The following is an 85,172-nucleotide window of genomic DNA, read 5'->3' on the forward strand; positions in this document are numbered from 1 at the left end:
CCTGTGGAAACAACCTTTGGATTTCACATGATTCAATTATTGGAAAGAAGGGGAAACACTTTTAACACCAGGCATATCCTGATCAGACCACAACCTTCAGAATCCGATATCCTAAAAGCTGAGAATTATCTTGACAGTTTACGCGCTACGATTTTAGATGAAAAGCTCGAATTTGCAAAAGCCGCAAAGGAATATTCCGATGACAGAAATACTTCGGACAATGGCGGTTACTTCGCTGATCCAGGATCTGGATCCAACCGATTGACCTTGAGAACCCTCGAGGACCCTGTACTTTATTTCACCTTGGATAGTATGAAAATAGGGACCATCACCAAACCCATGCGTTTCGAAGACGAAAGGGAAGGAACGAAAGTAAGGATCCTCTATTACAAAGAGAGATTTCCTGCACACAGGGCAAACCTAAATGACGATTACGAAAAGCTTAAAATGGCCACCAAAAGGAAAAAAGAAGAAGAGCTGTTGAACAGCTGGTTTTTGATCGCCAAAGAGGATGTTTTTATTGACATCGATGCTGCATACGACAGGTGCAATGTCCTTCAGAAATAACAAAAATAAAATCGCCCCATAAAAAAGACCGTTGATCAGCGAGGATAAAACCAAAACTGACCAACGGTCTTTTTTTTTCACTTTACCAAGCGCACTTTAAAGCATCGGCTTGAATTGCTTTAAAAATCTGACATCATTTTCAGTAAATAACCTCAAGTCCTTGATCTGATATTTCAGCATCGCAATCCGCTCGATCCCCATTCCAAAGGCAAAGCCTGTGTATTTTTTGGAGTCAATACCGCAATTATCCAACACATTGGGATCAACCATTCCAGAGCCACCGATTTCCACCCAACCACTTCCTTTGCAGATATTACAGCCCTTGCCACCGCAAAGCTGGCAGCTGATGTCTATCTCTGCACTGGGTTCTGTAAATGGGAAAAAGGAAGGTCTGAACCTCACTTTTGTTTCTTTGCCAAACATCTCCTTAGCAAAATGGTACAAGGTGTTTTTCAAATCCGCAAAACCCACGTTTTCATCCACATAAAGCCCTTCCACTTGGTGGAAGATACAATGCGCACGAGCAGAAATCGCCTCATTTCTGTACACGCGACCTGGAGAAAGGGTTCTGATGGGTGGCTTTTGGTTTTCCATCACGCGCACCTGCACCGATGAAGTATGCGTCCTGAGGGCAATGTCAGGATCTTTTTCTATAAAAAAAGTGTCCTGCATCTCCCTAGCGGGGTGGTTGATGGGGAAATTCAAAGCCGTGAAATTGTGCCAATCGTCCTCGATTTCAGGTCCTTCGGAAAGATTGAATCCGATGCGCTCAAAAATCTCAATAATCCGCTGACGTGTAGCCGTCAAAGGATGTATTCCCCCGGCCCCAACATTGCTCGGAGGCAGCGTGAGATCAATGTCAAATGCATTGGATTGCTTTTTGTCCGTATTGACCCTTTCTATCAACTCCTGGAATTTTTCCTCTGCAAGTTGCTTCAATTCATTGATCACCTGCCCGAAGACTTTCTTTTCCTCGTTGGGAATATTCTTCATCTCGGCAAAAAGCTCCCCAACAACACTTTTCTTGCTGATATATTCCATTCTATAAGCCTCCAACTCTTCGGGGGAGCTGGCCGTGGCTTGGGCGATGGCATTCTTGATTTCGGCAACCTTATCCTGATGCATGCGGTTTTTGATTTTATTCTTGAGTACAAATCTAAAAGAATCTGCTGGAAAAACTGAGTTGAATCAAAAATTAGGTGTTTACTTAAATCTAATACATGCAATCCCGTCTTTATTCAAGTAGGGACTCACCTATTCAATTGCCAACGGGTCAAACCAGATTCTTCCGAAATAACTTCCATTGCGCTTTTGGCAACATCCGGGAAGTATTTCCCCTCCTATCCACAAACTTTTGATACTTCTCAAGATCCACTTGAATTCAAGAGCGCCTTCCTCGCAATCAATTGTATGGTTGAGATCAGGGGCAATCCCAATGCTGTTTTTGATTGGGGGATATATTTGATTATAAATCGTTGACAATGTGACTCGTTTGGATGAAGTCATGTTTTTTTTATGTCCATAAGATCCAATCCTCTCCTCACTTCCGTAATTCTCCCCAAATAAACAAAAAAACTAAAAATCATGAAAACTATCAAATTATTTCAAGCAGCATTCTTGGCCATGTTTTTTCTAAGTGCTCAAGTAGCTTTTGCTCAAATGGAGAAGACGGTAGAAGTGGGCGGCGCCCCAATGTATCCCTCCAAAAATATTGTGGAAAATGCAGTGAAATCTGCTGACCACACGACATTGGTTGCTGCGGTGACCGCTGCTGGCTTGGTGGAAACGCTTCAAACCGCAGGTCCTTTCACGGTATTTGCCCCTACCAATGCAGCTTTCGCAAAATTACCAGCTGGAACTGTAGAGTCTTTGGTAAAACCAGAAAACAAAGCAACCTTGACCAACATTTTGACCTACCATGTAGTGGCCGGAAAAATGGGTTCCAAAGAAATCGCTGCCGCCATCAAGAAGGGTAACGGTAAAGCCAAATTGACAACTGTCAGTGGTGGAACATTGACGGCTTGGATGGAAGGAAAAGACCTTTACATCTCTGACGAAAATGGTGGAAAATCCAAAGTGACGATTGCAGATGTGTTTCAGTCAAACGGTGTGATTCACGTAGTGGACACAGTCGTACTTCCAAAAAGCTAAAATCAAGCAACACCACAAAAAAAGGAGTCTTCAGATATGGAGACTCCTTTTTTTGTGTCAAAATGACTCAAATCAAGCCCTATCAAGATATAGAAAGGTTGTTTTGGTAAATTTGGGTTTACCTAGGAAAAGAAGGAAGGCAATGATTTTAAACGAACTGCTGTTATTTTCCTTTTAAGCCCAAAATGTGCATTAGGTTTCGCAATAGAGGTTGAAACTACAAAAAATCAGACTGTTTGGACAATAAGGTATCGTCCAATATGGCGAAGTCAAAAACAGTAAACAACCGACTGATTATTAAGCAATTTCAGGCCGGAATAGAATTGACAATGCATACTTTTGTGCTTTAAAATGGCTACATTAAAGCTCTAAAAATGCCCTTATGAAATCTTTCACCCTTCTTTTTTTCCTGTTTATCCTACTCATAGGCTGCCAGCGCAAGGACGAGAGATCCGATAATTCTGATCTTGACAAAACCTCCAAAGACACCCTGAACTCCTCAGAAAAGCTTAATATTTTGCCAGATTCGGCTTTAAAGCCAGCCAATGAAAAACCCATATTGGCTTTGACGTCCAATGCTCTGCAATTGGTCACTCCCTTGACAGGATCGACTAGGGAAATTTCCTTCGGAATGCCATTGGACCAGATGGTGGCATTGATGGATCAGGTTTTGGAACTGGAAGTATCCAATGTGGGGCTGAATGGAGAATGCGGTGCCGGTCCTTTGACAATGGCTACCTGGAGCAATGGTTTGACCTTGGTATTCCAAGAGGACAAGACAAAAAATGAATGGGTTTTTGAAGGATGGTATTTGGGAGAGGTTGCGAATTCAAAGGCAACCTTGACGACAATGGCAGGTATTGGCATAGGATCCACAAGGGCAGAAATGGAAGATGTGACTGTCATCGAAGTCTTTGAATCCAGTCTGGGCCAGGAGTTTTCCACCGAATCGGGATTGTATGGGGTTTTTTCCGGCACGGGAAAAGATGCCAAAATCACTGATCTCTGGAGTGGGATCAGTTGTATTTTTAGGTAAATCCGCCTTTCATCAAAGTATCCAAAAACAAAACAGGCCGGAATCAATCCCAGCCTCTTTTGTCAAATACTCATTTTTTACCAAGATCTTCCTCCTCCTCGCTGCCAAGGCTGCTCGGAAGAGGGTTCAGGCTGCTTGAAGTTGCCAAGAATATAAGTGAAGGTCAACATGCTGTATCGGGTCAAAACGTTGGTGAAGACATCCGTCACTGCCACATCGGAAATGGTTCTGGTGATGCTGTTGTTTTGATTGAGCAAATCAAAGATAACCAGCTTCAACTCGGCCTTGTTGTTTTTGGCGAAGCGAAAACCGCCCTCAATGTTCCACAGCCAAACCGACTGGTCAAATCCTTCCGATAGCCCTCGGTATAAAATATTGTTCACAGTGTTGCCCATGAACAATTTCCCGTTGTTTGGGGAAAAATAGAGGCGGAGGTTGGATTCCTGGATGAAATAATTGTTGTCCAGGTTCTGCTGAAGACTGCTGTTTACAATCGTGTAAGTCCCGGTGGTACTCAGGGTAAAGTCAACATTCTTGCTGATGTTGCTCGTAAAGGTTACCCCTTGGCTCAGATCAATGTTGTCATTCAGATTTTTCTCCCCGTTGATGATTCCCGGCGTACGGTTGAATCCAAGACGCGTATTGGAATTGAACTGGGTTTTGATTCCCTTGATGGGTGCACCATAGGTCAGGAAGAATCGAGTTCTGAAATTCCCGTCCAGATTGACCGGCTGCGAAATCTGTCCACCTGGACGAAGGAGGATTTCCCCATTGATCAAGGTGTCCTGGGCAGTGATGAAAGTACTGTTCCCGATAAAATTACTCGTGGATGAATAATTGACAAACATGAAGAGTGTCCGTGATTTTTCCAGATTGACCTTGCTGACATTTGCAAAGATGTTGTGGTTAAAGCTTTGTCCCAAGGAAGGATTTCCAACTCGGAGATTCAAAGGGTTTTGGTTGTTGACCACATTCTGCAACTCCGCAACGCTCGGCTCATCTGTCCCTGTTCGGTAGCGAAGTCGGTAACTCAAGCCTGATTCACGGTTTCTGTAACTGATATTGGCACTTGGCAGGATATTGTTGAAGTCCCTCTTGAAAACTCCCACAGTAGGGAAAATACTGTTGTTGTCCAATCGGGCATTTTGGTAGTCAAGGTTCAAGTTGACATTCCAGCCTGCATTGTTGTAGGCATATCCTGACCGCAATCTTTGGGTGATAAATTTGTTGTCAAACTCATTGCTGAGGGCGGTATCCAACACGTAAATGCCTTGCTCTTCCGCGACGACGAATGTTTTTTGGTCGGCAGAGGTCTTGTTGTTTCCGACTTGGTAACCGAAGGTACCAATGGATTTTTCTCCCAAAGGTTCGGTGAAGGTGAGGTTTACCCGATAATTGAATCCATCGGAAAGTGCGGTGGTTTCCTGTAAAGTGGTATCCAAACTGGTTCTGATATAGTCCCTGCTTGCTGCCAAGAGATCCGAAAATTGGTCCCGCTTGTTTATCGCCGTGAATACATCCGTGGAAAATGTCCTTCCCACCTTATCGAATTTGTAACGGTAGGTAATGTTGTTGGAGATATTGTAGGACTTGGTTTCCGCATTGGTGACGGAACGAAGCGCACTCAGGGAATCGTTGGCATTTCCCAAGGTCAATGCATCCCTGTCACCAAATGTTTTGTTCGTTTGAAAGGAAATGCTCGGTGTGACGATGATAGCATTCTTTTCATTGATGTCTGCCTCCATTCTCCCGCTTACCCGATGGTTGTAATTTTCCACGGTATTGATCAGATTTTCCTGATAATACTGTCTCAGATTCTGATTGACGACGGTTTCTCGGTTGGTGATTTGACGCAAATTGTTGGAGGTATTGTTGAAGAAATAACTCCCTGAGAAATTTACTTTTTTACCCCATTTGTCGCTGTAATTCAATCCCAATGCGCCAGTGGAAAGAATCCCGATGTCATTGCCGACAAAGAAATTGTTGTTTCCTCCACCTGGTCGGCCGCCACCTCCAGGTCGGCCACCCCCCCCTCCTCCGGTAGCATTGGCACTGACTCCGGCTAGATCCTGACTGGAAAAGTTTTGCTGGTTGATGTTGTTGAGCAGACCAAGTACCGAAACCCTTCGGTCCCCTTTGAAAAAGTTTAGACTTCCTCCCGCAGAGTAGCGGTCGTCAGTGCCATAACCGCCATAAACCCGTCCAAACTGACCATTTTTCCGGTCTTCCCGAAGAATGATGTTGATGGTTTTGGAATAATTTCCATCATCAAATCCCGTCAACCTGCTTTGGTCCGATCGCTGATCCAAGATTTCGATCCTGTCGATGGCATCTGCTGGTAAATTTCTGAGCGCGATGCTCGGATCACTTCCAAAAAACTCCCGGCCATCGACCAAGATCTTCTGAACTTGCTCGCCTTGGGCCTGGATTTGACCTCCCTGAAAAGTGATTCCAGGTAATTTTCTTACCAAATCCTCCGCTTGTGCATTTTCTTGGGTTTTGAATGCATTGGCATTGAAGGACGTCGTATCTCCTTTCATTTCACCGACTGGAACCTGGCCTTCGATGACGACCTCTCCCAGAAGCTTGCTGTCTTCGACCAATACCAAGATGCCCAAATCGAGCGCATCTCCTCTGCTGAGGGTTCTCGTGATTTTCTTGTATCCCAAAAATGAAATTTCCACCACTACTGTCGGGATCCTGGGACGGTCTATTTCAAATGTACCATCTACTCCGGTCACTGTGGAAGTAAGCAAGGAATCCGTCACGGTTTTGATCAGGACATTTGCCCCGATCATCGTGTCTTTACTCAGGCCTTCGATGACTTGTCCTTTTATTTTTTGGACCTGTCCGCGGTTTTCGGGTCGCTGTGAATAGCCTTCCAGGGACATGCCAATCAAAAAAAGCGTGAAAAATAATTTTAAAGTAGAAATTTTCATCATGTGTAAAGTTATATCAGTTTCTTAGACACATGCCTCCCCAAAAAGTTTAAGTGAGTGGCGTCGAAAATTTTGAATGGATTTAAACCCTTTTAAAAGGTTTTAAATACCTATAAACTCAATAAGCATGAATTATTTGGCCTTCAACCCGAAATATGCAATAGGTTTCCAAATGGGATTGAAACTGAAAGAAAATCAGACTATTGGGAGAATAATTCCTGACTCCAATAGGGTTTAGTCAAAAACAGTAAACACCTAATTGATTATCAGTAAATTAAAATATTAAATGGAGTTCGTAATACATAAAACGGGTACAAAAACTGCATAAAAAAATAAGTCAAGTGAAATGCCCTATCGCAGAAAAAAGAAATTCCATCAAAAGGAAGAAAACCCTTCCTTTTGATGGAAAATTAAAACCAGTCAATGTACATGAACCTTGTTTCTGAATCAGAGCAGCACCATTGATTCCAAAGGACACACGAGTGTTTTTTGCATGCCTCTAATCCATGCCCGGCGCGCTCATTTTACAAGCGACCGATAATGTCGGCATAATTGATCCCCATGTGGCTGTTGTCATATACGGCCACACCTTCCTTGATCAGAATGACCTGTGGAGATTCATGGTAAACATCAAAAGCTTTGGCTACCTCATTGGAAACCTCCCTAAAGCTGATCAAATCCAGATAATAAGGAGTGGCTTTTTCGGAATCTTCCGGCTTCCAGTTTCTTTTCATTCTGTCCCAAGCCATGCTGCTGATGGAACAGCGCGTGGAATGCTTGAAGATCAGGACAGGCTTGTCCTTGCTTTGTGCTTTGATCTCTTGTAGTTGGGTTATATCCTCTAATTTATTCCAATCCATTTCTTAATTTTTCTTAATGCAATACCTGTCTTAACTTTGTTTGCCGTAAAAATAGTTCCTTTGCCCGATTGCCTTCTTACAAAATCCCGAAAAAATGCTTTTGGCACGATTTGGGTGCAAATTGATTTGAAATTACTTTAAGAAAAAATAAATGAGATTCTCCTACCTTTTGGGCTTGTTCCTGTTACTCTTTGTTTCTTGTAAAAGCATCAATCCCGAAAAACCAAAATACAAGGGCGCCCCCATCCTCTTGCCCATTGCCACCTCAAGCGTCAATATCCCCATCGAAATCCCCCTTTCTTACATCGAGGCCAACCTGAACAAAGACTGGAGCAACAAACTCTTTTCCGGAAAGGCAATGCCTTTGGGCAGTGGGATCTTCACGGACATCGATGTCACCAGAACCGGAAAAATCACCCTCTTGGGCATCGCCAACAACAGCCTGAAAGTAAAAATCCCCATGAAACTCAAAGGGGATTTGAAAATTGAAAAAAAGGTCTTCGGCCAAATGCTGTCCACTTCCATTCCCTTTGACGAATTGCTGCAGCCCGAGATCAGTTTCAAACCGGAAATCGGCCGCAACTGGGAACTTGCCATCAAGAATGTGCAAATTGAGAATTGGGGGAAATCACTAAAATACAACCTGATGGGCTTCGAGATCGACTTGGACCCGATCATCCGGGAGCAATTGCAGGCTGTATTGAGCCAACAACTCACTGCTTCAAATCTGGCAGGACTGAATTTCAGGAGCGTGGCGCAAGCCGCTTGGGATACCTATGGCAAGCCCTACCCGGTGGAGCAGGAAGGCGTGCTGACTTATTTTTTCACCAATCCTTCCAAATTGAAAATCAGTGAAGAAGTCACCTCGGACCAAAAACTCAAACTCTATCTGGGAATGGAGGGAGAGGTTTTTTCTCAAGTGGGATCGGAGCCAAAATTCACGCCATCGGCCCTACCCAACATCTATTTCAACGACAAAACGGAAAACAAAATCGACATCATCCTTCCCTTGACCATCCGGTACAAGGATCTCGACCAATACCTGAATGAATCCCTTTCCGGACAATCCCTGAAAATGGACAACAGTACCCAGCTGATTCCCTCCAACCTGAGTACCCAGAGTTTTGGCGATCGGATCCTGCTGAAGATGGATTTCAGGGCGCTGCGCAAGGGAAAGAAAGAAATCAAGGGAGAGCTATACTTTGTAGCAAAGCCTGTGTTCAACCCCGCCACCGAATCGATCCAATTGGAGCAGGTGGACTTTGATGTCAACACCAAAAACCTGCTGGCAAGAAGTGGGTCTTGGATGAAACAGGGCCAAGTCATAGCCCAGATCACCAAAATGGCCGTTTACCCCATTGGTGCTTACCTCAGGGATGCACGCAGGGAAATGCAAAAGCAAGGTTATTTCGAAACCGACTTTGCCACCTTCCGCGTCAAAAACCCAGACCTGGAAGTCGAGGGCATCTACAACACCGCGGACGACATCCGACTCTATCTCCGGTCTACTGGGCAGATGGACGTGAGGTTGAAGGAGGTGAAGTGAGGAGAATGAGGGGATTAAACCTTCGAATAAGATGTCTAGAGGTATTGAGCTTTCATATTATCAAAATATGTCCTAAATTAAAAGATTAGTAAAAACTATTGTACGAAACCTTTTTTATAAAAAATGAGAAATGAAATTTTTTCGAATATCAGCAAGATGATAGAGCGAGATAGCAAGGTTTCAACATATAAATTTGCACTATTAAGGGGTACAATCGATATTATTCAAGATAATTCACCTTTTATTAATTTAGGCCAAAAAAATGCGGATATCCCACTGGGTTTATTAATTGAAAAATGGCTATTGTATTACTACCCTATACTAGAATCAGAGATTTTTATTCCCCAAATTAATGGGAGAACAATTCTTGCATTTGAAAAACAATTCAGAATATTTATTATTAAATATTCTGAATTGGGAGGGTTTTCGGCTTTTTATAATGATTTGAGACTAAAAGGAATCCCAAAGGAATTGGAATTGGAATTTCTTTCTTTAGTAAACAAAATTGGAGACACTATCAGAAAGAACCCAATGAAATACATTGGAAGGTCTTTTAATGATGGTTTTTACGCCGTATTTCAGGACAATAACAATAGAAAAAAAACAGAATCGGCAAGAATTGATTTAGAGTTTTTAGTGAAAAAATTTGGGACTTTTTCTATCTCATTGGAATATTATAGTGCATTCCAAATTCTTGGCAGCTTCATTTCTGGCCAAGATTCTTTGTTGTTTAAGTGGGCTGAATTTTCCGTAAAGGCAGCAAGCAATGGATTGAAATTTGAAACTGTCTTAAATGATGTCTTAAGAAGCCCTGTTACAGAAAGGGAGGCAACCAAATCAAAAATCCTCTACAAATCAATTTTAGAACAAGAGGGGCATGTACAATGTGTCTGGACAATGCAAAATATTAATGCTTATCACATAGATCATGTTATTCCTTTTTCGATATGGAAAAACAATGATTTATGGAATTTACTACCCTCAAGTGCCTCAACCAATAATAATAAGAGGGATAAAATTCCATCATTAAGTTTAATCGAAAAAAGAAAAGAGCGGATAATTCAATATTGGGAATTAATTTTTGAAAATCAGCCAGAAAGATTCGAAAAGGAAGTCAAAGTGTCCCTTTTAGGATCTATCCCTTTTGACAATTGGCAATATCCAGCATTAGAAAGACTTAAAGAAAGTTGTAATTATTTAATCACCATTAGAGGTTTTGAAGAATGGAATCCAAAAATGTAAATAATTACTCCCACCTCACCGCCAAAGAAAGAGATTCCATTTCTTTCCCAGCTCGGTTGATAATGAATAAAAACTTACTAAAAGGAGATATCCTCGATTTTGGATGCGGCTTTGGAAAAGATGTGGAAGTCTTACAATCCAAAGGATTCAGTATTGTGGGCTATGATAAATTTCATTTTCCGGAATATCCAAAAAAGAAATTCGATACCATCCTTTGTTTTTATGTTTTGAATGTACTAATGCCAGAAGAACAGGCTTTGGTCTTGATGGAGGTTTCCCATTTATTGAAACCAGGCGGATCAGCCTATTTTGCTGTTAGAAGAGATCTAACTTACGAAGGTTTCAGAACCCATAAAATTCATCAAAAGCCTACTTTTCAATGCACTGTTAGACTTCCCTATGCTTCCGTTTATATAAACGAAAGTTGTGAGGTTTATCGGTATTCACATTTCACCCAAAATAAAAGTCAAGAAGCACTTGACTGCCCATTTTGCTTTCCAAATTCAGAAACAGAATTGATTGCTGAATCTGCTACAGCATTTGCTATTTTAGATAAATACCCGGTAAGCAACGGGCACACATTGATAATACCAAAAAGGCATTGTGTTGATTATTTTTCACTAACATTTCGGGAACAGTCAGCATGCATTTTCATGCTAAATTTTGTTAAACCACTAATTCAAACAAGGTTCGGATCCAGTAGTTTTAATGTAGGTCTAAACATTGGAGAAGTTGCAGGTCAGACCATTCCACATGTTCATATCCACTTAATCCCAAGATTCGAAAATGATGTGGAAGATCCTTTTGGTGGTATTAGAAGTGTAATTCCAGAAAAAAGAAGGTATAAAGGAATTTGACACTTCTCATTTTTTTATTTAACCCGAGTGAGATGTTACCAAATCCATTCCAGCCTGAAATTGATTTTTAATCCGTCAATTATTTATTCTTCGTGACTTCACCACATCGGAACTACGCCTTATTGTCCAAGTAGTCTGATTTTTCTGTAGTTTCAACAAAAAAACCTAATGCATGTTTCGGGCTTAATCAATTCTTTCATCTAAAAATCAATAAATTCTCTCATTTGTTTGAGTCCAATGTTATTCCTTTTAGATTCTCCCTAATTGTTTTGAAGCATACCCGACTTATTCACCCCCCACTACCTCAAGCCCACCCGCAACACATACCCATCCGCAGTCATAAATAGCGTTTTTTTATCTGCCGAAAAGGCACAGTTGGAGGTGGCTTCACCGGTAAAGATTCTGGCGATGGGTATGCCGGAGGGATTGAAAACCCAGATTCCACCGGGACCGCTGGCGAACAAGATTCCCGAAGGGTGCATTTTCATGCCGTCGGGAAGCCCTTTCTGCCCTTCCTTTCCCACCAGGTCTGTGCAGTCAAAAAACAGCCTTTTATTGGTCAATTCTCCTGGGGAAACCACATCATATTGGTACCAAACCGCATGCTTGGGATCGGAATTGGCAACCAATAAACGGGTCTCATCAGGACTGAAAGCGATACCATTTGGGCGACTGTTCAAAGAATCGATCAGAACAAGTTCTCCGTTGGTTTTCAAACAATAGACTCCCTGAAAATCCAATTCTCTTGCTGGGTCGTCTACATTCCCCTCTAAGCCATAAGGCGGATCGGTGAAATACAGATTTCCAGCCCTATCAAAAACACCATCATTGGGGCTGTTCAGCCTTTTCCCCTGATAGCTATCTGCCAGCGTGGTGAATTCCGGCACTGGCTGGTTAATGGATCCCCTCATTTTCGCAACCCTTCTGTCTCCATGTTGGAAGAGGACCAAGGCTCCTTCGGGATCCATGATCAAACCATTGGAACCCACTTCGCCTCCACGCGGAGTGGTACCGGTATAGCCCGATGGTTTCAGGAAAACTTTTGGTTCCCCATCTTCTCCGATCTGGTAGAGGGTATTGGGCGGAATATCCGAAAACAATAAGATCTGCTGCTCCTCAAGCCAAAGCGGACCCTCTGTCCAGTCAAATCCCGAACCGATTACTTCGATCTCCGCCTCCGGATCGATCAGCGCCAAGGCTTCATCGTCCAGGATTTCAATAAAGGCATTGTCTTTTGTTTTGTTCTCGGAAGGCGCTGTTTGGCAAGAGGTGACGCCGAAAATCAAAAAGAGGAGGAGGGGAAAGGATTTTGGGTTTTTCATAAAACGGGATCTGCTCGACGCAAAATAAGCAAAAAACCAATAGGGTCTTTTTTTGCAAAAAAAACGGCTGATATAAACAACCAATTAAGGTTCAAGCGCTTGAGAGATTAACCTCTTTTTTTCAAGATACTAGAAAGCCATCAAGCCGTTTTCCTGTCAGCGCATCAAAGCTCCATAATCCTGGATTCCCTTCTGCTCGGCTATTTTCAGCAATTTCAATAGTAACTGGGCGGTCAAAAAAGCATCCCCGGCTGCGGTATGTCTGTCATCCAAAGAAATGTGGTACCGGCCACAAAGTTCGTCCAGGGAAAACTCTCCCGGTTTTCCATATCGTGTGTCATAATTCGGCCCCATTTCCAGGCGCACGGCCAAATCCTTGGTGTCGATCAGAGGATTGAGCAGCTTCTTGAGCCCAAATGGCTTCAATGCCTTTTCCAACATGGCAATATCAAAGCCAATATGATGGCCCACCAGAATGTCCGTTCCAATAAAGCCCAACATATCCTTGGCAAAATCCTGAAGCGAAAAGGCTTCATGTGAATGCATGATCTCGTGCACCTTCATGGATTCCCGATTTTGAAGAGGGGCGTTTAAGTAAATTTCCAAGGCAGATTGTACACTGATTGTATAGCCTCGGACTTTCACTGCCCCAAAGGAGAGGATATAATCGGTTTTAGGTTGGAGGCCCGTAGTTTCCGTATCCAACACAATGAAATTCAACTGTGAAATGGGCCGCATCCTCGGGATCCCTTTGACAAAAAGCGCTTCGTAGTCCTTGACAAATCCCGCTTTGGCACTTTCTTTTTTCCCGAAAAAATCCAGCCAGCCCATATCAGTTCGTAAAATAGTCCAGTTGAAACCTCACCCGAATGATTTTTTGCAGCTCATCGATGGGTGCAAAAGCATTTTTCAGCAATTGACGCTGAATCTTGCCCATGCCTTCCGGACTGATAAACCTCCCCGAATTGTTGGACTGAAGTCCCTCAATCGCCCGCATCCGCATCAGGATTTCATAGGCTTTGCCCGCTTCCAAAAACAACTCCCTGTAATTCGGTTCCAACTCCGAAAGTTTTTCAAAACGCTTGAAGGTATTGTTGATGCCGACCACACGATGGCTGAGGACAAGCAGCCTGGCGATGTCGGCCAAAGGCATCATGGCCCGAAGTTTTATGTCAAATTTATCCCGATGTTCCCCGGATTTTTCCACGATGAAATTCCTGAAAAAACCCAAGGGGGCAGGATTCAACAAGGCGTTCTTGGCCAGAAAATTCAGGAAAATGGTTTTGTCGGCGATTTCATTGTAGATGTGCTGGGTCATCTCCTCCGCCAATGGCTTGTGCCCATAAATCGGCCTGAAATCAAAAAAAATGGTGGAATGCATGATCGCCAATTGATTGGGCTGCAAGATCCATTCACTGAAATATTTTTTCCATTCAGAAAGTGGCTGACACCATTTGGGATTGTTGGCCATCATGTCTCCGGGACAGGATTGGAAACCGCATATCAGCAAAATCTCGATCACCTCCTGGGAAATCAGCAACATGTACTCCTTCACTTCCTTCAATTGTGCCTCCGGAACATCCGCAAAAACCATGGCATTGTCCAGGTCGGTGCGAAGCAATTGCTCCTCTCGCCCTTCACTTCCCAAGGATAGGAAACAGAACTTCACCTTCGATGCTTCTGGATAATCGGCATCGTGCTTTTTCTTGGCCATCTGAACAGCCCTTTTGATAATGATGTCATTGATCTCCGAAATGATACTGGCCACAAAATCCATGGACAACTCGTTTTCCAGATAATACCGCAGCAGGCGCTCGGCGCTGTCCCTGACCTTGGCCATCTCCTTTACATCCCAAGTGTTCATCAAGGCATTGATCAAAACCGCCGGACTGTTTCCTTGGGAAAGCAGGATATCATGGTCGGATAGGATCCCGATGACCTTGCTTTGTGCAGTTCCATCTTCGGTGAAAATCAAGTGATGGAGCCTGTTTTTGATCATGGTCAGGTACAAGGCAGAAAAACCTGCATCCCTGGTCATGGTCATCACAGGAGAAGTCATGATCTCCTCCACGGGAGTTTCGTAAGGCATATTCTGGGCAATCAACCTGTTTCTAAGGTCTTTGTCCGTGATGATCCCCATAGGGTGTTCTTGCGCATCTGTCACCACAATCGATCCGACACCCATTGTCGACATCTTTTTGACAGCCTCAATGATGGTAATTCCTTGCTGACAGGTGACGACATCCTTGGAGAAATTCAAGTCTGACTGTCCTGTAAAAATCAGGAGGCCTGTGTCCTTGGAGGCTTCCATAAAAATCCCCCTTGCCTTCTGGGATTGGGAAAGATCTGTCCGGACCACCACTTGTCCCGAAGCAAATCCGGCGGCGAAATAAAGACTGACCCGACTGTTTTCCTCCAGGATTATTTCAAAAATGGAAACCGGAATCGCATACACCAAACTTTCTTCCTCAGCTACGGCATTCAGAATATAAGGCCTTTTGCCCAGCAGGGCCAATACCCCAAACACATCCCCCTCGTCACAAACTTCCCTTACCTTGGTCTGTCCGTCTTGTGTCTCGGTGAGGTGGACTGAACCTTCCTTGAGCACAAAAAAGCAGTTTTGAGCTGGATCTCCCTGTTTAAAAAGAAATTCGCCTTTGGCAAAATAATGCACCTCAACACCCTTCGCTACAAGTTGTAGGGAAGCCTCACTGAGAAATGTGAAGGGTGGAAATCGTTTCAGAAATTCCTTTACCCGATTGACGATGACGTTGGACATAATTTTGGGTTAATGAGATAAGAGGCTGGCGGAAGGCGGCAGTTTAGCTTATGCTGCTAAACTCCGACATCCAATAGTGGTGTCTGTTTCCAAGTTAATAAATTACCCCATTTGTAAGCCAAATTCATTTCTTGCCGTAGACCAAATGCCGGAAGACCGAAGATTTATTTCTTCTGTCTTCCGGCTTCTCTTTATTTTCTACCTTCCATGATTTCTGTCACCACTTCTGGATCCATCAAGGTAGACGTATCTCCCAAACTTCCCAGATCTCCTTCGGCAACTTTTCGGAGAATCCTTCTCATGATCTTTCCGGAGCGGGTCTTGGGCAATCCGCTCACAATCTGAATCTTGTCCGGTCTGGCAATCGCCCCAATGATTTTGGTGACCATTTCCTTGATTTCGTTGACCAGGTTTTCCTCTGTCCTGTTTTTCATGTCACAAATGACATAGGCATAAATCCCCTGTCCCTTGATATCGTGGGGATAACCCACCACTGCGGATTCTAGCACCAATGGATGTTCGTTGATCGCATTTTCCACTTCGGCAGTTCCCAACCGATGTCCGGAAACATTCATGACATCGTCCACACGACCCAAAATCCTGTAGTAACCGTCATGGTCACGCTTGACCCCGTCACCTGTAAAGTACATTCCCTTGTAGGTTGAAAAATAGGTCTGCTTACACCTTTCATGGTCCCCGTAGATGGTCCTGACCATGCCTGGCCAAGGGAATTTGATACACAGATTGCCTTCCACAGAATTGCCTGTCAATTCCTTTCCTTCGGGATCCACAATACTCAGCTGGATACCGGGCAGAGGCAATGTGGCATAGGCGGGTTTGGTAGGAGTGATCCCGGCCAAAGGCGAAACCATAATCCCCCCTGTTTCAGTCTGCCACCAAGTATCCACTATTGGGCATTTGGTCTTTCCGATATGGGTATGGTACCAATGCCATGCTTCTTCGTTGATGGGTTCTCCCACAGAGCCGATGACTTTCAATGAACTCAAATCGTAAGGCTGAATCGGATCAGTTCCGTAGGCCATCAAAGCCCTGATGGCAGTGGGAGCAGTATAAAATTGGTTGACTTTGTACTTTTCCACTACCTCCCAAAATCTTCCCGGATGGGGATAGGTAGGCACTCCCTCAAACATGATGGAAGTGGCGCCGGCCAATAAAGGGCCATACACGATATAGGAATGGCCGGTGATCCACCCAATGTCTGCCGTACACCAGAAGACATCTCCGGGTGAGTATTGAAACACATTTTCAAACGAATATTTGGTATAGACCATATAGCCACCTGTGGTGTGCACCACCCCTTTGGGTTTTCCGGTCGAGCCAGAAGTGTAAAGGATGAAGAGCATGTCTTCACTGTCCATTTCCTCTGCCTTATTCGTGTCTTCCTGTCCTTCGATCACTTCATGCCACCAATGATCGCGGCCTTCTTTCATGGTGACCTCTTGGGCTGTTCTTTGGTAAACAATGACCGTTTCCACACTGGCTTTTTCCAAGGCTTCATCCACGATTGCCTTTACAGGTATCGTTTTGTTTCCCCTGAAATTCCCATCGGAAGTAAGTACCGCCTTTGCTTTGCAGTCAATGATCCGATCTGAAAGGGCGTTGGAACTAAAACCTGCAAATACCACCGAATGCACTGCCCCGATCCTGGCACAAGCCAACATCGCAATGGCAGCTTCCGGCACCATCGGCATGTAAATGATCACTTTGTCCCCTTTGCCAATTCCCTTGGCTTTCAGGGCATTTGAAAAACGGCAAACTTCATGGTAAAGCTCCTTGTAGGTGATTGTTCTTCCCGCTTCGGTTGGATCATTGGGTTCCCAAATGATCGCGGCTCTGTCCCCAATCGTAAAAAGATGCCTTTCGAGTATGTTTTCGGTAATATTGAGCTTTCCGTTGACAAACCATTTTACATCCGGGCCTTCAAAATCCCATTCGAGCACCTTGTCCCAGTTCTTTTTCCAGTGGAAAGAATCCCCAATCCTCGCCCAGAATTTTTCGGGCTCTGCGATTGATTTTTGATATTCATGAAAGTAACCACTCAGGGTATGTATCCTATCACTCATAATGTTTATATTTTAGGTTATCGTAATTGATTTAATTCAGTAATGTTTTGACTTTTGCGACCAGTTCCTTGGTTGAGAAAGGCTTCACCAGGTACAAATCGGCTCCCAAGTCCAGGCCTTTTTGAATGTCCTGCTGTTTGCTTTTGGCAGTCAGGAAGATTATTTTTATTCCTTTGTGTTTCTCTCGAAGATGCTTTGCCACTTCGTATCCATCCACATTGGGCATCATGATGTCCAAAATAATCAGTTCAGGAAGATTTTCTGCAATGATGTCCAGGGCTTCCTCTCCGTCCCGGGCAATATAGACATGGTAACCCTCTTTCTTGAAAAGAAACTCCAAGGAAAGGAGAATATTGGGCTCATCGTCGACAATGAGGATTTTAATCATGATTGTTTTTTTCCTGGTTCAACTTTATTTTCTCACTTTGGAAAGGCAGGGTAAATTCAAAGCAAGTCATTCCCTCCAATCTTTTCACCGATAGCTCCCCTCCATGGTATTCTATGATTTTTTTGGAAATGGCCAAGCCCAACCCACTTCCGATCGGTTTTTTGCTCGTTTGGTTATTGGCCTGGTAAAACTTTTCGAATATATACGGCAGTTCTTCCTCCTTTATCCCTTTTCCATCATCGCAAACTTGAACCATCAAGCCCATCGGGCTCTCAAATCCCACGAGCCTTATTTTGCTTGCTGCAAATTTGGCTGCATTGGACAGCAGGTTCAGCACCACTTGTTTGATCCTGTCCTCATCGATCATCAACTCCTGCGTTTCAAAATTGAGATGGATACTGAAGTCGATATTTTTTTCCCTAAAAACCTGCATCATGCTATCGGCGGACTGCAAAATACAGATTTTGGGGTCTGTCTTTTCAAAATTCATTTTCTGTCTTCCCGAATCAAAGCGCTCCAGGTCCAGTACCTGATCGATCAATCTGGTCATTCTTTGCGTTTCCTGGATAATAATTTCCAAAAATCGCTTTCTGTCGGCATCCTCAATGTCTTCATCCAACAAGATCTCGGAAAATGCCCTGATCGAGGTCAGCGGAGTTTTCATCTCATGGGTTACGGTGGAGATAAACTCATCTTTCAGCATGTCATTCATCCTCAAGGCTTCATTCATTTTCTGGAGTTTATCTGATGCTTTTTTCAATTCCCTTGTCTTCAGGTTGAGCTTTTCGTTCAGCGATTTCAGTTCCTGGGTTTCCCTGAGGATTCCGATTACCTCTTCCATGCTGATCTCCTCCTCCTTGACCACGGAGGCCACCATGATCCTGGCCGAAGCCGACCCGATGATCCCTGAAAGCAGCCTTTCGGAGTAACTCACCAGCTCCGGATCCGCGTAGATGCCTGAGGTCAAGGTTTTTCCACTGATTTGCCTGTATTCATCGAGTGCCATTTCTGTTTTTTCATTCCCGAGAAAATTGTCCAACAAGGACTTCAGGTCTGGCAAAAATGCCTGCCCTTTCCAGACTATCGAGCTGTCCAAAGCGCTGCTGTATTTGAAAATATCGACAAAAATCACAGCCTGATTGTGTTCTTTGGAACTTTGCTGGGAAAATAAGGATACGACAAGGTACAAGATCAAGTTTACCGAAAGGCTGTAAAACAACCCATGGGTGACATAACTCATCTCGTCCAAACCCAAAAGGGAATAGGGTTTCAGAAATCCCAAACCGAAGAGTCCATCGGTCATGATGCTCGGCGACAGGTAACCTGCAGTAATCATCGTTGGTACCACCAAGGTATAAAACCACAGCACAAATCCGGCAAGGATCCCTGATAGCGCACCCAATCGGGCACCCTTCTTCCAGAAAATCCCACCAATGATGGCCGGGGTAAATTGGGCTATCGCCACAAAGGATATCAAGCCAATGGAAACCAAAGAAAACTGTCCTGCGATCTGCTTGTAATAAATGTAGGCCAACAGAATGATCCCAAAAATGGTGACTCTTCTGGTCCAAATCAGAATGCTTCCCAATCGGTGCTGGTACCTTTTTTGGAATCCATCGTTGACCAGCAGCAAGGGCATAACCAGGTTGTTGCTTACCATCGTACTCAAGGCAATCGTGGAAACGATGATCATTCCCGTAGCTGCCGAAAATCCTCCCAGATAAACCAATAAGGCCATCCATTCCTGATCAAACGCAATGGGAAGTGCCAGTACAAAGGTGTCTGCATCGACAGTCCCAGTCGGAAAATAAACCAATCCCCCCAAGGCGATGGGCAACACAAAAATATTGATCAACAAAAGGTAAAGGGGAAAAAGCCACATGGCCGTGTCCAAATGCTTTTCATTGTTGTTTTCGATGACGCCCATCTGAAATTGCCGGGGAAGGAAAAGCACGGCCATCATCGAAAGAACACTCATCCAGAACCATTCCGAAGCATTGTTTTCCCCCTGAAGGACAAAGAGATCCTCGAGTCCTTTTGTGGAGGCCTGTGCAAAAATATCCCCAAAACCATCGAAGACAAAAAAGCTTACAAACACGCCTACCACCAAAAATGCCAGCAGCTTGAAAATGGATTCGAAGGCGATTGCCATCACCATCCCCTCGTGTCTGGCCGTGGCTTCGATATGCCTGGTGCCAAACAAAACCGTAAACAAAGCCAAGCCGAGGGCCAAATAAAAAGCGGAATCCTTATAAAAGGGTGCCGACAAAAGTTCATAACCCACCTCCGAAACACTCATAATATCAAAGGAAGAAGCCACCGCCTTGATCTGAAGTGCGGTATAGGGCAAGATTCCCAATAAAGAGAAAATCGTCACAATACCCCCAAGGGTCACATTTTTGCCATATCTGCTGGAGATGAAGTCGGCGATGGAGGAAAGCTGTTGGACCTTACAGATCCTGATGATTTTCCGCATCACGATCCACCAAAGTGGAGCGATCAAACTGGGGCCAATATAGATCGTCAAAAACTCCAAGCCATTGGTAGCAGCTCTTCCCACAGAGCCATAATACGTCCATGCGGTACAGTAAACTGCCAAAGAAAGGGAATATACATAGGGATTGGTGGACAGCCGACGCCCGCTTTTTTCGGATTTTTCGGAAAACCAGGCGATGGCAAAAAGCAGGACCAAATACCCAAAGGTAAACGATATAATCACCCCATTGCTAAGCATCTTTCTTCTTGTCAGATTTGTGCAAGACCAGGAAAGTAACCAAAATCAGGAATGCCCAAATAAGAAAAACAAGCAGGTAAAGCACCGGTATTCCGTACCATACCTCGGGGATGTTGTAAATGGAAAGTACGGGATAATTCAAAAGGAATATCCCCAGAAAAAAAATCACCCATAAATACTGACCCTTCAGTGCTGCTTTCATTTTTTTATTGGTTTTCAAATAAGTTAACCCATTTCAACCTCGAAAAAAAGGGAAGCTCCGACAATTCCCTTGCCGGAGTTCCCTATTTGGAATTACTATTTCCTTAGGATGCTCAATGCTCTTGTGCTTTTCCAGCTCCTCTTGGGATCCTGATTTCCTGAATCATGTCCTGCACATACTGTGGTGGTGCTGGGGTGAGTTTGGAAACGATAAAACAAGCCACAAAATTGATCAGCATCCCGATGGATCCAATCCCCTCTGGAGAGATACCAAACCACCAATTGCTGGAGGTAACCGATTCGGGAGATAGGCCGAATAGATTGACTCCAAATTTAAAGTAGGTGATATAACCAAGGGTGAATACCAATCCCGAAATCATCCCGGCAATGGCCCCTTCTTTGTTCATCCTGCTGGAGAAAATCCCCATGATGATCACAGGGAAAAAGGACGCCGCAGCCAACCCAAATGCAAAGGCGACGACTTCCGCCACAAATCCCGGAGGGTTGATCCCGAACCAACCTGCGATGATCACTGCAACTGCCGCAGCTCCCCTGGCGATTCTAAGCTCCGTCTTTTCGGTCATGGAAGGTCTGAAAGTCCTGAACAAATCCCTTGAAACAGATGTGGAAATCACCAAAAGCAAGCCTGCCGCTGTGGAAAGTGCTGCAGCCATTCCTCCGGCAGCAACAAGTCCAACAACCCAATTGGGCAATTTCGCGATTTCCGGCGCGGCCAAAACCATGATATCCTTGTCGATAATCATCTCGTTGGTCGCTGGGTTAGGCGTGTATTGAACAATTCCGTCCCCGTTGATGTCGTTGATGGTGATCAAATTGGTTTTCTTCCAATTGTCCACCCAGACCGGCAAATCGTTTACAGGCTTGTCTGCCACCGTATTGATCGCATTATAAATTCCAAAAGCTGCCACTGCAGGTGCTGTGGTATAAAGGATCGCAATAAAAACCAAGGCATATCCTGCAGAAAGACGCGCATCCTTCACCCGTGGGACAGTGAAAAATCTCACGATCACGTGTGGAAGTCCAGCCGTACCCACCATCAAGGCCAGTGTAATGGCGAAAATATCGATCATGTCCTTTCGTCCTGAGGTATATTCAGCAAAGCCAAGATCCCCCAATACACCATCCAATTTGTCAAGAAGGAATTCACCCCCTTCAACCGTTCCTCCCAATCCCAATTGTGGAATAGGATTGCCGGTGAGCTGCATGGAAACGAAAATCGCGGGCACCATAAAGGCAAAAATCAAAACACAATATTGGGCAACTTGGGTATAGGTGATGCCTTTCATTCCTCCCAAAACCGCGTAGAAGAAGACAATGCCCATCCCGATATATACGCCCGTATTGATATCTACTTCCAAATATCTGGAGAAAACGATGCCCACGCCTCTCATTTGTCCCGCCACATAGGTGAAAGAGATAAAGAGCGCACAGATGACAGCCACTACCCTTGCTTTGTTGGAGTAATACCGATCCCCCACAAAATCAGGGACCGTGAATTTCCCGAACTTCCTGAGATAGGGAGCCAAAAGCAAAGCAAGAAGGACATAACCACCCGTCCATCCCATCAGGTAAACGGATCCGTCATATCCCGAGAAAGCGATAATCCCCGCCATGGAGATGAAGGAGGCCGCCGACATCCAATCTGCGGCAGTCGCCATGCCATTGGCCAAAGGGGAAACCCCACCGCCGGCAGTATAAAATTCTTTGGTAGAGCCTGCCCTGGTGGCAATGGCAATCCCGATATAAAGTGCAAAGGAAGCCCCGACCAGTATGTAGGTCCAAGTTAAAATATCCATAGTGATTTTAGTTTTAGAGGTTGGGTTATTCTTCGTTTACATCAAATTCTCTGTCCAATCGATTCATGCGGACAACGTACACAAAAATCAGAATGACAAAAGAATAAATAGAGCCCTGCTGGGCAAACCAGAAACCCAGTTTGAAGCCCCCCATTCTGATGGAGTTGAGCGGTTCTACCAGGAGGATTCCAAATCCGAAGGAAACCAGAAACCAAATGGAGAGCAGGATAAAAAGAGTTTTGAGGTTCTTTTTCCAGTACTCCTGCATGCGTAGTTTGTTGTTTGACATATGTATTTTGGGGTTTAAAGAAATATTTGTGTTTGCAAGATGAATTCCCCGGCAGAACCGGATTGTATAAAGTTTTCAAAGAGAGGCCGTTGGCTGTATTGAAAGGTGATTTTGGCATGATGACTGTTGATGTAGTAATTCAAACCAAGATCATATTGCCAAGAGCCCTCATCAAAGTATTGGAAATTTTTGTGCGTAAGCGCCCCGAAGGGTTGCAAGCGGCCCTTTTCACCAAGGATTTTCTTTGGAAGGAGAAAACCCGATTGGGTATAAAAGATATTTCCGGTGCCGATCGTCGGCTGTGCATTTCCCGGTCCATTCTGCGAAGTTCCTGCACCAAAACCTACATTCATGATCCCTACATTCCGAATATAATTGGGGCCAAAATCATAATTGTAAAACACGGCATAAGTAGTGAGGGCCGTCCCAGAGTTTTTGTTCAAGGGTATATCAAGAAAAGCATCCAAACCTATCAGCGAAATGTCATGGTTTTGGACCACTCCTGACGCATTTTTAGAGGAAGTTGCTCCCGGATGATGGTGCCAACCTCCACCTAAATTAAAGACTTTTTTCGTTCCCAAATAACTCCCGACAAAAAATGGCAGCTTGTTGTTCTCTTTTTCCAAAAACTGGTAAGCGATATATCCCTGTGTGGCCCAACTGTCATTGACGATATTGGCAGAAATGGGTCTTTGGCGTGCCTCATCGTATCTTCCGCCATTGCCCACGGCAAAGGGTTTGTTTAAGGCAAGCCGATAATCCCATTTCCCAAGTTGACCTTTTGCGTAAAAACCGAATTGTCGGGCAAACTGGTCCGTCAATTCAATCAATGGCCAGTTGAAAATCGGGGCATCCACGGCCATAAAATTCAAGGTGCTATGGCTGCTCATTCTTGAGATTCCGTTCCAGTAATGAAGTCCCATACCGATATAAAGTTCATTGAACACTTTGTATTCGGTCCAGATGTCATGAAAAAACAATTGGGGTTTTTTGGCGGAAAGTGCATTTGCGGTTCCAAAACCTGTTTCTGGATCGGTGGCTACCGGAAGCAATCCCGGATTCCCAGTGGCCCCTCCGCCTGGAACGCCACCATTGATAAATGTTTGGTTATTGATTCCGAAGTGGGTAAGGATAAGAAATCGGGGAGAAACTTGGGCATATGCCAAAACCCGCGCTCTTCTCATCCCCATATCGGCAGAATTGCGTTGTGGAGATCCATTTACCCCAAGCGTACCGGGGTTGTTTTCAGTAACCCGTGCCCAGATCTGATTCCAAATCAGAAACCTGACATATTTGGAACCATCTTCGCTGAGATTGAGGGTAAGGGGTTTGTAGGAATGGTCGGTCAAATCCACCTGCCTTTCGTTGGAGGAAAGGGCCAGAGAATCTTTGGCTTGGCTCGGATTCGCCAGGTAGACCATCATCAACGTGCTTCCTAGCAGATTAATTAGATATTTCATTGTCATTTGGGTTTATTGGAGTCGTTCACATAATTAAAGCGCCGACCACAAGAGATCCCCAAGTTGAAAAGTTGTCTTGAAAAAATAACAATTGAAGTATATATCCGGTAAGTAAATATAGCCAACCGAATAAAATTTCCTCTTATCGGTTTTTGAAGCGGACCCATTTGATGATCATGTACTTGTCTCCCAGTTCGGTGATCATCATGCCCGTATTGGTCAAATTCTCCTTCAATGCCATAAATTTGACCAATTCAGCATGATTCAGAACTTTGTAGGTGGGTCGGTAATCGTAATTTTCGGGGGCTTTGATCTTGTATTGCTTGACCCAATTCATGACGGACACATGGCTCACACCCAATATTCTTTCGATTTCCCGGTAAGAAATCCCTTCGATGTAAAGCTGTAAGGCTTTGACCACATAGTATTTATCAATCGATTTCCCGAGCTTTTCGACCGTGAAATGATATCCACATTTTTTGCATTTGAACCGTTGTCTTCCACCGACAACGCCACTTTTCACCACTTTAGGGTGTTCACATTTGGGACAGGAGGGTTTTTCCATGGGGCATATCTTTGGCTCTATATATCAATTTACCAAATATATAACATATTAGCAACATATAGAGACCGAAAGCAATCCTTACACCCTGAAAGAAATTTAATTTGGTTTACACGGAAAAAATACCCTGATTCTATTTAGAAAATCATCTCAAACGAAATCGCCAAAGCGAAAGCAAATACACTGATCAGAACTTTATTGAGATGAAATCGATGGTCGGGACTGCTCTCGAAGAATATGGTGGTGGATATGTGGAGGAATCCTCCGGCCACCATCCCATAAATCACCCGCAATGCGCCGCTTCCGATAAAACTCTGCTCATACAAAAGAGAGCTCAGCAACATACCCAATGGGGAAGCCAGTGCAAAGACCACCAACAAAACAAACACCCACCTCTTTTTCAAGCTACCCACCAAAACCGCCACCAAAGCAAATGCCTCGGGTCCCTTGTGGAGTAAGATCCCAAAAAGCAGGTTGTTGCTCCCATGACTGTGGGAATGTCCTTCGTGACCGTGCAGGTGATCACTCAAAATCCCATCCTGCGACAATAAAGTCCCCTCCAAAAATGCATGAAGAAAAAGCCCAATCATCAAGGTAAACACACCGGATTGGAGCCCGTGGTGGTGATGGCCTCCGTGATGGATATGCCCATGCTCCACACCGGAAGAAAATAATTCCAAAACCTGCTGCAACAAAAAACCCAACAGGATATAAAGCCCCATATTGGTCGCATCGTCTGTCCCGACAAAGAGTTCGGGTAGAATATGCAAGACCGTGATGGCAAAAAGATAGGAACCCGCAAAAACCAGGACCAATTTGAAATACCGCTGCTGCCAGTTGGGGATGAAATAGGCCAAACTGCCGGCGGCTATTGCGGTAAAAAACAAAATCAGAAAGTTACCAAGCATCGGATCAGTCATGTGGGAAAGACAAGAATGGAATCAAGCCCTCGCTGGCAAAGGTCTTGAGCTGCCCCTGTTCATCGTTGTAAATCAGGAAGAGCTCAAAATCCCCTTCTTTTTGCTGGAGCGCAATGGATTTTTCCACGCCCATGACCATCATACCCGTCGCCAATGCATCCGCCTTCATGCAGTTGGCTGCCAATACAGTCGCACTGAGCAAACCGTGTTTGACCGGCCTTCCGGTGGCAGGATTGATCGTATGGGAGATTTTGATGCCATCCGCTTCGTAATAGTTTCTGTAATTACCGGAGGTGGCCATGGCTTGGTTGTCCAAGGCGATGATGCTGAAAATATCATCGGCATTTCCCAATTCCTCAGGTCTGTTGATCCCCACTTTCCACAATTCACCTCTTTCGTTGACGCCTTTGGCACTCAATTCCCCTCCGATCTCCACCAGCATGTTTTCTATGCCTTTCGAAGCCAGGTATTCGGACACTACATCCACGCCATAGCCTTTTGCCACTGCACTGAAATCAAGATACATTCCCGGTTTTCGTTTGATAACCCTGTTGGAATCAAAAACAATGGAATTATAATCCACCAAGGAGAGCATATTTTGGATGTTTACGCTATCCTTTAGCTGCGGACCTCCGGGACCAAAGCCCCATAGATTGACCAAGGGGCCCACCGTCGGATCAAATGCACCCTCTGTTTTTTGATAGATCTCCTTACTGGCCTGCAAGACGGGATAAAAGTAGGGAAGGTCAAATACCAAAGTATCCGCATTGTTGAATCTGCTGATTTCGGATTCAGGAATATAGGTGGACAGCGATTGGTTGAAAACCAACAAAAGTGAATCCACTTCTTTTTTGAAATCCCGCTCCTGGGCATCCATGTACACGACCCTATAGGTCGTTCCCATCGTGCTTCCGGAAATACTCACTCTCCCGATCGTCTGTTCGAGGATTTCTTCCGCCGGTTTTTGCTGATTTTGGCGGTAGAGGTAGACTACAGCTACCAATAATAAAAGAATGAGGGAATAGATGATATTCTTGTTTGCGTTGCTTCGCATGGACAATGGTGATTTTTCCGAAAGTTAAATTTATTTTTCCAAATAATTCCCCAAAACCGATAGAGAATGCAATAAGATTGCAGATTGTATTGGAGAACAATTTTTTTTACCCTGATGCCTTGATTGAATTTTCTATCTTTGTAGACGCGGACAAACATGCTATGAGAGAAGATTATCTGAGTGGAGAGAACAACAACCTGAGCGCCTCGGACAAGGAGATAGAAAAAGCGCTGCGTCCCTTGAGTTTTGATGATTTTACGGGACAATACAAAATCGTCGAAAACCTGAAAATTTTCGTTCTGGCGGCAAAGAAAAGAAATGAACCCCTGGACCATGTCTTGCTCCATGGACCTCCGGGCTTGGGAAAAACAACCTTGAGCTATATCATTGCCAACGAATTGGAGGCGGGGATCAAGATCACATCCGGTCCGGTTTTGGACAAACCCTCCGACCTTGCCGGCCTTTTGACAAATCTGGAAGAGGGCGATGTCTTGTTTATTGATGAGATCCACAGGTTGAATCCCATCGTGGAGGAATATCTCTATTCGGCCATGGAGGATTTCAGGATAGACATCATGCTGGATTCGGGTCCAAATGCCCGATCGGTACAGATTTCCCTCAGTCCTTTTACGCTCATCGGCGCCACTACCCGATCTGGACTTTTGACATCGCCTCTCAGAGCGCGGTTTGGTATCAATTCCCGATTGGAATATTACGACGCCAAATTGCTCACCGACATCGTGACCCGATCTGCGGGAATCCTGAAGACCCCGATCGATGATGTTGCCGCCTATGAAATCGCCAGAAGGAGCCGGGGAACACCCCGTATTTCCAACATGCTCCTCCGAAGAACGCGCGATTTCGCCGAAATAAAGGGAAATGGGACTATCAATATGGACATCGCCAAGATTGCCCTGAACGCTTTGGATGTGGATGAAAATGGATTGGACGAGATGGACAATAGGATCCTGATGACCATCATCGAAAAATTCAACGGCGGGCCTGTGGGTTTGAGTACCATCGCGACGGCTTGTTCTGAAGAAGCAGAAACCATCGAAGAGGTATACGAGCCCTTTTTGATCCAAGAAGGCTATCTCAAAAGAACTGCAAGAGGCAGAATGGCCACTGAACTTGCCTATAAACACCTAAAAATAAAACCAAATACCAAGGGAGGGACCGCTGGTTTATTTGACCAATAAATGAATGTTCAAAAAGACAAATATGCCCAAATTATAAAAACCCAAGCCAAAAATCTGGGATTTGATTTTTGTGGTGTGGCCAAGGCGGAATTTTTGAAAGAGGAAGCGCCGAAGCTGGAGGATTGGTTGAATAAAAACCACCATGGTGAGATGGCCTACATGGCCAATCATTTTGACAAACGCTTGGACCCAACACTTTTGGTGGAAGGAGCCAAAACGGTGATCAGCCTGATCTACAATTATTATCCCGAAAAAAGGCTCCCCGATTCCCCTGAGAATTTGAAGATTGCCAAATACGCTTATGGTGAAGATTACCACTTCGTCATCAAAGAGAAACTGAAAACGCTGCTCACCAACCTGAGGACCGAAATTGGGGAATTTGGGGGCAGGGCATTTGTGGATTCTGCGCCCGTAATGGAGCGACAGTGGGCACAAAAATCAGGATTGGGCTGGCAAGGAAAAAACAGCCTGCTCTTGAACCGCCAAATGGGCAGTTTCTTTTTTCTGGCCGAACTGATCATCGACCTGGAAGTCACGCCTGATCCGCCCATGATCAAGGACTACTGCGGTACCTGTACCAAATGTGTGGATGCCTGCCCCACAGATGCTATCGTACAAGCGGGAGTGGTGGATGGATCCAAGTGCATTTCTTATTTCACGATTGAGCTCAAGGATCAAATCCCCAATGAGATGAAGGGGAAATTCGAAAACTGGGTCTTCGGATGCGATATTTGTCAGGATGTCTGTCCCTGGAACAGTTTCTCCAAACCCCACCAGGAAGCCAAATTTGCTCCTCATCCCGACCTAAAAACCATGGGAAATAAGGATTGGCAGGAACTCACAGAGGAAACTTTCAATAAGGTTTTTCAAAAATCAGCGATAAAAAGAACAAAATTCCAAGGCTTGTTGAGAAATATTAATTTTAACCTATCTTAGATTAAGTTTTTTAATCCACTGTTTTAGCTAAACCAAAAATCCGATGCGGTTATTGGAAATAAAATCAAAAATCGATGAAAAGGAATTTATCAAGACCCATGTCCTGATAAACAGGTTTTTCCCCAACTGGATCAGACCCTTGGACCAGGATGTTCTGGCTGTATTTGATCCTCAGAAAAACAAACTGCTCCAACATGGAGAGGTGATAAGATGGATTGTGAAGGACTATGAAGGCAATTGCCTGGGAAGAATCGCCGCTTTTGTGAATAAAAGATACAAAAACAAAGGGGACGAGCTTCCCATCGGAGGGATTGGATTTTTTGATTGTATCGATAAGCAAGAGGTTGCTGATGTATTGTTTGACACTGCCAAGAAATGGTTGGGTGAAAGGGGCATGCAGGCAATGGATGGCCCAATCAACCTGGGCGACAGGGACAAATGGTGGGGATTGTTGGTGGAGGGATTCCATCCACCGATCTACAGCATGAATTTCAACCCACCTTATTACCAGAAATTATTTGAGAATTACGGTTTCCAAAACTTCTACAACCAGATATGCTGGAGCCTTTCCGTGGCAGAGGAATCAAACCAACTGGAGGCCAAATTTTATGAAAGCCACCAAAAATTTGCTGGCAATCCGGATTTCCAAGCCCGGCATGTCAATAAAAATCAGCTGGATAAATTTGCGGAAGATTTCTGTACCGTCTACAACAAGGCGTGGGCAAACCATAGTGGAAATAAGGAGATGGCGATTGCCCAAGCGAGGAAATTGATCCAATCACTCAAGCCCGTCTTGGACGAAAAGCTGGTGTGGTTTGTCTACCATAAAAATGAGCCGGTGGTGATGTGGATCAATCTCCCGGACATCAACCAAATCGTCAAGCACCTCAAGGGTCAATTTGGGATCTGGGCAAAATTCAAGTTTTTTTTGATCAAGACTTTCGGTACCAATACCAACTTCGTGGGAATCGTATATGGAGTCGTACCTGAATTTCAAGGATCGGGCTTGGATTATTTTATGATCGTAGAAGCGGAAAAAGTTATCAAATCAAGGACGGGATACAAAAAACTGGAGCTGTATTGGCAGGGGGACTTCAACCCGAAGATGCTGAATATTTCCAAAAACCTCGGTGGAAAACCTTTCAGAAAATTGGTAACATACCGCTATCTTTTTGATCGGGACAAACCTTTCAAAAGGCATCCGGTGATTGATTGACAAAAAAAAAGCCCCATTGATGGGGCTGTACATTTTATCCAGAAAAATCGACAAAATATCTGTTTAACACTGGTTCATATATTTTGGAAAAATTCCGATAACACCAATCCCTGAATTCTTTGATTTCGGCCGGCATCAAAAGATTCAGTCCCTTTCGCAACTCTTTCTCGAAGAGTCTCTTGTCAAAACTTACTTTCATCAAAACAATTTTAACGTATTCCAACATAGCTTAAAATTAATTTGTTTGTACAAGTTCAATTTAATAATGGATACGATACTAGATATCGTTTGTTGCGTTTAAAATATAAAGTTAATTTGCGCTCCTCAAGAATAAATACCAATATGAAATTAACGATTGCCAAGTGTCTTTTTGTATTGCTTTTCGGCTTTATTTCTTTCAACACCTGGGCCCAGGAAATAACCATTGAACTGGGGCCTGACGAAATCGGTCTAAATGAGACCTTTAACATAAAGGTCACGATTTCCAATGACAAAATAAAGTCCTACGATCAATTCCCCGAGATCCCCGGATTCCAAAAGCAAGGACTTTCGCAATCCTCCTCCATGAACCTGATCAATGGGCAAATGAGCAGTACCAACAGCATCATCCAATATTACAAACCAACCAAAAAAGGCAGATTCCAAACCGGAAGTTTTTCGGTAAAAATAAACGGGAATGATTATGCTTCCCCCGGAAAATCAATCAACGTGGTAGACGCCCGTGCCGCCCAAAGGACCCCGGGACTCTTTGGGCCAACTGACGATCTGTTTGGAGGAACGCAGGCTGAACCTGAATTCATTGAAATCGAGGACGATGCATTTTTCGCCTCCACAGTCAACAAGGAGGAAGTATTTGTCGGTGAAGGCATCAACGTCAGCCTAGCATTCTACATGTCAGAGACCAACCAAGCCCCCTTCCAGTTCTATGAACCTGGAAGGCAATTGGATGAAATGCTGAAAAAAATCAAACCTTCCAATGCCTGGGAGGAAAACTTCAACATCACGAGCATTCAACCAGAAAAGGTTACTTTCAATGGGAAAAACTGGATCAAATACAAGGTCTATGAGGCCGTATTTTTCCCATTTTCTGAAGGGGAAATCAATATTCCCCCAGTGGCTTGGGAAATGATCAAATACAAGTTGGCCAAAAACCCGACCTTTTTTGGCAGCAACCGTCTGGAAGACTTCAAGACCTTTTATTCATCAGGCAAGAAAATCAAGGTCAAACCACTCCCTCCACATCCCCTGAAAAATGAAGTGAGCGTGGGATTGTACCAGCTGCGTGAAAATTTCACCGATCTTCAGGTGCAAACGGGCGAGGGATTCACCTATAATTTCGGTGTCAGTGGCGAGGGAAACATCAATTCGATTTCTCCTCCAAAGGCAAACCAAATCCAAAAACTCAATACCTACGATCCAAATGTCCGCCAGCAGATCAATCGCGGCAATGGGCGGATCTCGGGAATCAAGGAATTCACCTATTTTCTTACCCTGAATGAAGCCGGAGAAGTAAAACTCGCCGACCACTTCAACTGGATTTATTTCAATCCCAATACTGAAAAATACGATACCCTTAAGCCAAAATCAGTGATTCGGGTGGTGGGCGAATCCAAAGTCAATCAAGCCATTTCCAACCAAAGGCTGGGAGGGATTTATGATTTGATAGAACTAGAGGACAATAAACTTTTAAACCAACGATATAAGTATTATTTTTCGCTCTTTATCAATCTGCTACTGGCAGCTTCAGTAATATTATTGGCTGTCCTGATCATGAAAAAGAGATAATGGGGAATACGTTTGGGAAATTATTCAAGATTAGTACATTCGGAGAATCGCACGGAAAAGCGCTTGGAGTGGTCATCGATGGCTGTCCAGCCGGTTTGGAAATAGATGAGCAATTCATCAAGGCCGAAATGCAAAGGAGAAAACCGGGCCAATCCAAAATCACCACCCAAAGAAAGGAAGAAGATGAATTTCAGATTCTTTCAGGAGTGTTTGAAGGAAAAAGCACTGGCACCCCGATTGGGATAGTGATCGCAAACGAGGATCAAAAGAGCAAGGATTATGGGCACATCGCAGATAAATTCCGGCCTTCTCATGCAGATTACACCTATTTTGAAAAATACGGCATTCGCGACCATAGAGGTGGCGGAAGAAGCAGTGCCAGGGAAACGGCAGCCCGTGTTGCCGCAGGGGCAATCGCCAAACTTCTTTTGAAACATTATGGAATCAGCATCCAAGCCTATGTCAGTCAAACAGGCGATCTCAAACTGGAAAAGCAATACACTGAACTTGACCTCAGCCTTACAGAGACCAATATCATCCGCTGCCCTGACCCAGAGATGGCGGAAAAAATGATCACCTTTATCGACGAGGTCAGAAAAAACCGCGATACCGTAGGCGGAATGGTGACATGTGTCGCCAAAAATGTCCCCGCTGGACTTGGCGAACCCGTTTTTGACCGGCTTCATGCTGAACTTGGAAAAGCCATGCTGAGCATCAATGCCGTAAAAGGCTTTGAGTATGGCAGTGGCTTCGAAGGCATCAAAATGAAAGGTTCCGAACACAATGACGCCTTCTTCAAAGATGGAGACCGCATCCGGACCAAAACAAACCACTCAGGAGGAATCCAGGGAGGAATCTCGAATGGGGAGGACATTTACTTTAACGTGGCCTTCAAACCCGTGGCCACGATTATGCAGGATCAGGAATCGCTAAATGAAGCTGGTGAGACCGTTACGATTTCTGGAAAAGGGAGACATGACCCCTGTGTCGTACCAAGGGCTGTACCCATCGTAGAAGCAATGACCGCCTTGGTATTGGCAGATTATCTGCTGATTAGCAGATCAAATAAACTTTAAGCAATTAATTCGGAGAATATGTTAAAAAAAATACCCCTGCATACCCAAATCATCGCTGGCTTAGTCTTAGGATTGATTTTTGGGCTGGTCATCGTACAGGCTGGATTTTCTCCGGATTTTACCATCAATTATATCAAACCCATCGGGACGATCTTCATCAACGCCTTGAAAATGATCGCGGTTCCCTTGGTGTTGGCATCGCTCATTGTAGGGGTTTCAAATCTGGGAGACATCTCCAAGTTGAGCCGAATCGGAGGAAAAACCATTGTAACCTATCTGATTACCACCATTTTGGCGGTTAGCCTTGGATTGCTCTTGGTCAATGTATTCCAACCCGGAAAAAGTCTTCCTCAGGAAACGCGTGAAAACTTAATGGCCCTTTATGATGATGCCGTTGACACAAGGACATCTCAAGCGGAAAAATTCAAGGAACAAAGCCCTCTTCAACCATTGGTGGACATCGTTCCGGAAAACATCTTTAAGGCTGCCGCAGACAATGCAAGCATGCTTCAGGTGGTCTTCTTCGCCATCATTGTAGGCATCGCTTTGCTTCAGATCCCTAAGACAAAAGCCACCCCAGTCATTGCTTTTTTTGATGGACTCAATGACGTCATTATTCAAATCGTGGGGTATATCATGATGATCGCACCTTATGGCGTATTCGCCCTGATGGCATCACTGATCGTCGAGATTGCTGGGGACAATCCCGAATCTGCCGTTCAACTGTTGTTGGCCTTACTGAAATACAGCCTGGTCGTAGTCGGCGGTTTGCTGATCATGATGATGGTGGTCTATCCCCTTATCTTGAAATCCTTCACCAAAATCAAGTATCTGGACTTTTTCAGGGCCATTCGTCCGGCACAACTCTTGGCTTTTTCCACCAGCTCAAGCTCAGCCACCTTACCCGTGACAATGAAGCAGGTAGAGGAGGAACTCGGGGTTTCCGAAGAGGTAAGTAGCTTTGTGCTTCCCTTGGGAGCTACGATCAACATGGACGGAACAAGTCTTTATCAAGGCGTTGCGGCGGTTTTTATCGCCCAAGCATTGGGAATGGACCTGACGATTACCCAACAGCTCATGATCGTCTTGACGGCTACACTTGCCTCCATTGGCTCTGCAGGAGTCCCGGGAGCAGGCTTGATCATGCTGATTATCGTTTTGGAATCCATCAATGTTCCTGCAGCGGGAATTGCCCTGATCATTGCTCCGGATAGGATTTTGGACATGTTCCGTACAGTGGTCAATGTCACGGGAGATGCTACGGTCTGTACTTTGGTCGCCAGCACGGAAGGTGAATTGCCAGATGGCTTGATCAGGAAAGCAAATCCCTTCACGCCAAACGAATAGAAGAAAAAGTAAGAATATAAATCAAAAGCCCTACAAATTCATTTTTTGTGGGGCTTTTGAATTTCCCCCTTCCCTTGTCCCTGAGATTCATTTGCCCTATTCTAGGAATCAACCTCATTTTCCCAAAAAAAATTGAACCCGATAGGGTGAAGTCAAAAATTGTAAATAACAACTGATTATTGAGTGCTTTCAGGCTGGAATAAAATTGGTATTGTCTATGGGAGTCGATAGCTCTAGACAGGAAAAGGAAAAAAGCAGCCCCCTCGAACACCATTCATCAACCGTCCAGCCAATTCTTAAACTCCCCCACTTTTTCCCTGCTCACCAAGATGTCTTGGTCCTCGGTATTTGTCAGTTTTATTTTGAGACGGCTGTTTGAATACGTGTGGATTTCGGAAATAGAGGAAAAGGAGGCAATGTATTTTCGGTTCAGGCGGAAAAACTTCCGGGGGTCCAACATCCCCTCCAATTGGTCCAGGGTATAATCCAAAATGTATCTTCTCCCTTCCTTGGTCTGTAGGTACGTCACTTTTTCTTCACTGAAAAAAATGGAGATATCAGCAGTCTGCACACTTTGAATTTTCTCTCCGTATTTGACCAAAAACCTGGATTTATGGTGGTCGGCTTGGGGTACCAGTAGCGCTTTGAGCTGTTGGATATCCAAACTGGCTTGCTTTTGTTGACTCTGGAATTTTTGAAGGGCTTGATCCAATTCCTGGGGATCGATTGGTTTCAATAAATAATCAATTGAATTTAGCTTAAAGGCCTTGATCGCATATTGGTCAAAGGCGGTCGTGAAAATAATGGGAGATCCGACTTTTATCCTTTCAAAAATTTCAAAACTCTGACCATCTGCCAACTGAATGTCACAGAAAATCAAATCCGGGGCAGGATGTCCCTGAAGCCAATCGACACTGGAAATGATCGTGTCCAAGTGTCCATGAAGAACAGCCTCCGGAAAAAATCCCTGCAGCAGTTGCCGCAACCGATTTGCGGCAGGTTTTTCATCTTCAATGATCAAGATTTGGAGCTTGGAGGAATAAGACATTTTGCTTTAAATAATTGGGGATTTTTTAAAATGAATACAAATGCTGGCAATAGTATACCAAAAGGGAGACAAACGCCTTATTCATCCAGCCTTAACAAAGGCAATTCCACGATGAATTCGGCTTTGGATTTTGTGATTTTTGGTATTTGATCGCTCAGGAGTGCGTAGCGTTTGAAGATGTTTTCCAGGCCGATCCCCCTTTCTTCAACTTCCGGGGTCAGCTTCTCTTGAAGGTTGTTTCGGACGATCAATTTGTCATCAATCCGCTCGATAGTGATTTTCAATGGATTTTCCATGCTGGCCACATTGTGTTTGACGGCATTCTCCAACAACAGCTGGAGCGAAAGTGGTGGGATGAAATACTCTTCCAACCGATCCACAACAAGTCGAAATTCCAAACTTTCATCAAATCGGATTTTCTGCAAACTCAAGAAATTTTGGGCAAAAGCCAGTTCCCTTTCCACTGCGACCAATTCCTCCTGCTGCACATCCAATACGTAACGGTAGATCCTGGACAGTTGCTGGATAAACGCAGCGGATTTGTCCGGACTTTCGTAAACCAGATGGGAAAGCGCATTGAGGGAATTGAAGAGAAAATGTGGGTTCAATTGGTTTTTCAGGGATTGATATTGACTGGCCAAATTTTCGGATTTCAATTTTTCGGTTTCCAAAGCCGAATTTCTCCATTGGTAAAGCCAGGACCTCGTCGTGAAGATGGAGATAATCACGAGGGCGATCGCCACCGGCATTTTTGTATAGCCGATGATGTCCCACCATGAAATTTTCCCTAAAGTAATCCCATCCACACTGACCAAAACATACAGGATCACCAAAACATAACTGACGATAAAAGAATAGATCAAATAGGAACCTGCCGTCAGCAACAGCCTTTTCACAGGTTTTTTGATCCAGGGAATCCTCTTGTCAAAGAATTCCTGCACCTGAAACCCTCCCATACTGAGCGCGGAGGACATCAAAAAAGAGAAACCAAAGTCTGGAAGAATGGAAACCAATCCCTCGGAAGACAAAAAACATTTTGCGCATTGAAAAAGCGTCAAGACCAAGGCAATCACAAAATTCAAGAGGATGAATTTCCCAAAAGACCTAAAGACGGGTGCACTGGTAGTGGTATATTTCTTATTTTTCAAATTCATGGTCCTGTCTATTATTTGACCAAAAGGAGTGTCGATCACAATTTCCCAGTTTTACGTTCTTATCGTGTCACAAAGCGATTATCCGATGCACCATGGAAGATATGGTTTTTGCACTTTCTTACAAACAGGATCTTTTGGCAATTGTGGGAAAGGAGTATTCAGACATGAAAAAATTTCGAAAACAGCCCCTCCATCTGGTAAGATGATGGATGGGCTGTTGGAAACATAGCCAAATTCATGGACACTCCGCCTTCATTTGGGCTGCCATATTTTTGCCCCACATGGGCTCCAATGCTCCTTCTTTTGCTTCAGAGGCTTCTTTTTCAAAAAGTTTCAAACTGGCATCAACCAATCCGCAGGCCTTTTCCGGTCCCTGACCAAAGAATTGGGCCATCCCATTTTCCATTTGGGCCATCATGAAGATGGCTCTCGGGTTTTGTCTGTTCAGTTCGATGGCTTTGGCAAAGGTCTGCATGGCAATCGGCGATAGGCTTTGCCCTCGTGAATTTGGATCCGCGCTCAATTCTCCCATGATGATGAATCCTTGCATCGCCACGATTTCAGAATTGTTTGGTGAAATGCTTGCTGCCTTTTTCGCATGCATCTTGGCTTGCCCAAAGAACCCATCCTTTTCCTGAATTCCCCCATCCGTCCTAAAGCCCATATTCGCATAAGCCCAAGCTGCATAATAATCCGGTAACCATTCTTCCTTATTCATTTCCGCAATCCGAGAAAAAACATTGGCCGATTGTTGCAGATCTTGGACACTTCCCGCTCGATACAATTTTTGGATTTCAGTGCGCATGGCTTTTTCATACGCTTCATTAGAAGCTTTGATGCTGATTGAAATCAGGAACATCATTCCGATGGCAAATAGGTACTTTTTCATAGTTTTTTTGTTTTATAAGTTGTTCAATTGATTGGCATTTTTGTCTTTGGAAAGCGTCAGGAATAGGCCGAGAAACAGAAACCGTGGCGCCTGAAGCTTGATCGGCAAGGCCTCAAACCTTCCGGATGCATTGGCCTGTTCACTGAATCGGTATCCGAAAATATTGTCCCTACCCAACACATTGGAGCAGGCAAGGTGAAGGATCAAGTTGGGACGAGGCAGGTAACTCCAGCTCAAACTCAAATCCTGAAATCCCCTGGTCTTGTCATTCATTTGCCCCGGAAAATTGGGGTTGGTGTAAGTATAGCCGTCATTGATCCCAAAAGAGGCCCCAATCTGGGATTTCAATCCAGACACGAAGTGCTTGATGACGAGGGACCCATTGTGTCTCGGCGCAAAACCCGGCTGCACCCTTTCCGTGTATTGGGCAAATTTCCTTTTGCTGTCCACAAAGCTGTAGGTGATCCAAAAATCAGTGTTTTTCACTGTCTCCCTGTCCCTATAAAAGAGGTCAAAACCCTGGGCATATCCCTCTCCGTTTTGCTGGATATCGGTGTATTGGAAAGGATTCCCTTTAAATGTGGTCAGTTTTTGATATTGTTTGTAGAAAGCCTCTGCCCGAAAAGTTCTGCCGTTTTTGTTCAGAAAATAATTCAAAATCAAATGGTTGGCCTTGGTATTCTGCAATTCCTGATTGAGGATCCGGAGCTGCTCGACTGGCATTTGACTGAATTGGCCTGCGGCAAAGGAAAGTTGGCCTTCGCTGGGAAATTTGTAGGCCAGAGACAATCTCGGGTCCAACCAAGTTTCCTTGGCCAAGGAGCTGTGTCCACCTCTCAGCCCGCCACGCAGGATAAATTTGCTGTTCACGTAAAAATCTGCCTCTGAAAAAATGTTGGTGTGGTGGTCATTGAGTTCCCTTTTGCTGTTTTGGGATCGAAAATTCTCTTCATAGCGGTAGGTGTAGGATTCGACTCCGGTTTTGATCGAGAATCTATCCGAAAAACCTTTCAGAGCCACGAACTTGCCATGCAGCACTTGGTTTTGATTGCGAAGATCCACCTGATCCAATACCAGCGCATCGACATTGTTGGAATAAGAAATCCCTCCATAGTAGCTCCAGTCGTTTTTTCCGATTTGCTTGAAGGATCCTTGGGCAAAAGTATAGCGGTTTTGGACATCGACCAATTCCCCTCTTTCCTCCGAACCGGGAATGGCTTGCCAGATTTTCATCCCACCGGATTCCGTATGGACATAGGCTTTGACCATCCCATTATTTCCCCATTTTTGTCTGGCCGAAACTTCGGCATCCCAACCAAACGGCGCTCTTTCCCAATCGAAATTTTGCCGGATCAAGGATTGGTAGGGAGCGAGGTCAAAATAATTGGCAGAGGCCGTAATGCTGCTTTTTTCAGCGGCCAGCGTTTGGGTAAATCCCCCACCGATCGACATGAGACTGACGTCCCCCTGGCTTCTTAGCGGAAAACCCACTGTGTTCAGTGCCAAAGCGGAGGAAAGTGCCTGACCAAATTCGGCGGAATAGCCTCCCGTGCTGAAAAAAGAACCTTTGAACAAATTGGGATTGAATCGGGTCCGCGTGGGGACGTTGGAGGCGGTGGTGCCGAAAGCATTTCCAACCTTCATCCCATCGATGAAGATGGCCGTCTCGCTGGCATCTCCGCCACGAACAAACAATCTTCCATCATTGCCAATGGTACTCGTTCCGGGCAAAGTCTGAAATGCACCCACTATATCTCCCATCGCTGAAGGGACCGTGACAATATCAATTGATTTCAAGACCACCGCTCTTTTTTCATCCGAAGCTTCCATCGCACCTGCAGTGATGGTCACCGCGGTCATGTCGTTGATGGCCTCCCTCATCACGGGATGGAATTCTTGGACACTCCCATTCAAGACCACTTCAAGTTCCTGACTTTTGAATCCCATCGCTTGGAACATCAGGGTTTGAGTCCCTCCCAATTCCGTTTCCATTTGGAAATTTCCCTCCAGATCGGACGAGGTACCATCGTAGGTGTTTTTGATAAAGATATTTACGCCTGGGATAGTTTGCCCTTTTTGGTCCTTCACTGATCCTTTGATTAGGGTTTGACCGATGGTTTGCACTGCCAAAAAGAAGAGGAGTATGGAAAGAATTGTTTTCATCGCTTTTGCATTTGACCCAAAACTCAAGAAAACGTGTCTGCCAAAAAATAAAAGCTGACTGAAGTGAGGAATTGGATGGATGAACTGTCAAAAGCAGAAACCAGAAAAAAAATGGGTGTATTCTTTAAATCAAAATGGGTTTGGGAAAACCGGAAGCGCTCGGGCTGGACATTAATGCGTTTTAACACCAAGGGTCTCCAGCCATCACTTATCCGTGGTTTTCAAAGAGAATTTTTTGTTAATTATTTCTTTTCCAATAAACCTAAAAGTCAAACCATGAAACACCTATTCATTCTTCTTAGCCTATTTTTACTTGAACCCGCTTTTTCCCAACAGGATAAGATCGGTATTTTCCCAAGCAGCAAGGATATTGGCAATCCCAAGTTGGCTGGCAGCGCATCCTATGACCAGGATGGACAACATTATAACCTTAAAGGGAGTGGCTATAATGTCTGGTTTGAAAGAGATGAGTTCCATTATTTGTTTGACAAAATAGAGGGGGATTTTATCCTCACGGCCAACTTTGAATTTATCGGCGAAGGAACCGACCCCCACCGAAAAGTCGGCTTGATGATCCGGGATTCAGAAGAAGACAATTCCCCCCACATCAGTGCGGCCCTTCATGGAGACGGCTTGACAGTCTTGCAATGGCGGGAACTGAAGGGCGCTTTTATGCGGGATCCCGAGGATGAGATTTTTTCTCCCAAAAGCCATTATGGAATTTTGCAGTTGGAGCGGACTGGAAAAGAATTCACCATGAGGGCTGCGCATGCAGGCGAACCGCTTCAGCTTATCGGTTCGCACGTGATGAAAACGATGGGGAATTCGATTTTGGCAGGGATCTTTATCAATTCCCACAATGAAAATGTGGTGGAGCAAGCAAAAGTCTGGAATGTCCGAATCGACCGACCTGTTGCAGACAATTACAATCCCGGGAGAGAAGGGTATTTGGGTTGCAGGCTGGAGACCATGAATGTTTTCACCGGAATCAGAAAGGTGATTTATGAGAAAGAAGACCGCTTTGAAGCACCCAATTGGATGCCCGATGGCAAAAAGCTTCTTTTTAATATGGATGGCGCATTGTTCACCATACCTGTAGCAGGTGGGGAAATTGAAAAATTGAACACCGGTTTTGCCGACAGAAACAACAATGACCATGGCATCTCCTTCGATGGAAAATTATTGGCCATCAGCCACCACAGGCAAGGGTTTCCCGGCGGTGGGTCGACGGTTTATGTATTGCCTTTGGCCGGTGGCGAACCCAAACTTATCACGGAAGAAACCCCCTCCTACTGGCATGGCTGGTCCCCGGACAACAAGAAAGTACTTTATGTAGGCATGAGAGGTGAGAAAAAGACCTACGACATTTATCAAAAAAACATCAATGGCGGAGCAGAAATCGCTTTGACCAACACCCAGCCTGGAGAACATGTGGATGGCTGTGAATATTCTCCTGACGGAAAATTCATTTATTACAACGGCAGCCAATCCGGCACAATGCAACTCTGGAGAATGAAGCCCGACGGCTCGGGAAACGAACAATTGACCTTTGATGAAAAAAACGATTGGTTTCCGCACATCTCACCGGATGGAAAATGGATTGCCTTTATTTCCTTTCCTGCTGAGATCCCTGTAAATGACCACCCTTCTTACAAAAGAGTGGAGTTGAAATTGATGCCCACTTCCGGTGGCGCACCCAGAACAATCGCTTACCTCTATGGGGGTCAAGGCACCATCAATGTCCCTTCCTGGTCACCCGACAGTCAATCGATCTCTTTTGTGAGCAATTCGGGAAAATAACCAAGGATTATTGTCAGATTTCTTATGAACCATAGCGATCAGGCTCAGGTACTGGGAGATATTTTCACCTATCCATTGGAGTTGGCTAATTTCATAGCGATGATCTGAAATTTCACTTACGCTTTATTGTAATGCTTATTACAGTAATGTGCTTTACAATAAATTGATTGAAAACTGAATCCAATCCTAAAGGATAAAATCATTCTCCAAATTTGGAAGGGGCATCCATACAGTCCTAAAAAAAATTCTTGATAAAAAAATTGAGCTCAAAAATAGGCGTTGCCTACTCTTGAGCTCAATTAGTATTTGAAAACCGGATCTAGGATCCCGTTATGGTTTACTGCCCAACCAAGAAAATTGCATTGGCCATTAAAAGCTTTCCGGATTCCCAGAAAGAACGGAACATCGGATTGTCCACCATGTACACAATCTGTCCGCGACCTTGGTTTTCTACACCATAGACCATGGATTGGGCCATTCTTGGTTTGATTTTGCTGCCAATGTAGCCAAATCTGTAGGCATCATTGTTTTGGATGATCCCGGCATTTACGCCATTGTTCAGATAAGCATACCTTGACCCGTTGTTCTTCAGGGTATAGAATTTTCCGCCCATGCCGAAAGCCAGTGGATGGGTTTCATCCAACTTCAGTTCATACACTGCACCTGCAGCCGTGGTGGAAATTCCCATTCTTTCCCTTTCTTGGTAAGGCTCCAATCTTTCGACATTCTGGATTTCTTTTTCTGCCTTCTCTGCAGCTTTTTTCTCTTCCTCTGTGTCGAATTTACTCAAGTCAAAACCTTCCTTATCGGCAAAAGCCATCAAGGCATTTTCGATGGCAATGAGCTTGCCACCTGCTTTTACCCAGTCCATCACCTTTTTGAAATTTGTTTCAGAAAGATAACTTCCATAACTGGAAGGCATGATCACGACATCATAGCCATACAGATCCATTCTTCCCAACATGTCGGCTTCAATGATGCTCACTGGATAATCCAGCTCCTGCTCAAAGAAATACCAAAGCTCCCCAAAATTCAAGGAAGAGGTTCCTGAACCTCCGAGCAAGGCCACTTTGGGCGCTTTGATCGTCCGTACATCCGAAGAACCAAAATCTTTGCCTTTGTCCACATATCCAGTGGTGCTGGTCTTCAAGGAAATTTCCATTTCATTGGCCAAATCCACCACTATTTTGTCAAAATCTTTTTTGTACTGATTGCCATTTCGGTGGATCAGCAGGGAACCTGCAGGATAGGATTGTCCACCGGTTTCAAAGGCGTAATTGGTCACCCGAACCCTGATGCCTTCTCTCAACAAAGCGGCAAGAAATTTGGCATCTTGCGTCGCGTTCCAAGGAGAAATATAGGCCAGTGGCTTTCCGTCAAGCGCATTGGCGATGAAGGGTTCTTTTTCAAATCCCTTTGGTGCATCCAATCTGGATTCCAAAGCATAGGCCTGTACACCATAAGCCAAGGGCAATGCCCAACTGGTAATGTCATACGTAATGGAGTCTTGCAAAGTCGCCTGTGGCTCAAACAACACTTGGGTAAGCACCGATTTTGGCTGATAGGAATTGACGATGATGTCCTTTTCGGTCGTGGAAAAAGTCACGGATTTACCCGTCATGTAGTCCAACCCCTTGATTCCTGATCGGTTGCCGGCAAATCCATATTGTATTTTATTTTTGTCCAAAAGGGCCAAAAGCGCTTTTACCCGCCCTGCATTTTGGTCTCCTTTGATGACGAAGCTTTTGTACTTCGCTCTTGGATTGGCACTGTTGCTTTTAAAATATTTGGCAAATTCATCTGTGAGCCTGCTTGCATTTTTGGCGGTCACTTCAATTGCTGAAATCCCGGCTGTGTGCTGGTGGATGATTCTGTCTTTTAAAGTAACGGTATCACCCAAGGCATTCAACATCCCCAAACCTGCTCTTCCGGACCCACCTTGTTCAATCGTCATGCCGATGGCTCCGTTGTACATGGGATAAGTATCTCCGTAAGCGGGATACAACAAGTCAAAGCGCTCTTTGGTGAAATAATCCCAACTGTTTTCATCAAAATATCGGGCGGTATTCCTACCGAAAATCTCCTGGAATTCATGTTGGAAAGGGGAAAGTTGCTCATGCAAAGGCGGCGCTGCCGGAGCAAAATAGAAGGGCTCATTGATGCCTTGCTCATGGAAATCGACAAAAAGATGCGGCATCCATTCATGGTAGAGCTTCAGTCTTTCTTCCGTTTCTTTCTGTGTCTGCCATGCCCAGTCTCTGTTGAGATCCATCAGGTAATGGTTGGGTCTTCCTCCCGGCCAAGGCTCAAAATGCTCCACAGACTGAGGATCTGGCTGGAGGCGGTTGTTTTGCTTTTGTCCATACCAAGACGTATATCTTTCCCTTCCGTCAGGATTGGCGCAAGGGTCGAGTATCAACACCTGGCTCTGGGTCCACTCCTTGGATTGGGCATTTTTGGGATCTGCGATTTGCCAGAAAGTCATCATGGCGGCTTCTGTGGCCACGGCCTCATTGCCATGGACATTGTATTGCATCCAGTTGAGTGCTACTTGGGAAGAAGGAGAACCTTCGACCATACCTGTTCTCTTCAGATTGTCCAAGCGGATATTTTCAATATTGGTCATGTTTGCTGGTGAAGAAACCAAGGCCACAAATAACGGTCTGTTCTCGTAGGTTTCCCCGTAGTAAACCAATTCCACATTGGGAAGGCTGGCAGCAAGATGTTCGAAGTAGGCAACTACCCGATGATGGGGTGTAAAACGTTCACCAAGTGGATAGCCGAGGAATTCTTCCGGGCTTTTCTGGGCCTTGACACTTAAAGCCACTAAAAAAGTGAGCAACAAGAGTTGTATTTTTTTCATATAGGGTCTGATTTTATGCTGAATTGTAAAGAGACACGTAATTTAAGTGCTTTGTTGAGAAACCTCAAACCACTGAAAAAATATTCAGCTTATTCCACAGAATTTTTAAGGTTGAGGGGAAAGTTTTGTCTGTATTGCAGGAAAATCATGTTTAAAAATTTTGATATTCTTGGGAACGATACCTCATGGAATCCAATTTCAGTTTGGTTATTTACTGGAGATCAAAATGGATGAAAACCACGGGTTGACCTCGGGAAAAAGATATAGGGAAACGAAAGCGTTGAGCGTAAAGAATCTTTTCGGCCAATTTGGTCCAAGGGGAAAAGATGAAATGAATCAGAGATGTGATTTTGAGCAATTCCGGGGATTTTCAATAGAATCTCCCACAGGCCTGTGAAAAAAATCCAACAATTTATTTCCCGACTCAAGATACCGTTACCGATCTGAATCATTCATTAAGTGGAAATAGGAATGTTATTATTTTGAGTGTTGCGTGATAAAATAGGCGCCACTGTCTGCACTACCCCGCCAAAATTTCAATTGAATTCTCTCAAAATTAGCGCCTTAAATTTTAAAAATGTGGGACCTAAGGGATTCGAACCCATGACCTCTGCTCTGTCAAAGCAGCGCTCTAAACCAACTGAGCTAAGATCCCATTTTTTGAGACCGCTAAATTGTGAAATGCCCTGCTCATTTCCAAAACTTTCCCTCTTCAAGAGAAAAATAAGCTGAAAAGAGCATTGCTATTTTGAATGGTTTCAAACCCATCGCCTTTATCCCACTTTCTCCCAGACAAAAACACCCATCGCCCGCTGCCCATGGACCAAGGCACTTTTGGGGGCTTCCAAATGCCGGAGTCCATATTTTTGGATAAGTAGGGCCAACAAAGGCTCCGTCAAGAGAAACCTTTCGCTGCCATCCGGCAATGCAAAAACACCGTTTCCCAGAGCCCTTGCGCTTTCTTCCATCCCGCCATGCCCCGTGGTCATCCTCAGGAAAAATATACCCCCGGGTTTCAACACCCGCATCATCTCCTCCATCATCCGCATGAACTGACCTTGGTCCCTGGCAAAGTGCAGCACGGCGGAGCTGACTATCGCATCAAAAGCACCTTTGTGAAAAGGCATGTCCTCCACCAAAGCAGTCTGAAACCGATAAACATCATAGTCTTTTTGAATGGTCTGGGCGTAAATCCTCGCCATCTGTATGGCAATCGGGTTGCTGTCCACACCGAAGATCGAATATCCCTCATTCAGGAAATAAATGCAATTTCGGCCTTCCCCGCAACCCGCGTCCAGGATTTTCATTTCCTTGGTAAATCTTCCCTTGAGGATTTGGTCCAAAAGGTAAATATCAATGTTTCCCAGAAGGGAGTTAAGCTTGCTGATTTCCATTTTCAAATTTTTCGATTGCGGTCAATGCCTTGCTTCTGCCGATTTTGATCAATTCCGAAGCCCTGTAAAATTCAAGTGTGCCGGCCTGCATCCTTGAAATTTCAATCAGCATATCCATTTTGTGTTTTTTGATGACAAAGGCAGAAAGCTTGTCCTGAAGCAAGTCAAAAGAATGGTTCAGCAATTCAATGGACCCCATTTGCTTGGGTTGTTCTACCTTCTTTTCATCTGAGCTGATGTATTTGCTGAATTTATCCCTGTAATCTGCCGCCCAGATCGGCAGTTTAAGTAAATGGCCCCCCTCATCCGTTTTCACGGGTTTTTCTGGATTGACAAAGGCCTCCCTTGGACCATTGAGGTCAATGGCCACGACCAATTCCCCTTTGGTTTTTTTGGAAAGCAAGCTAAAGGGTATGGGATTCAAAATCCCGCCGTCAATATAGAATTTCCCCTTGACCTGGGCTGGCGTAAGGACGGTTGGAATGGAAACGGAGGCCCGGATGGCACTATAGAGGCTTCCTTTGGTAAATATTTTTTCTTTCCCAAAGGGAATTTCAACAGCTGTACACCGAAATGGAATCTTCAAATCCTCAATTTGACAGTCAGGCACAATGTTTTGGATGGCATTGAAGACACGGTCTCCTTTGATGAAACCATTTCTGGAAAGGGTAAAATCCATCAGGGAAAAAACGTCAATTTTATCCAAATTGCATATCCATTCCTTGAATTCGGGAAGCTTCCCAGTCGCATAGACGCCACCGATCAAAGCCCCAATAGAGCTGCCGGCGATGGAAACGATCGTGTAACCGGATTCCTCCAATGCTTCGATTGCCCCGATCTGCGCCATGCCCCTGGCCCCACCACTGGAAAGCACCAATGAAACTGTTTTATTGCCCATAATTTGAAAACTACATAGAAATCTGAAACCACTCCAGTATTTTTTAACTCTGTTCGCATTTTTTCAGGCTTGTCCCCCTTCTTTCTGCTATGGTTTTTGTTTTGTTTTATCTCTCCTGAAACCGATTTCTCCGGATAAAAATAGTTCAAAATGTTGGCTTTTATGGGTTGACGTCCAAAAACGATGGAACGTTGATGCATATTTTGAACCGCTGGGGAAAACAGATGCAAGATTTGGTGATCATGAAGACAAAGCTGATGGAAAAGATCGCCTCCATCCGCTTTTCGAGTCCGTTTTATCGAAGAATGAATTTCGGCAGGATTGGTCGAAAAACCCAAAAATACAATTTCAAGAAGTGATAAATCCTAAATAGTCAAAGGGAGAAAACCCTTCGTCCTGCCAAAAAAAACTGATCCGTGAATTGGAGAAAAGAAGGGATAATACCTATCGATAATCCACATTCTTGAACATCAGAAAGCTGTATCCATTCAGAAACGTCATGCAGATACGAGCATCAAATTTTAGCATTCTTGAATAAAAAATAATGGCATTTGGAAGTAATACCTATGAAAACATCATTAGAAATGCGATGGTCAAATAATGATTTTCGAGTCCATCAATATCAAAAAAATAGCTGATTACCTCTAGGCCCTCCATCCCCTAGTAGACCACTTTCGCAAACCTTCCAAAAATGCGCTCAAATTCCAGAACCTTAGTTCCAACTTGAAGCCTGATTTCATATTAATTTTTTAATGTTTTTTGACTTTGATAAAAAATAAATAAAAGTATTTTTTCTTTATATTTTTTTTATTGCGCAATATCATACTTTAGCATAAGATAAATTCTTATGTATCAATAGAATTCAAATTAAAATTTGATTATATTTAGTATTTCCTTTATAAATCATTTCGTAGAAAAGTTTTATTTCAAATAAGTTAACTTTTAACCCAAAAGCTTATGTCAAGAAGGAATATTTTTTTCCCATAATTCATTCATTATAAAATCTGTCAAAGTATCACCCATCCATTCAGGTCATATGGATTGAGGAGATAAGATTTGGTTGTCATCGGTATAATATGCGTTGGTTCAAAATTTTCAAGCAAGAAACCAATGTCCTTATTGTGTTCAAAAACTGCTGTTAAAATAAAAAAACAACTCAAAATTAACTAATCTGTTTTATGGAATCATTTTACAAAAAACTAAGCGTGTTTTTACTGCTCTTAGTGCTGTCCAGCGCAACGTTGCTGGCGCAAATTAAAGTCACGGGAACTGTTCTGGATGAATCCGGAGTGGAACTCCCGGGCGTGACGGTGCTTGTCAAAGGAACAACGACAGGGGTTGTGACAGACATGGATGGAAACTATACAATAAATGTTCCTTCGGCCCAATCGGTGTTGGTGTTCTCATTTATTGGATTTGAGACCCAAGAAGAAGTTGTGGGGAACCGATCCCAAATAAGCATAAGGCTACAGCCCTCCATCAGGGCGCTGCAAGAAGTGGTTGTGACGGGTTATGGCGCACAATCAAAAAGGGACATTACAGGCGCCGTGACCACCGTGGAAACAAAGGATTTATTGTCCATTCCGGCCACAACCTTTGCGCAGCAACTACAAGGAAGGGCTGCGGGCGTTAATATTGTCAATGATGCTACACCAGGTGGAGAAGCTACTGTAAGAATCAGAGGATTTGGTACCATAGGAAACAACAACCCACTGTATGTCATTGATGGTGTTCCCACAGAAAGGCAGGGGAACCTTAATCCGGAGGACATAGAGTCCATTCAGGTTTTGAAAGATGCTTCGGCGGCTTCTATTTATGGATCCAGGGCTGCCAATGGTGTGGTGATCATCACAACCAAAAGGGGAAAGGTAGGAAAGCCCACCATCACCTTCAATACTTATCAAGGCACCCAAAGATCAGGGAATTCTCCAGATGTTCTGAATGCGGAAGAGCTTGGAAGGTATCTGTATTTAGCAGACATCTATGCAGGCAAGACCCCTGGTCATGGACAATATACCTTTGGCCCAAATGGGGAGGTCAGTATTCCGGATTATGTATTTCCAAGTGGAGCCATGGAGGGAGATCCAAGCACAAACCCCAGTCTTTATGCATTAAGACCCGGAAACATTTATGCCATCACCAGATCTGCAGATACCAATTGGTGGGATGAGGTGACGAGGTCTGCCCCCATCCAAAATTACCAGATATCTGCCTCAGGAGGCACCGAAAGTGGCCGGTACGCCCTTTCGGCCGGATATTTTAACCAAGAAGGGATCGTGAAATTCATTGGATATGAAAGGTATTCCCTAAGGGCGAACACAGAATTTAAAGCCCTCAACAATAAGTTGACGATCGGAGAAAATCTATCCGTTACTTTTGATAATCGAAAAGGGGGATTTGGAAACCAAGATGAACAAAATGCAGTATCAGGCGCATATAAGCACCATCCACTGCTTCCTGTATATGATATAGAAGGGAACTTTGCTGGAAGTAGAGGGGCCAATTTGGGCAACAACTTCAATCCGTTTGCGGTTTTGTCCAGACAGCAGGACAATAGAAACATGAGAATGAGGGTTTTTGGAAATGCTTATGCCGCCTTTGACTTCAACGAAAACTTTCAATTGAAAACCAGCCTCGGAATAGATGGCAATACCAGTCGAGGCCGATTCTTGGGCAGACCCCAACCCGAATATGTTGAAGGTAATTTTATCAACAGTACCACTGCGAGGCATGATTACCAATACCAATGGGTTTGGTCAAATGTGCTGAGTTATAGCAAGGTTTTCAAAGAGGTCCATTTTGTAGATGCATACGTCGGAACTGAAGCTATTCAGGAATTTGGGGAATTCTTTGAGGCAGGCAGACAAAGATTTGCCTTCATTACACCGGAAATATTGAGCTATCTGGATTTGGGGGATGCCACTACGGCGACGAACTCGGGTAATGTTTTCAGAGATTACAGTTTGTTTTCTCAATTCGGCAAATTCAATTATGCTTACGCAGATAAGTACCTGGTTCAGGTCATTATCAGGAATGATGCCTCATCCAGATTTTTATCGGCTTCAAGAAATGCGATTTTCCCTGCCTTTAGCTTAGGTTGGAGATTGTCTGAGGAAGCCGCTGTAAAATCAGCTCTTCCTTTTGTGTCGGATATGAAACTTCGCTATGGATGGGGAAAGACAGGAAATCAGGCAATTGGTGATTACAATGCTTTCACAACCTATCGGTCTAATATTTTCAATGCCGGATATCCTATTGATGGCTCTCTCAATTCCCCAACATTGGGATTTGATGCACAGCGGTTTGGTAATCCCAATGCCAAATGGGAGACAACCACTTCCAATAATTTAGGTCTGGATGTTTTGTTATTCAACGATAAATTAAACTTTGAATTTGACCTCTGGCAAAGAGTCACTTCAGACATGTTGTTCACGATACCGATTACATTTACTGCAGGTGATGCGTCCGCACCTTCCTCTAATGTCGGGCAGATAACCAATAAAGGGATTGATATCAATTTGGGTTATCGAAACACCACCATGGGAGGGGATTTTAGATACAGCATCTCCGGTAATTTCTCCACCTATAGAAACAAGGTTGATCGGTTGGACGAAAATGAAGATACGCGATTCTTTGGATTTGGATCAAGGGTTCCTGCTGTTACGGTTACGCAGGCAGGCCTACCCCTTTCATCCTATTATGGATTCAATGTATTGGGGATTTTCCAGTCCCAGGAAGAGGCAAATTCACACCCTACATACGGGAGTTATAATGCCCCTGGAAAGTTCAAGATTGAGGACGTAAACAATGATGGAGTAATCACCGACGATGATAGAACCGTTATTGGAAATCCCCACCCGGATTTTACTTACGGCATCAATTTGAACCTGGGCTATAAAAGCTTTGATCTTACCATTTTCGGAAATGGGTCTGTGGGAAATGATATTTTTAATTATGTACGTTATTTCGCAGATTTCAATACATTTCAGGGAAACAGATCCAAATCCGCTCTCTATGATGCTTGGCAGCCCACCAATCCCCAAGCACCTCGAGCCCAGTGGGTAGCTGCCAATCCAAATGCCAAAACTCCTATAATGGATGCCAATGATCAGGTCAGTAGCCGTCCTTCAAGTTATTTCATTGAGGATGGTTCTTACTTTAGAATCAGGAATATTCAGCTCACCTACAGCCTACCTGCAAGTGCCTTGTCAAAACTTGGATTTGGTAGGGCATCGGTTTATCTGCAGGGGCAAAACCTGTTTACTTTCACCAAATATTCAGGCCTAAATCCGGAAATTCAAACGAATACCGATAACACCTTGGGATTTGACGGAGGATATATGCCGGTATCGAAAAATCTTTTGATTGGCCTTAACCTTAATTTCTAAATAAATTCCTGTTATGAAAACAATTTATAAAGTTATAACCTTTGCGGCGGTATTATTTATTACTATCAGCTGCGGTGACGAGTTTTTGACCAAGGAACCCCAGGGTCAATTCAGTTCAAGTGGCTTGGCCACAGAGTCTGGAGTAGAAGGTCTCTTGCTAGGATCATACAAAATGTTATCAGGTACCGGTCTTGACGGTCAGGCTCCCTGGGAAAATGATGTCCAAAACTGGGTATTTGGTGGTATTGCTTCCGATGATGCATATAAAGGAACAGATGCGGGGGATCAGCCCGAACAGTCTTTTATCGAAGCATATGATTTTCAGGCCTTCAACGGGCACATCCGGAACAAATGGAGAGGTCTCTACAAAGGAGTTGCCCGAGCCAATGATGCTCTGAATACCCTGAAGAAGGTAGAAACCATCAGTGACCAGAATAGGGCGCGGATAATTGGTGAGGCTAGGTTTTTAAGGGGTTTTTTCCATATGGAGGCCAGAAAAATGTGGAGAAATCCACCCTATATCAGCGACGAGATATTTGATATTACGGATGTAGAAAGCACCAAAGTGCCCAATAACCTAGAAATTTGGCCATTGATAGAAGCGGACTTTGAAGAGGCCATGAAAAGCCTTCCCGAAACCCAGGCCCAAGTGGGAAGACCTACAAAATTGGCAGCCATGGCATTCCTGGCAAAAGCCAAAATGTATCAGGGTTGGGATGCCAACGGGAGTGCCAATTCAGTCAAACTTCTAGAAGCAAAAGCCCTTCTGGATCAAATCGTCAGCAGTGGTAGATTTACCTTGGTTGATAAATTTGCAGATAATTTTCTAGTGGCAACCCGCAACAATGCCGAGTCAATATTTGAAATTCAATACGCCATCAACAGTGCCAATGATCAGGCATCCAATCAAGGAGTCGGTTTGGCCCATCCTTATATCGATCCATGGGGATGCTGTGGGTTTTACCAGGCTTCCCAAAACCTGGTAAATGCATTCAAGACGACCCCTTCTGGACTTCCCCTGTTGGATACTTTCAATGATACGGATGTGACATGGCAAACTCCTTATAATGGCCCTCTCGACCCCCGAATTGACCATTCCCTGGGGAGACCCGGTATTCTGTTTAAGGATTTTAAAATTCACGGAACAGACTTTATCAGAGATGTATCCTATGCAGGTCCTTATTCCTCCATGAAACATGTTGCCGAACAAGCGGCTTTTGGTGTAGGCGGATGGGGTAATCTAACGGCCAACAATTATCGGATTATGCGTTATGGAATGATTTTACTTTGGTTGGCAGAGGCTGAGGTTGAGGTAGGAAGCCTTGAAAGAGCTCGGGAGCTTGTGAATATTGTCAGAACAAGAGCAGCCAACCCGGGAAATTTTGTTCCAAAAGCCATTCAGGGCAGTTCCAGAAATGATTTTACCATTGTAGCGGGACAACCGGCGGCAAATTATATCATCAAAACCTATGATACTCCATGGGCGGATAAAGATCTTGCCAGAAAAGCAGTAAGATTTGAAACAAGACTTGAATTCAGTATGGAAGGACACCGCTTTTTTGATCTTCAAAGATGGGGCATTGCTGCTGAAACACTGAATAAATATCTTGAAGTGGAAAGGACCAAACGTGTTTATTTGGCTGGGAGGAGTTTTGTTAAAAACAAAAATGAATTTTTCCCCATTCCTTTGGAAGCGATAGATAGATCTTTGAAAGATGGCCAGCCCACTTTGACACAAGATCCCGCCTATTAATTCAACCTAAATACCAAAAAGAGGCTGCTTTCCAAGCAGCCTCTTTTTGGTATTGCGCCAACCATTGCTGTTTGCTACAGGGGGTGGTCTCGACGGAGGGAAACCTTGATCAGGGCTGTCCGCTTTTGGTTGTCTCAATAGTCCATAGTGATAGGAATTTATGGATTTCCATATCTTCTGGAATTTCGAAAAAGGGCAAAACCGAAGGTGGTTTTTGCCCTTTTTTTCACAAATGATGGGCAGTATGTCTCAGAGGCCTTTGGATAAAGTACCCAGCGGAATTGGAAATTGAAGTCTGGGTTTTACAGATAGTCTTTGGCAGTGACTATCTGGGGTATTCAAGTTTTTCTGAAAACCTGGCAAAGACCATTGAACCGATATTGTGCATCACCTATTCCATTTTAAACTAGAATCGATCCATAATCAATCTTTGTTCCCTTGCTTTTGACTTCAACCAGTCGGTGATATCAAAAACAGTCATCATCCAATTGATCGTCTTTCAATTACAATATTGAGTTGAGTCCATAATGCATAAAACGGGTTAAACATAAATAATCGAATCAATCCAAATCAAAAAAACCCATGACTTCTGTGTTATCCGACCCCTTGCTGATCCCTTAAAATGCATTCCAAAAACGTCATGGAAAATCTAAGCCTTATTGCTAACTTGGCACTCAAGTAGTGCCAAAATCAAATTACCCCTTAAATCCCAACATACTAAAAAAACATGAGTGAATTTAAGCCTTTTCATTTAGCATTCCCGATCAGGGACATTGAAGAAACCAGAAAGTTTTACGGGGACCTTTTGGGCTGTGCCATTGGAAGAAGTACGGATAAATGGATCGATTTCAATTTTTTCGGCCATCAATTGTCAGCACATATCAAACCCGAAGAACTTCATCAAATGAGTGCCAATCAAGTTGATGGCAAAAACGTACCTGTCAGGCATTTTGGCGTGATTCTCCCTTGGGAAGAATGGCACCAATTGGCGGATACACTTCAGGAATACGGCATTGATTTCATCATCGAACCCTATATCCGTTTCAAGGGTGAGGTGGGGGAACAGGCCACCATGTTCTTTTTGGATCCTTGCGGCAATGCTCTGGAGTTCAAATCATTCTGGGACGAAAGCCAGATCTTTGCAAAATAACAGCCGCATGGAACCAAATTTTCCTACGGTCCGGTAAATGGTGATGCAATCATTCACCATTTACCTTATGCCCATCCTTGCTTCCAAAGATCCTCTTCTCCCTATTGTCCGAAAAAAGACCTTTTATCAAGCGTAAATCTTTTTCGTTCCCAAACTGAAATAAGCGTCTATGCATCCATTTTTACTGACCTCAAAAATCAACAGAACCATCCTGCATGAGGGTCGTGATTACCTTTTCTTCAGTGGGACGGCTTATTTGGGAATGGGGAGTTCGGAGGCATTTGAGGAATTGGTGATCTCTGGTATTAAAAAATATGGACTCAACCATGGCCTCAGCAGGATCAACAATGTCCGATTGGCCGTTTATGGGCAGTTTGAAACCTATTTTGCAGAAAAAGCAGGTGCAGACAGAGCGCTTGTCTGGAGCAGTGGTTATTTGGCCGGAAATGCGGCTGTCAATCATTTGAGAAAAGGGATGGATAAGGTCTTCGTAGCCCCAGACACCCATCCTGCTGTTTTGCCCGAGGATTGGGCCCTTGATCCCAAGCCAACTTTCGCCGAATGGGTATCTATGGTTGGTGCGTTTTGCGAAAAAAATCCTGCCCAAAAGATACTGATCCTTGGAAATGCCTTGGACCCGCTCGAACCTAGTCTCCATGATTACAACTGGATCCAAACGCTCCCCTTAAAACATGAGTACACGCTCCTGGTTGATGACAGCCATGCGTTTGGTGTGGCCGGCGAGGGTATTTTCGGGACATACAGACAGCTAAAGCACCTCTCCGTCAATCTGGTCGTTTCCGGTTCCCTTGGAAAAGGGATTGGTCTGCCTGCAGGAATCATTTTGGGAAATCTAGAGACAATAGGGTTGATCGAAAATCACCAGACTTTCCGCTCTTCTTCTCCTCCACCCCCGGCATATTTGGATGCTTTTTTACAAGGACAGCATTTGTATGTGGAGAGAAAGGAAAAACTATTCAACAATTTGGAATATTTTTCCGCCCTCACAAAAAACACAAAGGGCTTGACCTTTATACCTCGCTATCCAGTGTATTCATTCACGGATCCCAATTGGGTAAACCATTTGCAGGAGCATGGGATCATAGTATCTTCTTTTCCCTATCCGTCTGCCCATTCCCGCAAGGTAAACAGGATCGTGATCTCGGCACACCATGAAGAATCGGACCTTTATACACTTTCAAAAGTTCTTGGTGCAATTGCCGAACATTCTTGAACCCGAAATATGCATTAGGTTTCCTATTAGGTGTTGTAACTGTAAGAAAATCAGACCAATTGAAGAATAAGGTGAAGTACCAATATGGTGAAGTAAAAAACTGAATGATTATTAAGCTATTAAAGGGTGGAATTGAATTGGCAATGCATAAAACGGGTGGAATGGTAATGGAGAGTCGGTTTCTTTATTCAATATCTGGTTGTTCACCTTTATGGTACAGTTCCCCAATTATTTGTTCTCAAAAATTAAAATCCGGCATAAAAAAAGCTCCCTTTTAGGAAGCTTTTAAATCAGTTGGTTTCGGCTATAAATTTATCGAGGTCTTCTAGCTTGATGATGTTTTCATAATAAGCCCTGCCAAAAACCGCAGCTTTCAGGCCCATGTCTCTTAATCGCTTGAAGTCATCGATACTTCTGACCCCGCCACTGGCCGCCAGAAAAATTTCCGGAAATTTCTCCCGGATCTGCGCATACAGCTCAAAGTTAGGGCCGTCGGATACACCATCACGTGTTATGTCTGAGCATTTGAGATACTTCAGGCCTTTTTCGTAGAAATTTTCAATATGTTCAAAAAGGTCGATTTCGGTTTTTTTCAACCAACCCCCGATAATGACTTTGTGATTCTGTGGGTCGGTATCGGCGGCAAGATTGATTCTTTCACGTCCATAAGAAACAAGCCATTGGGCAAATTTATCCGGATCTTTGGCGGCAATGGACGCTGCGGTAATGGTTTTGGCACCGTGCTCAAATGCCTTGATCACATCTCCATCCGTGGAAATCCCTCCGGTAAAGTCCACCAAAAGATTGGTGTAGCCGGTAATGGCCTCCAAAATATGGTAATTTTTGGGTTCTCCTCTCTTGGCACCATCAAGGTCAACCAAGTGGATTCTTTTGATGCCGTGGTCTTCAAATGCCTGGGCTATTTCAAGGGGATTGTTGGAGATAACTTGCTCAGTGGCAAAGTCTCCTCTTTTCAGACGAACACATTTCCCGTTTATCAGCCAAATGGAAGGTATTATTTCAAACATATTTTTTTATTTCAAATCGTTTAAATCAGGAGTATTTCCCCGGTCAGAAATCGGATGATTGTTAACTTCATGGCGGGTTGGAAATAATAAATATAATAAAACAAGCCAGCAATCAGCAATCCCGACAAAAAATCTTTGTCATTTTTGGGCTTGGGAAAAATAAAAATCGAAATATCGCGGTCTTACTTTTCCTTATAGGGATTTTCCACTCAGCCAACCCGGTTTCATGGCAAGTACCAAATCTTTGAAAAGAAGTTCTTTTCAAAGATTAAAAACCTTTTTCATTCGGATAATTACTTGGGAAACCAATTTTTGAAAAATCTATTGCTCAACAATCAAAACAATCAGAATTTGAGTTTTGCAATTTTCCCATTTGCCCCTGACGCCCAAACACCGCTTTGGGATTTGTCCAAATAAACGGAATGGAAAGCTTCATCCGAAAATCTCTCCCAACCGTAACCCCCATCTTTTGAAAAATCACCTCCATTTGGTCCGACGGTGATTACCCAATGGTGTCGTGGAAAATAGGCAACTCCTGACCGGTATCCGCTCGGAGGATTCCCCGAAGCTGCGGTCCAGGTTTTGCCCAGATCATTTGATAGAATCACATTTTTTTCCGAAAAGTCAGGCTGAAGATAATCCCCTCCCACAGCGATCATGTTGTCATTGTCAACACGTGTGATGGAATATATTCCTTGGGACATTTCGCCTTGAAGAATTGGAGTATCTTGAACAGTCCATTTCGATCCCCCATCATTGGAGTTATAAACCCTACTTATGGACCCGCCACTGGCAAACCAGATATTGTCTGTCCCCATAATGATTCCTGATCCGCTGGCCGCAAAAGCCGCTTCCCCTTCCTTTGCTTTCGGAGAGGATTCCAACAGCGCCCAAGTTTCACCTTGGTCATTGGTCCTTAGCACCATCCATTTCCCACCTACGGGGTCTCCAATCACGTACCCATTTTTGTCTTTATTGAAATCAAATCCGTCAAAAAAAGCTCCCTCAGGACCTTTGAATTTTTCAACCCAATTTTTTCCCCCATCGATGGTCTTGAAAATTACTGCAGGCTGACCACTTGATAGTGCCAAGGCAGTAGATGCGCTGAAGCCTTCGATATCCCTAAAATCAACGGTATCCAATCCACCAATCACACCAGTCTCCCAGGTATCTCCTCCATCCACTGTCAATAACCAAACACCGCTAGAGCCACTGGCCCAAACGATTTCGTTGGTGACGGGTGAAAGCCCGCGAAGGGAGGCCTGGGTGGGGGTTTCAATAATCTCCCACCCAGTTGGTCTCTCTAATATGACACTATTTTCCTTTTGTTGACAACTATTGAAGGCGAGCACGCCCATGCTTAAAAATAAAAAAGAAAATAGCCTCATATACTGTTTTTATTTGAATTGATCTGCTTTTCTATAGGCAGCGATCAGCGCCTGTTCACCTTCTTTTCCGGGAATTGCATTTCCGTGTTCCATTCCACAAATGCCCTTGAAACCCTTACCATGAATGTATTTGAACACATTTTGATAATTTATTTCACCAGTTCCGGGTTCTTTTCGACCCGGATTATCACCGATTTGTATATAAGCGATTTCGTCCCAACAAGATTCCATATTGGGAATAAGATTTCCTTCATTGCGCTGCATGTGGTAAGCATCGTACAGGATTTTGCAGGAAGGGCTGTTCACCGCCTTGCAAATCGCATGGGTTTGATCAGAATATCGGAGGAAAAGCTCCGGGGTATCGCTCAAAGGCTCCAAAACCATGGCAATCCCATGTGGTTCAAGTATTTCCGCTCCCTTTCTCAATGCTTCGATCACATTGGAGGTCTGGATTCCCATTGGTAATTTTCTCTCGAAGAATCCCGGTACCACAGTTGCCCATTTTGCATTGACCCTCTTGGCCGTTTCCACGGATTTTTTGCAGGTATTGACAAAATTCTGGACGAATTCTTCTTTTCCGGTGGTGAGAGATATTTTCCAATTGTCTCCACCATCGATCACAAAAACACCCATCCGCATTCCAAGTTGCTCCAGAGTTTTGCCGATTTTGTTTTGGTCTTCCACGGATCTTCCCAGCAAACCATTGTCTTCCAAAGAACGGAAACCTTGGTCGGCCATGAATTTTAGCTGATCTACCAAATCATCTCCAGAATGCCCTTTGAACATCCCAAAGTGGGGAGCATAGTCCAAATTGAAGGTGTCTGCACTTGGGATTTTGGCCCCAAAGGCTGGAATGAAACTGGATCCGGCAAGGGCGGAAACTGCTCCGCCCCAACTGATATTTCTTATGAATTTTCTCCTTTCCATCTTAAATCACTTTAGTTTTTCCAGGAATCGCATGTGGATAAAATCCATCCGCATTGGGAAGTAATTTTGGCATGGCATCCCAAGCCAAACGTTCCGGCATCAAATCAATGTTGGAATTCAGTGCCTCATCCCAAGTAATGACCTTTCCGGAATAGGTTGCGTATCGACCCAAAATTGAAGTCATGGTACTCTTCGCACCATTTTCGGCATCCGCAAATTTGTATTCCCCTTTCGAAATTGCGGCAAAAAGTTCATCATGCTCTACCTGATAGGGATTGGGGTTGTTTTCCCGGTTGTGGGTGTAAATTTCATTTCCCGAACGATCGGTGATGACCCCATGGTTGCCGGCACTGAGGTAAACTTTTCCCTTGGTTCCCTGGAAAGTTTCATCCACTCTATTGTGAGCTCCCGGGAAATGTCTGCACTCACTGAAAATCGTAGATCCATCGGCATAAGTGAAAGTGATGCTGTGGTGGTCAAAGATCTCTCCATGGTCCTTTCCGGTCCGAATGGTCCGACCACCGGTCCCTTCTGCCTTGACGGGATAGCCACCTTTTACCCAGTTGGCCACATCGATGTTGTGTACATGTTGTTCGGTGATGTGATCCCCACAGAGCCAATTGAAATAATACCAGTTTCTCATCTGATATTCCATCTCTGTTTGTTCGGGTTTTCTTGGATTGACCCAAACGCCTCCGTCATTCCAATAGACTTGTCCAGCGACAATATCGCCGATGGCTCCGTCTTGGATTCTTTTGATGGTCTCTCTATAGTTGGACTGATAGTGTCGCTGCAAACCCACGACTACATTGAGTTTCTTTCTTTTGGCTTCCTCGGCTGCCGCCAAAACGCGTCGAATTCCGATGGCATCCGTGGCAACTGGTTTTTCCATAAAAATCTGCTTGCCCTGCCTTACCGCTTCTTCGAAGTGGGCGGGTCTGAACCCTGGAGGTGAAGCCAAGATCACCACATCGGCATCCTTCATGGCTTCCTTGTAGCCATCAAATCCCACGAATTTCCTGTCCTCCGGCACGTTGACTTTGTCCTTGCCGTATTTGTTGAAAATGGGCTCATAGCTTTTGTCAATCCTGTCCCTAAAGGCATCGGCCATCGCGACAAGTTGAATATTGTGGCCAGTCTCGAAAGCTTGAAAAACTGCTCCGGTTCCACGACCGCCGCAGCCGATCACGGCCAACTTGATCACATCTGATCCAGCGGCAAATGCCCCAGGCATACTGAATGGCATCATCAATCCTCCCGTCACCAGCGCGCTGGTTTTCAGGAAGTCTCTTCTTGGGTTATTTTTTTGGTTATTCATGGGTCTTGGTTTATGGTTTAATAGTCTGTTATCGGTGGATTGTCGTAATAGGCATTGATTTCTTCGGGACTCGGCAGGTCCAATGGCCTCACCAATCTGAGTCCCAAAAACGGAGCTTCGGGAAACCACCATTGGCTTTTTGGGATCTGTGGATCGATTCTTTTCCATTCCGGCGTGGAAGCAAACCGCTTGGAGGAGCGCAAATCCGAGGGCTCACTTTTATAACTTCCTCCCCTGATGGCGCCGGGATATAGGATTTTGACTGGGATTTTTGGGTCCACGGTTTTTTTGTCAGCCCTGCTGGAGTATACATCTGCACCATATTGGTCCGAAGTCCATTCCATCACATTTCCGAGGATATCGTAAAGTCCCCAAGGATTTGGTTTTTTCTGTCCGATTTCCTGCGTCAAACCGGCACTATTTTCCCCAAACCAGGCAAAATCGGCCAATTTGCTTTCATCCGACCCAAAAAAATAGGGATCAGAAGATCCTGCGCGGCAGGCATATTCCCATTCGGCTTCGGTTGGAAGTCTGTAAAAGACTCCTGTTTTGAGATACAGCCATTTACAAAACTGGATGGCTCCATATTGGGTCATCCCTATGGCAGGCTTATTTTCTTTTCCCATCCCAAAAGTCATGTCCAAATAGGGAATACTTGGTCTGCTCAAGCCATCGACATAGGCCGGAAGCGGTTTTTCGGCAATGGCCTCTTCATAATTTTTGTCCAAAAACATTTCGAAAATATCCCAAGTGACTTCATGTGTCCCCATCCAAAATGCCGAAATTTCCACTTGGTGCAGGGGAACTTCATCGTTGCCACCTGCTGTACCTCCCATGGTAAAAACACCTGCTGGAATCGGCGTCATCCCAAAGGTGACGGGTGCATCAGGAATGCTTTGGACATAAGGTTTGAAGTCTTCCGCCTGGTAATTGTAGCCCACAAAAGCGGCACAGAACAAGCCGCAGAGTACGGCTGTGTATTTCAAAATCGACATTTTATAACAATTTAATTGTCATACAAGTACCCCATTTATTTTCAGAAGCGAGAATACTTTTTTACCAAATAAGCTTAATTTTTTGACAACGGGGAAAACAACTTATCGATGGTCCAGCTGCCGATTTCCCTTCCCTGTTTTTGCCCTTCTGTGATCGCATCCATAAAATGAATACCTCCATAAAGACGGGAGATTGCGGCCTCTTCCGCTGCCTGATGGAATCCCTCAAAATCGCGTGTGGGCAAGCCAAATTTGACCTCCACCGTATCCGTATAGGCGAAATTTTCTCCGAAATAATGAGTCAGTACCACAGCCGATGCAGTGGAAACAACGGAGTGTCCACTGAGGTATTCCGGAAATGGTGGCGTCTGGAGCAGGGGTTTATAGTTGGGGTCAATCAGTTTGCGGATGATTGTTTCGGGGCGGATCCGATTGCTCCGGTATTTTTCATCCCAGCAACCCATAAATGCATCATGCAATGACATGGCCAATACACCGTTGATTTCCATGGCTTTGCCAAAACCGACTTGATTTACCTTACAGGCAATGTTGCCAATTCCCATCCAATGCGCCCCCGGCGAGATTTTTTTCATCCCGATCATCAAGTGCCCATTTTCTTCCAGTGCAAAAGGATTGCAATCCCAAAAAGCGGCAACAAGCCTTTTCTCCTCCGTCAATTCAACCTGATACACTTCTTCCATCATTTTGTAAAAAGGAGAATTTTTATCAGTTGAAAAACGCGCTGGCGAAATGGGTTTAAATTGCGAAGCAGAGTCAAGAAAAAATGGGCGCAAAGTATTGAAATACGGCTCCACCGGGGCAAAAAATCCGGGAGGGGTCGGATACCAACTCCCTTCTGCTGCCATAGGGGTATATTTTGGAAAACCACTTGTTTTGTTATAATTGTCCATGGCAGCGTATTTTAGAATCTCTCCGCTGACTTCAATACCAAACGCCTTCGATTGGTCGATAATTTTCTGGTCAAAACCCAATGCCAAACATCTTTTGGCAAATTCATCTTCGTATGCCTCCAAGAGACTCCCCGAAGGCTGCATTTTTTTCGCGGTATGCAGCATGGCAAACACGGCACTTATCCGATGCTCATATTTTTCTGATTGCTTGATTTTATTGACCGTCGCACTGTATCCGTTTATTTTTTGAGAAAGCAGTGAAAGAGAATCTTCCTGGTAGGAAAGCGCCTCCATGCCCGCCAGACTCGCATAGGCAAAAAACTTTGCCGCCAATGGAGGGTTGGTCACATCATGAATCATGATATCGGTCATTTGCGAAATCACATTGGCAATTTCATCGTTTTCGATGGCTTGGGGTGCTTTTGGTTCGGTGCAGGAGATGGAAACCAAAACCAACAAAATTCCTGCGACGATCCCTTTCCAAGCCGATTTCCTGCGATTTTCCATTGAATTATTTTTGCATTTCATAAACGGATATCCCCTCTTTATTGATGTAAAACAAGGATTTCCCCTCTCCCAAAGTCAGGATATTCCTGACATCTCCCCTCAAGCCCAATCCTGAAATAGGTTGTGGAAGGTATTCCATTTCCCCCTTCTCGTTCACTTTCAAAACCACACCATAATTGGCATCGCTTTTCCCCAATCTTAGCCGTGCGGTTTCCGCATTTCCCGCGAAAATCAGGTGTCCTTCCTTTCCATTTTGGGCAGGAATCCACTCTATGGCATATACAGGAGCAAACTGAACCTGGACAGGCAGCTCCTGCAACTTAAATTTAGCATTTGATTCCAAAGTAAAAAAAGCCGTTTTCAGAAAATTTGCCTCCAAAACCTGCGCGCCGTCCAATTCTTCAGGAGAAAAAATGTCTTCCATTTGGGCCTCTGAGAAACTTTCATAAGTCAGAAATTTATTCCTTTTGGAGGCAAATTGATCGAAGAGCTCATCCCTTGTCAAGTAGGGATATTTCTTGTCCTGAATGTAAAAATTGAAAATGGGATCCATGGATCCGTTTTGGTCAAAATCCTTTGCATAAAGCTCCGCCGGCTGTTCGAAACTTGCCTTGACTTGGCTATTGGTCCCGTGATTTCCTACCAGCAGATCCGGCCTGCCATCACCATTGAGATCTTCAACCGTCAGGGTATTCCACCATCCGGAATAATTCCTGTCAAAAAAATCAAAGGTTCTTTCCTCAAGCTTTTCTCCCGTATTGATGAACACGGTGATGGGCATCCATTCTCCCACGACCACGAGATCGAGCAGATTGTCTCCATTGAGATCAATCCAAGCAGCATCCGTCACCATTCCGATATGCTTCAGTTCCTTGGAAAATTTATCGGTTTGGTCGGTGAAATTCCCCATCCCGTCATTGATCAAAATATAGCTGGTAGGGATTTCAGGATATCTGCCCGGCACCACTCGACTTCCTACAAAAAGATCCAAAAACCCATCCCCATTGATATCCGCAGCTGCCACAACTGAAGTGCTGGTGGGCATCTTGGGCAAGTTTTCGGTGCCGTCAAGCCATCCGCCTTTACCATCATTGAGATAAAGCCGGTCCTGAAGCAAAGGATCTTCGGGAAGAAAATTTCCATATCCTCCACTGGCCACATAAAGGTCTGGAAATCCATCTCCGTTGGCATCAAAAAATAGGGCATCAGTATCTTCCGATCCTCGGTATTTTTCCGTCCATTCCAATTTGGGCAAAGCCATAAAATCCTTGTTCGGCTTCTGAACAAACAACTGCCCGGCGATGCCGGCAAGCCCCCCGATATACACTGCGTTGGATCCTACTTCCTTGAGTTCGCCTTTTGCCATGGCACTTCTGGTACCGGAAATGGGGCTGATCATCAAGGGTTGTCTTTTGAAATCATTGATGCCCGAATATGGATTGGGTAGTGAAAAGGGCGCCAATGTGCTTTTTTTGAATAGGGGAGCATTCGCTTTCTTTGTTGAAAGCCCCCCCTTTTTTGCTTCGCTTTCCTTCAAAACAAGGAGTTGGTTTGCAGTGGTACTGAAGAGGGTTTGTTCATCACCGCCAAGCCATCTGACTTTTAAGGAATCCACTTTTTGGGATGCCCCCAAGCCAAAATGCAATATTGGGGAAACACTCGATTGGTAACCTCTTGTGGGCATCTGCTCGATCATTTGGGTAATTCCATCATGATACAGCATCACTTTGGCCCCTAGGCCGGAGGTATTTTGTTTCGCCCCCTCCAATTTTATTTTTAGGAAATGGTTGTTTTCCTTGGTGTTGGAAAGGTTTTCGTAGACAAATCCTTTTTCATTGACATTGTTGATGATCAAGTCCAGGTCACCATCATTGTCCAGGTCGGCATAGGCTGCCCCATTGCTGTTGGCGATGGGCTTGAGTCCCCATTTGTCGGTGACATTTTCGAATTGCAGGCCGTCTTTGTTCTTGAAGACATAATTGCCGATATCCGAGGCAGGAATTTTGGAGACCAACCCAAGAATGTCCTCCCGCTTGAGATTGCTTTGATGCTGGACAAAATCCCCCATGTACTTCAGGAAATCCATATTGGTGTAATCGCGGTTGTAGCCATTGGTGACCAAAAGGTCTTTCAATCCATCGTTGTCATAATCGGCAAAAAGTGCGGCCCAACTCCAATCGGTATTGGAAACTCCAGCCAACTGACCGATTTCGCTGAAGGAACCATCTCCATTGTTCAGGTGGAGCATATTGCGCATGTATTGGTGATGGAAACCAACATTGACCATGAAGTCAAACTTCTCATAGTTGTCGGGTGCCATCAAAAGTTTTTGCCTCTTGTTGCTTTCGGGAAGCATGTCGAGGGTGTAGATGTCGACCAATCCGTCATTGTTGATATCGGCCAAGTCATTTCCCATCGAAAACTGGGAAATATGGCCCAAGGCGGATTTACTAACATCCGTGAATGTCCCATTCTTGTTGTTGATATAAAGGAAATCCGGAGCGGTATAATCGTTGCTGATGTAGATATCAGGCCAGTCATCCCCATTCAGATCGGCTACCCCAACGCCCAAACCATAGGAAAGTGCAGAGTTTTGGATGCCTGCTTTTTCGGTGACTTCCACAAATTTCCCATTGTCATTCCTGAACAATTGAGAGCCGGAAGGGTCTTTGTATTTCAATACTTCAGCAGTGCTCGATTCGTCCAGAATCGGCAGTGATTTTGGATTGTGGTTGAGCAAAAACATATCCAAATCCCCATCTTTGTCATAATCAAAAAACAAGGCTTGCGTGGAATAGGAATCTATCGCAAGACCATAAGCGGCGGCCTCTTCGGAAAAAGTTGGAGTTCCATTCTCATTGGGACCATTGTTGATGAAAAGTTGGTTTTTCCGCTTTTCGGAAGGCATATTTCCGGAATAACAGACATAAATATCCAAACGTCCGTCTCCATTCACATCGGCCATGGTCACACCCGTTGTCCAAGGTCCATTTCTGCCTGCCACACCTGCCAAGTCGGTAATGTCTTCAAATTTTAAATTTCCTTTGTTCAAATAGAGTTGGTTGGGAACCATGTTCCCAGTAAAATAGAGGTCATCCAGACCGTCTCCATTGAGATCGCCAACTGCCACACCTCCTCCATTGTAAAAATACTCATATACCAAAACGTTGGTATTCAGGGTTTCAGTCAATAGATTATTGAAATGGACTCCTGAGTTTTCTGGAGAAACAAGATTAAAAAGCGGTTGGTCTACGGGCAAAGTAACAACCTTCTCCTCTGAAGTGGGTGGATCACAGGAGATCACCAGAACCATAATCAAAACCGTCAGACAAACACGAGAAGTAAAATCACACATGGGGCAATATTTATATGCGGGTAAAACACAAAGAAGCAACTTGGCAGGAAATTAATGATTTCCAAGCCAAGTTGCTTCATCAAAAGGTCAATTCAATGAATTAAAATCCTGGATTTTGTATGAGTAGAGCGTTACGGTTCATCTCATCAAAACTTAGAGGCATAAAATACATTTTGTCTAACCAAAGTCTGTTTTCCTTTCCAGGATCGATTTCTATTATTTCATAGGAATAATCATAGAGTTCGGGGTCGTATCTGTACACAGAAAGCGATTTTCCAGGCTTCAATTTACCGGAAACCTTGATCCCATTGGCTTGTCTTCCCAAGGTTTCTGGGGCGATCATCCATCTTCTTACATCATAGTAGCGGTGTTCTTCAAAGACCAACTCCACCCTTCTTTCATTGATGTATTTTTCTTTTAAGGCCTGTCCTGATGCAGTAATGGCTGGCATACCGGCTCTGAAGCGGATTTTATTCAACCAAGTTCTGGCTTCTTCTTCCTCACCAAGTTCAATACATGCCTCTACGTAATTGAGGACAATCTCTGATACTCGGATGGCAGGCCAAGGAATTTCTTGCCAGGTATTTTGATCAACGAAGGCTGGATTTGGCTCCACGAATTTTCTGATGTAGTAGCCTGTATAACTTCCGTTCCAATCTTCAATTGGACTGCTACGGGTATCCAAACCTGGTACAATCACTTTGGCTCCAGACGCATTGACCACCTCATAGGAACCTGTTTGGATCTGGCCCAAAGGATCCCTGGATTGGTTGGCAGAGGATCTTGGTTTCCACTGGGCTCCATCATACAAGAAGGTGGAATAGAATCTTGGATCTCTGTTGTCATAAGGGGCTTTTGCGTTTGCAGGATTGCTCCAGTCAAATTCACTGCCATCCATCATTTCATAATCATCGATCAACAATTGTACGGGAGTGTTTCCAGCCCAGTTGTTGTAGCCATTCGGTCCGTTGAACAAGCCTTGTCTTCCTCCACCTTCTGGCTTTGAACTCAAGAAATACCTACCGAAGATCATTTCGTTCTGTCCACCATTTCTGGAAAGGGAATTGTTCATGTAAACGGTTTTGGCTGTTTCTGGATCCAAAGGAGCGGTGTGATCCAGCTCATTGCCACCCACCAGATCCAAGACGGATTTAGCAGCGCTTTTCGCACTTTGCCATCTGGCCATTCTGTCACCACCTGTAAAACCAATCAGTTCTTTGTTGGCAAAACTGGAAATCACAGAAGATTTGGAAGATGCGGTAGGCACGTCGTGCAGGTCACTGGCGGCATACAACAACACCCTTGATTTCAAGGCCAGTGCTGCTACTTTGCTTGCCCTTCCACGCACCATGTTTTTTCCATTGAGCAATTCTGCTGCTTTGTCCAAATCAGTGTTGATGAAATTCACACATTCCTCAAAAGTGTTTCTGGCTTTCTCGAAGGTATCGTCTCCAAGACCAACAGTCCTGTCAGGAATTGGGAATGCACCGAAGTTTCTCAGCAACTGATGGGAGAAATAAGCCCTCATAAAGGTTGCCTCACCCAAAAGACGATCAACGATACCGTTGGTATTGGGGAATTTTGGATTTGTGAGGTTTTCAATCGCGATATTGGCGGATCTGACCCTATTGTACATGTTGTTCCAAGAACGAGGACCACCAATCCAACCTGTATCTTGTGGGTTGGAACGTGCTTCAGTCACGGTGGTAATGCCCCTTCCTGGATGCGTAAAGATGGCCTCATCGGTAAGGGAAGCAAGCATTTGCTCATCAAAACCACCGAATCCCAATCCGCCGTAAATATCTGTCACAAAGGCTTCTGCCAAACCGGCATCTGTCCACACTGCAGATTCGGAGACTTGCCCTAAAGGTTGGGTATCCAGAAAACTGTCGTTGCAGCTTCCCAAAGTGAACCCAATAAAGGCTACGATAATATATTTTATGCTATATCTCTTCATAACTTGATTAAATTTTTAAAATGAAACAGCAAAACCACCATTGATCACCCTAGACTGTGGATAATATTGTCCGGTTGAATTGTCAGATTCAGGATCGTACACCTTAAGCTTATCCCAAGTCAACAGATTGAGCCCGTTTACATAAAAACGTACACTTCCCAAACCAATTCTGGAACCAATATGTGCTGGCAAGGTATAGCCAAGCTCAAGGTTTTTCAGCCTGACATAATCAGAACTTCTATACCAATAGGTATTGTTGGAGGAGAAATATTGATCACTCCTATTGGCAATCCTAGGATCTACACTGCTTGGATTGTCCACCGTCCATCTTTTTTCATAAAATTCCAAAAGATAGTTTCCAATGTTACCGGATTCCCCAGCACTCACCATTGCCATTGCACCTGCCGCTCCTTGGAACAAAACAGACAAATCAAAAGCTCTGAAATTTGCTGACAAAGTCATACCACCTTGGAATCTTGGGATGTTGTTTCTGTCCAATCTCACTCGGTCCAAAGGAGTAATCTTTCCATCTCCATCCACATCCTTGAACTTCATGTCACCCGGACGGATTTCATTGGTAATGGCGGAATAATCAAGAGTGGTCCTATCGATATCAGCTCTATCTCTAAATACACCATCATAGATGTAGATCGGTCCCGGAGAACCCATGGGTCTGCCGGTTGACTGCTGCCATTCTGGGGCACCTGGAGGCTCATCCCAGAACAAGATTTTGTTCTTGGCATATCCACCATTAACACTCACGCTGTAATTGAGCTCCCCTTTTTGACCTCTGTATCCCAATTGAATATCGAATCCTTTGTTTTCAACCTCACCGATATTTTCGGCAGGAAGCAAGGAGGACAAACCGGTACTTTGCGGAATAGAAGCATTTTTTCTCCAAAGGATATTGGTTCTTTTGTTGTAAAAGACATCCGCTTCGAAGAATATTTTTCCTTGGAGCAATTGACCTTCGATACCAATATTGCTGTTGTTGGCCACTTCCCATGTGATGGCATTGTTGGGAACCCTTGTTTCATACAGTGTTTTGACTTCTGCACCTTCCAAAATATGGCTTCTGAATCCGTAGGTAGAAAGGAATTGATATTCCTGAAGTGTATTGTCATAAAAGATCTGGTCATTTCCCATTTGTCCATAAGACCCACGAATTTTGAAGAAATCAAATGCCGGCATGGAATTTTTCCAGAAACTTTCTTCCGAAACCACCCATCCCATCATGATTCCCGGGAAGAATCCATATCGGGTATCTTTCGGGAAAATATAAGAAGCATCATATCTCCAAAGGAATTCGGCGAGGTATTTTTCTTTGTAATTGTAAGCAACCCTACCAAAATAATTCAGACGGGCCCTTTCAAAAGCACCACCACCGTTGTTCTTCTCAGCATCACCACCGGCAAACATCTGATCGATTGCTGGAGAGATGAAAAACCTTCTGTAAGCAAAGAAATCATCCCCTTCTACAGTTTCCTTGTTTGTTCCAGCCAGGGCCGAAAATCCATGATCACCAAACTGACGGTCATAGGTGAAGACACCCCCCAATAATATGTTCAACTGGTTGTTGTTGCCTTGCGTCAATCTTGGTTCCGCTGGTCCTCTCAAAGTAGGAACAAGGGTGGGAGTCACTCCATCAGCCTCAAATCCACTTCCTTTTTGGTAAAGTGTCCAGGGAGTTTCCCATCTTTTGGTAAATCTGCTCAGTTTATCCACAGAGGCAGTACCTTGAAATTTCAATCCTTCTATTCCAGGGATTTTGATGTTCAACTGCGCGTTGGTCTGGAAATAATCGCGGGTATCCCTGTCGTAACCTGTTGCATTGGTTGTGATGACAACTGGGTTTTCACCATTTTCGATATCAGGTCCAGGTCTTCCGTCAGGCCAGTAAGCAGGCTCGTTTGGTTTGCCTCTCATTTGCATCCTGAAGATCGCGCCTGCACCACGTGTTGGGAAAAATCTGGATTCCTGTCTTCCCAAAACACCGATTTGTACGTCAACGTAATCGTTAATTTTTGCATCTATGTTTAGACGCATGTCATACTGCTTGAACCCAGTGGCTGAATTCTTATAAAAAGCATCCTGATTTTGGTAGCCAATGGAAGCTAAGTATCTGATATTTTCACTTCCACCATTCATTTGGACATTGTGTCTTACCTGCGGTGACCATGTTTTCAAAGTGGCATCGTACCAATCCGTGTTTGGATAGTTCCAAGGATCTGTTCCTGCCCTGTACATTTCGAGTGCCTCTGGTGAGAATGGCGCATTTCTGGTTTGACCATTTGGTCTTGTATATACACCTGTATTTCTGAAAGCATCGGTAGCACCCTGCCATTCGCTGACAGGAAGTTCATAAACCGACAGGTCATTCAACATTTCACCATACTGGGAAGCATTCGCCAATTTCGGGATAACCGTTGGCTGTGCAAATCCTTGGTTGAATTGATAACTCAATTCCGGCTTACCGGATTTTCCTCTTTTGGTCGTCACCAAAATAACACCGTTTGCAGCCCTAGCGCCATAAATGGCAGCAGATGCATCTTTCAAAACAGAAATGGATTCGATATCATTTGGATTGAGCCTGTCGATACCCCCTGTTCTTGCAGGGATACCATCGATTACGATCAAGGCATCGTTGTTTCCCAAAGTATTGGACCCACGGATCCTGATACCAGCACCATCATAGCCTGGCTCACCGCTTCTGTTTACCGCGACCACACCGGCCATTCTACCGGCAATGGAGTTGGTCAAGTTCATGGCAGGCGATTTGGCAAGTTCGGCACCTTTAACTGTGGCAACCGATCCTGTGATCGTTTCTTTCTTTTGCTCACCATAGCCAACGACGATCACCTCGCTGAGGGATCTCATGTCCGGCGCCATGGTGACATTGTACGAGTTTTGGTTGGTCAGAGCCAATTCCTGGGTAGCAAACCCAATGAAGGAAAGCACCAGGGTTTGTTCACCTGGATTAACCGAAATCCTGAAATTTCCATCGATATCGGATACCGTTCCCCTGGTCGTTCCCTTTACGAGAACAGATACACCTGGAAGAGGAAGGTTGTCCTCACTGGAAATTACCACCCCGCTGATTTCACGGGTCTGAGCGAACGATGAACTGGGTAACCACCAGAGCATCATCACAAGTAAGCTTAAGAGCTTAAGGTTAGTAAAGTTTTTTAACATGTGGTTTATAGTTAATTGTGAAAAAAACACTTACATCAAAATAAAGAAACTTCGTATCCAAAAGCAAACAAAAAATATTATGTGGTTTTTTGATTGTATCAACAATTATTACCTACCCAATCACGAAAATGAAAGCACTATATTTTCCTATACGATATTGACTTTTATTTGTCAAAAATTAACCAAATTTAAGATTTTGATGCCAAAAGTGTCAAAATTACAGCTTGATATTTTTTCTGTTTTTTTTATAATAATTTGAATTCGCTACAAAACATTACTCGCAGAAAGAGTTTATTTAACACCAGGAACCTTGGCAGTATTTGAGAAAGAAAAAATAGGTGGTAAAACTTAAGTTTCTTTAGGTTAATTTAAATAAATAGGATCTGTGCAGAAAACATTATTTTTCTGTTTTCCTCAAACCCTGACTGAAAACCCTCATTTACAATTGTCTTGACCAACCACTGATGGAGCTGGTCAAGACAAAGTAGCCATTTGTTAAGTTCTATGAGGAGACTGATCTGAAAAACAGCTGCCTGAAATCAAGCTACATAACGTGGGTCTTGAAGCGATCGCCTCAATTGCTTTTTTTTAAACCTTAGTGTTTTTGAACCTGTTCATTGGTCTTGATTGAAAACATCTTTAGAACCAATCTTTGGGAGCTTTTCATCCCTAAGCGCATAAAAGTCCCACGGCTGCAAAAACGGAATCAAACTTGCTCTATATAAAAAAATCTTCCCCATCTAAAGGGAGGATGTGCAGGAAAATCCTTATATAGTAAGGCATAATAAGGAACCAACAACGTTCCGGATTTTGTATTCAATCGAAATATTAATAAGGATGGAATTAGATTCCTTATTAGGGATTTTTCTCAATGAATCATTATTAAAACTTTACCTATGGAAATCTTGGAAGATGAAATTGTCAAGCGTCAAATTGAAGATGTTTTCTCCAAACAGCGCGTTCAGGCCTTGAAAATGAGGTCGAGCAAACCTTCCCAAAGAATCGAAATGCTCAAGAAGATGTTGGATTGGATCCAAATCCATCAAGAGGATATCAGAAAGGCGGTTCATGCAGATTTTAAGAAACCCTATCCTGAAATCGACATCAGCGAAATATTTGTGGTCACCGCGGAAATCAACCATGCAATCAAAAATCTTGAGGCTTGGATGAAACCCAAAAAAGTATCCACGCCAAAGACCTTGCTGGGGACCAAATCCCATATCCAGTACGAACCCAAGGGCACTTGTCTGATCATCGCACCTTGGAATTACCCCTTCAATTTGGCCATTGCCCCTTTGGTTTCCGCATTGGCCGCAGGCTGTACCGCCATCATTAAACCTTCCGAAATGACACCCCACACCTCCGCCCTGATCAGAAGATTGGTGGAAGAGGTTTTCGACCAACACAACGTTGCTGTTTTTGAAGGAGAGATTCCCGTTTCCCAAATGCTGTTGGCCAAACCTTTTGACCATATATTCTTTACCGGAAGTCCTGCAGTGGGGAAAATGATCATGAAAGCTGCAGCGGAACATCTCACTTCGCTGACTTTGGAGTTGGGAGGAAAATCTCCCGCCATCATCGACCGACAGGCAGATTTGCAAGATGCGGCGGCGAAAATCATCTGGGGAAAATTCGTGAATTGTGGACAAACCTGCATCGCCCCTGATTACATATTGGTCGATGAACTGGTAAAAGAAGATTTCCTTACTGAACTGAAAATCCAGCTTCTGAAAATGTACGATGCGGATGCAAAAGGAATTGACAAATCGAAGGATTATGCCCGTATTGTCAGCCAAAAGCATCTGCAAAGACTCAAGCGAATGCTCTCCGATGCCAACCTGAAAGGCGCCAAAACCATTTTTGGTGGTGGTATCTCCGAAACTGATAATTATTTCGAACCCACATTGTTGACAGAAGTCACGGACGAGATGGACGTGATGCAAGAAGAGATTTTTGGCCCGATTCTTCCGGTTCTTTCCTATACCGATCTTACCGTAGCCATCGATTACATCAACAAAAGACCGAAACCTTTGGCCCTGTATGCCTTTTCCAAGGACAAATTCACGACGGACCAAATCCTGCAACAAACCTCATCGGGCGGAGCTGTCATAAATGATTGTGTCCTTCATTTTCTGCAAAATGAACTTCCATTTGGAGGGGTTAACAACAGTGGGATGGGAAAAGCACATGGGCATCATGGATTTTTGGCCTTCACCAATGAAAAGGCAGTACTCAACCAACGCATTGGATTGACGACATCAAAACCTCTTTATCCCCCTTATGGCATCACAGGCAAAAAGATCATCCAAGCATTGATCAAATGGTTTTAACAAAGGAAATGGTAGACAAATATTGGATATCCCTGGTTATCCTCAGCTGTTTTGCAATGGGAAACGAATTGAAAGCACAGACAAGGGCCCGGGATTTGGGCATTGAAATTGGTATTTTACCCACGGGAAAACTCAATTCGATTACCGACGTGGAAGGGGTTTTGGTGGGCCATCTTACCAAAATTCAGGGGAAAGACATCAGGACGGGGGTCACGGCCATCCTGCCCCACCGCGGAAATCTCTTTCAAGAAAAAACACCTGCAGCTGTTTTTGTTGGAAATGGCTTTGGGAAATTGGCGGGAAGCACCCAGATCGAGGAACTGGGCAATCTGGAAAGTCCCATCGTGCTGACCAATACGCTGGGAATTGCCGCAGGGATGGAAGGCATCATTGAATACACCCTCGAATTGCCAGGAAATGAAGCTGTCCAATCCGTGAATGCAGTGGTGGGCGAAACCAATGATGGCTACCTCAACGATATCCGCGGCCAACATGTCCGAAAGGAAGATGTTTTGTCAGCCATACGCTCGGCAAAAGAGGGGCGGGTGGAAGAAGGAAATGTCGGTGCAGGAACTGGAACAGTTTGCTTTGGATTCAAGGGAGGCATCGGTACTTCTTCCCGAAAATTACCGGAAAGCCTTGGTGGCTATACCGTTGGGGTTTTGGTCCAAACCAATTTTGGCGGAGTATTGCAGATCAACGGCGTGCCTGTTGGGGAGGAATTGGGGCAATACAGTTTTAAAAACCACTTGGAATCTGCTGACGGTTCTTGCATGATCATCGTGGCCACTGATGCTCCGGTCAATGAAAGAAACCTGAAAAGGATCGCTCAGAGAGCCATGATGGGGCTGGCGAGGACTGGAGGAATTGCCTCAAATGGATCGGGGGATTATGTCATTGCCTTCTCCAACCATTCCCAAAACCGCATCGCACACCAAGCCACTACACTGGATTTGCTACAAAACGAGATGTTGAGAAACGACGACATGAGTCCTCTTTTCTTGGCGACCATAGAAGCAACGGAAGAAGCCATCATCAATTCCCTTTTTGCAGCAAATGATATGGAAGGGAAAGAGGGAAGGATCGTGAAATCCCTGCCTTTACCAAGGGTGATGGAAATCATCAAAAGCTTTGGCAATAAGGATTGAACTATAAATTGGAAATGGCCCGTTCCTTACGGGAATGGGCCATTTGGCTTAAAGATTTTCGATGTTTTTAAGGTAATAATCAGCTTGGGCGAGAATCTCGTCCTTCTCCTTCATTTTGCCCAGCGTGGGATAAACCATCCCAATGCGGGGGTTTTTGGAAAGCTTTTCTCTGTTTCTTTCGTAAAAATGCCAATAAAGGCTATTGAAAGGGCAGGCTTTTTCACCATGTTTCACGCTCTTTTTGTAGAAACATGACCCGCAGTAGTCGCTCATCTTGTCGATATAATTCGCAGAAGAAACATAGGGTTTGGTACCCACGATTCCGCCATCGGCAAATTGGCTCATTCCCCTTGTGTTGGTAATCTCCACCCACTCAATCGCGTCTATATAAATACCCAAATACCATTGGTCCACTTCATCCGGATCAATCCCCGCCAGGAGTGCAAAATTGCCCGTCACCATCAGGCGTTGGATATGGTGGGCATAGGCATGATCCAACGATTGCGTGATGGCTTGCCGCATACAGTTCATCTTGGTTTTTCCTGTCCAGAAATAATCAGGGAGTTTCCTATCCTGTCCCAAGAAATTCAGCTGCGCAAACTCCGGCATCTTCGCCCAATAGACTCCTCGCATGTATTCCCGCCAACCGATGATTTGCCTGATAAAACCTTCGGTTTGGGCAATGGAGATTGAATCCTGATGACCCAACCAATATTTTTCCACTTTTTCCACGACTTCGAGTGGGGAAATCATTTTGGTATTCATCGAAAAACTGATCCTGCTATGGAACAGGAATACATCACCCGAATACATTGCGTCTTGGTATTCCCCGAATCGGGGCAGTAGGTTTTCACAGAAGTAATCCAAAACTTCCAGACTTTCTTGCCTAGACGTTGGCCAATTGAAATTCTCGGAGTCTACATTCCCGATGGTTTTCACCTCCATTTTCTCCAAGAGCTCAGTGAATTCGCTAACGTTTTTTGGATTGACTTTTGCCTTTTTCAACAAAAGCGGATCCTTGAGCTTGTTTCTGTTGTCATGGTCGTAATTCCATTTGCCGGTCATGGGTTCATTTCCATCCATCAGGATGTTGTATTTTTTCCTCATTTCCCTGTAAAAAGACTCCATGAGATAGGTTTTCTTTCCTTTGAAAAAGTCTGCCAAAAAGCCCCGTTCCGTCAAAAAATGTTCGCTTTCGACCGCTTGACTTGGGATGTCCAATTTGTCAGAAATCTCCCTTAATTGGACATCCAAGCGATATTCATCCGGCAGTTGGTACTCAAAAGAAGAAGCGCTGATCGAGACGATGACTTGATCAATATTGGCACCGAGCTTTTGGGTATTTTGGCGATCATCAAGTTTGAAATAGATTACTTGATGGCCTTTGCTTTCCAAAAGGCCTGCAAAATTCCGCATGGACATAAAAAACCCGATGACTTTCTGGACATGATGCCGGACATAATCGGTTTCCTGTCTCATTTCCATCATGAGATAGACTACCTCTGGATCGATATTCTTATACCAAGAATGATTGCTGTTCAATTGATCTCCTAAAACGAGCCGCAGTGTTTTTGCCATTTTTATTGATTGTCAAACTTCAAAAGCAATGAACTTGTGACTTTGTTTTAAAAACCAGATAGCAATGTCATGATTTGGAGCGTTTCTTTAATCCTTGAAATCAATTTGTGGCCGCTAAGCCAATACGAATGAATCCATTGCATTTGTGGAAATACTTGAATTGCCTCAAAATTTTAGACAATCACCGGGGGAAATTTGAAGACCAAAAACCAAATGAAAAATTGAATGCTAATAAAAGAAGCAAGGGTTGACTCTTGATCTTTGGTTTCGGCTGCGCTCGTCTCCCCAAAGAAAGGTATACCGGATGGAAATCTCATGTGCACCACCGCTGTTTCTAAGCCCCAACTTGGAAGTCGTGAAATCAAAGCTGTACCCGATATCCATCCCAGACTCCAAGGCTACGCCAAGAAGCGCGATTAACGATTCGTTGTTTGGCATATTGTATTTGGAGGGCAATCCCCTGTACCATATTCCCAATACCAATGGTTCCAGATAAAGCTGGGTACCGATGTCCAACTGGTTGAAGGGCGCTTGTTGTTTGTAATTAAAAGCGAAGGAAATGGATCTTTCCTGATACACATTGGTGAAGGTATTGTTGATGCCGCCATACCCCAAATCGAAGCGAATACCTCCCTGTGCAGAAAATTTCAAGGGAAGCCTACTGGTGGCATCTTCAACAAAGGAAACATTGGGTTCGGTCACGTGATGGGCTGAAGCACCCAGCCAAATTTTATTGGTGGTGAAAAGTGTCCCAAAACTATAATCCAAGAATCTATGACGGGAATCTATGGGGACATTTTGGAGTTCATCCGTCAAAGAATTTGTTCCCCCGGTGGAAATGTCAATCATGGAACCAAAAACAAGATTTCCAAAATAAGCGTCTCTGGCAATATAACTCACTTGTCCCCCCACCCTCAAAAATTTATCCGTCCCCACCCTCAGCCTGTAGCTGTAAAGCAAGCCGACTTCATTGGTACTGAGTTGGGCCAAACTTTCTTTGTTTCCATTGAAAATCAGACCGATGCCACTGTTATAATCATAAACATAGTGGTCGATGTAAGCAGAATAAGAATTAAAGGAATGGTCTAAACCTGGCCATTGGTTACGGTAATTCACCCCAACCCTGGTCAGCTCAGAAGCCCCTGTCATCGCTGGATTCAGGTACAAAGGGGCTGCATAAAATTGAGAAAATTGAACGTCTTGGGCAACTGAGACCAAGGCACAAAAAAACCCAATTGTAAACAATAAAAATTTTTGAAGGTAACTTTTAGCCATAACAGCCTTTGCCAAATTCCAGTAATTAAAGTTAATCAATTAAAGCCATACATGGGTTAACTGACTGATGTTTGAATGATTGAAAATTACTAGGGCAAGGTGGGGCTTAAACATGGGCAATCTCTCTTCACGGTCTATTCTCTCAACACAACAATTGCGAAGATAAACTGTTTTTATAAATTGACCGTCATTTAAGTTTAATTTTATTGATAAAAACTTGCCTTTTCCCAAACCGGTATTTGGCAATTTTTATTCCAAAAAAAATATTTAATGATTTAAACAGTCATTAATCCCATTTAATTTTCTTTTCGCAAATAATGAACACTTCACTTTGCGGAATTTTTCTTTTCGGGAGAAACAAAAACCCATAACAAGACAGGCTTATCTATGCTGTTATGGGTTTTTAGGAGGACTTAAAGCCCGATATCCACTTGATGTTTAAGGATATCCTCAAATGTTTCGCGTTCCCTGATCAAATGGGCTTTTCCGTCCAAAATCAAAACTTCCGGTGGTCTCAATCTTGAATTATAATTGGAGGACATGCTGTATCCGTATGCTCCCGCATTTTTGATCACCAAAAGATCTCCTTCTCTAACCTCTTTCAACTTCCGGTCGGAGGCGATGGTGTCTGACTCACAAATATAACCCACAACAGTATAAACATGATCTGGACCTTCGTGTTGGGATACATTTTCCACTGCATGATAAGCATCGTACATCATTGGCCTGATCAGGTGATTGAGGCCTGAATCGACCCCGACAAAAGTACAGGCTGGTGTACACTTGATGACATTGGCACTGACCAATAGAAAACCGGATTCACTGACGAGGAATTTTCCAGGTTCAAACCACAATTCCAATTCCCGACCATATTCTGCACAAAATTCCTGAAAGGCTTTGGAAACCTTTTCGCCTACATCAGCAATATCCGTAGCAATGTCACCGGGTTTGTAGGCAACTTTAAATCCTCCCCCAAAATCCAAAAACTTCAGGTCGGGGAATTGTCGTGCCGCATCGAAAAGGATTTCTGCCCCTTTTAAAAATACGTCGGCATCCAAAATATCCGATCCTGTATGGATATGGAGTCCTATCACGTCAAGATGATGGGTTTCCACCACCTTGAGAATGTTTTTGATCTGAAGGATGGAAATACCAAATTTACTATCGATGTGACCGACAGAAATCTTTGCATTTCCTCCTGCTAGGATGTGGGGGTTGAGTCTGATGCAGATGGGAACATTCTTCCCATAATGGTTCCCAAAATGTTCCAGCATGGGTATATTGTCAATATTGATCATGACGCCCAAAGCGACTGCTTCTTGGATTTCCGCGAAGGAAACACAATTGGGCGTGTACATGATTTCACTCGGCAAAAAACCTGCATGCAGGCAGAGCTGAACCTCTTCGATGGAAACAGCATCCGCTCCTGTCCCTGCATTTTTCAACAGTTTCAGGACATTGAGGTTAGAAAGGGCTTTTGTTGCATATTTTATCTTCAAATTCACTGAAGAGAAGGCATTTTTTAGCGTCTTTACTTGCTCCACGATCTTCTGACCATCATAAATATAGGCGGGTGTACCGTAGGTTTCAGCGAGTGTGGTGAAGGATATTCCTTGGATTTGATTCGTGCTTTCCATCTGAATAATTGTGAAGCGCAAAGATAGGGATAGAAACACAAAAAAAAAGGAAGGCCTAAACCTTCCTTTTTTGGTATATTGATTGCATTATCTATTGAATTAAGAAACTACTAACCTAACGCCGAAGAGCAGAGAAAGGTTTTTTGTTTTTTCTGTTTATGGGAATTTCTCCCCCGTTAAATATTGTTAAGCAAATAACCCGTCCTGATTTTATCCCTTAAATTTGTAAAGTGTCGAAAACCAAAATGAAAATGATCATCCTGTTGATGTCCCTGGCGAGCTTAGGGCTGATAGGATTTCAATATTATTGGGTAAGCAATGCCTTGAGGATCAATGAGGAGCGTTTTGAACAAAACATTTATCAGTCCCTGGCCACCACCATTTCCCAGCTGGAAACAGGGGAGACCAGCGATATTTTTCTTAGCTATCTGGCGGAGGACACCTTGTTGCAGCGGTCACTCTTTCAGAAAATAGAACCCATAGTGGTCCAAGTACGACAGCGGCCCATCCTTAGAAGAAGGCGATCTGTGATCGATTCCATGATGCAGCAACCGCTTCCCCAAATGAGCCAAAGGTTCAAGAGGATCATAGAATCCCGTGGGGTCGACTTGTCCCTCTTTCTCGATTTGGACAATTTCTTTACCTACCTCACCCCTGAAATTGCCTCGTCCTTGTTTACCCCGGATGAAATGGAAATCCTCCTTCAGGAAAGAGAGAAGCAATTTCAATACCTCAACCAAGCCGAAGCTTCTTTTCGGAGCAAATTTGGTGTCCAAATGGAGCCCGAATTTGTGGAAGAATTCAATATCCCCAGGGATGCTTTGGATAAAATAAGGAATACCAATCTTAAAATCGAAGCCATGAATAGGGCTTGGGACGAACTTTTGGGAAGCCAAAAGGAGGTTTTGAACCGAATAGATACTGCCCAGGCCAAAAGACTTTTAATTGCCAATCTCAAAGAAAGAGGGATTGATCAACCCTTTGACTTGGCGATCTTGGACAATAAAGGTAGCCTTATCCCGATCACAAAAACCAATACAATCGTCTTGGTAAACCAGGGGATTCAGGCAAAATTGTTTCCCAGTGACATCATCGGGAATGAAAATTACCTTTTGATCAATTTTCCCAACAAAGGAAAATACATCTTACAGCAGATCTGGCTTCCTGTTTTAAGTTCACTGCTCTTTATTGGGGTCATTATTTTCTGCTTCTTCTATGCCATTCAGGTCATTATCCGACAGAAAAAACTTTCGGAAATCAAAAATGATTTCATCAACAACATGACCCATGAATTCAAGACCCCAATCGCAACGGTCAGTTTGGCGGTAGAAGCATTGCAAGACCCTGATTTATTGAGTCAGGAGAATTTCAGAAACCGGTACCTGAGCATTATCAAAGAAGAAAACAAAAGACTGGGAGCCCAAGTGGAAAAAGTCCTTCAGGCAGCCACCTTGGACAAAAAGGATTTCAAGTTGAAAGTCGAAACGATCAATGTGTGTGATGTCCTGGAAAATGCCAAACACAACTTCGAGCTCCAAGTTCAAAAGAAGGAGGGAAAAATCATCTTGGAATTAGACCTAAAAGACCCCTACCTTGAGGCGGATCCTTTTCACCTTTCGCATATCATCAACAACCTTTTGGACAATGCGGTCAAGTACTCCAAAGAATCCCTCCAGATCAGCATCAAAGCTTGGGATCAAGCCGATAAGACCATGATCTCCGTAAAAGACAACGGAATAGGGATGAGCAAAGAGTCTGTCAAGAAAATATTCGATAAATTTTATAGAGTTCCTACCGGAAATATCCACGATGTGAAAGGCTTCGGGCTGGGCTTGGCCTACGTCAGTACCATGGTCGAGGCGCACCATGGTGAAATCTCTGTCCAAAGCGAACCCGGAAAAGGAAGTACATTTACCCTTAAACTCCCCAAAAAACAATGAGCAAAGCAAAATTATTGGTAGTCGAAGATGACCCGAATTTGGGGGATATATTACAGGAATATTTGACAATGAAAGGGTATGACTGCACGCTTTGCAGAGATGGTGAGGAAGGTTGGTCCAAATTCAAGAAGGACAAATACAATCTGTGCATCCTCGATATCATGATGCCAAAAAAGGATGGTTTTACCTTGGGCAAGGAAATCAAAAAAGTCCAGGAGGATCTCCCCATCATTTATCTTACGGCAAAAAACCTGAAAGAAGACATCATCGAAGGCCTCAAGATCGGCGCAGATGATTACATCACCAAACCATTTAGTATGGAAGAATTGCTCCTGAGGATTGGTGCCATTTTGCGAAGAACCCAAAAATCAGATGCCGTAAATGCCTTGAAAGTGTACAGTTTTGGGGATTTTGTCCTTCACTATGATGAACAAATGTTGGAAGGACCCCAGGGAAAACAGAAATTGACATCCAAAGAAAACGAGTTGATTCGAATTCTGGCCTCCGAAATCAATAAATTGGTGAACCGAAGCCATGCACTCAAGCAAATTTGGGGCGATGACAGTTATTTCAACGCCAGAAGCATGGATGTTTACCTCAGCAAAATTCGAAAACTCCTCAAAGATGATCCAAAAGTACAGATTATTACAATTCATGGGGAAGGGTTCAAAATGGTCGTAACCGAATAAAAAAAATGAATCAGCAATCCCAAGGCCTGAGCATTGCATTTCTTTTTATCTGGCTCTTCATTTCTTGTTCCGAGAAGATTCATGAAGCCAAGGACCAGTCTCCGGAAACTTCCGTGACGATGGGTTCCCCTGAGTCCAATTTTGGGGAACCCTATTTGTTTACCTCGACAAAAGGGTTGACTTATTTGTCATGGATCGAAAAGACAGGGGGGAAAAGTGAATTGAAATATGCCACTTGGGTAGACGATTCTTGGTCAGACCCCATAACAATTGCCACCGGCGAAAACTGGTTTGTCAACTGGGCAGATTACCCCCAAATCAGCACCTTTGAAAATGGCAATCTGATCGCCTTTTTCTTGGAGAAAAGCGGAGAAGGGCCTTTTGCCTATGACATCAAAGTCACTCTTTCAGAAAACGGAACAGACTGGAGCGATCCTTTCACCCTCCACGATGACGGCACCGAAACGGAGCATGGATTTGTATCCTTCGCAGCATGGGGCGACCAGATGTTCGTGGCATGGTTGGATGGAAGAGGTACGGGAGGTGGATCCCATGAAAACACCCACCATGACCATCATGGACACCAAGGCGCAATGACTTTGCGTGGAGCGCTCATTTCGGAGAAAGGAATCAAAACTGAAGAATGGGAATTGGACAATAGGGTTTGTGATTGCTGCCAAACCACTGCTGTGGTCACAGAAAATGGTCCTGTAGTAGTTTACCGTGACAGAAGCGAAGCCGAAATCCGAGACATGGGCATCGTCCGGTTTGAAAATGGAAATTGGACAACTCCATTGCCCCTTTATTCCGATTTTTGGAAGGTGGCAGGTTGCCCGGTGAATGGACCAAGGGCCGCCTCCTTGGGCAATTCCATGGCCGTAACATGGTATTCGGCCGCAAATGAAAAGCCTGAGGTGAAGGTTGTTTTTTCAAATGATGGTGGCAAATCCTTTGGAAAACCCATTAAAATTGATCTTGGGAAAACCATCGGACGGCTGGATTTAGAAATGCTGGATGACAATACAGCCCTGATCACTTGGATGGAAGAGGAAGAGATTTTAGCAAGAAAGGTCCATGCTTCGGGAAAAACAGAAGCAGTGATCTCCATTGCAAAATCTTCTTCAAAAAGAGCCAGCGGTTTTCCACAAATGACTAAAAATGGAAACGCCATCCTATTTGCCTGGACGGATGCCCAAGGGGATCAGTCGGTGATCAAAACAAAAAAATTGATTATGGATTGATCAAAAAAGACAATTCATTTGAATCTGCCCTTACCCCAATCAATTCAGCCATCATTTTGGTCAACTTTGAAATTCTTTCAGAAGGATATAAAAAGGAAGCTTTGATGAGCTGTGCATAAGCTGCTCCATAATTTTTTTGATTGAATCTCAGAATGGCATCGTTGTAATATTGCAATCCGGCAAGTTCCTTTAAGCCGATGGATTCGTAGGTTTGATTTTCTGCAGAAAGGGACTCATTGTTTCCTAGGCCAATATTGAAATCATACTTTCTTTCCCCTCCTTTCGTCTTGAATTTTTTTTCAAATTCCAGAACCAAATCTTTCCCCACAATCAATCCATGTTCGGAAAAGGTACTTTCCATTATAAAGTCTTGCCCGGCAAATTCCCCTTTCAAGAAAACATGGTAATCCGTCTCAATCACCTCGTAAGCAATCCCATATCGATCAAGAAGAAGTCCAAGCGTAGCGGAGCCCGTCACACAATCGTAGGTGCCTGATGAAAGCAAGTTGGAAAAAGAGGCATGCTGCTCATACCTTTTCAAAAGGTGTTGATGGGTTTTGAAAAAAATATCCGAAAGGAGTTGAGTGTTATTTCTGCTCCTCCCCTCTTTTTTATCCAAAACTTTCAGAAGTTTATCCCAACGGGACAAATCTAAGCCTGGATTTGAATGCAGTGTTTGCAACAAATAAAATGGTTCGTGTAAATGCTGGGTAAAAAATTGTTTTTCCAAAGGACTCTCAAAAACAGGGATCTTTTGAATCTCCCCGCTATTCTCCTGCGACTTTCCAGGAAAGCCAATCAGGAGCAAAAAAAAGAGAAGTGTCAATTGCTTTTTCATAAAAAATCTTTCGCATAGGTTGATTTCTGTCTTTTCTAAAGTTAACCAAAAATTAACATTTAACAAATAAAGCGCATATCTGTTAACATTCCCTTAACATTGGACTGAAAGTCTAAAGACAAATCATTCAAAAAAATTTCACTCAAAAAAATAATCGGGGTTTATTCCCTGAAAACCAATTCATTGGCTCTTGACCTCATTGGCTCTTGACCTCATTGGTCGGAATCAAATTTGACCCGTGGCTTATTTTTTAGGGTGTTGTAAACATCCGGGGACAATGGGATTTCATTTATTGATGGTGATAGGGTTCATTCTTTAAAATCGTGAAGCTCCTGTAGAGCTGTTCAATAAAAAAGACGCGCACCATCTGATGCGAAAAAGTCATTTTGGAAAGGGATATTTTGCCGTTGGCCCTTTGGTAAACAGCATTGGAAAAACCATAGGGCCCTCCAATCACAAATGTCAATTGCTTCAATCCAGAGTTCATCTTTTTCTGGATGAATTCTGAAAACTCCACAGATGCATATTGTTTCCCCAGCTCATCCAATAGAATCAAATCATCTGAAGCTTGAGTCTTTTTGAGAATCAACTCCCCTTCCTTTTCTTTTTGGATTTCTTCAGAAAGACTCTTTGTGTTTTTTAGATCCGGAATGATCTCCAATTCAAACCGAATATAAAAGCCCAATCTTTTCCCGTACTCTTCCACTAGACTTAGAATGGCTTGATGGTCGGTTTTCCCTACTGCCAGAAGTTTGATTTGCATGTTCAAATTTAAGGATCTCTAAGGAGAAAAACAGTATCTGTTCATTTTTGACTTTCCCCTTTTCACCTTAAACCCGAAATATCCTTTGGGTTTCCCAATGGGTTTTGAAACTTCCAGAAAATAGGGCTATTGGGAGAATGAGGCGTAGTATCTATGTGGTGAAATCAAAAGGAGGAAATAGCTGAAGATTATTGAGCAATACCAGCCTGGAATGGAATTGGCAGTGCGTAAAACGGGTAAAAAAGGTAGAAACAATCAGAAACCTCTGGTATTAAAGGACAGATGATCCTGCCAAAATGGACAGAGAATCGGTTCAGAATTTGAAGATGGAATTTTTGGAAATCAAAAACGCTTATCCGCAAACAAAAAGAATTTTTAGAATTTTTTAAATTTTTTTTTGAACAATGGGGTACGATTTTGGCTTAACTACTTATAAACCATAACTATTTTAATTATGAAAAAATTAATGACTTTTGCGATAATGGTTACTTTCTTGGCAACCTCCGCATTTACGCTCAACAAAAATACGACTGTAGCTGTTGACGCCGACATCGTAGATTTGGCTGTACAAACTGAATTCCTTTCCACCTTGGTGGCGGCAGTGAAAGCCGGAGATTTGGTGGACGTATTGAAAGGTGATGGTCCTTTCACTGTTTTCGCTCCAACAAATGCAGCTTTCGCAAAATTGCCTGCTGGAACTGTTGAGAACTTATTGAAGCCAGAAAACAAAGCGCAATTGGTAGCAGTATTGACTTACCATGTTGTCCCTGGAAAAGTGTATTCAAAAGATTTGAAAAACGGAATGAAAGCAAAAACTGCGCAAGGTTCTGAGGTTACGATTACTTTGAAAGATGGAAAAGCAATGGTAAACAATGCCACTGTCACTACCGCTGACATCGAAGCTTCCAACGGTGTGGTTCATGTTATCGATACGGTGATATTGCCATCTATGTAATCCTAGAATTCAAAATTTTAAAACTAGAAAAGCCTCCTGAAATCAGGAGGCTTTTCTAGTTTTAATTCTGTTTCGACAGCTTGTACAAGGCTAAATTCA

62 protein-coding genes and 1 tRNA gene are annotated in these 85,172 nt (G+C 44.0%); 24 read left to right on the plus strand and 39 right to left on the minus strand.

The window, feature by feature from the left end:
• Positions 1-567 (plus strand): peptidylprolyl isomerase (locus Q7J63_RS17765; protein WP_304888098.1); only part of this gene is annotated, 567 nt, incomplete at its 5' end.
• Positions 568-663: 96 nt separating this feature from the next.
• Here Q7J63_RS17765 and pheS read toward each other — a convergent pair.
• Positions 664-1,692: a phenylalanine--tRNA ligase subunit alpha gene (gene pheS, locus Q7J63_RS17770; protein WP_019596593.1), complete on the minus strand. Its 1,029-nt coding sequence runs from the start codon at positions 1,690-1,692 to the stop codon at positions 664-666.
• Positions 1,693-2,151: 459 nt separating this feature from the next.
• On the opposite strand from pheS, the gene Q7J63_RS17775 reads away from it, so the two are divergent.
• Positions 2,152-2,718: a fasciclin domain-containing protein gene (locus Q7J63_RS17775; RefSeq protein WP_019596591.1), complete on the plus strand. Its 567-nt coding sequence runs from the start codon at positions 2,152-2,154 to the stop codon at positions 2,716-2,718.
• Positions 2,719-3,100: 382 nt separating this feature from the next.
• The gene (locus tag Q7J63_RS17780) at positions 3,101-3,754 is read left to right on the plus strand and encodes a hypothetical protein (RefSeq protein WP_304888101.1); all 654 of its coding nucleotides are present in this window, start codon (positions 3,101-3,103) and stop codon (positions 3,752-3,754) included.
• 77 nt (positions 3,755-3,831) lie between these two features.
• Here the strand turns inward: Q7J63_RS17780 and Q7J63_RS17785 are convergent, their stop codons facing one another.
• Both Q7J63_RS17785 and ytxJ read right to left on the minus strand, forming a co-directional pair.
• Positions 3,832-6,693: an outer membrane beta-barrel protein gene (locus Q7J63_RS17785; protein ID WP_304888188.1), complete on the minus strand. Its 2,862-nt coding sequence runs from the start codon at positions 6,691-6,693 to the stop codon at positions 3,832-3,834.
• Positions 6,694-7,217: 524 nt separating this feature from the next.
• On the minus strand, positions 7,218-7,553 hold the full coding sequence (gene ytxJ / locus Q7J63_RS17790) for a bacillithiol system redox-active protein YtxJ (RefSeq protein WP_019596587.1): 336 nt from the start codon (positions 7,551-7,553) through the stop codon (positions 7,218-7,220).
• Between the two features lie 151 nt (positions 7,554-7,704).
• Here ytxJ and Q7J63_RS17795 point away from each other — a divergent pair, with 151 nt between their 5' ends.
• The 3 genes from Q7J63_RS17795 to Q7J63_RS17805 all read left to right on the plus strand — a co-directional run bounded on the left by Q7J63_RS17795 (position 7,705) and on the right by Q7J63_RS17805 (position 11,198).
• The gene (locus Q7J63_RS17795; protein WP_304888103.1) at positions 7,705-9,099 is read left to right on the plus strand and encodes a DUF4403 family protein; all 1,395 of its coding nucleotides are present in this window, start codon (positions 7,705-7,707) and stop codon (positions 9,097-9,099) included.
• Between the two features lie 156 nt (positions 9,100-9,255).
• A complete protein-coding gene (locus tag Q7J63_RS17800) occupies positions 9,256-10,341 on the plus strand; it encodes an HNH endonuclease domain-containing protein (RefSeq protein WP_304888105.1) in 1,086 nt (361 codons plus the stop codon).
• 62 nt (positions 10,342-10,403) lie between these two features.
• Positions 10,404-11,198: an HIT domain-containing protein gene (locus Q7J63_RS17805; protein WP_304888107.1), complete on the plus strand. Its 795-nt coding sequence runs from the start codon at positions 10,404-10,406 to the stop codon at positions 11,196-11,198.
• 299 nt (positions 11,199-11,497) lie between these two features.
• Here Q7J63_RS17805 and Q7J63_RS17810 read toward each other — a convergent pair whose 3' ends face one another.
• From Q7J63_RS17810 to Q7J63_RS17870, 13 genes are all read right to left on the minus strand, one after another.
• Positions 11,498-12,520: an SMP-30/gluconolactonase/LRE family protein gene (locus Q7J63_RS17810; RefSeq protein WP_304888109.1), complete on the minus strand. Its 1,023-nt coding sequence runs from the start codon at positions 12,518-12,520 to the stop codon at positions 11,498-11,500.
• Between the two features lie 156 nt (positions 12,521-12,676).
• Positions 12,677-13,351 (minus strand): 3'-5' exonuclease, encoded by a 675-nt coding sequence (locus Q7J63_RS17815; protein WP_019596583.1) that lies wholly within the window; start codon positions 13,349-13,351, stop codon positions 12,677-12,679.
• A 1-nt stretch (position 13,352) separates the two neighbouring features.
• Entirely contained in the window at positions 13,353-15,299 is a 1,947-nt protein-coding gene (locus Q7J63_RS17820; protein ID WP_304888110.1) for a DUF294 nucleotidyltransferase-like domain-containing protein, read from the minus strand.
• A 191-nt stretch (positions 15,300-15,490) separates the two neighbouring features.
• Positions 15,491-17,383, minus strand: coding sequence for an acetate--CoA ligase (acs, locus tag Q7J63_RS17825; RefSeq protein WP_304888111.1), 1,893 nt, complete (start codon positions 17,381-17,383; stop codon positions 15,491-15,493).
• 31 nt (positions 17,384-17,414) lie between these two features.
• Entirely contained in the window at positions 17,415-17,771 is a 357-nt protein-coding gene (locus Q7J63_RS17830) for a response regulator transcription factor (protein ID WP_304888112.1), read from the minus strand.
• On the minus strand, positions 17,764-20,505 hold the full coding sequence (locus tag Q7J63_RS17835) for a sensor histidine kinase (protein WP_304888114.1): 2,742 nt from the start codon (positions 20,503-20,505) through the stop codon (positions 17,764-17,766). Before Q7J63_RS17835 ends, Q7J63_RS17830 begins: the two co-directional genes overlap by 8 nt.
• On the minus strand, positions 20,498-20,707 hold the full coding sequence (locus tag Q7J63_RS17840) for a hypothetical protein (protein WP_019596578.1): 210 nt from the start codon (positions 20,705-20,707) through the stop codon (positions 20,498-20,500). Before Q7J63_RS17840 ends, Q7J63_RS17835 begins: the two co-directional genes overlap by 8 nt.
• 112 nt (positions 20,708-20,819) lie before the next feature.
• On the minus strand, positions 20,820-22,523 hold the full coding sequence (locus tag Q7J63_RS17845; RefSeq protein ID WP_019596577.1) for a sodium:solute symporter family protein: 1,704 nt from the start codon (positions 22,521-22,523) through the stop codon (positions 20,820-20,822).
• A gap of 25 nt (positions 22,524-22,548) precedes the next feature.
• Complete coding sequence (locus Q7J63_RS17850; protein ID WP_304888117.1) at positions 22,549-22,812, minus strand: DUF4212 domain-containing protein; 264 nt, start codon at positions 22,810-22,812, stop codon at positions 22,549-22,551.
• A gap of 14 nt (positions 22,813-22,826) precedes the next feature.
• Positions 22,827-24,272, minus strand: coding sequence for a porin (locus Q7J63_RS17855; RefSeq protein WP_304888119.1), 1,446 nt, complete (start codon positions 24,270-24,272; stop codon positions 22,827-22,829).
• Between the two features lie 142 nt (positions 24,273-24,414).
• Complete coding sequence (locus Q7J63_RS17860) at positions 24,415-24,837, minus strand: helix-turn-helix domain-containing protein (RefSeq protein ID WP_304888121.1); 423 nt, start codon at positions 24,835-24,837, stop codon at positions 24,415-24,417.
• A gap of 134 nt (positions 24,838-24,971) precedes the next feature.
• Positions 24,972-25,742, minus strand: coding sequence for a zinc permease (locus Q7J63_RS17865; protein ID WP_304888123.1), 771 nt, complete (start codon positions 25,740-25,742; stop codon positions 24,972-24,974).
• 4 nt (positions 25,743-25,746) lie between these two features.
• Entirely contained in the window at positions 25,747-26,808 is a 1,062-nt protein-coding gene (locus tag Q7J63_RS17870; protein ID WP_304888125.1) for an FAD:protein FMN transferase, read from the minus strand.
• Positions 26,809-26,969: 161 nt separating this feature from the next.
• Between Q7J63_RS17870 and ruvB the strand changes: the two genes are divergently transcribed.
• The 3 genes from ruvB to Q7J63_RS17885 are packed head-to-tail and all read left to right on the plus strand — an operon-like array spanning position 26,970 to position 30,159.
• Complete coding sequence (gene ruvB, locus Q7J63_RS17875; RefSeq protein WP_026333481.1) at positions 26,970-28,007, plus strand: Holliday junction branch migration DNA helicase RuvB; 1,038 nt, start codon at positions 26,970-26,972, stop codon at positions 28,005-28,007.
• Complete coding sequence (gene queG / locus Q7J63_RS17880; RefSeq protein ID WP_019596570.1) at positions 28,008-28,943, plus strand: tRNA epoxyqueuosine(34) reductase QueG; 936 nt, start codon at positions 28,008-28,010, stop codon at positions 28,941-28,943.
• A 43-nt stretch (positions 28,944-28,986) separates the two neighbouring features.
• Positions 28,987-30,159, plus strand: a complete 1,173-nt coding sequence (locus Q7J63_RS17885; RefSeq protein WP_304888129.1) for a hypothetical protein — start codon at positions 28,987-28,989, stop codon at positions 30,157-30,159.
• Between the two features lie 34 nt (positions 30,160-30,193).
• Here Q7J63_RS17885 and Q7J63_RS17890 read toward each other — a convergent pair whose 3' ends face one another.
• Positions 30,194-30,385 (minus strand): hypothetical protein, encoded by a 192-nt coding sequence (locus Q7J63_RS17890; protein ID WP_019596568.1) that lies wholly within the window; start codon positions 30,383-30,385, stop codon positions 30,194-30,196.
• A 116-nt stretch (positions 30,386-30,501) separates the two neighbouring features.
• Between Q7J63_RS17890 and Q7J63_RS17895 the strand changes: the two genes are divergently transcribed.
• Genes Q7J63_RS17895 through Q7J63_RS17905 form a run of 3 tightly spaced genes read left to right on the plus strand, consistent with a single transcriptional unit; the run spans position 30,502 to position 34,367 of the window.
• Positions 30,502-31,944, plus strand: coding sequence for a BatD family protein (locus tag Q7J63_RS17895; RefSeq protein ID WP_304888131.1), 1,443 nt, complete (start codon positions 30,502-30,504; stop codon positions 31,942-31,944).
• On the plus strand, positions 31,944-33,020 hold the full coding sequence (gene aroC / locus Q7J63_RS17900) for a chorismate synthase (RefSeq protein WP_304888134.1): 1,077 nt from the start codon (positions 31,944-31,946) through the stop codon (positions 33,018-33,020). Before Q7J63_RS17895 ends, aroC begins: the two co-directional genes overlap by 1 nt.
• An 18-nt stretch (positions 33,021-33,038) precedes the next feature.
• Positions 33,039-34,367, plus strand: a complete 1,329-nt coding sequence (locus Q7J63_RS17905; RefSeq protein WP_304888136.1) for a dicarboxylate/amino acid:cation symporter — start codon at positions 33,039-33,041, stop codon at positions 34,365-34,367.
• A 277-nt stretch (positions 34,368-34,644) separates the two neighbouring features.
• Here the strand turns inward: Q7J63_RS17905 and Q7J63_RS17910 are convergent, their stop codons facing one another.
• The 4 genes from Q7J63_RS17910 to Q7J63_RS17925 all read right to left on the minus strand — a co-directional run bounded on the left by Q7J63_RS17910 (position 34,645) and on the right by Q7J63_RS17925 (position 39,621).
• Positions 34,645-35,415: a LytTR family DNA-binding domain-containing protein gene (locus Q7J63_RS17910; RefSeq protein ID WP_304888138.1), complete on the minus strand. Its 771-nt coding sequence runs from the start codon at positions 35,413-35,415 to the stop codon at positions 34,645-34,647.
• Between the two features lie 77 nt (positions 35,416-35,492).
• Positions 35,493-36,569 carry a sensor histidine kinase gene (locus Q7J63_RS17915; RefSeq protein ID WP_304888140.1) on the minus strand — a complete coding sequence of 359 codons (1,077 nt, stop codon included), beginning with the start codon at positions 36,567-36,569 and terminating at the stop codon, positions 35,493-35,495.
• 235 nt (positions 36,570-36,804) lie between these two features.
• On the minus strand, positions 36,805-37,458 hold the full coding sequence (locus tag Q7J63_RS17920; RefSeq protein ID WP_304888142.1) for a hypothetical protein: 654 nt from the start codon (positions 37,456-37,458) through the stop codon (positions 36,805-36,807).
• Positions 37,459-37,470: 12 nt separating this feature from the next.
• A complete protein-coding gene (locus Q7J63_RS17925) occupies positions 37,471-39,621 on the minus strand; it encodes a TonB-dependent receptor (protein ID WP_304888144.1) in 2,151 nt (716 codons plus the stop codon).
• A 276-nt stretch (positions 39,622-39,897) separates the two neighbouring features.
• Here Q7J63_RS17925 and Q7J63_RS17930 point away from each other — a divergent pair, with 276 nt between their 5' ends.
• The gene (locus tag Q7J63_RS17930; RefSeq protein ID WP_304888145.1) at positions 39,898-41,421 is read left to right on the plus strand and encodes a hypothetical protein; all 1,524 of its coding nucleotides are present in this window, start codon (positions 39,898-39,900) and stop codon (positions 41,419-41,421) included.
• A gap of 337 nt (positions 41,422-41,758) precedes the next feature.
• On the opposite strand, the gene Q7J63_RS17935 is transcribed toward Q7J63_RS17930, so the two are convergent.
• From Q7J63_RS17935 to Q7J63_RS17950, 4 genes are all read right to left on the minus strand, one after another.
• On the minus strand, positions 41,759-44,284 hold the full coding sequence (locus tag Q7J63_RS17935; protein WP_304888146.1) for a M14 family metallopeptidase: 2,526 nt from the start codon (positions 44,282-44,284) through the stop codon (positions 41,759-41,761).
• A gap of 580 nt (positions 44,285-44,864) precedes the next feature.
• Positions 44,865-44,939 (minus strand) — tRNA-Val (locus tag Q7J63_RS17940).
• Between the two features lie 118 nt (positions 44,940-45,057).
• Positions 45,058-45,678 carry a bifunctional 2-polyprenyl-6-hydroxyphenol methylase/3-demethylubiquinol 3-O-methyltransferase UbiG gene (locus Q7J63_RS17945; protein WP_304888148.1) on the minus strand — a complete coding sequence of 207 codons (621 nt, stop codon included), beginning with the start codon at positions 45,676-45,678 and terminating at the stop codon, positions 45,058-45,060.
• Positions 45,659-46,576 (minus strand): patatin-like phospholipase family protein, encoded by a 918-nt coding sequence (locus Q7J63_RS17950; RefSeq protein ID WP_019596552.1) that lies wholly within the window; start codon positions 46,574-46,576, stop codon positions 45,659-45,661. The genes Q7J63_RS17945 and Q7J63_RS17950 overlap by 20 nt, the downstream gene beginning before the upstream one ends.
• A 194-nt stretch (positions 46,577-46,770) precedes the next feature.
• On the opposite strand from Q7J63_RS17950, the gene Q7J63_RS17955 reads away from it, so the two are divergent.
• The 5 genes from Q7J63_RS17955 (at position 46,771) to Q7J63_RS17975 (ending at position 55,101) form a co-directional block, all read left to right on the plus strand.
• Complete coding sequence (locus tag Q7J63_RS17955) at positions 46,771-46,935, plus strand: hypothetical protein (RefSeq protein ID WP_019596551.1); 165 nt, start codon at positions 46,771-46,773, stop codon at positions 46,933-46,935.
• Between the two features lie 819 nt (positions 46,936-47,754).
• On the plus strand, positions 47,755-50,964 hold the full coding sequence (locus Q7J63_RS17960; RefSeq protein WP_019596549.1) for a TonB-dependent receptor: 3,210 nt from the start codon (positions 47,755-47,757) through the stop codon (positions 50,962-50,964).
• Between the two features lie 13 nt (positions 50,965-50,977).
• Positions 50,978-52,717, plus strand: coding sequence for a RagB/SusD family nutrient uptake outer membrane protein (locus Q7J63_RS17965; RefSeq protein WP_304888152.1), 1,740 nt, complete (start codon positions 50,978-50,980; stop codon positions 52,715-52,717).
• A 727-nt stretch (positions 52,718-53,444) separates the two neighbouring features.
• A complete protein-coding gene (locus Q7J63_RS17970) occupies positions 53,445-53,867 on the plus strand; it encodes a VOC family protein (RefSeq protein WP_019596545.1) in 423 nt (140 codons plus the stop codon).
• A 169-nt stretch (positions 53,868-54,036) separates the two neighbouring features.
• Entirely contained in the window at positions 54,037-55,101 is a 1,065-nt protein-coding gene (locus Q7J63_RS17975; protein ID WP_304888155.1) for an aminotransferase class I/II-fold pyridoxal phosphate-dependent enzyme, read from the plus strand.
• A gap of 290 nt (positions 55,102-55,391) precedes the next feature.
• Here the strand turns inward: Q7J63_RS17975 and Q7J63_RS17980 are convergent, their stop codons facing one another.
• The 9 genes from Q7J63_RS17980 to Q7J63_RS18020 all read right to left on the minus strand — a co-directional run bounded on the left by Q7J63_RS17980 (position 55,392) and on the right by Q7J63_RS18020 (position 70,631).
• Entirely contained in the window at positions 55,392-56,129 is a 738-nt protein-coding gene (locus Q7J63_RS17980) for a HisA/HisF-related TIM barrel protein (RefSeq protein WP_019596542.1), read from the minus strand.
• A gap of 344 nt (positions 56,130-56,473) precedes the next feature.
• Positions 56,474-57,517 carry a YCF48-related protein gene (locus Q7J63_RS17985; RefSeq protein WP_304888157.1) on the minus strand — a complete coding sequence of 348 codons (1,044 nt, stop codon included), beginning with the start codon at positions 57,515-57,517 and terminating at the stop codon, positions 56,474-56,476.
• Between the two features lie 9 nt (positions 57,518-57,526).
• Positions 57,527-58,444: a hydroxypyruvate isomerase family protein gene (locus Q7J63_RS17990; RefSeq protein ID WP_304888159.1), complete on the minus strand. Its 918-nt coding sequence runs from the start codon at positions 58,442-58,444 to the stop codon at positions 57,527-57,529.
• Position 58,445: 1 nt separating this feature from the next.
• A complete protein-coding gene (locus tag Q7J63_RS17995) occupies positions 58,446-59,762 on the minus strand; it encodes a Gfo/Idh/MocA family protein (protein ID WP_304888161.1) in 1,317 nt (438 codons plus the stop codon).
• A gap of 17 nt (positions 59,763-59,779) precedes the next feature.
• The gene (locus Q7J63_RS18000) at positions 59,780-60,757 is read right to left on the minus strand and encodes an SUMF1/EgtB/PvdO family nonheme iron enzyme (protein ID WP_304888163.1); all 978 of its coding nucleotides are present in this window, start codon (positions 60,755-60,757) and stop codon (positions 59,780-59,782) included.
• 74 nt (positions 60,758-60,831) lie between these two features.
• On the minus strand, positions 60,832-62,175 hold the full coding sequence (locus Q7J63_RS18005; RefSeq protein WP_304888165.1) for a vanadium-dependent haloperoxidase: 1,344 nt from the start codon (positions 62,173-62,175) through the stop codon (positions 60,832-60,834).
• A gap of 4 nt (positions 62,176-62,179) precedes the next feature.
• Complete coding sequence (locus tag Q7J63_RS18010; protein WP_304888167.1) at positions 62,180-65,530, minus strand: VCBS repeat-containing protein; 3,351 nt, start codon at positions 65,528-65,530, stop codon at positions 62,180-62,182.
• A gap of 100 nt (positions 65,531-65,630) precedes the next feature.
• Entirely contained in the window at positions 65,631-67,487 is a 1,857-nt protein-coding gene (locus Q7J63_RS18015) for a RagB/SusD family nutrient uptake outer membrane protein (RefSeq protein WP_019596533.1), read from the minus strand.
• 15 nt (positions 67,488-67,502) lie between these two features.
• Positions 67,503-70,631, minus strand: coding sequence for a TonB-dependent receptor (locus Q7J63_RS18020; protein WP_019596532.1), 3,129 nt, complete (start codon positions 70,629-70,631; stop codon positions 67,503-67,505).
• A gap of 944 nt (positions 70,632-71,575) precedes the next feature.
• Here Q7J63_RS18020 and Q7J63_RS18025 point away from each other — a divergent pair.
• Together Q7J63_RS18025 and Q7J63_RS18030 are read left to right on the plus strand one after the other, a co-directional pair.
• The gene (locus Q7J63_RS18025) at positions 71,576-73,009 is read left to right on the plus strand and encodes an aldehyde dehydrogenase family protein (protein ID WP_019596530.1); all 1,434 of its coding nucleotides are present in this window, start codon (positions 71,576-71,578) and stop codon (positions 73,007-73,009) included.
• Positions 73,000-74,157 (plus strand): P1 family peptidase, encoded by a 1,158-nt coding sequence (locus tag Q7J63_RS18030; RefSeq protein ID WP_304888171.1) that lies wholly within the window; start codon positions 73,000-73,002, stop codon positions 74,155-74,157. The genes Q7J63_RS18025 and Q7J63_RS18030 overlap by 10 nt, the downstream gene beginning before the upstream one ends.
• 48 nt (positions 74,158-74,205) lie before the next feature.
• Here Q7J63_RS18030 and Q7J63_RS18035 read toward each other — a convergent pair whose 3' ends face one another.
• The 3 genes from Q7J63_RS18035 to lysA form a co-directional block, all read right to left on the minus strand.
• The gene (locus tag Q7J63_RS18035; protein WP_304888173.1) at positions 74,206-75,735 is read right to left on the minus strand and encodes a cryptochrome/photolyase family protein; all 1,530 of its coding nucleotides are present in this window, start codon (positions 75,733-75,735) and stop codon (positions 74,206-74,208) included.
• A gap of 228 nt (positions 75,736-75,963) precedes the next feature.
• Positions 75,964-77,010, minus strand: coding sequence for a type IX secretion system membrane protein PorP/SprF (locus Q7J63_RS18040; RefSeq protein ID WP_304888175.1), 1,047 nt, complete (start codon positions 77,008-77,010; stop codon positions 75,964-75,966).
• A 413-nt stretch (positions 77,011-77,423) separates the two neighbouring features.
• Complete coding sequence (gene lysA, locus Q7J63_RS18045; protein ID WP_304888177.1) at positions 77,424-78,647, minus strand: diaminopimelate decarboxylase; 1,224 nt, start codon at positions 78,645-78,647, stop codon at positions 77,424-77,426.
• A gap of 245 nt (positions 78,648-78,892) precedes the next feature.
• Between lysA and Q7J63_RS18050 the strand changes: the two genes are divergently transcribed.
• Genes Q7J63_RS18050 through Q7J63_RS18060 form a run of 3 tightly spaced genes read left to right on the plus strand, consistent with a single transcriptional unit; the run spans position 78,893 to position 82,517 of the window.
• Entirely contained in the window at positions 78,893-80,587 is a 1,695-nt protein-coding gene (locus Q7J63_RS18050; RefSeq protein ID WP_304888179.1) for a sensor histidine kinase KdpD, read from the plus strand.
• Entirely contained in the window at positions 80,584-81,276 is a 693-nt protein-coding gene (locus Q7J63_RS18055) for a response regulator transcription factor (protein ID WP_304888181.1), read from the plus strand. Before Q7J63_RS18050 ends, Q7J63_RS18055 begins: the two co-directional genes overlap by 4 nt.
• 5 nt (positions 81,277-81,281) lie before the next feature.
• Positions 81,282-82,517 (plus strand): exo-alpha-sialidase, encoded by a 1,236-nt coding sequence (locus Q7J63_RS18060; RefSeq protein WP_304888183.1) that lies wholly within the window; start codon positions 81,282-81,284, stop codon positions 82,515-82,517.
• Here Q7J63_RS18060 and Q7J63_RS18065 read toward each other — a convergent pair.
• Both Q7J63_RS18065 and rlmH read right to left on the minus strand, forming a co-directional pair.
• Positions 82,507-83,355 (minus strand): hypothetical protein, encoded by an 849-nt coding sequence (locus tag Q7J63_RS18065; protein ID WP_304888184.1) that lies wholly within the window; start codon positions 83,353-83,355, stop codon positions 82,507-82,509. The two genes, Q7J63_RS18060 and Q7J63_RS18065, sit on opposite strands and share 11 nt — an antisense overlap.
• A gap of 289 nt (positions 83,356-83,644) precedes the next feature.
• The gene (rlmH, locus tag Q7J63_RS18070) at positions 83,645-84,118 is read right to left on the minus strand and encodes a 23S rRNA (pseudouridine(1915)-N(3))-methyltransferase RlmH (protein ID WP_304888186.1); all 474 of its coding nucleotides are present in this window, start codon (positions 84,116-84,118) and stop codon (positions 83,645-83,647) included.
• Positions 84,119-84,572: 454 nt separating this feature from the next.
• On the opposite strand from rlmH, the gene Q7J63_RS18075 reads away from it, so the two are divergent.
• The gene (locus Q7J63_RS18075; RefSeq protein WP_019596518.1) at positions 84,573-85,073 is read left to right on the plus strand and encodes a fasciclin domain-containing protein; all 501 of its coding nucleotides are present in this window, start codon (positions 84,573-84,575) and stop codon (positions 85,071-85,073) included.
• Positions 85,074-85,172: the final 99 nt, after the last annotated feature.

Origin of the sequence: Rhodonellum sp., assembly GCF_030656585.1 — a bacterium.
GTDB lineage: Bacteria > Bacteroidota > Bacteroidia > Cytophagales > Cyclobacteriaceae > Rhodonellum > Rhodonellum psychrophilum.

Bases quoted from the DNA above. Each gene is read 5' to 3' on its own strand.
- pheS (WP_019596593.1), bottom strand. From the start codon at position 1,692: ATGCATCAGGATAAGGTTGCCGAAATCAAGAATGCCATCGCCCAAGCC.
- Q7J63_RS17775 (WP_019596591.1), top strand. From the start codon at position 2,152: ATGAAAACTATCAAATTATTTCAAGCAGCATTCTTGGCCATGTTTTTT.
- Q7J63_RS17780 (WP_304888101.1), top strand. From the start codon at position 3,101: ATGAAATCTTTCACCCTTCTTTTTTTCCTGTTTATCCTACTCATAGGC.
- Q7J63_RS17785 (WP_304888188.1), bottom strand. From the start codon at position 6,693: ATGAAAATTTCTACTTTAAAATTATTTTTCACGCTTTTTTTGATTGGC.
- ytxJ (WP_019596587.1), bottom strand. From the start codon at position 7,553: ATGGATTGGAATAAATTAGAGGATATAACCCAACTACAAGAGATCAAA.
- Q7J63_RS17795 (WP_304888103.1), top strand. From the start codon at position 7,705: ATGAGATTCTCCTACCTTTTGGGCTTGTTCCTGTTACTCTTTGTTTCT.
- Q7J63_RS17800 (WP_304888105.1), top strand. From the start codon at position 9,256: ATGATAGAGCGAGATAGCAAGGTTTCAACATATAAATTTGCACTATTA.
- Q7J63_RS17805 (WP_304888107.1), top strand. From the start codon at position 10,404: ATGAATAAAAACTTACTAAAAGGAGATATCCTCGATTTTGGATGCGGC.
- Q7J63_RS17810 (WP_304888109.1), bottom strand. From the start codon at position 12,520: ATGAAAAACCCAAAATCCTTTCCCCTCCTCCTCTTTTTGATTTTCGGC.
- Q7J63_RS17815 (WP_019596583.1), bottom strand. From the start codon at position 13,351: ATGGGCTGGCTGGATTTTTTCGGGAAAAAAGAAAGTGCCAAAGCGGGA.
- Q7J63_RS17820 (WP_304888110.1), bottom strand. From the start codon at position 15,299: ATGTCCAACGTCATCGTCAATCGGGTAAAGGAATTTCTGAAACGATTT.
- acs (WP_304888111.1), bottom strand. From the start codon at position 17,383: ATGAGTGATAGGATACATACCCTGAGTGGTTACTTTCATGAATATCAA.
- Q7J63_RS17830 (WP_304888112.1), bottom strand. From the start codon at position 17,771: ATGATTAAAATCCTCATTGTCGACGATGAGCCCAATATTCTCCTTTCC.
- Q7J63_RS17835 (WP_304888114.1), bottom strand. From the start codon at position 20,505: ATGCTTAGCAATGGGGTGATTATATCGTTTACCTTTGGGTATTTGGTC.
- Q7J63_RS17840 (WP_019596578.1), bottom strand. From the start codon at position 20,707: ATGAAAGCAGCACTGAAGGGTCAGTATTTATGGGTGATTTTTTTTCTG.
- Q7J63_RS17845 (WP_019596577.1), bottom strand. From the start codon at position 22,523: ATGGATATTTTAACTTGGACCTACATACTGGTCGGGGCTTCCTTTGCA.
- Q7J63_RS17850 (WP_304888117.1), bottom strand. From the start codon at position 22,812: ATGTCAAACAACAAACTACGCATGCAGGAGTACTGGAAAAAGAACCTC.
- Q7J63_RS17855 (WP_304888119.1), bottom strand. From the start codon at position 24,272: ATGAAATATCTAATTAATCTGCTAGGAAGCACGTTGATGATGGTCTAC.
- Q7J63_RS17860 (WP_304888121.1), bottom strand. From the start codon at position 24,837: ATGGAAAAACCCTCCTGTCCCAAATGTGAACACCCTAAAGTGGTGAAA.
- Q7J63_RS17865 (WP_304888123.1), bottom strand. From the start codon at position 25,742: ATGCTTGGTAACTTTCTGATTTTGTTTTTTACCGCAATAGCCGCCGGC.
- Q7J63_RS17870 (WP_304888125.1), bottom strand. From the start codon at position 26,808: ATGCGAAGCAACGCAAACAAGAATATCATCTATTCCCTCATTCTTTTA.
- ruvB (WP_026333481.1), top strand. From the start codon at position 26,970: ATGAGAGAAGATTATCTGAGTGGAGAGAACAACAACCTGAGCGCCTCG.
- queG (WP_019596570.1), top strand. From the start codon at position 28,008: ATGAATGTTCAAAAAGACAAATATGCCCAAATTATAAAAACCCAAGCC.
- Q7J63_RS17885 (WP_304888129.1), top strand. From the start codon at position 28,987: ATGCGGTTATTGGAAATAAAATCAAAAATCGATGAAAAGGAATTTATC.
- Q7J63_RS17890 (WP_019596568.1), bottom strand. From the start codon at position 30,385: ATGTTGGAATACGTTAAAATTGTTTTGATGAAAGTAAGTTTTGACAAG.
- Q7J63_RS17895 (WP_304888131.1), top strand. From the start codon at position 30,502: ATGAAATTAACGATTGCCAAGTGTCTTTTTGTATTGCTTTTCGGCTTT.
- aroC (WP_304888134.1), top strand. From the start codon at position 31,944: ATGGGGAATACGTTTGGGAAATTATTCAAGATTAGTACATTCGGAGAA.
- Q7J63_RS17905 (WP_304888136.1), top strand. From the start codon at position 33,039: ATGTTAAAAAAAATACCCCTGCATACCCAAATCATCGCTGGCTTAGTC.
- Q7J63_RS17910 (WP_304888138.1), bottom strand. From the start codon at position 35,415: ATGTCTTATTCCTCCAAGCTCCAAATCTTGATCATTGAAGATGAAAAA.
- Q7J63_RS17915 (WP_304888140.1), bottom strand. From the start codon at position 36,569: ATGAATTTGAAAAATAAGAAATATACCACTACCAGTGCACCCGTCTTT.
- Q7J63_RS17920 (WP_304888142.1), bottom strand. From the start codon at position 37,458: ATGAAAAAGTACCTATTTGCCATCGGAATGATGTTCCTGATTTCAATC.
- Q7J63_RS17925 (WP_304888144.1), bottom strand. From the start codon at position 39,621: ATGAAAACAATTCTTTCCATACTCCTCTTCTTTTTGGCAGTGCAAACC.
- Q7J63_RS17930 (WP_304888145.1), top strand. From the start codon at position 39,898: ATGAAACACCTATTCATTCTTCTTAGCCTATTTTTACTTGAACCCGCT.
- Q7J63_RS17935 (WP_304888146.1), bottom strand. From the start codon at position 44,284: ATGAAAAAAATACAACTCTTGTTGCTCACTTTTTTAGTGGCTTTAAGT.
- Q7J63_RS17945 (WP_304888148.1), bottom strand. From the start codon at position 45,678: ATGGAAATCAGCAAGCTTAACTCCCTTCTGGGAAACATTGATATTTAC.
- Q7J63_RS17950 (WP_019596552.1), bottom strand. From the start codon at position 46,576: ATGGGCAATAAAACAGTTTCATTGGTGCTTTCCAGTGGTGGGGCCAGG.
- Q7J63_RS17955 (WP_019596551.1), top strand. From the start codon at position 46,771: ATGCATATTTTGAACCGCTGGGGAAAACAGATGCAAGATTTGGTGATC.
- Q7J63_RS17960 (WP_019596549.1), top strand. From the start codon at position 47,755: ATGGAATCATTTTACAAAAAACTAAGCGTGTTTTTACTGCTCTTAGTG.
- Q7J63_RS17965 (WP_304888152.1), top strand. From the start codon at position 50,978: ATGAAAACAATTTATAAAGTTATAACCTTTGCGGCGGTATTATTTATT.
- Q7J63_RS17970 (WP_019596545.1), top strand. From the start codon at position 53,445: ATGAGTGAATTTAAGCCTTTTCATTTAGCATTCCCGATCAGGGACATT.
- Q7J63_RS17975 (WP_304888155.1), top strand. From the start codon at position 54,037: ATGCATCCATTTTTACTGACCTCAAAAATCAACAGAACCATCCTGCAT.
- Q7J63_RS17980 (WP_019596542.1), bottom strand. From the start codon at position 56,129: ATGTTTGAAATAATACCTTCCATTTGGCTGATAAACGGGAAATGTGTT.
- Q7J63_RS17985 (WP_304888157.1), bottom strand. From the start codon at position 57,517: ATGAGGCTATTTTCTTTTTTATTTTTAAGCATGGGCGTGCTCGCCTTC.
- Q7J63_RS17990 (WP_304888159.1), bottom strand. From the start codon at position 58,444: ATGGAAAGGAGAAAATTCATAAGAAATATCAGTTGGGGCGGAGCAGTT.
- Q7J63_RS17995 (WP_304888161.1), bottom strand. From the start codon at position 59,762: ATGAATAACCAAAAAAATAACCCAAGAAGAGACTTCCTGAAAACCAGC.
- Q7J63_RS18000 (WP_304888163.1), bottom strand. From the start codon at position 60,757: ATGTCGATTTTGAAATACACAGCCGTACTCTGCGGCTTGTTCTGTGCC.
- Q7J63_RS18005 (WP_304888165.1), bottom strand. From the start codon at position 62,175: ATGGAAAATCGCAGGAAATCGGCTTGGAAAGGGATCGTCGCAGGAATT.
- Q7J63_RS18010 (WP_304888167.1), bottom strand. From the start codon at position 65,530: ATGTGTGATTTTACTTCTCGTGTTTGTCTGACGGTTTTGATTATGGTT.
- Q7J63_RS18015 (WP_019596533.1), bottom strand. From the start codon at position 67,487: ATGAAGAGATATAGCATAAAATATATTATCGTAGCCTTTATTGGGTTC.
- Q7J63_RS18020 (WP_019596532.1), bottom strand. From the start codon at position 70,631: ATGCTCTGGTGGTTACCCAGTTCATCGTTCGCTCAGACCCGTGAAATC.
- Q7J63_RS18025 (WP_019596530.1), top strand. From the start codon at position 71,576: ATGGAAATCTTGGAAGATGAAATTGTCAAGCGTCAAATTGAAGATGTT.
- Q7J63_RS18030 (WP_304888171.1), top strand. From the start codon at position 73,000: ATGGTTTTAACAAAGGAAATGGTAGACAAATATTGGATATCCCTGGTT.
- Q7J63_RS18035 (WP_304888173.1), bottom strand. From the start codon at position 75,735: ATGGCAAAAACACTGCGGCTCGTTTTAGGAGATCAATTGAACAGCAAT.
- Q7J63_RS18040 (WP_304888175.1), bottom strand. From the start codon at position 77,010: ATGGCTAAAAGTTACCTTCAAAAATTTTTATTGTTTACAATTGGGTTT.
- lysA (WP_304888177.1), bottom strand. From the start codon at position 78,647: ATGGAAAGCACGAATCAAATCCAAGGAATATCCTTCACCACACTCGCT.
- Q7J63_RS18050 (WP_304888179.1), top strand. From the start codon at position 78,893: ATGAAAATGATCATCCTGTTGATGTCCCTGGCGAGCTTAGGGCTGATA.
- Q7J63_RS18055 (WP_304888181.1), top strand. From the start codon at position 80,584: ATGAGCAAAGCAAAATTATTGGTAGTCGAAGATGACCCGAATTTGGGG.
- Q7J63_RS18060 (WP_304888183.1), top strand. From the start codon at position 81,282: ATGAATCAGCAATCCCAAGGCCTGAGCATTGCATTTCTTTTTATCTGG.
- Q7J63_RS18065 (WP_304888184.1), bottom strand. From the start codon at position 83,355: ATGAAAAAGCAATTGACACTTCTCTTTTTTTTGCTCCTGATTGGCTTT.
- rlmH (WP_304888186.1), bottom strand. From the start codon at position 84,118: ATGCAAATCAAACTTCTGGCAGTAGGGAAAACCGACCATCAAGCCATT.
- Q7J63_RS18075 (WP_019596518.1), top strand. From the start codon at position 84,573: ATGAAAAAATTAATGACTTTTGCGATAATGGTTACTTTCTTGGCAACC.